We start from the raw sequence: 84,669 nt of genomic DNA on the forward strand, positions 1-84,669 counted from the left end.
TTTTTACGCGGATTAACTTTAGGTAAACTCGATATTCGAGTTAGCGGTATTGAGGTAAAAGTCAAACGTGCTAAAGTTGTGATCGGTTGGCGGGCGATTGTACAAAAAGAGCTACATTTTAGTCATGCCGATGTGCAATCTTTGGAAATTATTGATAATAAGCCGCCAAGCAATGAACCATTTAAATTTAATCAAATTAAATTGCCCTTTACCTTACGTTTAGATCAGGCAACCTTAGATCATTTACAGATTCGTGTTCGAACAACAAAAGTTGATTTTTATAACTTAGCATTACAAAAAGCATTATGGTCAGGGACTGAATTAAAATTTAAAAATTCACGCTTTGATATGGGGTATTTAAATGTCAAAAATGCTTCAGGGCAGATGAAATTTGAACAGAAATACCCTTTAGAAGCGACAGGAACGCTCAATATTCCTGCATTACATGCACTAAATATCCGTGATATTACGGTAAAAGCAGGTGGAACACTTGACACGATTACAGCAGGTGCCGCCACTCGTACTCCTGACTTGCTTTCTGCGCGAATGATTATTCAACCCTTGCGTGCGCATGTGCCTATGCGTGGGCAGGCTAATTTTAAGCACTATTACTGGCCGTTAATGACCGCTCAGAAACTTTGGTCAAAATCAGGTGTTGCAAAAGTCGATGGTACTTCATCGGGAATGAATATTCGTGTCAGTACCGATCTGCGAGGAAAAGATATTCCTGAAGGTAATTACCAAGCGGAGATGTTTACTGACTATATTCATCAATTGAATATCAGTAAATTTACGGGTCAAGTCATGCAAGGTCAGGTGCAGGCAACAGGTTTGGTGAATTGGCAGCATGCTGTACGTTGGGAAGCTCAGGGACATATGCAAGGGATGCAACCTAAAGATAAGCTGGTACCTGCGAGTATTCGTGATTTTCTACCCCCTAATTTAAATGGCACACTGGCATCAACAGGAACTTTGGAAAAAGGTTTACATGTCAATGCATCTGTCGCTTTTGATCAGTATGAAACATGGAAATTAAAGCTAGACCAAGCGCCTGAGAAAAATAAAAAAGTACAACCGATGTTCTTGAATCTGGCTTGGCAAAACATTCATCGTGAACTGCCCTATATTGGTTGGTTAGATAGTGCATCGGGTCAGGTCAATTTAAATCTGCAACAGGCTCAGGAAAATATTCAAGTTTCAACACAAGTGACCAAAAATCCAAAAGGTTTATTACCAACGGGACAATATTTGGCAAAAATTAATTTAAAAAATCAGGATTTGAATATTTCTGAGTTTAAATATATCACCCCAGAGGGTGGCTTGACTGGACATGCTGTATTACAACTACCAACAGAAAAGCGTCAGTTAAAATGGAATGCAGCACTCACCGCCAACCATTTCAATCCACAAACTGTACTCGATGCTGCGCCAGTTGACTTGCTGAATGGTCAGTTGAGTGCAACAGGTTATGCCAATAAAAATCAGCATATTATGCAGTTCAAGGGAATTGACCTGACAGGGCATTTGGCAGGTCAGGGCAATGACACTGTACATTTGACAGGAACATCAACAGTCGCCGTTATTTTAAATAATGATCAATCAGGGGGCGGTTTAAAAGGCTATGCCGTTCGTTATAACGGTGCTTTACAGTCTAGCCGTGTGCCAAATAGCGCAGGAGCACTGCAACTCAATCTGTCAGGAACATCTGATTTTATTAAAATTGCCCGTTTAAGCCATGATGGTGCAGCAGGAAAAATCTTGGCAGATGGTTTGGTCAGCTTGAAAAATGGAATTGCATGGAAGCTAAATGCTGCCTTAGTACGCTTTAAACCACAGTATTTTGTGAGTGGTGCAAATGGTGAAATTTCAGGGGTTGTCAAGACTGAAGGTTTATGGTCGGATGCGCTAAAACGAATTAGTATTCAGCAGCTTAACTTGGCTGGAGTAATTAACCGTCAAGTGATTCGTGGTAAAGGCAACTTGGCTGTGGTGATTAATAGTCATCAAAAAGGGTTCGTGCCACAGCAGTTTGAAGCCAATAACCTGTTTTTAGCTTATGCAGGGAATCAAGTGCAAGCGACAGGCAATGCACAGAGTTTACGCCTTCAGATCAATGCACCTGCGTTGTATGCTATTTACTCAGGGTTGCGAGGGCGAGCATATGGTTATCTTGATATGCAAACCCAACCACGTCTTAAAGCAACAGCAAACCTTGCTGTAGACAATTTTGCCTTTAAAGATTTGTTGAGTATTCAGAAATTACGCATACGTGGTGAGTTGCCGACATCAGAGACTACACCAAGTATGTTGAAGGCAGAAATGACCAATTTACGCCGTGGCAACCGACAAATTCAATATGGTGCGGTCACTGTTGCAGGTACACGTAAAGCCCATATTTTGCAGTTGCAAGGTTGGAACAACTACTCAAAATTTTATGTACAGCTTGCGGGTGGATTCAATTCCAATAATGATTGGACAGGGCAAATTCAAAAAGGTGTATTTGACTCTGTCCGCGCAGTGTTGACTCAGCAACAAAATGCCAATGTAATTTATCGTAGTGCAAATCAACAGTTATATATTGGACAGCACTGTTGGAGTAGTAAACAAAGCCAATTATGTTTTGATCAACCGATTCAGGTGAGTCCAAACGCTGGTAATGTTTCATTTATAGCAAGTAATCTGGATTTAAGTGATTTTACTGCATTTATGCCAGATGGCTTTGCGATGACAGGTCAGCTCAATGGTTATGCCAAAGCATCTTGGGCACAAGGTCAGCGTCCAAATATTGATGCTAAATTGATCACTCAAAATGGTCAAATTGGTGTGACAGCAGACGATCCTGATGATCCTGATACCACCACCAGTTATCAACAACTGAGCTTGATTGCCAAAAGTGTGTCACAAGGCTTGTTATTGCGTTTAGATGTCAAAACTGAAAATATCGGGACAGGTTATGCCAATGTGGTTATCAATCCGTATAACGATGCTTTACCGATGCAAGGAGAAGTTGCATTTGACCGTGTAGATCTCAAATTCCTTAAACCGTTTGTACAAGATATTCGCTCAATTGCAGGGACATTGGCTTTTGCGGGTAAAATTAATGGGACGTTGAGCAAGCCATTGATTACGGGTGATTTGCGTTTAAAAGATGGCGCACTGAGTTTGGTTTCTGTTCCACTGAATATTCAAAATATTCAAGTGTATTCAGCAATCCGTGAGAATCATGCAACGATTCAGGGTGGTTTTAACAGTGGTAAAGGCATTGGCAAGCTTGATGGTCAAATTGACTGGGCAGGTGAACCTCGTGTCCAACTCAATCTCAAGGGCGATAACCTCCTGATCCGACAAGCACCATTAGTGACGGCTGTCATGAATACCAATATGGCGCTTGATATTTTACCTCTAAAGAAAAATGTCAGCGTCAAAGGCTCAATTGAAATCCCAAGAGCTTTAATCAATATGCCTGAGTCGAGTGCCAATGTGGTCAATGTATCCTCAGACGTTCGGGTGCTTAAAGCAGGACAGGATGCTTTACAGGTATTACGTCAGTCTAAACCGTGGAATATTCAGGCAGATATTGATTTGAGTTTAGGAAGTAAAGTTATTTTCCAAGGCTTCAATAGTCGTATTCCATTGGTGGGTCGTTTATTTTTGACGCAGCGTGGACTGGAAACTGCGATGAGTGCAAATGGTGCGATTGGTGTCAGTCAAAAAGTGAAAATAGAACCTTATGGGCAAACACTCGATTTAAATCGTGCGATTGCACGTTTTAATGGACCAGTGGGTAATCCAACTTTGGATATAGATACCACCAAGAATATTTCAGGAACGATCGTTGGTGTCAGGATTACAGGAACAGCATCTTCTCCAAATATTCAAGTGTATAATGATGGCGGTTTGTCTGAACAGGAAGCCCTGAATGCATTGCTTTCTGGGCGAATCAATGAAGGAAGTAGCAGTTTAAGTCAAACAGCAAGCTTCAAATCCGATGTTAACAATACCCTAGCTGCTGCAGGAATTAGTTTGGGGTTAGGTGGCACACGTGCCTTTACCAATCAGATTGGTCGTACTTTTGGTTTAAGCGGATTGGCATTAGATGCTGAAGGAACTGGTGATGATACACAACTCAGTGTTACAGGATATCTCACCCCAGATTTGTATTTGCGTTATGGGGTTGGTGTTTTCAGTAACGTCAATAAACTGACATTGCGTTATCAAATGAATAAACGTTTATACTTAGAAGCGAGTCAGTCCACAGAACGAGCCATAGACTTTTTCTATAATTGGCGTTTTTAATTTTTTATTTTGGAGTATTGAATGAACAAGATTTTGCTATTGGTGATCTCGGCAGTGGCTTTGGCGGGTTGTAGTAAACCCAAAGAATTATCTCCTCAAGAAGCATGGCACAATTTTTGTTCAGTTATTCCAAGTGCTGCTGCCAATATCATGACCGACCGTCAGCAAGGTGTGAAAGAAGCCGATGCTTTAGAGCATGCGAAAAAAATTCCTGATCAGCATGCCCAAGTTTATTTGCAATCTTTGATCAAAGAAGCCTATAAAGTGCCTATTTATGAAAATAGTGATCAACGACAAAAAGCACTCGATGACTTTAGTAAAGGACGTGATCAGGAGTGTTTGAAACAAGCTGCCCAAAATAAATAATCCAAGAAATTCATAGAAAACTGTGGATATTGAGGATTATTTTTCTGTTGAATACCAAATACGCCTTGGTTAATGATAAAAATTATCATGAGCCAATGTGAATCATCTGTGAAAAGATTTAAATTTGTCATTTTTTTCCACTAAGGTGGAATAGGTGATAGATCGGGAATCTGCCAATATCCTGATGTTTTTACGTGATTTCTCAAGGATTGAATCATAGAAGTCATGCGAAAGATAAAGCGTTAAGCAGGAAATTTGCCATTTAGGTTTTTTTGACTGTACTATTTCGTCAGAAAATAATGACCATTAAAAACTAATAGGCTGTCTGCATTAACTTTTTACAGGAAGTTTAGTAGAATTTTGCTGTCCATATTACTTATGAAGCTTTAGGAAAAGCTGGAATTCATAAGTAATTTTTTAAAAAAGAGGAATAACACCGTGCTAGAAGCTTACCGCCAACACGTTGAAGAACGTGCCGCACTCGGAGTCCCACCGAAGCCACTTGATGACGCTCAAACTGCTGCATTAGTTGAATTATTAAAAAATCCGCCAGCAGGTGAAGAAGCGTTTCTAGTTGACTTGCTTGAAAATCGCGTTCCAGCAGGTGTTGACCAAGCAGCTTATGTAAAAGCGGCTTTCTTGGCAGCTCTTGCAAAGGGCGAAGCGACTTCTCCACTTGTTTCTAAAGAACGTGCGGTTTACTTACTAGGTACTATGCTTGGTGGTTATAACGTTGCGCCTTTAGTTGAACTTTTAGACGATGCTGAATTGGCAAGCTTAGCTGCTGACGCATTGAAAAAAACATTACTTGTATTTGATGCATTCCATGACGTTGCTGACAAAGCGAAAGCAGGCAATGCAAATGCACAAGCAGTTCTTCAATCTTGGGCTGATGCTGAATGGTTCACTAGCCGTAAAGACGTTCCTGAAGAAATCAAACTTACAGTATTCAAAGTTACTGGCGAAACTAACACAGACGACTTGTCACCTGCACAAGACGCTTGGAGCCGTCCAGACATTCCATTGCACGCAAATGCAATGCTTAAAAACGAACGTGATGGCATTAACCCTGAAAAACCAGGTGAAGTTGGTCCATTAAGCCAAATCAAAGAATTGATCGCGAAAGGCAACCAAGTTGCTTACGTGGGTGACGTTGTTGGTACAGGTTCTTCTCGTAAATCTGCAACTAACTCTGTGCTTTGGTTCTTCGGTGACGAAATCGCGCACATTCCGAACAAAAAAGACGGTGGTTACTGCTTAGGTTCTAAAATCGCTCCGATTTTCTTCAACACTATGGAAGACGCTGGTGCGTTACCTGTAGAGATTGATGTTGCGAACATGAACATGGGCGACGAAATCGTTCTTAAGATCGACCATGCTGCGGCTAAAGTCACTGCGTTCAAAAACGGCGAACAAATTGCTGAATCTGAACTTAAAACTCCAGTTCTTCTAGACGAAGTACGTGCTGGCGGTCGTATTAACTTGATCGTTGGTCGTGGTTTGACTGCTAAAGCGCGTGAAGCTTTAGGTCTTGCTCCATCTACATTGTTCCGTACTCCAGTACAACCTGCTGCAACTGGCAAAGGCTTCACTTTAGCTCAGAAAATGGTTGGTCGTGCTTGTGGTCTTCCAGAAGGTCAAGGTGTCATTCCAGGTACTTACTGCGAACCTAAAATGACAACTGTAGGTTCTCAAGATACCACTGGTCCTATGACGCGTGACGAATTAAAAGACTTGGCTTGCTTGGGCTTCTCTGCTGACTTAGTCATGCAGTCTTTCTGTCACACTGCGGCTTATCCAAAACCAGTTGACGTACAAATGCAACACACGCTTCCTGACTTCATCATGAACCGTGGTGGTGTTTCTTTACGTCCAGGTGACGGTATTATCCACTCTTGGTTAAACCGTATGCTTCTTCCAGATACTGTTGGTACTGGTGGTGACTCACATACTCGTTTCCCAATTGGTATTTCATTCCCAGCGGGTTCTGGTCTTGTAGCGTTCGCTGCGGCAACTGGCGTTATGCCGCTTGACATGCCTGAGTCAGTTCTTGTGAAGTTCAAAGGTAAAATGCAACCTGGTATCACTTTACGTGACCTCGTACATGCAATTCCTTATGTTGCGATCCAAGAAGGCGACTTAACTGTAGAGAAGAAAGGTAAGAAAAACATCTTCTCTGGTCGTATCCTAGAAATCGACTTAACAGAAATGGAAACTGACTTGACTGTTGAGCAAGCATTCGAACTTTCTGATGCTTCTGCTGAACGTTCTGCTGCGGGTTGTGCGATTACGCTTTCTGAAGAGAAAGTTGCTGAATACCTACGTTCTAACATCACAATGCTTAAGTGGATGATTTCACAAGGCTATGGCGATGCTCGTACTATGGCACGCCGTGTTGAGAACATGGAAAAATGGTTGGCTAATCCATCACTTCTTAAAGCTGATGCTGATGCTGAATACACGAAAGTGTACGAAATCGACCTTGCTACAATTACTGAACCAGTACTTTGCTGCCCGAACGATCCAGATGATGCAAAACTTCTTTCTGACGTTCAAGGTGCAAAAATTGATGAAGTATTCATCGGTTCTTGTATGACGAATATTGGTCACTTCCGTGCAGCTGGTAAATTACTTGATAAAGTACCAAGCGGTTCATTGTCTACTCGTTTATGGTTGGCTCCACCAACGCGTATGGACGAGCATCAATTGATGGAAGAAGGCTTCTATAATACTTATGGTAAAGCTGGTGCGCGTACAGAAATGCCAGGTTGTTCACTTTGTATGGGTAACCAAGCACGTGTAGCGCCAAACACAACTGTTGTGTCTACATCTACTCGTAACTTCCCGAACCGTTTGGGTCAAGGTGCGAACGTTTACCTTGCTTCTGCTGAGCTTGCTTCTGTTGCTGCGGTACTTGGTAAATTACCAACGCCTGCTGAATACCAAGAATATGCTGATCAAATCGACAGCATGTCTGCTGACATCTACAAGTATTTAAGCTTCGACAAAATCGAAGACTATACAAATGCTGCGGGTTCTGTAGATACTAAGAAAATTGCTGCTGCTCAGTTAACTTAATCTATTGAAAGATTAATTAAATTAAGCTAAAAAAGACCTCATATATATGAGGTCTTTTTTATGGATAATAAGAAAATAAGAGCAAGTCTATTAGGTGATCAAATTGCTGAAAATGATACTATTAACTTGGGGTTAAATTTTATTGAAACGCCAGCTTATAGAACAGTAATTGAGTCTAAAGATGCAACGGTTGTAATAGGAAGAAGAGGAACGGGGAAAAGCGCAATTTTTTATAAATTACAAGAATTTTGGAAACAACAAAAAACATATACGATAGCGATTTCTCCAGAAGATCAAGAAACTATTTTCTTTAGAAAGGTATTTTCTTTTTTTAGTAATTCTTATTCCACCTCAAGAGCAGCAGCTAAGTTATTTCTTAAATATGGCTTTTATTTAGAAATAATGGATTGTTTTTATAGAGATTATAAGTTAAAAGGAATAGTGGAGAATGAAACAGAGATATTAATTGAATTAAATAATTGGAAGAAGTTAAATCAAAGTTTTTTTATGCGCCTTGCAATGAAGGTTCATCAAGTAGCTAAAGAATATGATGACCCAGATTTTGCTTTAGGTTTTTTAAGTACTTCATTAAAAATACAAAAACTAGAAGAGTTTATTGATAATAATTTGAAGCATAGGCGCAATAATATTAGCATTCTAATAGATAAGTTAGATGAAGGATATGAAAATGATGAAATTGGTGCAGCTATAGTTTCGGGAACGATTTTGGCAGGAGTTGAGCTTAATAAGAAATTCGAAAAAATAAGAGTTATTATTTTTCAAAGAGATAATATTATTCGTTCAGTAGCAAGATATGATGATGATTATACAAGAAATATTGAAGGTGAATTAATTCGAATACATTGGGATGTTCGTCAATTATTTAATTTAATTACTAAAAGAATAAATACGAGTTTAGATCTTAGGGTTGAGAATTCTAGAAAGATATGGGAAAAAGTCACTGCTGATCAAGGGATAGGTAAAGAACTAAAAGGAGAAGATGGTTTTAGAAAGTGTTTACAGTTTACGCTTTATCGCCCTAGGGATATTATTTCATTATTAAATAAAGCTTTCTATGAAGCTTTATCAGAAGAAAGAAATGTACTAGTAATGAGTGATATTGAAGCTGCGGCAAAAACTATTTCAAAAGCTCGATTAGATGATTTACAAAAAGAATACTACACAATTTTTCCAGCAATTAAACCTGCTGTCAGTGCATTCATGGGTACAACATCAAAAATGTCTGTAAACCAAGTTTTAAACTTAATGAGCAATTATCTTATTGAAAGTTCTAGCTGGAATGAAAAAGAAAAATTAGACTTTAGTGTCTTAAAAGCAGATGGATTGCTTAGAGCATTATATAGTATAGGTTTTATTGGCATTTTTGATAGTAAGAGCAATATTTTTACCTTTTGCCATGATGGGCGAAATCCAGATAGAGAATTCAGAGATAATGATAATATTCTTATTCATCCTTGTTACTGGATTGCTCTAAATTTATCAAAAAATGCGTTATCACCAGACGATGCCGAGCAAATCAATGATGAGTATGAAATACAAGTAACTTCTTTAGCTCCTGAATTACGTGCTCAAAAAATTGGTGAGTTGTCTTCAGCTTTGGGTAATATTCAAGATGGGTCGGAAAATTCATCTGAGTTTGAGCAATGGTGTTTAAGTGTACTTAAATTAATTTTTAGCTCTCATTTAGATAATTTTTCATTACATCCAAATGGTTTTGCTACTCAAAGGAGAGATATAGTTGCTACTAATATTGAAGCCACTACCGTATGGAAAAGAATAAGGTCTGATTATAATGTTCGGCATGTTTTATTCGAAGTTAAAAATTATAAAGAAATCGGAGCAGATGAATATAGACAAATGGCATCATATTTATGCAATTCTTATGGTAATTTAGGTTTTATAATTACTAAGAGTGACTCATATGAGCCAAGGAAGGGGGCTGAGTTAGATTGGTGTAAAGAAATATTCACTAATCATAAGAAACTAATTATAAAATTGAATGCTAAATATCTTGCAAATATGTTGGGAAAATTAAGAAATCCAGAAAAATATGATGTAATTGATAGGTCTTTTTCGAAATTATTAGATAATTATGAAACTAATTACTTGTCTCAAAAATCCTCAAGAAAATAAAATATGAATAATAAAAAGCCCTGCTTTCGCAGGGCTAGTCGTATAGATATTTCTATACTCATATAAGGCTCATCTCATACTGCGCGTATTAAAGCATAAATCATGCAGTATTCATACTTAAATATCCCATTTCTTCCGATAACGCCACAACGTTGTACGGCTGATATTTAATTCATCGGCAACCTTTTGTAAGTCCTTGCTATATTGCTCAAGCAAATGTGCCAATAATTCTTTGGTGATATTTTTACTTGAAAGTGACTCTGTGATTAGTGCATCCCCATGTTCAATATTCGAGATTTCATAGGGCAAATCATGAACATCAATATAATTTCGACCTTGAGACATGGTCAGGGCATAGAGCAAGGTGTTTTTCAGTTCACGAATATTGCCTGGCCAGTCGTATTGCAGCATCACTTGCATGGCTCGATGTGTCAGCACAGGAGCAGATTGTCCTTGAAGTAGACTGTTATCTTGCAAGATTTTTTTAATAATCAGAGGAATATCGGTTTTACGTTCGCGAAGTGGTGGTACAAAAATTGGAATCACACGTAAGCGATACAGCAAATCTTGACGGAAACGCCCCAAACGTGCTTCTTCACGTAAGGCACGATGCGTTGCTGCAATAATTCGGACATCACTTTTTAAGGTTTTTTCACCACCCAACTGCGTATATTCACCTGTTTCCAGTACACGCAGTAACTTGGCTTGTAGCTCCAGTGGAATTTCTGCGACTTCATCGAGAAACAGTGTGCCACCTGCGGCACGTTCAAAAACCCCTTTATGGTCGCGGATTGCCCCAGTAAATGCCCCTTTGACATGCCCAAAAAGTTCACTTTCCAAAATATTGGCATTTAAGCTGGCACAGTTCACCGCAATAAATGGGCGGTTTCGGCGTTCGCTATAGTCATGAATCGCTTGTGCAACTAACTCTTTTCCACTCCCAGATTCACCACGAACCAAAACAGGAAACTGAGTAGATGCTACGCGATGAATAATCGAGAACATGGCAAACATTTGTGGATTTTGGCTGTTAAATCGCTCGGCAAGCGCCAGTTCAGCCTGTGATGGCTGTCGTGGTGTGGATGTGTCTGGACTACGAATACTTGGACATGGCTGAAATAGATTTAAACTGAAAACTTGCCCTGAAATTTCAATGGGATGCTTTAGATAAAAACTATTTAACTGATCAAGATAACTTTCTTGGTTTTGATCTTCACAAGGCGATTGCTGTAAATAGTTAAATAAGGCTTGTTGATGTAAATCCTGTTGATCTGGGCTTTGCCAAAAAATTTGCTGTTGTGAGTCGAGTACAAAAAGACGAGCATGATGGAATAATTTTTGGAGCTGTTGTAGGAAGAGATGTGCAGCTGGAAGAGAGTCAAAAACTAGACGATTCATAAGTTTGAATGTTTCAAATACTGTTTCAATTTATTTTAATAAAATTCAAATGAAACACCAAATACTTTAAACCAAAGTTTAATTTCACTTAATATATTGAAATTTAATAATATTATTTTTATTGCAAAGTTGGCATTAAATTTGCGTCATCTAACTCAGCACAATTAATGGGAATAACATCATGTTTTTTAAGCAACTCTTTGAATCTGAAAGTTCGACTTATACCTATTTATTGGCATGTGAACACACCAAACAAGCCATTTTAATTGACCCTGTTGCATCAGAAATTGATGTCTACATGGATTTGCTTGAACAGCATGATTTGAGCCTTGTGTACAGCTTGGATACTCACGTTCATGCAGACCATGTCACAGGTGCAAAACTTTTAAAAGAACGTGCAGGTTCTAAAGCAGTCTTGCATCGTAATTCAGGTGTGCCATGTGGTGATATTTTAGTGACCGATGGTTGTCTATTACGTATCGGAGAAATTGAAGTTGAAGCCCGTTATACACCTGGACATACCAATGCATGTACCAGTTATGTGATTGATAACATGGTATTTACGGGGGATGCACTTTTGATTGATGGCTGTGGACGTACAGACTTCCAAGAGGGGAATGCGGGGACTTTATATGACAGCATTCATCATCAATTATTTACTTTGCCTGATGAAACCATTGTTTACCCTGGGCATGACTATAAAGGGCGTACCCAATCAACGATTGGACACGAACGTGAATCGAATGCACGTTTAGGCAACAATCAAACCCGTGAAAATTTTATTGAACTGATGAAAAATTTGGATTTGCCGTATCCAGCAAAAATTGATATTGCACTTCCTGCCAATAAAGCCTGTGGAACAGTATCTAGTGATTGCCAAAACTCAGGAAATTAAGATGAATAGCTTTGAGTTAAATACTGCCCATATTTTTAAACATGATGTTGTGATCGTTGGTGGGGGATCGGCAGGGATTGCCGCAGCATCAAGTTTACTGGCACGTTCACCTTATCTGGATTTGGCAATTATTGACCCTGCGGATATGCATTATTACCAACCCGGCTGGACAATGGTCGGTGGTGGCATTTTTAAGGTCGAATCAACAGGTCGCTCTATGGCAGATGTGATTCCTGTTGGTGCGAACTGGATTCAGCAAGCTGTGAGTAGTTTTGACCCCGACCATAATCAGTTAACGCTAAAAAATGGTCAGCAGGTTGAATATAAATCACTGATTGTTTGTCCAGGATTGGTATTGAATTGGGATGCCATTGAGGGGCTAAGTGAAACCCTTGGGAAAAATGGCGTAACCTCCAATTACCGTCTGGATTTGGCTCCGTATACATGGCAACTGGTACAACAGTTGAAGCAAGGTAAAGCTGTATTTACTCAGCCACCAATGCCGATTAAGTGCGCAGGAGCACCGCAAAAAGCCTTGTACTTGTCATCAGATTACTGGTTGAAAAACAATGTACTAAATAACATTGAGGTCAGTTTTTACAATGCAGGTGCAGTGTTGTTTGGTGTGAAAGAGTATGTGCCAGCATTGATGGAGTATATGCAACGTTATAAAGCGCATCTTAACTTTGAGCACAAACTGGTTAAAGTGGATGGTGCAAGCAAAACGGCATGGTTTGAAGTCAAGAAAGATGGGGAAACCAAACAGGTTTCAACCCAGTTCGATATGTTGCACGTGGTTCCACCACAGCATGCACCTGATTTCATTCGCCAAAGTGCGTTTGCTGATGCAGCAGGATCGTTTGAGGTAAATCCTGAAACCTTACAACATCCACATTATGCCAATGTCTTTGCTTTGGGGGATGTGATTAATGCCAGTAATGCCAAAACGGCTGCTGCGGCACGTAAACAGGCACCAATTGTTGCTGTCAATGTTTTAACGCATCTCAAAGGTCGCAATGATTTTTGTCACTACGATGGCTATGGTTCATGCCCACTAACGGTTGAACGTGGAAAAATTGTGCTTGCCGAGTTTGGTTATGGCGGGAAATTACTACCTTCATTCCCGCGTTGGCTGTGTGATGGCGAAAAACCAACCAAGCTGGCGTGGTTCTTAAAAGCACGTATGCTGCCAGAAATTTACTGGAAAGGAATGCTCAAAGGACGTGAATGGTTGGTGAAGCCAAAACGTCATGCAGCCTAACTCAAGGCATCATCAGAGAAAATCGTCATGTGGATACTGGTTGTTGAAGGCCTTGCCATTGGTGGTCTATTGGGGCTGACTGGGGCAGGTGGTGGCATTTTGGCTGTACCTGCACTGATGGCATCTCAGGGATGGACAGTGGCACAAGCTGCACCCGTTGGACTCTTGGCTGTGACTTTCTCAGCATTTATTGGCACCTTGCAAGGTTTATTTAAAAAGATTGTGCGTTACCGTGCGGCGCTTTGGATTGCCTTGATCGGGGTTCCTGCTTCACACTTGGGGATTTGGGCTAGTGTGCACACTTCACCGATGTGGCTCACGCTGTTATTTGCCTTAGTGATGTTTGTGGTTGCATATCGGTTATTTAGTCATCCACATGAAGATTTTCATAATCCACCTTGTCGAATTAATCCATACACAGGGAAACTTCAGTGGGATATTCCCACTGCTCTAATTTTAGGGGGTATCGGGATTCTGGCAGGTTTTTTGACAGGATTACTTGGCGTTGGTGGTGGTTTTGTGATTGTTCCTGCACTGAAAAAAACCACAAACCTCGATTTGCATAGCATTGTGGCTACCTCTCTGATGATTATTTTCTTGGTGGGTGGCTTGAGCATTGGTTTGCATATGATGGAGGGTTTTGTTTACCCGACTGCGGTCACTATAGAATTTGCAGGAGCCTGCATATTGGGTTTGTTGATAGGGCGACTCGTAGTCACTCGGATTTCAACGCATTATGTACAGCGCATTTTTGCAATGACCGTCATACTGGTTGCAGTATTGATGTTCATTAAATCACTGAAAGCTATTTTTGCCTTATAAGAGGAGTCTCACATCATGCATGAATATGCTTTGGCTTTTGTGGGTGGAATATTACTCGGCATCGCAACGATTACCTATTTGTATAGTACTGGACGTATTGCAGGTGTCAGTGGACTGATTGCACAGATGCTTACCCCTAAAAACTGGTTCAGTACACCTGCATTTTGGTTTTTATTGGGCTTGGTGGGGATGCCATTTGTCTACCATCAGTTTATGGACTTGCCTGTGCAGATTAAAGCATCACCTTGGGTACTCATCGTGAGTGGTTTATTGGTCGGTGTGGGAACACGTTTGGGTTCGGGTTGTACCAGTGGGCATGGGATCTGTGGATTAAGCCGATTATCTCCTCGTTCATTTGTTGCTGTCGGTTGTTTTATGGCGTGTGCATTTTTAACGGTCTTAGTGACACGTTATATTTTGGGTGGCTAACATGAAAAATCTAATTGCATTTATTTGTGGTGGCGTATTTGCACTGGGTCTTATGTTGTCGGGTATGTCAAACCCTGCAGTGGTTCAGTCATTTTTTGATGTGTTTGGCGACTGGAGTCCGCGTCTGATGTTTGTGATGGGGGGCGCGGTTTTGGTGTCGTTCTATCCGTTTCAACGTGCCATGAAGCAAGAGCATCCACAAACCTTTTTTCATGAACCGATTGATTTGCCAAAAAGTAAACTGATTGACTCACGTTTAATTATGGGCTCAATTTTGTTTGGTATCGGTTGGGGCTTGTCAGGTATTTGTCCTGCGCCAGGCTTAACCTTACTGGGTGTTGGACATTGGGAAGCATTGTATTTTATTGTTCCGATGTTGCTCGGTATGTTTGCTTATAAGTTAACTCAAAAATAAAGGACTCTATTCATATAGCAAGGATGCTCATCTGAGGAAGCCGATTGGGTCTATATTGTGCATAAAATGCGCAATAATAATGCAAAAAATATTCTCATAAGGAATATTTTGAATTTATTCAATATAAAGTGAGATAAAATAATGGCTTAGAGTTTTGGCATATCCCTTGCATTTTAAATCATACAACCCGCAAAGGAGTACACGCTATGACTGAACAGAGCATGTTTAAAATAACAAATATTCGCCTGACCGATCCGCGTACCTGTGAGCTGTATATGCAAAATAATGATACGGCTTCGGTAAAAGGCTGGGTGATTCAGTGTAATGCTGCATTATCTAACCAGTTTCACGAGCATTTGAATCAGTTGTGCCAATCTGAAAATCCATTTATTGCTTTACTTCAGTTAAAGCAGTTCCATAAAGTCGAAGTACTGTGTTAATGCCTGATATAAAAAACGACAGCAAGAACTGGTCTTTGCTGTCGTTTTTGTTTCTTTGAAGAATACTATCTTTGATCTCAAGATGATCTGATCGTGCTTTAAACTTATCCCGCGACAATACTAATCATAACATCGGCACAACCTGCGCGTGCTGCACGGGCTTTTCGATATTCTTCCGAATCATAACAGGCTTGAGCGGTCGCTAAATCTGTAAATTCAATCACCACATGGCGCTCATAGGCTTGACCTTCGGGGCAAACAGCTTCGCCGCCACGTGCCAGAAATTTTGCGCCATACTTTTGAAATGCAGCAGGGGCAAGTTGCATATACTGCTGATATTGTTCTAAATCATGAATCGTGACATGTGCAATCCAGTAAGCAGCCATGATCTTCTCCTAGTTGGATTCGGTAGCACTCAAAATTTCTTGTGCAATTGCAGCCGCATCGGCAATGTGTTCTGCTACGGCTTGTTTAGCTTTATTCGGATTGTGGTCAACCAAAATCGCATCACAAATTCGGCGGATACGTTCATAGCCCGATACTTCGCGATGTGGAGATTTAATGGTCATGGCGCGTAAGCGGCTAATCCGTCCATTCAAGCGCTCGACCACTTCCCAAGCAATATAGTGTTCAGCAATAAAAAAGATTTGCTGATATAACTGGCTTGAAATCGACAAAACCTCCTGAATTTTATTTTCTTCAGAAGCACTCTGGAGTTGTTGCAACAGCTTTTGTAAAACTGCACTACTTTCAGGGGTGAGTTTTTCTGTGCAGTCAGCAACAGCGCTTTGTTCAAGCAATAAACGGATTTCATAAATCTGTTTGGCCACCTCCCAGTCAAGGCTCGAAACAATCGGCCCTTTATTTGGAATGATTTCCACCAAACCTTCAGCTTCTAGGTAGCGAATCGCTTCACGGACGACCGTACGACTGACACCTAATTCTTCACACAGCACACGCTCAACCAAGCGTTTTCCCGCAGGAAAATACCCTGTAATGATGGCATTACGCAAATTTGCCAATGCCATTTCTCGCAAGGTAATCGGGGGTTGTTCAATTTTTAAGTTCAAGGTAAAGACCCTCTTCATCCATTGATGGAGTAATTTTTAGTTACATTTATGGTAGACCATTTTAGCAAAAAAATTGGCACATGAGTAGTCTGTACTATTGTATACCATAATATTGTGTTTTATATTCGAGTGAAACAACAGGAGTAAATGCCGTGAGTCTGATTCGAAAAACCGTATTACATGTGGAAACCATTTATGTCGATGGTGCCAAGGAAGCTGCAAAACCACTCACCATGGTTGCTGCCGCAGCCGTGATTAAAAACCCGTGGGCAGGGCAAGGCTATGTGGAAAATTTAACCCCTGAAATTCGCCGTATTGCGCCTGAGTTGGGTAAGCATCTCACCCAAATGATTATTGACTATGTCGGTTCAGGTGAAGCGGTTGAGGCCTTTGGTAAAGGTGCAGTCGTTGGTTTAGATGGTGAGCTTGAACACGCGTCAGCTTTAATTCACACCTTACATTTTGGCAACCATTACCGTGGTGCAGTCGGCGCAAAATCATATTTGGCGTTTAACAACACTCGTGGGCCAGCCAATGCACCAATTTTAGTTCCAATGATGGATAAAAATGACGAAGGACGTCGTTCACATTATTTGACCTTACAGTTTGCCATTCCCGATGCACCTGCCGCAGATGAGCTGGTGATTGTGATTGGTGCTGCAACCGCAGGACGCCCGCATCACCGTATTGGCGATCGTTATAAAGATTTAGAAGAGTTAGGACATGATCTCAAAAACCCTGCAGCTGTCTAATCAACGCGTGCATTATTTAGAAGCAGGTCAGGGCGAGCCCCTGATTCTGATTCATGGTGTGGGTATGCAAGCCAGTGCTTGGTATCCACAAATTGAATATTTTTCCAAGCATTATCATGTAATTGCTTTAGATATGCCAGGGCATGGGCAAAGTTCATGTTTGCCTGAGCAGGCGAGCCTACAGGATTTTGTGGATTGGACAATTGATGTGATTCAGGCTTTAGGGCTTGGTGCGGTGAATTTGGCAGGGCACTCTATGGGGTCGCTGATTACCGCAGGGGTTGCTGCAAGCGCACCGCAGCTTGTGAAACGGATTGCAGTTTTAAATGGAGTGTATAAACGGACGCCTGAAGCCAAGCAAGCGGTACAAGCACGGGCTGCTGAATTGCGTCAAGGCGTGATTGATATTCAAACCCCATTGCAGCGCTGGTTTAGCAATACTGAAACAGATCAGTTTGCTTGTGCGAAAGTTAAAACTTGGCTCTCCGAGGTGAACCTGCAAGGTTATGCCACAGCGTATACCGCATTTGCACATGGTGATGATATTTATGCCGATCGTTGGTCATCGATTCATTGTCCAGCATTGGTACTGACAGGTGAACAAGATTTAAATTCTACGGCTGAAATGACCTACCGCATGGCAGAACAAGCCGAAAAAGGTCAAGCCGTGGTGATTCCAGATGAACGACACATGGTCAATTTGACCGCACCGAATTTAGTCAATCAGGCCATGCAGAACTGGTTACATACGCCAGCCTAGCCTGAACTGATGAAAAAGGAGAATAGACATGAGTGAAATGGGAAATACAAAAATCAGGGAATTAAGAGATACCTTTGGTTCGTTCATGACGGGCGTAACCATTGTGACGACCAGCACGGAAGATGGATCACCACTCGGCTTTACTGCAAATTCCTTTTCATCGGTCTCTTTAGATCCAGCATTGCTGCTGGTGAGTATCGCGAAAACTTCAAGTAACTATGCAGCCTTTGCTGAAACTCAGCATTTTGCAGTCAATATTTTGGCGGAGTCGCAAAAAGATGTATCCAATACCTTTGCTCGTCCATCTCAAGACCGTTTTGCCAGCATTGTTTGGCGGATGAGTGCTAACCAGTCACCGATTTTAGATGAAGTCAGTGCATGGTTTGACTGTACGGTACATCAGGTGGTGGATGCAGGCGATCATGCCATTCTTATTGGCAAAATCGAAGATTTCGGTTCTACAGGTTATGCAGGATTAGGTTATTACCGCGGTGCATATTTTACCCCTGCTAAATTGCCAACCGAAGTGATTTCAGGGCCTTCAGTTTTGATTAGTGCCTTGATTGCGCACGACAATAAAATTTTGCTGACACAAACAGCAGAAAAAACATGGACGATTCCAACCGTAGTGGTGGGGAAAGAAGGAGCAGATAAAGCATTGGTACAGGTCTTTGCCCAGTACCAGCCAGAAGCATCGGCAAACTTTATCTACTCGGTGTATGAAGATGTGGTGAATCAACATCAATATATTTCGTTCTTGTGCAATGCGCCAAGTAGCGAGGCACTGCAAGGCACTTTTGTTGCATTACAGGACATCGACCAATTGCAGTTTGCCAATCCTGCTTTAAAAAGCATGCTTGAGCGCTACCGTAAAGAAAACCAATTGGGGTCATATGGGGTGTATTACGGCAACGAATGCACAGGAACAGTTCGACAAATGCAGAAAGATGGAGTTTAAGTCATGCGGTTTTCATTATTTATTCATATGGAACGAGTGTCCGACCAGCAGACACAAAAACAACTTTACGAAGAAATGGTTGAACTGTGTCAGATTGCCGATCGTGGTGGAATGTCGGCGATCTGGACGGGTGAACACCATGCCATGAATTTTACCATCGCACCGAATCCATTTTTAAACTTGGTGGACTTGGCCAATAAAACCAAACATGTACGTTTAGGTACAGGTACAGTGGTTGCGCCGTTCTGGCATCCAATCAAACTGGCAGGTGAAGCAGCCATGACCGATATTATGACCAATGGTCGTCTGGATATCGGGATTGCTCGTGGTGCGTATTCATTTGAATATGAACGTATGGTGCCAGGTATGGATGCATGGAGTGCAGGACAGCGTTTACGTGAAATGATTCCAGCAGTGAAAGCATTGTGGAAAGGCGATTACGAACATAATGGTGAGTTTTGGCAGTTCCCGAAAACGACCTCTGCACCGCAACCCTTACAACAGCCACATCCGCCAATTTGGGTGGCAGCACGTGATCCAAACAGTCATGAATTTGCGGTACAAAATGGCTGTAATGTGCAAGTGACTCCTCTGCATTTTGGTGATGAAGAAGTGGAAAAACTGATGGGGCACTTTAAAGCTGCATGCCAAAAGTACCCACAAACACGCCGTCCACAAATCATGTTACTGCGCCATACCTATGTGGCAGACAGTGAAGCCGATGCTGAATTGGCAGCTGATGAAGTCAATACCTTCTACAATTACTTTGGCGCATGGTTCAAAAATGAACGTGAAATTCAGCAAGGTTTGATTGCACCACTCAGTGCTGAAGAAATTGCAGCACATCCATTTTATACCCCAGAAGCCATGCGCCAGAACAATGTGATTGGGCAGGCAGATGAAGTCATTGAACGTCTGAAAGCCTATGAAGCCATGGGTTATGACGAATATTCCTTCTGGATTGATACAGGCATGAGTTTTGAACGTAAGAAAGCTTCGCTTGAACGCATGATCAAGGAAGTGATGCCAGCGTTTGAAGAAGCACAAATGGATGTTCGTAATGCAAAAATTTCAGCTGTATATTGATGGTCAATTTGAGGATGGTGCTGCTGAATTTGACAGTATCAACCCTGCAACAGGACAAGCTTGGGCAAAAATGCCTGAAGCACGCCGTGAACAGGTCAATCGGGCAGTCGAAGCCGCACATCGTGCCTTTAGTGATACCCGCTGGGCAGGGCTAACTGCTTCGCAGCGTGGCAAGTTACTGTATAAGCTGGCAGATTTACTGGAGCAAGTGGCTCCGAAACTGGCAGAGCTGGAAACCACCGATACTGGAAAAATTATCCGTGAAACCTCCAGTCAGATCGCTTATGTCGCTGAATACTATCGTTATTATGCAGGTTTGGCGGATAAGCTTGAAGGTAGTTATATTCCAGTCGACAAGCCTGACATGCAAACATGGTTGATTCGTGAACCTGTGGGTGTGATTGCGGCGATTGTACCGTGGAACAGCCAACTGTTTTTGTCCGCAGTCAAACTTGGGCCTGCACTTGCCGCAGGCTGTACCGTAGTTTTGAAAGCTTCGGAAGAAGCACCTGCACCGTTACTTGAATTTGCCAAACTGATTGATCAGGCAGGGTTCCCGCAAGGTGTGGTCAATGTCATTACAGGTTTCGGTGCAGAGTGTGGTGCTGTCCTCAGTGGGCATCCACTGGTTGCGCATGTGGCATTTACAGGTGGCCCAGAAACAGCCAAGCATATTGTCAGTAATACAGCACACAACCTTGCCAAAGTGTCTTTGGAACTGGGTGGGAAATCACCGTTTATTGTCTTTGCCGATGCGGATTTGGACAGTGCGGTCAATGCACAGGTCGCAGCAATTTTTGCTGCCACAGGGCAAAGTTGTGTCGCGGGTTCACGTTTGTTGATTGATGCCAGCATTAAAGATGAGTTTGTCCAACGTCTCGCAACACGGGTGCAAAGCATCAAGATCGGTTTGCCAAATGAGATGCAGACTGAATATGGACCACTTTGCACACTCAAGCAACGTGACAAAATCCAGCAAGTGGTCGATCAGTCAGTTGCACAAGGCGCAACATTGGTGACAGGTGGTCAGGTTTGTGAGGGCGCAGGTTATTACTATCCACCAACGATTCTGGATTGTAGTTATGTTGCCGATGCTGCAAGTTTGACCACGGAGCTATTTGGTCCAGTCCTGTCGGTGGATAGCTTTAGCTCGGAGCAAGAAGCCATTCAAAAAGCCAACAGCACCCCTTATGGTTTGGCGGCAGGGGTGTTTACCACCAACCTGACCCGCGCACATCGTATGACCAAAGCGATTCGTTCAGGCATTGTCTGGCTCAACACCTATCGGGCAGTCTCCCCACTTGCTCCATTTGGTGGATACGGCTTGTCAGGGCATGGGCGTGAAGGTGGTTTAAGTGCGGTCTATGACTACACCACCACCAAAACCGTTTGGCTCAGAACGTCAGATGAGCCAATTGCTGACCCATTTGTGATGCGTTAGCAATGTTTAGTTAAACTAATAAATTATTTGAAAATTCAAGTAATTTAAACAGCATGGATGTCAGTAAAGAAAAAGGATTTTCTTTTCGCTATCTTAATCAAAGAAAGATGGCTTAAAATTATTTTGCTTTTAAAAACAAAATAATAATAAATCCTCATCGACTGAAATCCATACATTTTCGACCCAGAAAAGGAATGAAATTGTCTCTGCTCGACACTCAAGTAATTTTTATTTTTGATTAATAATTGGTCTAAAAATTGCTTAATCTTTGGGAATAAAAAATTCCCTGCATGAATGCAAGGATGTGTCAAGTCGGTCAATTATCTTGAAGAGAGATCATGGATATGAGTCAAAATGCAACACCAACTAAATCTTTTGCCATAGAAAGCAATAGCATTGACTACGTCGATGCGTCACAGCGAAACGGTAAAGTTCGCGATCTGTTCACCCTATGGTTCTGTACCAATATTGCACCATTAGCTGTCATTACAGGTGCGATGGCTGTGCAAACCTTCCATTTAAATATCCTTGGTGCGTTCACCGCGATTGTTCTCGGACATTTTTTTGGTGCTTCGGTGCTTGCCTTAACCTCTGCACAAGGTCCACAGGTGGGTATTCCTCAAATGATTCAAAGCCGTGCCCAGTTTGGACGTTATGGTGCATTGCTGGTGGTTATTTTTACCACGCTGATTTATCTAGGTTTCTTCGTTTCAAACATCATTTTGTCAGGGAAAACCCTGCATACAGTTGTGCCGAGTATTCCTGTTCCGACAGCGACTATGATTGGCGCAGTCACTGCGACTTTAATTGGGATTGTGGGTTATCACTTCATTCACAAGTTCAACAAAATCGGTACGTGGATTATGGGTGGGGCACTCATGCTTGGCTTTGGGTTGATGATTCCACATATCAACGCTGAATTGTTGGCACGTGGTTCATTTAACCTAAAAGGCTGGTTTGCAATGTTCTGTGTCTGTGCCATCTGGCAAATCAGTTTCTCGCCGTATACTTCAGACTATTCGCGTTATTTACCGAAAGAAATCGGGATTTTCAAACCATTTTTAACCACCTATTTGGGTGCAGCACTTGGGACAGTTTTCGCATTCTGTTTTGGTATGCTTGCAGTCAGCATTATGCAGGTCGATGATGCGATGCTTGCTGTAAAAAGCGTGACAGGTAGTTTTGGTTCAGTGCTGATGATTCTATTTCTATGCAACATCATTGGGCATAACGCGCTAAATCTGTATGGTGCATCATTATCCTTTATTACTGCATTTCAAACTTTTGCAGGGCGCTGGATGCCAAGTGCCATGACCCGTGTGGTGATTTCTATTTTGGTGCTGGTTTGTGCAACAGGCATTGCATTGTGGGCATCGAGCGGTTTCGTCTCTTACTTCCTGAATTTCATTTTCGCGTTGCTGTTCATTATGGTGCCTTGGGCGGTCATCAATCTCATGGACTTTTATCTCATCAATAAACAGTCCTATGACATTGATTCGATCTTTGCTCATGATGGCGGTATCTATGGCAAGTTCAATGGTAAAGCATTAGGAACCTACTTCATCGGGATTTTAGTTCAAGTCCCATTTTTGACCAATTCATTCTTTACAGGTCCTTGGGCGAATGTGATTCCAGATGTCGATATTTCATGGATTGTCGGTATCTTGGTGACATTCGTGGTGTATTTCGTACTAAATCCAGCAAAGTCAGCACAAAAGGTTCGTCTGGCTCAGTCTAAAAGCTTTAATTGATCGGGAACATTGGGGGAAAGCAACATGAAAAATGCATATTATCGTTTTGGCCTGAGCTTGCTCACGAGCAGTATGGCGCTGCCGACTTTTGCAGGCGTCACTTTTGGCGATGCTCAGGATGACTGGGGCGCATTGACCATTTCGGGTTATGTTCGTGCCAAATATCAGGACAAGAATTATGGTGAAGCGGCCAGTGATCAAAAAATTCAGTTTGATGCAGCACAGTTGAAACTGGATTATCAGGCTAAAAATGTCTTTGGACATGCTGAATACCGTTGCTACCAGTATGATACTTTGTGTGATTTTTCAACGCTGGTCGATGCTTATGTCGGTTATCGTTTTAATCCGCAGCAAAATATTACTGTGGGCGTGCAACCGATTCCGTTTGGACCAGGGCGTTTTTGGGAAAGTACCTTGTATGGTGGTATTAACAACACCATGGGGTTAGAAGATGCGCATGATCTAGGTGTGAACTATCACCATGAAATTGACAAAACCAAAGTTGACTTGGCTTACTTTGCAACGGATGGCGGTAACTATGTTGGTACCAGTCGTGATTCAGCACGCTATACCGCAAACTTTGTCAAAACCAGTGACAGCACACAATCTACATTGAGTGAAAAAAATATGTGGGTGGGCCGTGTCTCACAAGATCTGGATTTTGCCAGTGTTCCTGCACTAAAAACGACCTTGGGTGGTTCATATTGGTACTCTGATATTGACAACAAAACCACAGGTGGTGATGGAAAACGTCACGCATGGGCATTGTTTGGAAAATTTGGCTATAACAACTGGGCATTGACGTTGACAGGTGGAAAAACATCGGTATCCAATAAAGATGCATTGCATCCTGATTATTCGGTCATGGGTTCGTACGACAGCGAATACTATGTCGCGAACAAGGGTACGTTCTATACTGCTGATTTGAGCTATGTATTTAAAAACGTAGCAGATAAAGGCATCAATATTACCCCATATGTGACTTACTCAACCTTCAAAAAAGATAACTCGGCAGATAAAGATTCAACCCGTAACTTTGTGGGTGTGAGTATGGACTATAAAAAAGTCTCTTTGGTGGCTGAGTATATTATGAGTAAAAATGATCCGTTCATTGGCGGAACAACCACATCATTGGCACAAGGGGATGACAACAAATGGAACAAATTGCTGAATCTAACTTTGTTCTATTATTTCTAAACCCAAATGTCATGATGAGCAGCAGTGCTCAAAAATTTTTGTCAAAAATAATGGTATACCATAGTATGTGAATATGGTGTTCTAAATTGGGTGGTCAAGATCTACTTGACTGCCCATTGCAAATGAAACAACGAGGATGTGATGAATTTAAAAACAATGCCGCTCTTTCATGAAAAAGCCTATGTTGCTGGACAATGGTGCGATGCAGATGATGCCCAAGTCACTACAATTTACAACCCTGCGACACAGCAAATTGTAGGGACTGTCCCAAATATGGGTAAGGCAGAAGCGCAACGTGCGATTGATGCTGCCGAAGCTGCGTGGAGTGCGTGGAAAGGTAAAACCGCCAAAGACCGATCAAACATCCTCAAGCAGTGGTTTGCACTGATGGTGCAACATGCCGATGAACTGGCCTACATTTTGACTTCTGAACAAGGGAAACCATTGGCAGAAGCCAAAGGTGAAATTTTGTATGCAGCCAGTTTCATTGAATGGTTTGCTGAAGAAGCCAAACGAATTTATGGAGATACGATTCCAAGTCCGTATAACGATGCTCGGATTGTGGTGACCAAACAGCCAATTGGTGTAGTGGCTGCGATTACTCCGTGGAATTTCCCTGCGGCAATGATTACACGCAAAGTCGCGCCAGCACTTGCCGCAGGTTGTCCATGTATTGTCAAACCTGCACCAGAAACGCCATTTACTGCACTGGCCTTGGTCGATTTAGCGGTACAGGCAGGTGTGCCTGAAGGTATATTCAGTGTCATTACAGGTGATGCTGTTCAGATTGGTGAAGCAATTTTTAGTAGTGATGTAGTACGCAAATTCAGTTTTACAGGTTCAACGCCTGTCGGCAAGTTGTTGTTACAACAGTCTGCGGCAACCTTGAAAAAAGTTTCTCTCGAACTCGGTGGTAATGCGCCGTTTATTGTATTTAATGATGCAGATCTGGACGCTGCGGTTGAAGGGGCAATGATTGCCAAGTTCCGTAATGCGGGACAAACCTGTGTTTGTGTGAATCGCTTTTTGGTGCAGTCAGGCATTTATGATGACTTTATCAAAGCCTTTAAAGTCAAAATCGAAAGCCTCAATATTGGCAATGGGCTAGAAGCAGGGCGTGACTTTGGGCCATTGATTAATGCACAAGCCGTGAAGAAAGTGCAAAATCATATTACCGATGCCTTAGCAAAACAGGGTGAACTGATTACAGGTGGTCAGCCGCATGAAGCGGGTGAATTATTTTTCCAGCCGACGCTGATTGCCAATGCCCATACTGACATGTTGGTGGCAACGCAGGAAACCTTTGGCCCATTGGCGGCAGTCTTTGCTTTTGAAACCGAAGCTGAAGCCGTAAAAATGGCAAATGATACTGAATATGGCTTAGCAGCGTATTGCTACACCCAAGATTTGGGACGTGCTTGGCGCATGAGTGAGCAACTGGAATATGGTATGGTCGGTATCAATAAAGGCTTAATTTCCAATGAAGTTGCCCCTTTTGGTGGAATTAAACATTCAGGACTAGGGCGTGAAGGCTCGAAATATGGTATTGAAGATTATCTGGAAATTAAATATACCCTGTTTGGAGGCATATAAATGAGCAATGAAAAGTTTGAAAAAGGCTTGGCGATTCGTAAACAAGTGTTGGGTGAAGACTACGTCAACCGTTCTTTGCAAAATGCAGATGAGTTTAGCTTGCCCTTGCAAGAGTTAGTGACAGAATATTGCTGGGGAGCTGTTTGGGGACGTGAAGAACTCAGCAAACCTGAACGTAGTCTCATTAACTTGGCAATGATTTCGGCATTGAATCGCCCACATGAACTGAAGTTGCATGTCAAAGGTGCGCTGCGTAATGGTGTGCCTAAAGAAAAGATTCGTGAAGTGTTGTTGCAAGTAGCAATTTACTGTGGTGTGCCTGCTGCTGTGGACAGTTTTCGCATTGCCAAAGAAGCGATTGCTGAGTTTGAAGCAGAATAACAGACATAAAAAAGCCCGCTTTTGTGCTGCGGGCTTTTTTGAATTTTGGCTCTCCAACCTGGGCTCGAACCAGGGACCTGCGGATTAACAGTCCGTCGCTCTACCGACTGAGCTATTGGAGAATCTGCAGGCGATTATAATGTGATTTTGATCAGGGTCAAGTGAAAATCATAGAAGAATTTACAGATGTTTTATATTTGAACAAATGGTTTAGTGTTATCTAAAAAAGTTATTTTTTTCTGAATTTTTTTGCTAAATTAAAAAACCAATAGGTCGTTTAAAGTTTTTTAAAATTTTAAACAGTGTGGATTTAACCCCAACTTGCCAGCACACAAATGGCTAAATCGGAGGCGTAATATGCCAATTCTTCGCATTCAAGATATCTTTGCAAACTTCCAATTTTACAAAGAAAATTATCTTTCGATTTTAAAAAAACCTCAAAGTTATTATCAGCCTGTAACAGGTGCATCCATTCACTTTGCTATTTTTAGCGAGCAAAAAGTCTATTTAGGTGATTTGCTACAATTATGGTTTGGTGACAAATGGACAGAGCATCAAGAACAACAGTTACAACAAGGTGAAGCCAATTTTTGGCAACCTGTTCAGCAAGGTCAGAAAGGTAATGATATTTTTATCTTTGCGATTCAGGGGCAGGGTGTTGGTAAACATGCGAAAGCGTTGGCTTGGTCACAGCATGATGCGCAAGTTCGAGAAATCTATTTAGATCGTGTATTGCCTTATTACTTTAATTTCATTGCTTTAGAACGTCCAAAACATCGTGCTGCTTAAAAAATTTATTTTATTTTTTCACTTTTTTGAAAGTTATGAGTTGATCAATATCTTTTAAATATCGAAATCATAAAAAAACCCATCAGCGAACGGATGGGTTTTTTGTATCAGCGTAAAGGATTACGCTTTTTTCTCAGCGTCGATTGAAGCAATTGCAGCATCTACGCCTTCAATTGAATCAGCCGCTTTTTTGATACGTGCAAGTGCATCAACAAGCACTTCGTCAGCAGTCGCATAAGAAATACGCATGAAACCGCCAAGACCGAAAGCATCACCTGGAACAACAGCAACACCCGTTTCTTCCAATAACCATTCAGAGAATTCTGTGCAAGATTTTAAACCTTTCGCACGAATCAATGGGCGGATGTTGGCATAAGCATAGAATGCACCGTCAGCAGGTAGGCAAGAAATACCGTTGATTGCATTTAAACCGTTAACCACTAAGTCATGACGACGTTTGAATGCTTCAATCATTGGTTCAAGAACGTCTTGAGGTCCATTCAATGCAGCTTCAGCAGCAACTTGCGAAATTGAAGTTGGGTTTGAAGTTGATTGAGATTGGATTTTTTTCATCGCACCAATGATTTTTGCAGGACCCGCTGCATAGCCGATACGCCAGCCAGTCATTGCATACGCTTTAGACACACCGTTCAATACGATAACGCGGTCATAAAGGTCTGGAGCAATTGTTGCGATGTTATAGAATTCGTCATCCCAACGGATTGGTTCGTACATGTCGTCAGATGCAACAAATACTTGTGGGTGACGACGTAATACTTCAGCCAAAGCTTCAAGCTCAGCTTTAGTATAGATCATGCCTGTCGGGTTAGAAGGGCTGTTCAATACCACTAAACGTGTGTTTTCAGTGATCGCAGCTTCTAATTGTTCAGGGGTAATTTTGAAACGTTGTTCTTCACCACATTTCACAATCACAGGTGTACCTTCAGCGATAATCACCATGTCTGGATAGCTTACCCAGAACGGTGCAGGAATAATCACTTCATCACCTTTGTTTAACAAAGCAAGTGCCAAGTTAAAGAATGATTGTTTACCACCACAAGAAACCAAAATTTGGTTTGCTTGGTAGTCAAGGTTGTTGTCGCGTTTAAGCTTAGCAATAATTGCTTTTTTTAAGCCTGGCGTACCATCAACAGCAGTGTATTTTGTAAAGCCATTGTTAATAGCTTGAATAGCTGCATCTTTGATGTGTTGCGGGGTATCGAAATCAGGTTCACCTGCACCCAAACCAATCACGTTCTTACCAGCAGCTTTTAATTCAGCAGCTTTATTTGTTACGGCAAGCGTAGGAGACGGTTTGATAGCGTTTACACGATCTGACAGACGTACGTCCACTGCGATATTCCTTCTTTAGTGGGATTAAAAAATAAAAGCATCCTATCTTAACGTAAAAAATCGAACATGCTAGGTACAAATTGTCCAAAATGAGAAAAAATCATAGGAAATTTAAATTATGCAAGTCATTGCTGGTGATTGTGCAATATGGACTCGTCAAGGTGCACAAAAAAGCTTAAAATAAGGAAAATTTCGAGTTTTGTTTGTTGTATGAGTCAAAATAAACCGCAAGTCCAATTGCCTTTTCCACTGCCAACACAGCAGGAGAAAGAGGGTGATATGGCACACAATAGTGTTCGACCAAAACCTCAGTCTTATGCTGATAAAACTTGGCCACCACCACGTGGTACGCGCCGTTCTATGGGTAAACGTTAATTTTCCCCATATTCAATATAAAAAAGCACGTTATTTGACGTGCTTTTTTATCTCTTGGGTTTTATTTAAAAATTTTATGTGGATTTAAAATCATATTGGGATCAAACAGTTGTTTGAGTTGTTGCATTATGTCGAGCGCATTTGCATCGACTGAATAATGCAAATAATCACGTTTCAGTAAACCAATACCATGTTCTGCAGAAATACAACCTTTAAACTCGCGGACTACGCCATAGACGATTTCATCAATTGCGTGAATGACAGATTCAAGCTGATCTTCTGACAAATCTTTTAAGTCAAAAATAATGTGCATATTGCTGTCACCAATATGCCCGAAGAACAGACTCACTAGATTTGGAAAATGTTGGTCTAAACGTGCCTGACAGACTTCTTTAAACTCACCCAATTCGCCAATCGGTAAGCTCACATCAAAACATAGGGGACGACCTGTACTTGAAATTTCAGCAGGAACCGTTTCCCGAATCAGCCAGAGTTGCTGTGCTTGTGTCTGATTTTGTGCAATCACAGCATCTAAAGCTTCACCTGTTTCAAACATTTCAGCCAATAAATTTTCTAAATCCTCAGCAGGCGCTTCGACATCAAATACCGCATAGACAGGATAAGCCTGACTCAGTGGGTTCTGGCTGTTTTGCATCCATGACAGACTGAGTTGATAGTATTGATCCCACATCACCTCAAAAGCATTCGGTGTGATTAAATTCTTTTGTATGCGACGAAGTAAATGAACGGCAGATAAAAAATCAGGGAAGGCACATAAACAAGTCGTTAATGCACTGGGTGGTGGAGATAATTTGAGAACTGCACGAGTGACAATCCCTAAAGTGCCTTCGGAACCAATAAAATTTTGTTTTAAGTCGTAAGCGGCATTATTCTTGATCATTTTATTCATGAGATTAAGCACGCGCCCATCGGCAAGAACCACTTCCATGCCCAGTACATGCTCTCGCATCATGCCATAACGAATCACCGAAAGTCCGCCTGCATTCGTCGCAATATTTCCACCAATTTGGCAAGAACCTCGCCCCCCTACATCGACAGGAAAAAACAACTCGGCTTGTTTTGCTGCATTTTGCACTTCTTCGAGTGTAATGCCCGCTTGCACAGTCATGGTTGATGAATATTGATCAATTTCTTCAATTTTATTCATTTTATCAAGTGCAATCACGATTTCATCGGTATCGGCAATACCTGCACCCGCAACGCCTGTCATGCCACCTTGAGGAACAACGGCTTGTTTGAATTCATTACAAATCGAAAGAATCTGACTAACTTGTTCGGTATTTTTCGGAAAGAGCACGGCATAAGGTTGAATGCGCTTGTAGTTGCTCCAGTCGGTATAGTGGCGAATGTTGATGGCTTCGCCTATGGCAATTTGCTGCTCAGTCAAAAATACTCGACAACGCTCAACCACTTGCTGTTGGGTGCTCATTTGCTTTCCTTTTTTATGATGATGAAGACAATGCCGATAGTGTAATCCTAAGTCATTCATATGGGCAGTTTTTGCCACAAAAAAGCCAGCAACTTTGCTGGCTAAATGGCTCAATTCAGAGCAGCATAGTGATTTTTCTTTTTGATATACATGTCGTTATCTGCACGTTTTAATAAAGCTTCAATGCTTTCATTGGGTTGGCTTGTCGCATGTCCAATTGAAATACTAATTGGCTGACTGGAGTAATACTGGTTGTCGATATTAAACAATTCTTGAATGGTTTGTAGAACGGATAGCGTTGCGACTTCATCAGCGGAAGGCATTAAAATGACAAATTCATCTCCACCGACACGAGAAGCTGTATAAGGCGTATTTAAAATCACTTGGTTCAGTACAGCTCCAACACGGCGCAACAAACCATCACCGATGTCATGACCCAATTCATCATTGGTTTGTTTTAAGCCATTCATATCGAGGAAAATACAAGATACAGGTCGAATAAAACTACGCTCTAAGCGGTTAATTTCTTCAGTATAAAATGAGCGATTGTACAGCTTGGTCAGGACATCATGCTTGCCGAGATATTCCAAATAATTTTCGGCTTTTTTACGTGCGGTAATATCCGTCAGTGCAACTTGAACCATTCCCCAGTCATGTTCATAACCTGGAAAAACCGTGAATTGTAGTAAAACATTACGAATTGAACCATCAAGCGCATAATTCACCGCTTCGCGTTGATGGTGAATGTTACCTTTCCAAAGTTCAATCAGTTGCTCGCGAAAGGTATTGTGCATTTCCTGCATAAACACTTTATTGAGATTTTTAAATAAAGTTGGTTTATCGGGTGCTTTAAATAGAGTCAATGTGGCTTGGTTGACATCGAGCAGGATAATGTCTTCGGTACACTGTTGAACAAAATCAGGGTGAACATCTAAAAAAGTGCGGAAATCTTCAATACCCAACTGACGAATTTGGTCTAGGCGGCGTTTAATTCTGCTGAAATCTTCAACCCACAGAGATGCAGGTGAATAATTAAACATGGATTCTGCCAAAATACGGTTTTTGGCTTCGAGTCGCTGAGCATCTTGATAGGTGGTAATGTCTTCAGTCGTGATTAATACCCGAGCTAAGTCCTGCTCAAAACCGGGAAGTACAGAGGCGCGCAGTTGTACGTCGAGTCGCTTACCTGACAAGGTATAATTGACACCTGTACTGGAAAATTCGTTTTTTCCTTCCCATAAGGCAGCCAGTTCAAAAATATGTGTGCCAAGCATATCTTCCTTGAAAATTTTGGAAAGATTCTCGCAAAGATGGTCTTGATCTTTGGCTTCAAAGACCTCTAAAGTTTTTTGATTGACTTTGATAATTTTGATTTTGTGGGTTGAAGCAACAACACGCTGTATATCTTCTTGTAAAAAACTGACCAGATCTTCAACACCATCAGCACGCCACTGATCAAACTGAAGTTTGACCTCACTAAAATCTTCAAGCCACATGGGAATAGGTGCTAAATCAAAAATTGAAGAATCAAAATGTGGCATATAAAACCTACCCCAAAAATGGACTAAAAGTAGTAATCGATTGAGTTAGTGATGGCGTTTAATCGGATGTTTAATTTCAATTTCAGCATTCCAAACACGGATAAAATCTTGTTCGTTGAAATCGTAAAGTTCCATCAAGGCAAGAATCACTCCGCCATAAATATAGCTTTCATCGGAATGGGCAGGTAACTGAAAAACCTTGTCATTAATCTGTTTGAGAATATCTTCAATTTCATATTCACGACTGCGACCATACTGGTCTTCTGGATACATTTTCTGTTCTAGAACTTTCAGTGCGATTTGGCGTTGTTCTTTATTCAGTGAAGTTTGTTTAATGGCTTCGGTATAGTCTTCAGCTAAAATCACCTCAGGACTAAAAATGCTATGCAGCAATTTACTGGTCAGGTTTGGAAATAAACGTGCTGCATTTTTTTCGACATAAGGACGGAATGATTCAGGGAAAATCACATTACAAGAAATACCCTGAAACAATGGTGCAATGTCAGAAATCTGATAGCCCGCAATACCACAGCCCAGCGCTGTAATAAAATATTTAGTGCTAAGATGGTTTTGTGTATAGATTTTAAAATCTTCAATATAATGCGCAATTTGAGAAATTGGCATTTGTTGTAAATGTTCATTCAGCGTTGGAATGGCAAAGCTCTGACCTGACCAGCCGCGTCCGACACCTGTCATTGCACCAAAAAATAATTGTGCAATCCGTGCAGCGCCGTCATTGTGTTGACCTGCAAGGTTGCTTCCAAACACAAACATCGTGTCTTCAGGTAAGCTCTTAATTATGCTTTCATCATGATACTGATAAGTCATCGTCGTTGTGTTTTTTGCCATGATCTTGTGTGCAATGTTGCAGTTGATTGGTAAAGCGGTCAAGTAAAAAATACTTGAATAATCTGTGTTCAGTCCAATTTATCTAAATAAATGAAAAATGAGAGAAGCCAGTGAGTCATCAGCCTTTTGATTTGGTCACCCAATATTCCCCAGCAGGCGATCAGCCGCAAGCGATTGAAAAACTGGTCACAGGTGTTGAAAATGGACTTAAGCATCAGTTGTTGCTTGGTGTGACGGGCTCAGGGAAAACCTACACCATGGCCAATGTCATTGCTCAATTACAGCGACCAACCATTGTCATGGCGCACAATAAAACCCTTGCAGCTCAGCTTTATGGCGAATTTAAAGCATTTTTCCCAAACAATGCCGTTGAGTATTTTGTCAGTTATTACGATTACTATCAGCCAGAAGCCTATGTGCCATCTTCAGATACTTTTATCGAAAAAGATGCGGCAATTAACGACCATATTGATCAGATGCGTCTGTCGGCCACCCGCGCCTTATTAGAACGCCGTGATGCGATTATTGTGGCATCGGTATCGGCAATTTATGGTTTGGGTGATCCCAATGCCTATATGCAAATGCTGCTGCATGTGGTGGAAGGCGATGTGATCCATCGCGATGAAATTATCCGCCGTCTGGTGGAAATGCAATATAGTCGTAACGAACTGGAGTTTGTGCGAGGAACCTATCGCATTCGTGGTGAGATTATTGATATTTTCCCTGCGGAATCGGATCAGCAAGCCATTCGTATCGAATTGTTTGATGATGAAGTGGATTCAATTCGCTGGTTTGATCCTTTAACTGGAAAAATGCTGCGTAAAGTCCCACGCGTGACGATTTATCCAAAAAGTCATTATGTGACACCACAAGATAATCTACAGCGCGCAATCGGCACGATTAAAACCGAACTCAAGCAGCAAATCGAGTTTTTTAAAAATAATGACAAATTGCTCGAAGCACAGCGGATTGAACAGCGCACGCGCTATGATCTGGAAATGATGCAGCAACTGGGCTATACCAACGGCATTGAAAACTACTCACGGCATTTGTCGGGTCGCCCTTCTGGGGAAGCACCACCCACTTTATTTGATTATATTCCTGAAGATGCATTGCTGTTGATTGATGAATCGCATGTGACCGTACCGCAAATCGGTGCGATGTATAAAGGGGATCGTTCGCGTAAAGAAAACTTGGTCAATTATGGCTTTCGCTTGCCGAGTGCGCTAGATAACCGACCGATGAAATTTGAGGAATGGGAACGCATTGTTCCCGCCACGATTTTTGTGACCGCAACCCCAGCACAATATGAACTTGAGCATTCAGAACAAGTGGTCGAGCAGGTGGTACGCCCGACAGGTTTGATTGACCCTGAAATTGAAATTCGACCTGTATTGACGCAGGTCGATGATGTCCTCTCAGAAATTAATATCCGTAAACAACTCAATGAGCGTGTTTTAGTCACGACATTGACTAAACGTATGGCGGAAGATCTGACCTCATATTTAAAAGAATATGGCATCAAGGTTGCGTATTTGCATTCGGATATTGATACCGTTGAACGGGTCAAAATCATCCATGAACTACGGACAGGTGTGCATGATGTTTTGGTCGGTATTAACCTGTTGCGTGAAGGTCTGGATATGCCAGAAGTATCACTGGTCGCAATTTTAGATGCCGACAAAGAAGGTTTTTTACGTTCTGAGCGTTCACTGATTCAAACCATTGGTCGGGCAGCACGGCATTTAAAAGGTAAAGCGATTTTATATGCTGACCGCGTGACGGATTCTATGCAAAAAGCCATTGATGAAACAGATCGTCGTCGTAATAAGCAAATTGAATTTAATCAGCAACATGGAATTACACCACGCAGTGCGGTGCGTCAAATTATTAAGGAAATTGATACAGGTGAAGTCATTGCGGATGAACCTGCTGAGCAACAGTATCAACAGCTACAGAGCTTGAGTGCAGATGAGCAGCATTTAATTGCAGATCCGAAATTGCTGACCAAGCATTTAATGAAACTTGAAAAAGAAATGCTCAAAGCCTCGAAAGAATTGCAGTTTGAACAGGCTGCAAGGTTGCGTGATGAAATGCTTCGTTTAAAAGCACACTTAATTCTGTAGGTTATTTACAGAATTCTTACAGTGCAGGCATGAAATAATCGTTATGTTTTTGATAAATCCTTGATAAGGATCAAGAGGATAGTAACAAGTGAATAAGAAACAAAAAACAAAATCATGGCTTAAAAAACTGACCTTGCTGAGTGTGATTCTTGGTGCAGGGGTGTGGGCAACTGCCCATGCTCAAAAACCGATGCCAACGATTGCACAAGTTGACTTAGGCAAGTATCTCGGTGTCTGGTATGAAATTGCCCGTAAGCCGATGTATTTTCAAAAGCAATGCGTTAAAAATGTACAGGCAGTTTATACCTTAAATGTCAATGGTAACGTCAGTGTTGAAAATAGTTGTGTCAATCAAGATGGGCACATAGAGCAAGCTCAAGGCGAAGCCTATGTGGTCAATGCACCACATAACAGTAAGCTGCGCGTGAGTTTTTTACCTGAATCTTTGCGCTGGTTACCAGTCGGGCGAGGGGATTACTGGATTTTAAAGCTAGATGCCAATTACCAAACGGTGTTGGTTGGTGAGCCGAAACGAAAATATATGTGGGTCTTGTCACGTGAGCCGCATTTATCGGATGAGGTTTTACAAGAATACTTGAAATATGCACAAAGTTTAGGGTATCGAACCAATGATTTGATTTACACCGTGCAGGCGCAAAAAAATAATTAAAAATTAACAAAAAATAACCAGATCTCGCTATAATCGAGCACTGAATTTTTGAGTATTTGGTATAAATTTTTTGTGAAATCTAACCGATACTCTCTCCCAGATTTTTGCTTGAAAAGTATTTGGTTATTTTATGTTTTTTTGTGGTGTGTTGGGTGGGGATGTAGATGGTTAAAGGCATATTTTTTTCTGTTTTAGCCTCTACAGTGTTTGGTATTTTGTATTTTTACAGCCAGTTTCTCAAAATTTTTGATGGCTCTCAAACCTTTGGTTGGCGAATGATTTCGCTTTTGCCTTTTTTGACACTGTTTATGTGGATGAGTGGCGATCTCAAACTGATTAAACAAGTGTACCAACGTGTAAAACAAAAGCCTGCGTTTTTCTTGATGCTTCTGTTGACCTCGGTACTGGCAGCAGTTCAATTATGGTTGTTTTTATGGGCACCAATGCATGGTCGTGGCATGCAGGTTTCTTTAGGCTACTTCCTGTTGCCATTAGTTTTGGTTTTGGTTGGGAGCGTGTTTTATAAAGAAAAACTCTCTTGGTTTCAAAAAATTGCCGTACTGTGTGCAGTACTTGGCGTTGTGCATGAAATTTGGCGGATGGGCACGATTGCATGGGAAACGCTACTGGTTGCTCTAGGGTATTCTGCTTATTTCTTTCTGCGTAAGATTATCAAGACAGATCATTTAGGCGGGTTTTGGTGGGACAATGTCTTGATGCTGCCTGTGGCAATTTATTTTATTCAGACTTGGACACTACCTTGGAGCACTTTTCTTGAACAGCCGCATCTGATTGCTGCGGTCACTGGGCTTGGGGTGCTAAGTGCCATTGGCTTGGGGAGTTATATTCTAGCGAGTCGCTATTTACCGATGGTGCTATTTGGTTTGCTGAGTTATCTTGAACCTGTATTGCTTGCAATCTCAGCAGTGATTTTAGGAGAAAAAATTCACTCAGAAGAATGGTTTACCTATATTCCAATTTGGTGTGCTGTGGGTATTTTAGTTTTAGAGGGAATGTGGCATATTTATCATCAACAACGCAAACGTCAGGCTTTGATTACCAATATTGAAAAATTCTCTGAACGTACTGCTTCTCATCGTAAAGATGAATAAAAATAAACTAATTAGATGAGTTTTATATTCATTTTTTTTATGAATGTATTATATTTTTTTATAAATATGACGATGGTATAATCCTTTTATGATAATACTATCGTTATTTTAATTTCAAACTTCGCTATTTTCCTTTAAAATTGCTCGCGATAAACACTTCTATAAATTGAGGACGTACTTGTGAGCAAAGAAACGATTATCGCTCTACATGCAGAACATCAGGGTCGTTGGAAAAACCGCGAAGAAATCGCAGAACAAATGATCGTTTTGATCGGTAAATTATACCGTGAAAAAAATATTGTAACTTCTGTTTATGGTCGCGCACTTGTTAACCGTTCAGTAATTCAAATTTTAAAAGCTCACCGTCGTACTCGTATTGTAGATGTTGAGTTGTCAGTTGTTCATACTTTCCCAATTTTAGAAGCGTTGGCAAAAATCGAGAATATCGGTTCTGCAGAAGTAGACCTTGGCAAACTTGCTGTTGAATACAAAGAAAAAGGCGGCGATATTGACGCTTTTGTTGCGACTGCTGTACAAGCCATCAATGGTCGTGCTGCTGAAGTAGAACCGAAAGATGTTGTGCTTTATGGTTTTGGTCGTATTGGTCGTATTTTGGCACGTTTAATCATCGAGCAAACAGGTATTGGTCGTGGTTTAAACATTAAAGCGATTGTTGTTCGTAAAACTTCAGACGGTGACTTGGCTAAGCGTGCTTCTTTGTTACGCCGTGACTCAATTCATGGTTCTTTTGCAGGCACAATTTCTGTAGATGAAGAAAATGAAGCGATTATTGCCAATGGTAACTTCATCAAAGTGATTTACGCTTCAAACCCATCAGAAGTTGATTACACTCAGTATGGTATTGAAAATGCATTGTTAATTGACAATACAGGTAAATGGCGTGATGCGGATGGTCTTGCTCAACACTTGAAATGCCCTGGCGTTGCACGTGTTGTATTGACTGCTCCAGCAAAAGGCGAAATGAAAAATGTCGTATTTGGTGTGAACCAAGCAGACATTTTAGATGAAGATAAACTGATCTCTGCTGCAAGCTGTACGACTAACGCAATTACTCCATTGTTAAAAGTGTTGGACGACAAATACAAAGTATTGAATGGTCATGTTGAAACTGTTCACTCATTTACCAATGATCAAAACTTGATTGATAACTATCACAAGGCAGATCGTCGTGGTCGTGCTGCAACTTTGAACATGGTGATTACCGAAACTGGCGCGGCGAAAGCTGTGGCGAAAGCATTGCCAGCATTGAAAGGTAAATTGACAGGTAACTCAGTACGTGTTCCTACACCAAACGTATCTTTGGCAATCTTGAACTTAACTCTAGATCAAGAAATTGATCGTGATGAAGTGAACGAATATGTTCGCCAAATTTCAATCAATTCAGCATTGCAAGGTCAAATTGGCTATACCAACTCAACTGAAGTAGTTTCAAGCGACTTTATTGGTTCACGTAGTGCAGGTATCTTCGATGCGCAAGCAACTATCGTATCTGGTAACCGTTTAACTGCTTACGTTTGGTATGACAACGAAGTAGGTTATAGCTGCCAAGTATTGCGTATCGCTGAGCAAATGAGCGGCGTGAGCTATCCAAAAGTACCAAGCACAAAAGCATAAGTTTGTTGCTCGGTAAATAGAAAAACCCAGTCACCTGACTGGGTTTTTTATTGCCATGATTTATGCAAGTTGTTGCTGAATCAATGTCTGAATAGATGTTGTGGTGTGACCAATCAAATTTTCTAGATCTTTTGACTCGCTATACATAGCACCTTGAGCAGCTTGTAGATCAGCATCGACAAGCACATGAACTAATCCTTCGGGTAATCCTGCTGCAAGTAAAGCATCTGTATATTCTTGGGTAGTCAAGTTTTGATAATGAATTGTTTTTCCTGATATTTGGCTAATACTTTCTGCGAGTTCGGCAAGGGTATAACTCTCCGAGCCTGCCAATTCATAGATTTTTTGTTCGTGTCCTGAACTGGTCAGTACTTTAGCTGCCGCTTTTGCATAATCTTGGCGTGAAGCTGAACTGATTTTCCCTTCACCTGCTGCACCATATAAAATCCCTTGCTCAATGATCTGTGGCAAAGTGGCTAGGTAGTTTTCATTGTACCAGTTGTTGCGTAAGAAAGTGTAATTGAGACCACTGTGTTGGATTAAGGCTTCAGTTTCTTGGTGTTCTTTGGCTAAAGACAAGGGCGAATGTGTTGCATTTAATAAACTGGTATAAACAAGATGTTTCACTTGCGCTTGTTTGGCAGCTTCGATCACAGCTTGATGCTGTGGTGTGCGGCGACCGACTTCATTGGCTGAAATGAGCAGTAATTTATCTACGCCTTGAAGTGCAGGTGCTAAAGATTCAGGTTCATCATAATTAAAATAACGAACTTCAATACCTTGCTGTTTTAAAGACTGTGCTTTATCAAGATCACGGACGAATGCCACAATATTTTGAGCGTTCTCTGTCTTTAATAAAAACTCAATAACATATTGTCCAAGCTGACCTGTTGCACCTGTAATTGCGATTTTCATTTTAATCTCCTCAGAATGAAGTGCTGCAATTGAGTGTATGCTATAATCATAAATTCAAAACTTACTAAAAGTAAGTACATACCTAAAAGTAAGTTAATGAGCTAAAGGTGAGAATTTCGCTATGACACAGTCTGAACAAAATTTAATTGGTTATGTTTTATCCAGCCAATGTCCATCACGGGAAATCTTGGAACATCTCACCAGTAAATGGGCAGTTTTAGTGTTGCGCTGTCTGAGCGAAGGTGTACAGCGTTTTAGTCAATTGAGAAAACGGATTGATGGTGTCAGTGAGAAAATGCTGACACAAACCTTAAAAACTTTGGAAAAAGATGGTTTTGTCACTCGAACGGTCTATCCAGAAGTGCCGCCACGTGTTGAATATCAGCTCACGGAACTCGGAGAAAGTGCGGCACAGCAAATCACGCAATTGGTTGTGTGGATTGAACAAAATCTTGAATTGATTCTTCAACATAAGAAAAATTGAGCTGTAGAAACGATAAAAATCAATTGTGTCATTTTTCTATTCGAGAAATTTATTAAAATATGGCAGAATAGGCGGTTTTAGAGTTTTAGAGGATTGGCAAATGCGCTTTGTTGATGAAGCAGTCATTACCGTAGAGGCTGGCGACGGTGGCAATGGCGTAGCCAGTTTTCGCCGTGAAAAATTTGTCCCATTTGGTGGTCCAGATGGTGGTGATGGTGGTCGTGGCGGCAGCGTATATATTCAAGCTGACAACGATACCAGTACCTTGGTCGATTATCGTTATACCCGTAAATTCCGCGCTGAACGTGGAAAAAATGGTGCAGGCGCAAACTGTGCTGGTCGTGGCGCACCCGACGTCATTTTAAAAGTTCCTGTAGGAACAACAATTGTAGATACTGAATCAGGCGATATTATTGGTGACTTGGTTGAAGATGGTCAACGCGTTCTTGTCGCACAAGGTGGTGATGGTGGTTTAGGAAACACACATTTCAAATCATCAACCAACCGTGCACCGCGTAAGTTCACCACAGGGATTAAAGGCGAATTCCGTGAAGTTCGTCTAGAGTTGAAAGTCCTTGCGGATGTTGGCTTACTCGGTATGCCTAACGCAGGTAAATCAACCTTTATTCGTGCCGTATCTGCAGCAAAACCAAAAGTTGCTGATTATCCATTTACCACAATGGTACCTAACTTGGGTGTGGTCGATGCTGACCGTCATCGTTCATTTGTTATGGCGGACATTCCAGGCTTAATCGAAGGTGCGGCAGAAGGTGCAGGTTTAGGGATTCGCTTCCTGAAACATTTGGCACGTACGCGTATCTTGTTGCACATTGTTGACGTACAACCGATTGATGGTTCTGACCCTGCGCATAATGCTAAAGCAATTTTGGGCGAATTGAAAAAATTCTCTCCAACTTTGTCTAAATTGCCTGTGGTTTTGGTGCTCAATAAACTTGATCAGATTGATGAAGAAAACCGTGAAGAATGGTGTCAGCACATTTTGACAGAGTTAGAGTGGACAGGTCCAGTATTCAGAACATCTGGATTGCTTGAAGAAGGCACAAAAGATGTTGTGTATTATTTGATGGATCAGATCGAAGAACAGCGCGAGCGTGAAGTTGAAGATCCTGAATATGCAGCAGAAATGAAAGCCTTCCGTGATCAGCTTGAAGTTGAAACACGTGAGCAGACATTGGCTGCCAAAGAAGCTTATCGTGCAATGCGTAGAGCACAGCGTCTAGGTGGTGACGATGATGACTTCGATGATGATGAAGACGACGAAGTAGAAGTAATATACGTACGTTAAGTACGACTGAGGACATAATGATTGAAGTGGTGAATGGGCAACGTCAGCTAACTGGCTGTAAACGTATCGTTGTGAAAATCGGCTCTTCTTTACTCACAGCAAATGGTCAGGGCTTGGATCTTGATGCAATTTCTCATTGGGCAAGTCAAATTGCCGATTTGCATCGTTCTGGGCATGAAATCATTTTGGTTTCATCTGGCGCTGTGGCAGAGGGCATGGTACGTATGAAACTTGCCGCACGACCCACAGATTTGCCAAGTCTACAAGCCTGTGCTGCTATTGGGCAGATGGGCTTGATTCAGACTTGGTCAAGTGTTCTCGAAAAACACCAGATACAAACAGCTCAAGTGTTGTTAACGCATGATGACTTGGCTGATCGCCGTCGTTATTTAAATTCATGTGATGCCTTGCAGCACTTGATTGAATGGCACGTGATTCCAGTCATCAATGAAAATGACACGGTATCGACAGACGAAATTCGTTTTGGTGATAATGATACTTTGGCGGCAATGGTTGCGGGTCAAGTACATGCTGATTTGTTGATTATTTTGACCGATCAGCAGGGCATGTTTGATGCAGATCCACGTTCAAATCCAGATGCAAAACTTTTATCGAGTGTGCGTGCACTTGATGAAAGCTTGTTTGAAATGGCTGGTGGCGGTGGTTTGCTTGGACGTGGTGGCATGGTCACCAAAGTTCGTGCGGCACGTTTGGCAGCGAAATCAGGCTGCCCAACTTTGATTGCAAGTGGTGATAGTGATCTGGTACTTTCACGGCTGATGTCTGGTGAAATGCTTGGCACGTTATTTGTGACTGATAATGACCGTATGACGGCACATCAGCAATGGCTTGCAGCACATTTACAAACAGCAGGTCGTTTGGTGATTGATGCGGGAGCTATTGAGGCGATTACACTTAAGCATCGCAGTTTATTACCTGTCGGTGTAAAAGCAGTTGAAGGGCATTTTGATCGTGGTGATGTGGTTGAATGTGTGGACACCGATGGCCGTCGTATTGCTGTCGGGCGTGTCAATTTTAGCTCGCGTTCTGCTGAGATTGTGAAAGGTTTAGCATCTGATAAGGTGTTTCAGGTGTTAGGTGAAGCACGTTCTCTGGAAATGATTCACCGCAATCATATGGCGATTTATTAATATTCTTTTACACAGATAAAGCCGAGCAACTCATTGACTCGGCTTTATTGTAATTGGCTTATGAGTAAGCAACAGTCGAAAAATCTATGTGCAGAGTATTGTATTAATATAATGATTTCTTAGATTTTTTTAAAATATAATTTGAATGTTTATATTTATGTTTTTGTTAAAAAAATATAGTTTTATATAAATATAAGATAAATGATTCTCTCTTTTAGTTATTAAATTTCTTAGATAAAACAAAAAAATAAATTTATCTTTAGATAAAATTATCAATAAAAAGCACTTTAAAATGATAGGTTTAGATATTCAGTATCAGACTTTTATATTTGGTCGTATTGTATTTATAAGAAACCCATGTTATTTTTATGGCTATAGATTTTAAATTAAAAAATATATTTAAAATAAAGGTTTATTAAATATATTTTGAAGTTTTGACCAGTTTTCCAACACCATCTTTACGGATGGTGTTTTTTTGTCTGTGATTATTGGAAAATAATTTTGATTTGTTATATGAATCATCCGTTAAAATAATATGATGTATTTATTTAAGATTTTGGATCAATGACTAAAAATTTTCAGGCAGAAACTTATATTGTGGATGAGCAGGTGGTAGATACAGTTGCATGGCTATTACAACATCAGGATTGTTTTGATGAGTTGCATTTTGATGTGCGAAATCAGCAACTCACCGTGACACATGCAGCGGGTATAGATCAGATCCGTGCGGGTATGTATTTAACCGCCAAATATGGAATTTTAGTGACATCTTAAATCAAAGAAAAAGGCGATTTACTAAAATAAATCGCCTTTTTGATGTGAATCAGTCAGAAGTTAAACTTAAGCTGATTCAGCCATTGCATCGACAGAGAGTTGTGCGGCAGTCAGTTTTGGTTTTTCAGCGGTTAGTCCAAGTTTATTAAACAAGACTTTGTCGCGACCTTCGCCAGCATTTGGTGTGGTTAATAGCTTTTCACCAGAGAATAGTGAGTTTGCACCCGCCATAAATGCCATGGCTTGATCTGTGTCAGAAAGTGATTCACGACCAGCTGAAAGACGAATATAGCTTTTCGGCATAATAATACGCGCAACAGCAATCGTGCGAAGCCACTCAGTCACTTCAAGTTTTTCAACTTCTTCAAGTGGGGTACCTTCAATTGGCACAAGCATGTTGATTGGTACAGATTCTGGGTGAAGTGGTAGGGTTGCCAATTCATGTAGTAAACCAATACGGTCTTGTTTCCCTTCGCCTAAGCCCACAATACCACCACTACACACTTTTAAACCTGCATTACGCACATGATCAAGTGTATTTAAACGATCATCAAAAGTACGTGTACTGATGATGTTGCTATAGTATTCGCGAGAGGTGTCAAGGTTATGGTTATAGTAGTCTAAACCCGCATCTCGTAAGCGTTCAGCTTGTGACTGATTGAGCATGCCCAATGTCATACAGGTTTCCATGCCAAGCGCTTTAACTTCTTTGACCATTTCTAACACATAAGGCATGTCGCGCTCATGTGGGTTACGCCATGCAGCACCCATACAAAAACGTGAAGAACCTGCTTCTTTTGCTTCTTTTGCTTCAGAAATGACTTTTTCAACTGCAATACGCTTTTCAGCTTCTAATTTAGAATCGTAGTGTGCAGACTGAGAGCAGTATTTACAGTCTTCAGGACATTTACCTGTTTTAATTGAAAGTAAAGTACTGACTTGAATGGTATTTGCTGGAAAATGCTCGCGGTGAACACGCTGCGCTTCAAATACCAAATCTAGAAAAGGTTGGTCATATAGCTTTTGGATTTCTTCACGAGTCCAATCGTTTCTCACGTGCATAATCGCCCTATTGTGCATCAAGTTAATAGCATGATATTAACTTGTTCAATTAAAAACAACAGGGCAAAACTTTCCAAAATATGTCTAAATATTTGTTTGCCTATCTTTTGTTAAATTAAACTGCTGAATTGCAAGATCGCTGCAAAAACCTGAGACTTAGTAGCGTAATTTTGAAGTTTGAATCAAAATTTAATCGGTCTGATTGTTCTGATTGAATTAGCACTATGTATAGCGATTAATAAAGTTGCTCTGAATTTGCTTTTTTCAGCTGTTGTTGAATCGCCCAGTCGACATGTGTATTTACAATCTCATCGTGCAACATTTTACCATGTTCTAAAGCCTGAATAATTTCAGCATGATAAGGTGCATTACCTAAACCAATCGCAACATTACGCTTGAAACTTTGAAATCCTGTACGTCGAATTGGACTGCCTTCAGTAGAGTGTAAAAATGTCGCTTCATCCCATGCCCATAGATCAAGTAATGAAGCCTGATCAAGTCCATGCCGAGGGTGAAAGTCTTCAATCGGGGTAATTTTAGCAAAACTGTTCCAAGGGCAAATCAATTGGCAGTCATCGCAACCAAAAATACGGTTACCAATGCCTTCGCGGAATTCTTCAGGAATAATGCCTTTGTACTCAATGGTTAAATAGGCAATACAACGACGTGCATCGAGCATATAAGGTTCAACAATGGCTTGCGTTGGACAAATGTCGATGCAGGCTGAACATGAACCACAATGCGCTGTTGTCGGTGGGTCAGCAGGCAAATCAAGTGATGTGAATAATTCACCCAATACAAAGAAAGAACCTGATTTTTTCTGAATAAGGAGCGTATGTTTACCTGTCCAACCCATACCCGCACTTTCATGGATGGCTTTTTCAAAAATCGGGGCAGAATCTGCAAAGGGACGGACTTCAAAGTCACCGACACGCTCACGGATTTTTTGCGCTAAAGTTTTAAGCCGACCGCGCATGACTTTGTGATAGTCACGTCCACGCGCATAACGGGCAATAATGGCGCTATTGGGTGCAAAAGGCACATAGCGAGGTTTTGGTGTTTCCACCAAATAGTTCATTCGTACACAGATAATGCTTTGCGTCCCAGGAACCAGTAAGGTCGGATCGGCACGTTTGTCTAAATTATCTTTTAAATAATGCATATCCCCATGATAGCCACTGTCCAGATATTTCAAGAAACGTGGCATTTCTTTGTCTTGGCGAGTGGGTTTTGCGATCACACAATCCGCAAAACCAAGCACTAAAGCCTCGGTCTTAATCCATGCTTTTAATTCTTGTGGATCAAATTGTTGAAGTGGTATGGTGGACGGCATAACAACAAGGGGGAATAGACATGCAGCAGCAAGTGTACCATAGCCGTGAAATTCAAGCATGGGAGCAGCGTTGGTTTGCTCAGAATAATAGCGCATTGGGTTTAATGAAACAGGTTGCATGGCAGAGTCATTTAAAACTCATTGAATATTTTTCAGAATCTCCAAAATCGGTAAAACGTATTGCAGTCTGGTGTGGGACGGGCAATAACGCAGGAGATGGTTATTTTATTGCGGCTTATTTGGCTGAGCAGGGTTATCAGGTGGATGTCTATGCGGCTGAACGTGGTAGTTCCGCTGCATTACAACAAGCCTTTGAGTATTCAAAAGATAAGATTGATCATTTATATCCACATTTTAATATTGTAGATCAGTATGATGCTCATATTGATGCTTTATTTGGGATTGGTTTAAACCGTGAACTGGATCAAGATTGGCAGCAAATCATTCAGCAGTTTAATCAATCTACTGGGCTTAAAATCAGTATTGATATTCCAAGTGGGTTACACGCTAATACAGGTCAACCATTGCCTTGCGCGATTAAAGCAGATCTGACCTTAACAGCATTAGGTTATAAAATAGGACTCTTTACAGGGCAAGGTAAAGAATTTTCAGGACAGATTCAGCTTATTTCACTGATTCCTCAAGATACTGAGTTAAAGGCATTAGCACGACTATCCCCAACCACAATTTCTTTACCACCTCGTCAAGCCTTTGGACATAAAGGCAGTTATGGTCATGTGTTGGTGATTGGTGGTCATGCGGATATGGGCGGTGCTGTGATTATGGCAGCCGAGGCAGCTTTTGCAGTCGGAGTGGGAAAGGTGAGTGTGATTTGTCATCAGCGACATCATGCTGCGATACTGGCACGTTCACCCAATGTCATGGTGCGAAATATCGAAACTTTTACGCCAGAGTTGATTGAAGAAATGCTACAGGCAGTTGATGCTGTGTGTTTTGGGATGGGGCTTGGACGGGATGATTGGTCAAAACAAGCATTTAATACATGGTTATCACCCATCTTGCAGCATTCACATTTAGAAGTTGTACTCGATGCAGATGCTTTATGGTTTCTTGCAGAACAAGCTGTGCAATTTTCTGAAAATGTTTATTTGACTCCGCATTCGGGAGAAGCCGCTCGATTATTGGGATGCACCAGTCATGAGATTGAGCAAGATCGCGTGGCTGCAATTCATGCGCTTGCTGCCAAATTTTCAGGGCAATGGGTGCTCAAAGGCTCAGGCAGTCTGATTCTGGAAAATCAGCAACTTTGGGTATGTACCGCAGGTAATGCAGGTATGGGAACAGGTGGAATGGGCGATACTTTAGCAGGGATGGTTGCAGGATTAAAAGCACAATTGCATCAAGAGATCGCCTTGCATCAAGTTGTGACTTTACATGCTCAAGCAGGAGATCTCTTGGCTGAGCAGGGCATGCGAGGGATTCAAGCATCTCACATGCCACAAGCTGTTTATCAGGTTGTGAATGCAAATTGATTTTAAATCTTTAGCGGCGGCGTGAGCTATAACGGCTACGTCCGCGCGCCATGCCCCCTAATGCATTTAATACCGCAAGTTTACTCATGCTGCCTGATGCGTGCGCATGGCAGATTGCCGCAGCAAGAGCATCGGCAGCATCAGCTTGTGGTTGAATCTCAAGTTTTAACAGTTTCATGACCATCATTTGCACTTGTTCTTTGTCGGCAGCACCATAACCAACCACAGACTGTTTGATTTGTCGGGCAGTATATTCGGCAACTTTCAGGTCAAGATTCACCAATGCAGCAATGGCTGCACCACGTGCCTGTCCAAGTTTGAGTGCTGAGTCAGGGTTTTGCGCCATAAAGACTTGTTCAACCGCAGCTTCGGTTGGACCATGAAATTTTACGATTCGTTCAATCCCTGCAAAAATCCGTTTAAGGCGCTCAGGCATTTCTTGGGTTTCTGTACGAATCGTCCCTGCATCGATAAATTTAAGCTGACTGCCTTGATGCTCAATAATGCCATAACCTGTCAGGCGAGAGCCGGGATCGATCCCAATAATTAATGCCATTGTCTTTACTGTGTTATATCAACATTTCTTATTATAGATGTTTTCATCTGCAACTTGTGCGGTCAGATCGGTTTGAAATAGCCTGAATCTGCTAAAGGTATAGAAAACTCACAAAATAATACGAATGATGATCAATAAATATTAGATTATATGTGGATAGAATATGAAAGGATATTTGTATGAAACGTATATTTTTAGCACTTGGTGTTGTCTTGAGTATGTCATTGTCAGCGTGCGCAGTGTATACCCCAGCGGGAAGTGTGGTGCTTGATCCTGATCATTCACATCATGGTGACGAGGGTGGTTTTTGCCCGCCAGGACAAGCCAAGAAAGGTCGCTGCTAAATGATTTGAGATCAGTTGAGTATTTTATCGAAGCAAAAAACTCGTATTAAGATGCGAGTTTTTTATAAAAATGAACGATTATCAGCGCATAGCACTTTAAAAATAAAACAGTGCCCATATCTTTTAAAGTAGATTTAAATGCAACAAACTTGATTGACTTTGAAAGGATGAATTAAAATTTCATGAACTTAATACTGGCTGTGCTAATAGGTGCAATACTTGAAGTTGCGGTATGGATTGGTGTGGCACATTTCATTAGCGGATGGTATGTGTTTTTTTGGTTTATTATCGCCTTTGTGATTGGTTTTAAGCTGTTACGTTCAAGTGCTGCAACAATTATGCCGCAATTACAGCAATTACAAATGACAGGTCAGTTGAGTAATGATCCTGTTGTGATGCGTAAAATTGCTTTATTGATTGCAGGTATTTTGTTGATGATTCCTGGTCTGATTAGCGATGTAATTGCTGTGCTTTTGGTCTTACCACCTATACAAAAACTGTTGGTGAATGCACTGATGTCTGCTATGGCAAAACGTCAGCAGGCGATGATGAATAAAATGATGGGTGGTATGATGGGCGCAGAGCAAGGTGGTGCTCAAAATCCATTTGCTGATTTGATGCGTCAAATGCAGGATATGCAGAATTATCAAGGTAGTTCACGAGATTCAAGTGTGATTGATGGTGAAGCACGTGAGGTGAATCCTGATCGTCAAAAGATTGAAATGAAAGATGTGAAAAAAAATTAAGTAGGTCGAGTACCTGATAACAAGAACCGAATCATAAGATTCGGTTTTTTATTGCTCAGATTTTTTATGCTCTGTAGGTATTTCTACTGAAGGTTGACTTGTGATCGTTGTACCTTGCGTGCTGTAACGATGTGGTTGCAGTGTAGTTTGTTGATTTTCGGAGTTTTGGTATTTGCGCTGGCGATTCGCACGTTCACGAAATCCACCCTTCATGATGAGTTTTTCCATATAAAAAAGCGACTTGGTATTTGGGGAAGTTATTTTAAAACAGACAATAGGTTAAACACTAGGGTTAATTCGATCTCTTGTATGCTGTTAGAGAAAAATACAGCGTGTAAATAATGCCAAGTATTTTACTCGGAAAAGTCATTGAAATGTCTTGATGCAAGTTTATTCTGTGATTAAGATCAAAAAATGATCTGTCATTGTGACTTCATGTAAGACAAAGGAGATGGGTATGATGTACCAATATCGTTGTGCTTGTTGTAATCAGGTTGTGTTGGCTTCTGATACAACCTGCCCAAAGTGTGGCTCACATCATATTCGTAGCCCATTTGGCTTTTGGTTTTTTTGTTGCGTTGCATGCCTTGTGATTGCAATTGGGGTAACTTTTGGAAAGCTCTATTTAAAGCATCATCCAACAGATGAGGGGGCACCAAAAACTATTACAGACTTGCTCAGCTCAGGGAAAAGTCAGTCATTAAATTAAAAAAATAGCCCGCATGAAGCGAGCTATTTTGAGGAAATCTAAATGATTTGAGCTTATAAACCAGCAGCTTGACGAAGTGCTTCAGCTTTGTCCGTTTTTTCCCATGTAAATGCAGTGTCAGAACCTTGGCGACCAAAGTGACCATAAGCAGCTGTTTGCTTGTACATTGGTTGAATCAAGTTCAACATGTTGGTGATACCGTATGGACGTAAGTCAAAGTGCTCACGAACCAAAGCAATGATCAATTCATCATCTACTTTTGCAGTATTGAATGTATTGATTGAAATTGAAGTTGGTTCTGCAACGCCAATGGCATAACTCACTTGAATTTCACATTTTTCAGCCAAACCTGCCGCAACAATATTTTTTGCCACATAACGACCCGCATATGCCGCAGAACGGTCAACTTTAGATGGGTCTTTACCAGAGAAAGCACCGCCACCGTGACGCGCCATACCACCGTAAGTATCCACAATAATTTTACGACCCGTCAAACCACAGTCACCTACAGGGCCACCGATTACAAACATACCTGTTGGGTTGATGTGGAATTTGGTGCCCGCATGGAACATTTCAGCAGGAATGATTTTTTTCACGATTTCTTCGATCACAGCTTCTTTTAAGTTGGCTTGTGAAATCTCAGGATCGTGTTGAGTTGAAAGTACAACTGCATCTAAACGAACAGGTTTGCCATTTTCATAAGCAAATGTGACTTGGCTTTTCGCATCTGGACGTAACCAAGGCAGTGTGCCGTCACGACGTAATTCTGCCTGACGTTCCATTAAACGGTGAGCATAAGAAATCGGTGCAGGCATAAGCACATCAGTTTCGCGGCTGGCATAACCAAACATTAAGCCTTGGTCACCCGCACCTTGATCTTCAGGTTTTTGGCGGTCAACACCTTGTGCAATTTCAGGAGACTGTTTACCAATCATGTTGATCACGGCACACGTTGAACCATCAAAACCAAGGTCTGAATGGTGGTAACCGATACCGTTTACAGTTTTACGAACAATTGCTTCAACATCGACATTGGCAGTGGTTGTGATTTCACCCGCAAGAACAACTGCACCCGTTTTTACTAATGTTTCACAAGCAACCCGTGCGTATGGGTCTTCTCTTAAAATTGCATCCAAAATAGCATCACTGATTTGGTCAGCCATTTTATCTGGATGACCTTCGCTTACAGATTCCGAAGTAAAAACAGCGTACTCGCGCATGAAAGTCCTATCACAGTAAATTTAACGACGCGATATGTTACCTCGCCTAGCACGATACGACTAGAGAAACCTGATTAAATTGAATAAATTTCTTGCAAAATAGCTTTCTTTTTACTGATATTCAGCATTTAGAAAACTGATAAGTTATTTGAAAATATTTAGGAAATTATGATTTTAGAATAAATACAGCAATCTATAGCTGCTGAATGAATAAACAGGGTTTTTAAGCGATTGTATGTAATCTGAGTGAATCACTAAAGAATTTTACAGGATTTGTTTAAATCATCGGCAATAGGCTTTACCCATCTTCATTTTTTTAAGACAATAGTCGGGTCTTGAATATAGTATTCACCTATTTTTCTTTAAACATTCGATTTTGAGATTTTGACCTATGACAACCCCTTTAAATGAACGTCGAATTGCAAATGCAATCCGTGTACTTGCAATGGATGCAGTGCAACAAGCCAATTCAGGGCATCCTGGTGCGCCAATGGGGATGGCAGATATCGCTGATGTTGTTTGGCGTGAATTTTTAAATCACAATCCAACAAACCCACAATGGGCGAACCGCGACCGTTTTGTATTGTCAAATGGTCATGGTTCTATGTTGCATTATGCGTTGCTACATTTAACAGGTTACGATCTTTCAATTGAAGATTTAAAACAATTCCGTCAGTTGCACTCACGCACACCGGGTCACCCTGAATTTGGTTATGCACCAGGTGTTGAAACGACAACGGGTCCTTTGGGTCAAGGGATTGCCAATGCGGTTGGTTTCGCGCTAGCAGAAAAAACTTTAGCTGCTCAATTCAACAAAGATGATTTAACCGTTGTTGATCACTTCACTTACTGTTTCTTGGGCGATGGCTGCTTAATGGAAGGTATTTCTCATGAAGTATGTTCTTTGGCAGGTACCTTACAACTGGGTAAATTGATTGCATATTACGATGACAACGGCATTTCAATTGATGGTGAAGTTGAAGGCTGGTTCTCTGACGATACAGAACAACGCTTCAAAGCTTACGGTTGGCAAGTTCTACGTGTCGACGGTCACGACGCTGCTGCAATTCGTCAGGCAACGGTTGAAGCGAAAGCTGAAACCAATAAACCAACGCTGATTATCTGTAAAACCATTATTGGTTTAGGTTCACCAAACAAACAAGGTAAAGAAGATTGCCACGGTGCGCCACTCGGTAATGATGAAATTGCATTGACTCGTCAAGCTTTAGGCTGGACAGAAGCTGCGTTTGAAATTCCTGCTGATATCTATGCCGCTTGGGATGCAAAAGCCAAAGGTTCTGAAGCTGAAGCCGCTTGGAATACTGTATTTGCAGCGTATCAAGCAAAATATCCAACAGAAGCAGCAGAATTGCTTCGTCGTATTGAAGGTGATTTGCCTGCTGAATTCTTGGCACAAGCGGATGCATTCATTGCTCAAACCAATGAAAAAGCAGAAACGATTGCAACACGTAAAGCGAGCCAAAACACATTACAAGCTTTTGGTCCATTGCTGCCAGAACTTCTAGGTGGTTCTGCTGACTTGGCAGGTTCTAACTTGACACTTTGGAAAGGTTGCCAAGGCGTACAAGACAATCCAGCGGGTAACTACGTGCATTATGGTGTACGTGAGTTCGGCATGACTGCAATTGCAAACGGTGTTGCGTTGCATGGTGGTTTCATTCCTTACGTTGCAACATTCTTGATGTTTATGGAATATGCGCGTAATGCAGTTCGTATGTCTGCACTGATGAAACAACGTGTAATTCATGTTTATACGCATGACTCTATCGGTTTGGGTGAAGATGGTCCAACACATCAACCAATCGAACAAATCGCATCTTTACGTGGTACACCAAACCTCAATACATGGCGTCCTGCTGACACGATTGAAACAGCGATTGCTTGGAAATCTGCATTGGTTCGTAAAGACGGCCCAACAGCATTGATTCTTTCACGTCAAAACTTGGCATTCCAAACACGTACTGCTGCACAAATTGAAAATGCTGCGAAAGGTGGTTATGTGCTTGCTGAAGAAAAAGGCGAGTTGAAAGCCATCATTATTGCAACAGGTTCAGAAGTTGCTTTAGCAATGGATGCATATGCACAACTTGAAGGCGTGCGTGTCGTGTCTATGCCATGTGCTGAAGAATTCATGAAGCAAGATGCTGCTTACCGTGAAGCGGTACTTCCTGCGGCAATTCGTGCGCGTGTTGCGGTTGAAGCTGCACATGTTGACTACTGGTGGAAGTTTGTTGGATTGGACGGCAAGGTCATCGGTATGACAACTTATGGTGAATCAGCGCCAGCAAAAGACTTGTTTAAACACTTCGGTATCACTACCGATGCAGTTGTTGCTGCGGTAAATGAATTAACAGCATAATTATTTGCGTGTTTTTAAAAAGCCCTGAGTCACTCAGGGCTTTTTTGTTTGGTGAAAAAGGTTAATTCAAATTTAATCCACTCATGTTAAAATAATCGCCCCATATTCCGCCCATCTTGGTAAATCGCTGTTTTACAGCATCTGACCACAATGAAAATTTTCCCTTCTTCTGAATATAAACAAATTATTCGATATTCACTGTATTGGTTGGTCGCATCGACTGTGATCGGGCTGATTTCTGGTTTAGCTTCGACCCTGATTTTTAACTGTTTTGATTTGGCTACCCAAGTGCGAACAGCTTATCCTTGGTTAATTTTTTTCTTACCTTTTGTTGGTTTGGGGATTGGATTTTTATTTTATCGTTATGGTACACCCATTGAGCGGGGAACTCATTTATTGATAGATGAAATTCACGAGCCACGCTCATTTATTCCCAAGCGCATGAGTCCGCTGATTTTCTTTACTGCGATTTTAACCCAGTTTTTTGGCGGTTCTGCGGGACGTGAAGCCCCAGCAGTACAACTTTCAGGTGCATTGACCGATCATATTGCTCAGCTCTTAAAAGTTTCAAAAGATAACCGTAAAATCTTTCTGATTTCCAGTATTGGTTCAGGCTTCTCGGCGATTTTTGGTTTGCCATTGGCGGGCGCGATTTATGGTTTAGAAATTACCGCATTAGGAAGCTTGCGCTATTCAGCAGTATTTCCATGTTTTCTTTCTTCGATTGTTGCGGCAAGTGTGCCTGAATTTTTCGAGATTTTACATCCGCATCGTTTTTATAAGATTGTCAGTTTTCCCGAATTAAATTTCTCTGTCATTTTAAGTTTAATTGTTGCAGGTTTAATCTTCGGTTTGGTGGCACGTTTCTTTATTGTTGCGATTCATACCATAGGTAATCTGTTTGCCAAGTATGTCACTTTTGTGCCATTTCGACCGATGCTTGGCGGAATTATGATTATGCTACTCACCTTATTGGTTGGGCATCATCACTTTAATGGTCTAGGTGTTTCAACGATTATTGCCTCTTTTCAGGTTCCTTTACCCATCACAGATTTCTTGAATAAAACATTATTTACTGCAATTACACTTGGTTCAGGCTTTAAAGGTGGGGAAATTACCCCGCTATTTTTTGTAGGTACAACTTTAGGCAATGCATTGGGGCAATTCTTACCTTTGCCGCTGTCTTTATTGGCAGGCTTGGGGTTGGTGAGTTTGTTTTCGGGTGCAAGTAAAGCACCATTAACCTCGATTATTCTGGCAATTGAGCTGTTTGGAACTTCGGTGTCAGTTTATGCTGTGATTACCTGTTTATTGGCTTACTTATTTTCAGGAAATTGTGGGCTGTATCGTATTCAAAAGCCTGATTATTCTGCATATAAATAGCGCAGTTTATAAAATCATGGTTAAGTGACTCAGTATATTTATTCCTTAGATGTAAAAAATATAGTCATAAATCAATCTCAGTGCTTAAAGAAAGATATGATTAGAATTCATGTTATTGATTGATCATAAAAAACTACTCATGTTGAAGTTGGCTAAGTAACTTTATGTTATATTGAATTAAATTCAATAAAAGACTGCTGTATGTTAGAGATTAGACATTTAAAAACTTTAATTGCATTAAGAGAACATGGTTCACTGGTTGCTGCTGCCAATGATTTGTGCCTGACACCTTCTGCAATTTCGCATCAATTAAAAGAATTGGATTTGTGGTATGGCGTAGAAGTCGTCAATCGCCGTAGTCGCCCTGTGCAATTTTCCAATGTTGGTCAGCGTTTACTGAAACTTGCCGATGATATTTTGCCACAAATTCAGATTACTCAAAGTGATATTACCCGTATCGTGCATGGGCAAACGGGACGGATTATTTTCTCTTCAGAATGTCATAGCTGTTTTGACTGGCTTATGCCACTTCTTAATCAATATCGTCAGCAATATCCAGATGTAGATTTGGACTTCGCTTCCGCATTTGAGTCGAATCCGCACGAGTTGCTACAAAGTGGAGAGTTTGATTTGTTGATTACCGCAGATCCGATTGCCTTAAAAGGCATTGAATATTTTCCAATTTTTGAATATGAATCGCGTTTGGTGCTTTCCAACACTCATCCTTTAGTTCGAGCAGATCGGGTAACGGTACAGGAATTGGCAGAAGAAACTTTGATTACTTACCCTGTCGATAAGCACCGTCTGGATATTATGTCGCATTTGTTTATTCCAGCGAACATTCAGCCGAAAAACATTCGTACCACTGATTTAACCCAAATGTTAATTCAATTGGTCGCAAGTGGGCGTGGTATTGCGGCATTGCCTGATTGGGTGGTCAATGAATACGAACAAAAAGGTTGGGTGACCAGTCGCCGTTTAGACTGCGTGTCATCACAAGGTTTACGCCGTACTTTGTATGCAGGTTTTCGTACTGAGGAGAAAGAGAAGAATTATTTTGAAGGCTTCTTAAAGCAGCTCGATAAATTCTCTCAAAAAAGAACGAGTTATTACACGAGTTAAATCAGGAGGTATTTCTTCTTGCTAAAGGAGAAATACCAAATTTTTAGAGTGTGGATAGATACTGCTTTGTAATGAATTTATGAATTTCCAATCAATAAAGACAGTAAACCTGCTGCAATCAATGGACCAACAGGGACTCCACGGAGTACAGCAACACCCGCTACAGTTCCGATAAGTAAACCCGCGACAACATCAGGTTGATTGCTCATGAGTTTCACGCCACGTCCACCAAGCCAAGCGACCAATAAACCAATGACAATTGCTAAAATGGATTTATAGCTCATAAATGATTTTAGAATCATTTCTCCTTGAATTTTACCACTGGCAATCGGTGTTAAAACGCCAATGGTTAAAATGGTAATCCCGATATTTAAAGCATGTGTTTGCAAAAATGGAAAATACTGATCGAGTGGGGAAATGCGCACCACAATCAGCACAGCACTGGCAATGGTTACCGATGAGTTATGACTTAGAATACCGCAAGCAAGAAGCACAATTAACGCAATTAAATTTAAATCCAAAGATGAAGTCATGTGCGGTTCTCAGTCGGTTGAATTGTGCAGTATTCTAACTGAAATAGTCGGGATTTTGCATAAATTGAGATTATTCCCTGAAAACTGCGTAAAATATGCCAAATTTAAATATTGAGAAAATATTGTGCTGTTGGAAAAAATTTTGCAATCTCAGGGCTTTGGTTCAAGAAAGCAATGTCAGAGCTTGATTCAGCGTGGACTGGTCAAAGTTAATGGTGAGATTTGTGATCAACTTAAAACTCAGTTTCAACCACAAGATTTAGAGTTTCAGGTTGGGGAGCATCGTTGTCGCTATCGTGAATACGTCTATATTGCCTTAAATAAACCGCAAGGTTACGAGTGTTCACACCAAGCACAATTTCATTTTAGTGTCTTTCAGCTTTTTCCTGAGTATTTGCGTGAGCGTGGTATTCAAACCGTTGGGCGACTGGATCAGGATACAACAGGTTTAATTCTGCTGAGTGATGATGGACGTTTTATCCAAGCTTCAACACACCCGAAAAAACATGTCGATAAAGAATATTGGTTAAAAACTGCTGATCCGATGACTGAATCGCAAATCCAACAGTTACAACAAGGTGTTGAACTTCGCAATGAAAAAGGGATTTTTCAGGCATCGAGTATTCAGCAGATGAATGACTATGAATTACGTATGACCATTCACCAAGGTGTTTATCATCAAGTCAAACGTATGTTGGCTGCGGTAGGGAATAAAGTGACAGAGTTGCATCGACATCGTGTTGGGGAATTGGAGTTGCCAACAGACTTGGCGCAAGGGGAGTGGATTTACCTGACCGCTGAGCAAGTTCAGTTGGCAATTTCTCGCCGTGAAAGCTAAATTATTTTAAAAAGCAGTGAAAGGTCTGAAATTCCTGATCTTTCACAAAGCCCATTTTTTCATAGAGTTTATGTGAGATCAGATTGGATTTTTGGGTTTCGAGGGTAATACGTAAAGCATTTTCATAACGTGCAAAATGAATAGCAGTATCAATGAGCTGTTGGGCTGAGCCTTGGCGACGATACATAGATGTGACATAAACATCATCTAAAATATAATAAGTTGAGCAAGTTACAGAAGAAAAACCTAGATACAAGAGCACAAAGCCTGTAAAAGCATCATCTTTAATATGAATAAAAATGACACTTTCTTTATTTTCAAATCGTTGTTTTAAAAAATCTAGGGATTGATCAATATTGGAAGAAGCACCATAAAACTGTCGATATTCATCAAATAGTACCGCAAGTTGTGGCAGATCTTCTGCTGTTGCTCGTCTCACAATCATTGCATACTCCATTGTTGTTTTTGAGTTATTGTCATTTCGAGCATAACAAAAAAAACTTCAAAGGATTATGCAGATTGTATAAAAATGTAATGCTTAGCTTGGTGGATTTTCTTCAAACAGGGCACTGATTTCTTTGAGTAGCTCATCTGTCTCATGATCTAGTTCAGATGAAGCCAATTGATATTTTTTTAGTTTGAGTAATTGATCTAAATCAATATTCTGATTTTCTATACTAAAAGGAATAGATTTGGTCAGAACGACCTGTTTAAAAAAAAGTCGAACTGCTTGGGCTGGTGTTATTCCCAGTTGTTTAAACACAGCAAAAGCCTGTTTTTTTTCTTGAGAGTCTAAACGCACTTGATAGACTTCTGTTTTTCTCATGGCTGAACCAAAACAAAAATGAATATCTCAGCATTTTAACGGAACATTAATGAAATACAATCTAACTGTCATTTCATTGTCATTACAAAAGTAAATCTTTTTGTGAAATAAATCGCATTTTTTTCTTGGTGACAGGATCTTCAAAGCTTAATGCTTTGGCGAGTAATTGTAAGGGTTGGGAAAAATCATCATCTGCTTTATGCGCAACCGTTGGATAAAATGGATCATGACGAATCGGTAGACCCAATGCATTGAGGTGTACGCGTAACTGATGCTGTTTTCCTGTTTTTGGATATAAACAATATTTTGCCCAAATATTATTGTGTTCTAAAAGCTCGATTCTCGTTTCACTATTCATCTGACCATCAATAATTTGCATGGTGTAAAAGGGTTCTCCTTTTTCCATACGGTATTGGGTGGTTATTGGAAAGGTGTGTTTAGCGTTGTATGGTGCAATTGCATGATAGACCTTTTCAATTTTTCGTGTTGCAAACAACTGCTGATAGAGACCACGCGTTTCAGGTCGTTTGGAAAATAGTACGATGCCTGCCGTTTCACGATCGAGTCGATGAATCGGGGTAAGTTCGGCATTTCCTGTCTGTTGTTTTAGGCGGACTAAAAGTGTTTGTTGAACATATTGACCCGTAGGCGTCATGGTCAAAAAATGCGGTTTATCGACCACCAGTAAATCATCATTTTCAAAAATGATTTCATGCTCAAATGGCACAGTGATTTCATGAGCCAAAAAGCGATAATAATAAATATGCTGATTATTCTGATATGGGCTATATCGAGTTAGTTTCTTGCCAGATAAATCAAAAACCAAGCCATCATCAAAGCGTTGTTGCCATTCAATTGCTTGAATATGTGGAAAATGTGCACAGAGAAAACCATAGATAGTGTCATGTTCATTTTGCGCAGTCAAAAAGACTTTACTGGCAGTAACGCCATGAAGCATCGGTGGAACGAAAATCTCCTTTGTATTTGAATCTTTTGAATTTTTCAAAATATCAGTCATTTAAGTTCTTTCCGATAGTGAATTTGATCTGTGATAATGTGCAAAGAATTGCGTAAATTTGCCTTTAGTGCAATCATATTGCAACCCCAATTTCATGGTTGCAAACATGGGTACAATTACAAAGCGAACAACAAGTAAAGGTGAAATCCGCTATAGAGCTTTGATACAAGTTCGCAAGCAAGACATCAATTTTAATGAATCTCGCACATTTAGTAAAAAGGCTTTAGCTGAAGCCTGGTTAAAAAAGCGTGAAGCAGAGATTGAAGAAAACCCCGACATTCTACTCGGAAAGAACTCAACTGCCATGATTTTGGCAGATGCGATTGATCAGTACCTGGACGAAATCAATGAAGCCGTCGGTACATCTAAACGCTACAAGCTGAAATTCTTTAAGCAATTCCCATTTTGTCAGCGACGTATCGATCAACTCTCCAGAGAAGACTTTGCTCAGTATATCTTGCAACGTCGTGCAGGCATTCCAGAAATGGGCCTAGACCCAATCGCTAAATCAACTGCGGATCAGGAGATTCAATATCTGCGCTCTGTGCTTAATCATGCCGAGTTACTTTGGAATCAGCCATCGGTAGTGAAAGAACTCGAACAGGCTGCGCGTGGTTTGCGTAATGCGCGTCAAATCGCAGGATCTGCAACTCGTAGCCGCCTACCGACCAGAGAAGAGCTACAGACGCTAACCAGTTACTTTTATGATCGCTGGGTGAACACCAATACCACCATGCCGCTGCATTTGATTATGTGGTTGGCAATCTATACGTCTAGAAGACGTGGAGAACTGTTTGGTTTGCGTTTAGAGGACTATGACCCTGAACATGGTGTTTGGCTAGTCCGTAACATTAAGAACCCGAACGGTGCTCAGGGGAATAACAAACGCTTTAAGGTGTCTGAGAAAGCAAAACAGATCATAGACCAGTTACTAGATCCGACGGTGCGTAAGAAGATGATGCGTTTAACAGATGATGATAGTTTGTTGATTCCGCTGGATGCTGGAGCAGTAACCCGCGTGTTTACCAATGCCTGTCGTTTGTATGGTATAGAGGATTTGTGGTGGCATGACCTGCGCCATGAAGCTGCGACACGTTTGGCAGAACAAGGGCTAACTATTCCGCAGATTCAGCAATATACGTTGCATGATAGCTGGTCGAGTTTAGAGCGGTATGTGAATCTGGACTTGATACGGAAAAATGTGCTTGATTTTGATCAAGCTGTTGTAAATGCTATAGAACATTCTAATTCATAACTTTAAAGTCAGAACATTATGATCCAACCTCCAATTTCAGAAGAAAATAAACACATTGAAGAGTATTTAGTTGATTATTTTAACCGAGAAGATACTGAATATGCAGTAATGATTAATGGTCCATGGGGAACAGGTAAAACATGGTTTATTAAAGAGATAAAAGAAAAATATAATTCTGATGATCATGAAAAGCTTTATGTTAGTTTAAACGGTATGGCAAAGACTGCTGCTATTGATGCAGAGTTGTTTAGAGCTATGCACCCACTACTTGGACATGATGTAACTAAGTTGCTTGCTAAAGTTGGCACTACTTTATTTAAAGTAGCAACGAAAGTAGATCTTAATGGTGATGGAGAGCAAGAAACACTTACTATCAGTGTCCCTACAATAGATACTTCAGATCTTGTAAAAAATGGGAAAAAAGCTGTATTGATCTTTGATGATCTTGAAAGATGTCAAATTCCAATTAAAGAGGTTCTAGGTTATATTAATTATTTTGTAGAACAAAAAGGTTTAAAAGTAATTGTTGTTAGTGATGAAAGCAAAATACAAGATGTTGAATATCATGGTATTAAAGAAAAAATAATAGGTACAACTTTTTTACTTGAAGGATCCTATATTAATGCAATAGACGCTTTTTTAGAAGAAAAATCGCTAAGTGAAATTAAAGATAAACTTACTCTCAATAAAGAAGCTATTTATGATGTTTATGGTAGTTCAGGTTTTAAAAATCTGAGGTCAATTAAACAATCACTTCAAGAGTTTAGCCGATTTTATGATGAGGATTATTTTAATGGTAAAAATGGTGGTGAATTATTCACAAGAGTTTTAAAATATTTTCTTATTTTTTCATTGGAATTTCGTGCTGGATCATTTAATCAAAGAGTATTAAATTTTAAAGAAGTAAAAGAAGGTGATAAAAACCCAAAAGATATTTTTTTTAATAAATATAAAATACCAGAATACGAGTTTTATGTTTTAAGTAATAGTATTTGGACTGATATTATTTTTTTTAATAAATTAAATAATATGTCTATTAAAGAAAGTTTGTATGAAAATTATTATAATGTTTTTATTAATAATCCTGATTGGTATAAGTTATGGCATTTTGAAGATTTAAGTCAAATTGATTTTAATCAAAATATTGAAAGTGTAAAAAATAAACTTATAAGTAAAAGTTGCACAGAAATCGGTGAAGTTAAACATATAATTGGGTTGTTGAGTTTTTTTGATGAAAATAAAACAATTGATATTGATATTGATAGTTTTAAGGCTTTTGCGTTAGATAATATTCGTAATATTTTTAAAAAAGACTCTAAGGTTTTAAATTTAAAATTTCAAGATAAGCTTGGTGAAAATGATAGTTGGTCTGGTCGAGGGTTTTATAATAAAGAAAATCAGTTTATGAAAGATTTTTTTAATGAAATTAATGTTATTCGTGATGAAGAAATAGAAGCGCATATAATAAATAATGCGCCTGAAATTTTATGCTGGATTAAACAAGGTGATTTAGATAAATTTTCTAAGGGATTAGCATTAAGTAATTATGTTGAAAGCTTATATTGGGATAAGCCAGTTTTGAAAGGAATTCAAAAAGAAGATTTTTGTCATGCTATAATTTTACTAAATTATGAGCAAATAATTACATTGTTATTAACTATACGAAAACGATATGAAGTTAGAAGTGATAAATCAGTGTATCTTGAAGAGAAAGAATGGTTCTATAATATAATCGACTATCTAGAAAACGAAATTTTGCCAGAAAAAAAAGGAGTCGAGAAGCTTAAAATTTCTCATAGTCTATTGGCAAGATTGAAAAAAATAAGAGAAGATGCAGACTCAATTCATAAAGTTAATCAAGAAAACTAATTAAAATGAATTTGAAAAATATTGTATGTATAGAGGATTGCATAAAATGACTTTTGAAGTCTGCAATAATAATGGGTGATTAATTTTTAAAGATATTATTGATGTTCCAATTATATGATTTAGCATAAAAGCCCCATCAGGGGCTAACCATTCCGCAGATTCAGCAATATACGTTGCATGATAGTTGGTCGAGTTTGGAGTGATATGTTAATTTGGACTTGATACGGAAAAATGTGCTTGAATTTGAATGGGCAATCGGCAATTCAAAAAACATGGATTAAATATGAAAATATCAAAAACACCATTAATTACATTACGTCAATTTGAAAAAATCTCACAAATTATTCGAGCAATAATTAACGTAGAAAATGGTGATGAAACTCGAAGTTGTATTGTATTTGCTGCTATTGGTACACATATATTGAGACGAGTCTTTAAACTAGATGCAAAAGCTGTACTGGGCAAAGCAGTTTATGCATTACCCAGTAGTGGAATTATTGCTTACCACGATATATCACCATCAACCTCTAATTTTCACTGCTGGATTGAAGCGAATGGTTGGTTTTTTGATTTTTCTAGTATCGTATTCCCTGAAATAACGAGTTCTATGGGTTTGCCTCCGAGCCAAAGATTGATGCTGCAAAAGCCATTGAGTACAATCTCGACGACCATTCCTGAAACGTATGATACCTTCTCTTTCTATCTGATGCCTGATTATAGCAATATCTCGACTGTTGCTGAATTTGTCAATAAACAAGGATTCATAGATCTCTGTAATATAGCTGTTGAATTGTATGAAACCCCGTCGAAACGCCTTAAATCTCCGCCTATCATTCGGAACCAATTGGGTGATGAGAAAGCGGCGATCTTCAGAGGTAATATTCAAGGGGTTTGGTGATCCTGATAGAAATACAACATTGTCAGTTGCTTTGAGTTTGGTTGCTAATTCACGCATGAACTTCTCCTCGTGCAACTGCCAATTTTTCTTTTTTACGCAAATATCGCATATGGTCATAATAGCGAGCACATTCATTACAAATATGCTTCGTCCCATGATTAGTGACATTAAAGCGAGTATTGCCATGCTTTTTGCATTCACCAGTGAAGTGCATTTTCTTATTTGCAACAGCTTTAACTCGTTCAGCTCTATTTCTTGCAAAACGATTTAAGTCTTTCTGTTTTTCTGATGTTTCAGCAGTAATGACTGTTACGGCCTTAGTTTTCTTAGCTGATTTAACTTCCTGCTTTTTTTTAGCATCATCAATTGCGCGTGAATTTGACATGATCATGCGCATACCACCTTGAGGACTATCTTTGACAGCCTTCTCATAGCGTTCTGTCCACTGTGAATGACCTGCTGGCAATGTCACATCTTCAATAGCCAGTTTTTTCATTTTCAAGAATGCTTCAACATCGGCACTAAGTTTTGCTGAAGCAATTTGATTTTTAGCAATAGTACAAAGATTTATCATAGCTATCACCTATCCATTCATCGCCACAAAGTCTTTCTTTGCAATACTGCATTGCTTATCCAAATACACAGCCAAATCGGCAATATTCACAAACCACTTCGCTAGCTTGTTATTCGGTTCACTTTTAAACACAGGAAAGGGCAGATCCTGCGCGTTGGCACGACGGTTCGCATGTTTGATGTCCATGTGTGGGAAATAATCATTCACCACAGACTCTAGCAAAACCACTGGAGAGCCGTAGCGTAACATCAGAATATGATACGAACTGAGTTGAAGTTGATTATTGAGCATCGTACTTCTCCAGGGCAGACTTAATTCGGTTAAAGGTGTTCAGATCCACTTGCACAGGTAACACGTGTGGGCCGATAAAGTGAAACGTCGCCCGATGTTCATTGTTCAATGTTTGCAGCACCACGTTATTGATGTTTCGGAGGTGAACCACGTGTTCGACATGGTTCAGGTCGATAAACTTCAACATTAGAACTTCTCCAAGCAGTCAATCAGCAGGTACGCTGAAAACAGCAGACCGCCAAATGAAAATCCCAAGATTTTATTGGTCATCGATCAAGCCTCCAGTACGGTTTGTTTACGCACAGCTTTATAGACCGCATCAATCCATGTGACCTTTTCAGCGAGGTCGATAAACTCATAGTCATGGGCAGCAGAAATGAATGCGTTGGCTTGGGCAACAGCCACGTTGAACTCATGGTTTGAACTGGCTGAACCAATGGCTTTGATAGACGTTTCGATTTGACCAATGGCTTTAGCTTTGTAGAATTCAGCGTCGTGTACAGGCTGTGCAAAATCTGCTGCATGAATTCGAGAGCGTACAATCTCATCGAATTGATTGGTTGAAGGGTGGTTTTTTTTCATAAAAATACCTATCAGGTTTCTAGATACCTGATAGGTTACTTTTGCTTATGGATTATTGTCAATACCTGACAGGTTGCTTTTTATAAAATTAGTAGCTGGACTTAATTTTTTGACTAGGTGGAATATAAAGTTTTACTGGTGAAATATCTTTGAGGTTGCTAATTTTTAAGCTCATTCGCTGTTTAAAAATATCCTCAATTTCAATAAAACCATCTTTCTTGAATAAAACTTCTCCTGCAAAAACTTTATTATCTTTAGTGAAAAATAAGCAATCTTCACCCTCTACAGGCAACCCATTTTTTTCACAGATTAAAACCCAGCCGTTTTTATATGGCTTATTTTGTGTATTACCGACAATTAAAAAAGAAATGGGAGTTTTTAAATTATCAGGATAGTGTACAGAATATAGTTCTTCTAAATCAGAGGTAAGTTCCAATGATCCCTCCATTACTAATAAACCCAAGATCACTTTAGTTATTCTAAATGCGTCATTAAGCTGATTACTAGATGGACTTGGCTGATTGGTCTCTGATTCTGTTGCTTTGGCGTCGTAATTTGTCGCCTGTTTATCCTTGTCGAATAGGAAAGTAATAATTTCGTCATCATGTAGATGGTCTAGCCATCCGTCAGCAAGATTTAAGGCGCTCGTTATTCTGTTGGTTGTGTCTGTTCCAAAATTTTTGGGATTTTTCTCTCGTAGGTACTGGTTAAGCAGTCCATATTCCATGCCAATTAATGAAGCAAGTTTTTTACGTGTAATAAGTTTTGTGATTCGAAGTACATTTGAGCGTCGAATTTCAAAAATATTGAGCATGGATGACTCCAAATTTTATCCTATAAAAATATTTTCATTTATTAAAAATAATTATTAAACAACCTGTTGAGTTTATTGTATTGATCATTTTTGGATATTAGCAACCTTATAGGTATTTACAAAAAGCAACCTTGCAGGTATCTTTCGCTTAAATTAGTTTGAGGTGAAAGATATGAAGTTGTGCCAATCACAAAAAATTGATTTCAGGACTTATGTCGATGAAATGTCTCCAGAGCAGTTAAATAAATATGCTGAGGCAGCAGGAACAACCAGTAAGTACATTATTAAAAAACTCCGCTTTCGTTATGTAATGCCAAAAGTATCGACTATTTCAGCATTGGCTAAAGCAAGTGAGGGAAAGTTTTCAGAACATGAGCTTGTACTTTGGTTCGCTGGTTATAACTTACCGAAATAAAAAAAATAAAAAAATGACCACTTTGGAGAGTTTTAAACATGCAACTCACTAGCTTACAACGTCGTGAACTAACGGTGATGTCTTTAACGATGGCACTTAAAGCAGCCGTTTACCGTCATAACGATGATTCTGTCATGGCACATATTGCCGAGAAGAACGGTTTTAACATCAATACTTTTCGCAGTTCGCTAAACCCAACGACACCTACGCATAAACCCAATATTTTTCACCTTGAAGCCATTCTGGCTGAAACCCGTGACCCTTGCATCATGGACAGCCTTTGTGCGATTCATGGCAATGCCGCATGGTTTGAGTTGCCTAAAGTGGAAATCTCTAGCCAAGCCGATTTTGTTTTAAAAATCGGAAAACTGGCAAAAGAGCAGGGCGATCTAGCGCAGTCTGTAGCAGCAGCAATTGCAGATCATGTGATTACTGAAGATGAACTCGCCATGATCCGAAAGGAAGCCTATGACCTGATTCGTATTGCTTCAACCCTTTTGGTAATGGCTGAAAACCATCATGAGCTGACAGGAGAATAAACATGGCACTTACTTTTGATCAGGTACGTGATGCAGCTCAAGGCAATTGGAAAGACCTCATTTTTCCTGCTTTTGCCATTACTGTTCCTACCAAAAAAAATCAACATGGACCATGCCCGATCTGTGGCGGTACAGACCGTTTTCGCTGTGATGATAAACAAGGCAAGGGTACTTTCATCTGTAATCAGTGTGGTGCTGGAGATGGCTTTGAGCTAATTGTCAAAGCACGCGGTATAGATCGGGCAGACGTACTCAAAGAAATTGGTGCTGTGCTTGGGCTTTCCAGCGAAACCAAAGTGACCGATGCAGACCGAAAAAAATGGCGAGAAAAAGCTGAAAAACAGCGACTACAGGCTGAAATAGATGAGCGAAAAGCTCAAGAAGCTGCTGCAAAACGTGCAGAACGGACATGGAAAGCCAAATCTGTAGACCGTGACTGCCCTTATTTACAGCGCAAACAGGTACAAAACTATGGCTGTAAAATCAATGGTAAAGGCAATCTGCTTGTTCCACTTTTCGATATGACTGGAAAAATTTGGAATATGCAGGAAATCCATGCGGATGGCTTTAAGCCGTATTTGCTTGGTGGACGTGTCAATGAGTGCTTTTTCATCATAGGTGAAATCATAGATCAGCATCAGATTGTTTGTATTGCAGAAGGCTATGCCACTGGAGCAAGCATCTATGAAGCAACGGGCTATACCACGGTTGTGGCTTTCCAGTCAGGCAATATCGACAAAGTCGGTATTGCGATTCGTTCCAAATATCCAAATTTACAACTTGTTTACTGTACAGACGATGACAGTCATTCAAATCCACCTGATGCAGGTCTAAAAGCTGCGAATCAAGCTGTGGCTGCAACAGGCGGCATTATTGTATTACCCGATTTTAAAACAGTGGAGCACGTATGAATCTCGAAGAAAATAACGAGCAGCCACAAGCCAAAGCTAAACCACCATCCGACTTTAACGATCTGCATGTTTTAGCAGGGATTAGCGAAGTACGTCGGCAAATTCAGGGTGCAATTGAGTCATCTGAATTTATGGCTATTTCTCCCCAAACCCCTCCTGATCAAGCTCACCAGTTTTGGGGTGAAATGGGCAAAAATAGTGCAGAAAATCATGTACAAAATAGCAATATAAATCAGCGAAATACTGAGTTTCAAGATGACTTTGCTTTAGATTTTGCTCCACCAATGAATGGTCATATTGAACATTTTGAAACTGGTCAGCAGGAAAAAGAGGGGAATGGGGAAAAAACAGACCCAATTAAAGACAAAGTTCATGAAAAATTACAGGATGCTTTACAGCGTTATGCTGTGATTGCCTGTAGCAATGACGCTTTTGACTATAAGACCAAGCATAAATTTAAAATTTCATCGCTCAAGCATACCTTAAGCAGTATTTTTAAAATTTGGTATGCCCATGATGACCGTAAAACCATTGAAAAAGATGAAGTTGAGCAACTTCTCACTGAAAATACAGGCTCTATTGCACCCAATATGACTAAAAACTGTATTTTACTCAAAGGTGAAACTTTCATTTATGACAAATCGCTCAATCGGGTTGTGTCATGGTCAGCAGCACAACTCATGTATCCGAAAGAATATAAAGAGTGGGTTGAAAGTCAGACCCGTAGTGAAATTGATTATGAAAAATTGATTTTTGACCCAACCCGCAAAATTGATATTGACCCCAATTACATCAATACCTTTGATGGCTATGCAGCAAAAGAGCTACTGGATCAAGAACAGAACCGACTGGATCACCAGCATGTCGTCTCTCGCTGTTCAGGTATCCTCAAAATGATTCATAGTTTATGTAATGGAGATAAAGATATTCAGCGATGGTTACTCCAGTGGTTGGCATATCCCTTACAAAACGAAGGTCAAAAAGCCCATAGTGCTGTACTCATGGCAAGTCATATACAAGGTTCGGGCAAAACCACCTTGTTTGAAAAGGTCATGGGTGGAATTTATGGAAAATACCATCGTGTCATTACTTCTCAAGAATTGGAAAGTCCACAATTTAATGGTTGGCTCAACAATGCTGCATTTATTTTTGGCGAGGAAATTGCCACAAATGCAACGAAGTACAATGTCACGCCTTATTTAAATGCGCTGATTACCGCTAAAAGTGTCACCATCAATGAGAAACAGCGACCACAAAAACAAGTCCCTGCCTATTTCAATATGGCATTTGCATCCAATGAAAATATTCCATTTCCCTTGCAGGGTGAAGCACGTCGATGGTTTGTGATTTCACCACAAAGCAAACTGGATGAAGAAATTAGCCAACAGGTTTATGCCGAAATCGCAGGCGATGGCTTAGACGCATTTTATACCTGTCTGCTCAATGTGCCCTTAGATGACTTTAAGCACGATAAACCACCAAGTACCGATGCCAAGAGAGCATTAATCAATGCCAGTAAGCGTTCTATTGAAGTTTTTATTGATGAATGGCTTGCAGGTGAAACCAAATATCCATGTATCAGTTGTAAAGCACAGCAGCTTTATGACGCATATAAAGAATGGGCATCTTCAACACTGGAGCATAAATATTCATATCGGAAGTTTACCGAGGATTTGAAAAAAATAGAGGGAATTAAGCTACTTGAAAAACAGCATTGGCGATATTTACGTGAACAAGGGCAATCCTTAATTGTCAGTGTCGGTGACTGTCCAGAAAGTAAAAACGCTATGGATTGGTATGGTGAGTGTGTAAGTGAATTTGAAAAGGGGACACCAAATGTGCTTGACAAATCAGGGGTGTAAACCTAACATTTATTTCGTAAAAACAATGGTTTGCAAACTATTGTATGTGAACGATGGGAACGACAAAAACCCTCGTTCACACAGTCGTTCACATGATAAGGCTTTGAAATATAAAAATATAAATACGCCATGTGAACGAGTGAACAATTTTTCACGCGCGTACGTGGGAAATTATTTTTTATCTCTCCTTATTTTTAGTTTTTTATATAACCTCCCTATATTTATTTTTTTTGCTCTTACGCGCGCGCGTATTTTTATGTTCACTTGTTCACATTTGATAAGAAATAAATATAAAAACAAATACTTACCATGTGAACGACTTAGAAATCTCATTCACATGTCGTTCACATGGTTCACATGGATTTAAAAGAGGGCTAGCCAGTGGAAAAATTACTTCGTTATTTAAATCCAAAGACTGTTAATTTTGATGCTATGCCATCTGGTGGACTTCCTGCATTCACTACTAGTGATGCATGTTTAGTTTTAAGCTATGCCAAATTAACTTCGGTTCAGACAGTGTTGTTTCAATCATTTGCAATGAATCAGAACTCATCTGATCAGTTAAGACAATCAGCGAAAATTATTCTTCAGGAGTTTTCACGGACTAAATCATTTGCTGTTGTTGGAGATGCTGAGTTGAGTATTTATATTGCTTTAGTTGAGCTATGTGCTGTTCCAGCGAACTATAAGCCATCTGAGCGTAATCGTGCTGTGATTGGTGGTGTAAGTCGTATGCAGATCCAAAGAAAATTAAATGTTCTGATTACTCAATACAAAGAAGATTTAAAGAATGAACTTGATAAAATCGCAAGTAAGTTTGAATATCAATTCAAAAAAGATACCTACTAGATTGCTTTTTTTAAAAAGATACTTGACTGGTGAGCCAATTTTAAGTTAACTTTTCCCACACTGGATAATTGTATTTTACGCTGTAGTTTCCAGTTTTAAGGTTTATACCGCTTGTTCTTTCTGAGGCAAGCGGTTTTTTTATGGAGAAATTATGCTGAAACCCATTTGCACATGTTCACTGGTTAGCTAAAGACTGTTTGAGTGAACGCGTTGAGACCCCACGAAAGCGGGTACAACCCATGCAGTTCATCGCGCATGGATGGGATATGTAGGAAAGCAAAAGCCAAGTTGGGAGTGATGCCCCGCCAGACATACGAAACGAAAACTGAAAACTAAAAATACTGTGCCCATCCAGTGGTTTTTAAAGTAGGTGAGTAGCGTCTAGCCCCGCGATAGAATTTGGGCAATCAAGCCACCTTCGGGTGGTTTTTTTATGGGAGTTACTATGGCTCAAAAAAATGATGTATGGGAAAAGTGCAAGCGTGACCGCCAAGTGGATGATGATGCCTTGGCACGACGTGACCATCTGCTATCCAAAGTCACCAAGTCTGATAACGAAAAGACTTGGGGAAAAGCATGCGCTGAATATCTAAAAGCAAACCCGTGGTGTGATGAATGTGACAAGCGCGGCTATATGATTCCTGCTGATTATGTTGTGCATATCACTGAGCCAAAGGACAGTCAGGTTTTGTTTTGGAATATCCGTAACTGGAAAGGAGTTTGTACCCAATGCCAACGTCGTTTGGTTGGGACTGCACCATTGAAGTTCCTTGATCCGATTCCACAAGATGCTCAGCTCTATACGGTGAAGTAATGCGATTACCTAAACTTAGCTCGAATCGATTACCAACCTTGCAGGGTAATCAGCCTACATTGCAACGTCAGGAATCATATGGACAAGGTCGTGGTGGTCGTCCGTGGCGACGCTTAAAGCAGGCAGTGCATGTGCGTGACCTATGGACATGCTGCCAGTGTGGACGAGTCACGATGGATCTGGAGTGTGACCACATCATCAACAAGGCTCAAGGTGGCACAGATGATATGCACAACCTCCAGTCATTATGCAAAGACTGCCACAGCAAGAAGACCATCCAAGAAAGTAAACAAGGTCAGGGAGTAATGCGATGAACCAGTTAGATATTCAGGTTGACCAGATCTATCCTGACATGACCATTGAACAGCTCACCGTGGAACAATTAGAGCGACTTGGATTTCAACTCATTGATCGTGGAACATCTTAAAAATGAAATTCAAATTTATGAAACCACGCAGTTTCCAGTCATTGCACAAAGTTGGTGCATATTATAACGGCTGGGGGGTATTGAAAAATAAATTAGCATCATCCAACGGTCACCGCCCCCCTTCCTCACGTGTAAAAAAAATCCCATTTTGGGCTAAAAATAACTAAACATTTTTGAAAAATGGCTAAATCCCAGTAAGTTTTTTCAAAAACTAAGATATTGAGGTAAAAAATGGCTTTAACTGCAAAGATGAAGACATTTGCCCAGGCAAAATTGCAGGGCAAGTCAAACAAAGAAGCTGCTGTCTTGGCTGGCTATTCTGAACGCTCTGCAACCATGCAGGGCAGCCAGCTCGCGAAAAATCCCGAGGTCATTGCCTATCTGGCGAGCTTGAATATTCAGGGGGATGGGGGAATTGAGCATATGCCTTTAGGTGAGGCAGCAATCAATGCTGAACTTAAAGACATGGATACTGTAACCAATTCCTTGGAGTTTTTGCAATATATTTATAAAAATCCGCGTATTGATCGTAAGACTCGGATTGAAGCAGCCAAAGCTGCATTGCCTTATGAACATGGAAAGGTCGCAGAAAAGGGAGTGAAGCAGGGTCGTGATGATGCTGCGGGTGATGTCTCGGAAAATGACAATGATTTTGCAACGGCTGGCAATCAACGTGCAGCACGTGGTCAACAAAGAGTGAGTTGATATGTCTTCAATGTCCCCGATCTGGACAACAGCTTGCCCAGACTGGGAAAAGAAGATTTTAGCCAAAGAATCTCTGATCGCTTGCAAGCCATTGTTTCCAGAAGAAGCCCAAATGGCTTTAAATGTATTTAAAAAACTTACACTGGTTGACGTTGCTGGAAAGCCTAAAGTTGGTGAGGTTACGGGCGAGTGGGTTTTTGAATTTGTTGCTACAATTTTTGGTGCTTATGACTATGAAAAAAATGAGCGCCTGATTAATGAATTTTTCCTGTTAATCAGTAAGAAAAATACAAAATCGACCATTGCTGCGGGCATTATGCTCACTGCAATTATTCTGAATGACCGTCATTCGGCTGAGTTTATTATTTTAGCACCCACCAAAGAGGTTGCTGATAACTCATTTAAACCGATTCGCGACATGATTCGCGAAGATCCAAAGCTTGCAAAATTATTCAGTATTTCTGAGCATACGCGAACGGTGACGCATCGAGTAACCAAAGCAGTTTTAAGTGTTGTTGCAGCAGATACAGGATCGGTTGGTGGTAAAAAGGGCGCATTTATTCTGGTGGATGAGCTTTGGATTTTTGGTAAACGTGCTAATGCTGAAGCGATGCTTGAAGAAGCAACAGGTGGTATGGCTTCTTTTCCTGAAGGTTTTTTAATCTGGTTATCGACCCAATCAGATGAACCACCAGCAGGCGTATTTAAAAAGAAATTGGATTATGCACGTAAGGTGCGTGATGGTGAAATTGACAATCCGTCATTTTTACCCATTTTGTATGAATTCCCAGATGAAATGATTCAGGATGAACGTTATTTAGATCCAGATTATTTCTATGTAACCAATCCCAATTTGGGGCGCTCTACACATATTCGATTCTTGCTCAACAAGTATGCCCAAGCTCAGGAAAATGGAGATGATTCTGTACAGATCTTCCTGGCGAAATATTTGAATGTCGAAATTGGCATGAACAAACGTGCAGATCGTTGGGCAGGTGCTGATTTCTGGCAGTTATCAGCATACAAGGATAAGCTTTTTATGGAGTCCATTTTAGATCTTAGCGAAATCTGCACCGTTGGTTTCGATGGTGGTGGATTAGATGACTTGTTTGGTATGGCAATTATTGGTCGTGACAAACATGACCGATCAATTTGGTATTGCTGGAACCGTGCTTGGGCACACCCAATTGCTTTAGAGCGTCGTAAGGAAATTGCACCAGCGCTCAAGGATTTTGAGCAGGATGGTGATTTAGTCATTGTTAAAAATATTGGGGATGATGTCAGCCAAGCTGCAAAGTTATGTAAACGGATCTATGATGCGGGGAAATTTCCAGAAAAGGCAGCAATTGGTTTGGATAAATTGGGGATGCCATCGCTTCAGGATGGTCTGCTTGAAGAAATCCCTTTTGAATTATTGATTGGTGTACCTCAAGGCTTTCAGTTATCAGGCTATGTACAGACAACAGAACGCAAAGTTGCTGAAGGTAAATTTTTACATGCAGGACAACGCATGATGAATTGGTGTGTGGGTAATGCCAAGGGCGTTTATCAGGGCAATGCCTTGACGATCCGCAAGCAAGAATCAGGTAAGGGCAAGATTGACCCACTGATTGCCACATTTAACGGGGTTGCTTTGATGTCAATGAATCCTGAGCCACCAGCACAGAGTTATGGTGTTTATTTTGTATAGGAACTTATTATGAATGTTCATAAAATTCAGTCGCAAATGACAGATTTGCGGCATGTACAGTCACATTTAGGTGCCTGTACAACGCAGGGAAAAACCCCAGAAGAAATCGCTCACATTGATGAGCGATTTTTTTTGGCCTGTGAAGACCTCAGTATTTTAAAGGCACGTTTGCAGCAGCCTGTTAAGCCAAAGCGAGGTAAATAAGGACTGCACTGATAAGAATCTTAATTTTTAAACCGCCGATTGAGCGGTTTTTTTTGGAGTTTTAAAAATATGAAGCTCGCGTATAGCTTGCTGAATGTCAAAGCATTTGATGATGATCAATGGACACTGGAAGGCATTGCCACTACACCTGCTCCAGATCGTGTGGATGATGTGGTTGAGCCGAAAGGTGCTCAGTTCACTTTACCTGTACCGTTTCTATGGCAGCACGATAAAAAGCAACCGATTGGTCAAGTGATCGATGCTGTTGTCACAGATGAAGGTATTCAAGTCAAAGTTCAATTGACCAAACCTGACCAAGTTGAGTCTGAAGAATTAAAGCAGCGTCTGCAAACTGCCTGGGACAGCATTAAAACAGGTCTGGTTCGTGGATTATCAATCGGCTTTAGCCCGATTGAAGTTGCTGATATTCAGGGAACTTGGGGTTACAGATTCATTAAATGGGACTGGTATGAGTTATCAGCTGTAACTATCCCCGCCAATCAGGAAGCCACGATTACAGGGATCAAATCACTGTGTCACCCTGAACATAAATCTCAACAAACAAATAGTCATGACAAGGAAAAGTCCTTGCCATGTGTTCCACCTATTTCAACAAATTCAGCCGCTCCAGTACCCAAAGTGGGTGGGGTAAAGCTGCTTGAAACACCTAAATTTAAATCTACTGGAGTGAAACTCGTATGACTTTGCAAGAACATATCGACAAAATTAAGGCAACGATCCAAGATACTCAGAAAAAAATCTCGGGTGTAATGGAGAAATCATTAAAGGAGGGTAAAACCCCTGAAGGTGATGATGAAGCAACAATTAAAGGGTATGAAGCTGAAATTGAAAACCTTCAATTAAACTTGAAGCGCCTTGAGAATATTCAAAAAGGGCAAGTTGAATGGGGAGCTTCAACAACCCCAGTGGCGGGTCAAACCCCAGAGCAAGGCACTCAGTCTACTCAAGGTAATCCGATTAAGGTTGAGTCTAATTTACCTAAAGGAATTGGTTTTGCCATGATGGTCAAAGCTTCTGCAATGGCAGCGCACAGCAAAGGGCAAGTGACCGCAATTGATATTTTGAAAGGTTGGAATGCTCCTGAGATTGTTCAGAAAGCATTGACTCAAAAGGCGCTGATTGGTTCAACCACCAATAGTAGCTTTGGTGAATCCTTGGTTGATTATAGTAATTTAACTGCTGAATTCATTGAATTACTGCGTGGCAAAACCGTTGTAGATAAAATCGCAACGCGTATGCGTCAAGTTCCATTTAATATCAAAATGCCATCACAGACAGGTGCTGCATCTGTGGGGTGGGTAGGTGAAACCAAAACTAAAGGCGTAACCAATCCAACAACAGGTAGCTTAACGCTTTCTAAATCTAAAATTGCAGGGATTGTATTACTTTCCGATGAATTGGTTCGTTTCTCAAGCCCGAAAGCAGATGCCATCGTGCGGGATGATTTGGTTAAATCAACGGCCGAGTTTATGGATGATCAGTTTCTAGATCCGAGCAAAGCGGAAAGTGACGACAGTCCTGCTTCTGTTCTATATGGCACAACGCCTGTAACGAGCACAGGGACAACCGCTGCGGCTTATGAGGCTGATTTATTATCACTGATTAAATTACTAACAGATAATAATATCCCGTTGGATGGTGCAACTTGGGTAATGTCTGAAACTCGTGCAGCCACACTCAGTGTCATGCGTGATGCATTAGGCAAAAAGTATTTTGAAGAAATGAATATTAATGGGGATAAATACCTGTTGACGTTACCTGTTGAAATTTCAGCAAAAGCAACGGACAAAATTGCGCTGGTTGTTCCTGGTGAAATCCTGTTGGCGGATGATGAATTTATGGACTTCGCTGTAAGTACTGAAGCAACCATTAACTTGGGTACAGATGCTGCGCCAAACTGGGTCAACCTTTACCAGAATAACTTGATGGCGATTCGTGGAGAGCGCTATATCCGTTGGAAACCACGTCGTAGCTATGCAGCGGGTTATATTCAATATTCCTAACCTGAAAATACATGAGAACAGCAGTCCTTGATGGGCTGCTTTTTTATGACCGCATACAGGGAGGCACTATGCCACAAATTGAGTATTTACAGGAAACACACGCTGCAAAGGTGGGTGAAATCCACAACGTCCAAGAATATGAAGCCAATGTACTCATTTATCTTGGAATTGCACGATTGGCAGTACTTTTAAACCCCAATGGGTCAGCAGTTATTGATGATTTTGGCAGTTTAGTTGCTTTAAACCAGACTGCAGATCATCCAAAAACCACGTAAAAAGGTGAAGAAATGGGTATGTTTGGTAACTTTTTACGCAAAAAATCCATGACACCTGTTGGCGGTGGTGGATGGTATTCAGTCATTAATGAGCCATTTACAGGTGCTTGGCAGCGAAATATGGAGCTAAAGCGTGGAGATTTACTGTCTTTTCATGCCGTTTTTTCATGTGTTTCGCTGGTTTCAAAAGACTTGGGCAAGCTACCTCTTGAATTGCGTAAACAAGAGGGCGATGTTTGGACAACTGTTAAAGATCCACGATTCAAATTTCTCGAAAAACCCAACCGTTTTCAGACCATGCAGCAATTTATTGAGCATTGGACCATTTCAAAACTGACACGTGGTAATACCTATGTTTTGAAGTTTCGGGATGCCTTTGGTTTGGTTCAGCAGCTATTTGTGCTGAATCCTGATCTGGTAATGCCTCTGGTGAGTGATGCGGGTGAAGTGTTTTACCAGATCGGGGTCGATAAACTCGCACAACAATCGCAATCGATTATTTTACCTGCATCCGAAATTATCCATGACCGCTGGAATTGTTTTTATCACCCACTTGTTGGCTTGAGTCCAATTTCTGCATGTGTCTTAGCAGCGTCGGGTGGGGTTGCTATCCAGAAATATGGTGCAAATTTCTTTCATAACATGAGCCGACCGAGTGGCATTCTGACCGCACCAGGTCGAATTGCTGATGATGATGCCAAGAAAATTCATGATGCTTGGAACCAGAATTACTCATCTGGAAATATTGGTAAAACAGCGGTACTCGGTGGGGACATGAAATACATTCCACTGAGTATGCCTGCATCGGATGCCCAGTTGATTGAACAGCATAAGCTTTCTGCTGAAGTTTGTTGTTCAGTCTTTCATGTTCCAGCATTCAAAATTGGTCTAGGAGGTATCCCATCGGGGCAAAAAGTTGAAGACATGAACCTCATTTACTATGTGGACTGTCTGCAAAGCCCCATCGAAGCCATCGAAAATCTGATTGATGATAGCTTTGGCTTAAAGGCATTGGGTCTAGAAGTATTTTTCAATACAGATGGTCTAATTCGTATGGATGCTAATTCACAGATGACCTATTACAGCAATGGGGTCAAAGGTGGAATTATCGCACCAAATGAAGCTCGAATTAAGTTCAATCTGAAGCCAGTTGCTGGTGGCAATACGCCATATATGCAACAGCAGAATTTTAGTCTTGAAGCTTTAGCTAAACGTGATGCAAAAGATGATCCGTTTGGTGGAGCTGGCAGTACCAGCAGCAATGCAGGAGGTGGTGATGGCTCTAACAGTGGCTGATGTTGCCAAGCATTTGCGTTATGACGATGGTTTATATGACAGTACAGATCTTGAACATATTTTTAAGAGTGCTGAGCAGGCAGTAAAAGACCATGTGGGTGTGAAGTTCGATGCTGAAAATTATGTTCAGCAGCGGGCGATCCTGATGCTGTGTGGTTATTACGATTCAAACCGTGGTATCGATAAAGATATGCCAAGCAATGACGGATTCTTGCCGCCGCCAGTCAAGGATTTGTTATCTCCATATTACTGTCCTTTGGTATTGTGATGACAAAAGACCAATTCCTGATTTGGGCAGCCATTTTAATATTTTTACTGTTTTGGTTAGGCGCAACCTTGGTAAAGGAAGGTTACATATCATGACATGTGCATCTTGTGAGAAACGACGTGAACGAATCAAACAACAAGCAGAATATGCAAAACAGCGAATCACCCTGTTGTTGCAACGCCTTAGTGGTGGAACTTCTTCAAGTACTGCAACTTCAGATACAAAGTCAGACTCAACAAAATAATCTATTGGCTCAGGTTGTTGAACAAAATAATGAGTTGATGGCATTACTTTATGATGATGAAGAAAAGGGACAATCACGATCTTTGGATGATGATTAAATGGTTCAAATTGCAAATGAACTTCGGCATCGGGTCAAGATCCAGAAGCGAGATGCCTCACGTGATGGTGATGGATTTGAATCCGTTGCGAGTTGGATTGATTACAAAACCATCTGGGCCAAGATTAGTCCGTTATCCGCCAAAGATCTCCTGACTGCTCAGGCAGCTCAAGCCCAAACCATTGCCAGAATGAAAGTCCGTTACGGTTCAGAAATTGATACTGATATGCGGGTACTTTGGAAAGACCAGATTTATGCCATTGATGGTCCAGCATTGGATGATGCTGAAACAGGCAATATTTACAGTACTTTTATGCTTTCAAGTGGTGTTGAAAAGTTTAAGGAGGGGTAGATGTCAGTCGCAGCACATTTTACTGGCAATCTTCAGTTGTCCAATAAGCTCAAACGATTAGCAAAACCTTCAGTTGCTCGACGTATTGCACGTAAAGCAGGACGTGAAAGCATGAAGTTGGTTCGGGATGCAGCCAAACAGAATGCTAAATCGATAGATGACCCTGCAACCCGTGAGAAAATCTGGAGAAATATCACAATACAGACTGCGAAATCCTCACAAAATGAGGTAAAAATTCGAGTTGGTATCCGTGGCGGTGCGAAAGGATTTGCAGCAGCTTCAGGTGAAATACAGGGTGCAGGTAAAGATAATCCAGGTGGAGCAACATTTTATTGGCGATTCCTTGAGTTTGGCACCAGTGAAATGGCAGCCAAACCTTTTATGCGCCCTGCCTTGACAAGTAATACAGGTGCTGTAACCACTAAATTTGCTGAAGTATTTAGCCCTGAACTTGATAAGGAGCTGGCCAAATTATGAATTTTTTGCCGATCTTTCGGTTATTGAATGCTGATGCAAATGTACAGGCGGTTTTAGGGAGTGAGCTTCGGGTTTATGAAGATGTTGCCCCAACAGGTGTAACAGTTCCTTATGTTGTCTGGCAGGAAGTGAGTGGATATGCTGAAAATGATTTAGACGTTCCTGCCAGCGTCGATCATGTGATGTATCAAGTCATGGTCTATGACACGGATCGCAAGCGTGTTTATGAAGTACGTGATTTGGTACGTACTGTACTTGAGCAGCACAGTTATATATTGAACCCTCGCATTAGCCACTATGAGTCAAATACAAAGTTATTTGTACGGGGTTTTGATGGTAACTGGTTTTTAAATCGATAGTTTAATTTTTTAGTTATGCGTCCGAAAGGGCGCTTTTTTTATGCCTGATTAGGAGTGATTTCTCATGGCAGCATCAAAAGGTGTTTTATCACAAGGCACGAAAGTATGGATTTTACATGGTACCACACCCACACTTACATTAATGCAATGCATTAAGGCTCTACAACTTGGTGATGACAGTGCAACCGATATTGACTCAACCTGTTTAGATGAAGAGGATTCTAAAACTTCAGAATATGGTTTGAATACACCAGGTGAAGGAAGTATTCAGATCAATACTGATCCTAAAAATGCATCACATTTGACTTTATTAGGGCTTGCTGCTGATAAAGCTGAAGTTGGAGTGTATGTTGGTTGGTCAGATGGAACATCAGTACCAACATTGAATGGTAGTGATGTAACATTGCCTGATGATCGTACCTGGTCATATTTTACAGCCAAAGTTCGTAAAGGCTCGCCAGTGTTTGATGCTGACTCGTTGGTGAATCACACTATTCCAATGAAGCGTCAAACAGAAGTTTACGAGGAGTTTAAAGTCTAATGGCAAAACTCACATTTAACTCAGCAAAAGCAGCACTAGGCATTGGAACTTTTGTGGAAAAAACTATTAAGTTCCGCGACAAGGACGGCAATGAATTTTCAGGTGAAATTCTGGTCAAAATCTTGGCACATGACGATCTTGTCAGTGCCACAGATGTTTGGAATATGAAAGACAAAAATGAACTTACGATTGACCATCTGCGTAAGGCACTCATTTTTCAGACGGTTTATGAAGATGAAGAGAGTAAGTTTTTCCCTGCGATTACCGATACAGGAAGTGTTTCTACAGAACTGATTGATGCTATGTATAAAGCTGCCGATGAGGTGATTGATTTCTCGGGAAAGAACTGGATCTCAGTGACAGCGAAGAGTTCTGGTGCGAACTTGTCTGCTGCGGAATCGGTGGAAGAACCATCGCCGATGCCAAACGAAACATAAGTCAGCCTGAACTGATGCTATGGAGAGCCTACCGTAAAAAGCGAGGCTCTCTTTTTTTTGGTCGTCGTATTGAGCAAGCCTTTGGCAACTGGATGGCACATTACACGTTGTTTAAGGTCAAGGAAGGTACGAAAGTGGATGCAACGGATTATATGCCACATGAGGAATCACCTGAAACATCATTGGAAGATGAATTGCTTAAACGACGAAATAGAAATAATGCCTAGTAAGTTTGTTATTTAAAAATTGTGTATACATCAAACCATCTTTCGAGGTGGTTTTTTTATAATCAATCCTCTATATTCTTCTTAAAATAACTAAGGTGAATATATGAAAAAAACTATTTTAGGCTCTTTAGTCAGTACTTTTATTTTAACTGGATGCTCAATGAGTCCAATTACACTACCAAGTAATGTTTCTACAGTACCAACTGGTATGGGGCAATCAACCTATATTGATCACGTTAATTATTCATTTATACCATCAAAAATTGTCAGCTTTGATAATGTAAAAGCATGTGCTGTTACAGTATTTACTAATGACGGTGTTATGTTGATGGATAATGCGGGTAGCTTCTTTGGAGCATATACTGGGAATTATTATCAAAAGCAAAATTCTCAATATATTAATGGTGGCAATGTTTTTAAATATGTTGATGATAAAAATAATATTCTAATTGCAACAGGAAATAAAAAGACAAGACCACAACAAGCAGGGCTTGTGACAGATATTGTAAAGTATGATGCAAAAGTTGTATTAAAAAACAATCAGATTGAATTGATATTTCAAAATATTGGTGCTGCTCAGGAAAGTACAGGAAGTATTAAGAATTCAGGTTTTAGACAAATTGGAACTTGGTCTGGCGCACGTGCACCTGCTGCACTAGATACATTGCAGATGTTATCCAATGGCTTTAAGGATTGTCTGAATTAGTAAATTAAGCCCCTATTTTTATTAAAACCCTGTTTATCAGGGTTTTTTATTGCCTAAGGAAAAGTAAATATGGCTGCATCACTTGGTCGTTTAACACTGGATCTGGTTGCCAAAATTGCTTCATTTACTGAGCCATTGGCTCAGGCAGAGCGCCAGGCAAATAGCTCTACCCAAAACATTGCAAAATCGTTTGATGTTGCTTCGTTCGCTGCAAAAAGTTTGGGCACTGCCGTTGCAGGGATTTCTTTGGGCGGTATGGTGGCTTATGCCAATCAGGTGGTAGAAACAGGCAATGATATTAAAAAGTTTGCTGAATTATCCAATACCTCTATTCAGCAGTTTCAGTATTATGCGGCAGGTGCAGAAACGGCAGGCATTTCGATGGAATCCTTTGCCGATAAAATGAAAGACATGCAAGACCGCATTGGGGATTTTCAGCAAACAGGCGGTGGCCCACTGGCTGACTTCTTTACCAATATTGCCCCACAGGTGGGTGTAACTATTCAGCAATTCCAAAAGCTATCTGGCCCTGAAGCCTTGCAGCTTTACTACAACTCACTGCAAAAAGTCGGTGCTTCCCAGAACGATATGAAATTCTACATGGAAGCGATTATTTCCGATTCTTCCCTGCTGTTGCCTTTACTCAAAAATGGTGGAGAGGGCTTTAAAAAGTGGGGTGATGCTGCACAAAAAGCAGGGGCAATCATGTCGGATGACATGGTTGGTAGTTTAGCTTTAGCCAAAGAAAATCTGAATCTATTACACTTACAATGGCAAGGGCTTGAAACTAATCTGATTAATAATGCTGTTCCCGCTTTGCAATTAATCACCGATCATACTGATGAAATTAAAAGTGTTTCAATGGTATTGGGTTCCTATATGGTTGGTAGCCTGATACCTGTTGCCTTGAAATATGTTGGGGTAAGTGTTCAGCGCGTTTCAGCATTAATTGCTGAGCGTCAGCAAACCTTGCTGAATACTGAGATTGAAGCAGTACGGGCTGCACGTATGTTACAGCTTACAGCTGCAGAGTTAGCAAATGCTGAAGCACAACTTGCACGTTTGACAGGTATGCAGCGTATCGCATTCATGGAGAAGACCTTAATTCCATTACGTGCAGCTCATACAGCAGCACTAGAGGTGGATACTGTTGCTCAGCAAGCCAATAATGCCGCCAAGTTGACTGCTGCTAATGTTGGGCGTGGTTTGCTTGGAGTTTTGGGTGGACCAGTGGGTTTAGGGTTGACAGTTGCATCTGTTGCTGCATCATATTTGTTACTTAAAGATAATACTAAAGACACTGCTCAAGTATTAGATACCCAAAGCCAGTCTGTAGATGAATTACGTCAGAAATATGAGCAATTAAATAGTGTACAAAAAGATACTGCTATTCATCAGTTAACTGAGCAAGTTGAAGAGTTACGTGTCAAATATGTCACAGCATCTTCAGACTTGAGCAGTTATATTGATTATATTCAAGATTCTGGGCGTGTTTCTGAACAGGTCGCAAGACAGATTCAGCAGCAATATCAACAGTATGTACAGGGTAAAATCACGGCTGACCAGTTCTATAGTGCTGTAAAATCAATCAATGGTGTCAATGATGAGCAGCTCACCAAAATTCGGGATTTGATTACTGCCAATGCTAGTGCAAAGGCTTCTTATGACAAACAAAAAGATGTACTGGGACAGCTCAATAAAAAAACTGATGAAGCTACACAAAAGCAAAATGCACATACGATTGCTATTGATGCAACAACACTAGCTTTTATGCGATTGACCCAAAAGCAACGTGAAGCTGTTCAAAAAGTTCAGGATGATATTGCGAAAGAGTCGTGGATTCAGAACTATATGACGCGCTATAAGCGTTCACGAGATGAAGCAGAATATCTTGCCCAGTTTAAACAAGATTCAGGCATGGGATTTTCAAATCAGCGCACGGATTATTTGTCGAAGGCACAATATGATGTTGCCATGTCTGGTTATCAGCTACAAAAACAAAGCAAAGCGCGTGAAGAGTCTGAAAAGAAAATTGAAGAAGCCCAAAAGAAACAGCTTGAGTATCAAACCAAGCTGAATCAACTGGTTGGTGCTTCATCTCTCAATGGTTTACGGATCAAGTCAGGTGAATCAGTTGCAGGAGGTAAGGTTCATCAGTACACCGCAGACTTTGCCCAACTGACCCAGCAGACTTTAGGGAGTGACTTAAATCGCTTTACGGCATTTAACGATTCCTATCATAAGGGAACTAACAGTAAACATGCAGTTGGGCAAGCATTTGATTTTACTGTGAAGAATGCTAAAGATGCTCAGGTATCGATTAACCGTTTGCAGGAAGTCGCTAAAAAGTATGGGTTTGTCATTAAAACCATTAATGAATATAGCAATCCATCTTCCCGAGCGACAGGTGGACATGTACATGTTTCAGTTCTTGGGTACAAAGGCAGTGAAGAGGCTTTAAAGGATGCCAAAGCTGAGGTTTCAATTGCTGCAGATGCCAGTGAAGAACTGAAAAAACTGGCAAAAGACCGAGCAGATAAGCAAATAGAAATCCGTGGTGACTACTATGGTGAAGATTATCAACGCGCGACTGAGCATAAGAAAAAACTGGAGGAATTGGGTAAAACCTTTACAGGTGATGAACTTAAACGCTTGACTGCTGTTGAAAATACCCGTTATGAACAATCCACCAAGTTGGCTCAGTTGCAAATTGAACAACAGATCTATGGTTGGCAGTGGACAGGTGAGGAAAAACTCAAGAAAGAGGCTGAGATCAATAAACGGGTGATTGATCTTTCCACCTCAATGAATGATACACAGAAGGCATTGGCCAAGAAGTCGATTGATGATCAGCTAGCCTATGAATTGAAGCAGTACCAAAATACGCAACAGCTTAAGGTTCAGGATTTAAGAAAGACTCTTGCCGAGCAAACCGATGCAACCCAACAGTCAGCTTTGCAAACTTTAGCTGAACGCTCTATGACACCATCTCAGCTCAAGGCATGGCAATTTCAGAACCAGTATGATCAGGCAACAGGCAGCGCATGGGAATCGTACCAAAGCAATGTCACTGATATCAATAAAAAGGACAGTAATGGTAATTTTGAAATCTCAAGTGAAAATGAGCGTTATAAGCTTTTATTAGAAGCTGAGCAGGCTTATCAGGCACAAAAAGCAGCTATTCAGCAAGAATATGCACAGAAAGAGCAAGATCTGACATTACAAACCTATAGCGGTAATTTATCTACCATGTCTTCTGCTTTTGGCAGTATGGCAGAGTTGGTTAAAGGGTATGTAGGTGAGTCATCAACAGCATATACAACATTAGTTGGGATTCAAAAAGGCGCAAATTTAGCAAGCGTAATGATGAATAGCTATGCTGCGATTTCTGCTGCATGGGCATCTGCACCGTTTCCATATAACTTGCCAGCGGTTGCCATGACGACTGTACAAACAGGAGTTTTACAGGCGGCTTTGCAAGCATTTACACCAAATGCTAGTGGCTATGCAACAGGTGGTCATATTACTGGGAAAGGGACTGGTACGAGTGATGAAATTCCAATTTGGGCATCCAATGGTGAATTTATGATGAAAGCCACCGCTGTATCAAAATTAGGTTTAGCCAATCTGAACTATATGAATGCAACAGGAGAGTTACCAGATAAATTTGCAGATGGCGGTTTTATTGGATCTGATGTGATGAGTACTAAGGCTTTGAATACTCAGCGGAGTGCTTCAGATGTTTATGCACTGAGTCAAGAGTTTAATCAGACACAGGCAATTCAACCGCAGCATCTGGTGATTAACAATCTGGTCAATTGGGATGAGGTGCCAGGCGTAATGGCAGGATCTTCAGGTCAAAAAGTTACGCTGAACACGATCTCAAGAAATAAAAGTCAGATTCGAGCAATACTAGGTGTATAGAGGGTTCTATGAACGTAACAACCAATTTATATGGTGATCTGATTCTGCTCACTACACCTGCACTGGTCGGAGCAAATGAAAGTATTGGCTTTAAAACTGATATTTTTG

General features: G+C 40.7%; 85 protein-coding genes, 1 tRNA gene and 1 pseudogene (1 of these 87 running past the window's edge). 64 read left to right on the forward strand and 23 right to left on the reverse strand.

The features are described 5' to 3' along the window. From LVY74_RS11350 to LVY74_RS11365, 4 genes are all read left to right on the forward strand, one after another. On the forward strand, positions 1-4,296 hold the 3' portion of the coding sequence (locus LVY74_RS11350) for a translocation/assembly module TamB domain-containing protein (RefSeq protein WP_237815154.1). Its footprint begins 213 nt before the window's first position; 4,296 of the gene's 4,509 nt are visible here — the last part of the coding sequence; its start codon lies off the left edge, out of view; it ends in the stop codon at positions 4,294-4,296. A 21-nt stretch (positions 4,297-4,317) separates the two neighbouring features. Then, a complete protein-coding gene (locus LVY74_RS11355) occupies positions 4,318-4,662 on the forward strand; it encodes a hypothetical protein (RefSeq protein WP_237815155.1) in 345 nt (114 codons plus the stop codon). Positions 4,663-5,100: 438 nt separating this feature from the next. Further along, on the forward strand, positions 5,101-7,740 hold the full coding sequence (locus LVY74_RS11360; RefSeq protein ID WP_237815156.1) for a bifunctional aconitate hydratase 2/2-methylisocitrate dehydratase: 2,640 nt from the start codon (positions 5,101-5,103) through the stop codon (positions 7,738-7,740). Between the two features lie 60 nt (positions 7,741-7,800). Beyond that, positions 7,801-9,894: a P-loop ATPase, Sll1717 family gene (locus LVY74_RS11365; RefSeq protein WP_237815157.1), complete on the forward strand. Its 2,094-nt coding sequence runs from the start codon at positions 7,801-7,803 to the stop codon at positions 9,892-9,894. 117 nt (positions 9,895-10,011) lie between these two features. Here the strand turns inward: LVY74_RS11365 and LVY74_RS11370 are convergent, their stop codons facing one another. Further along, positions 10,012-11,292 (reverse strand): sigma-54 interaction domain-containing protein, encoded by a 1,281-nt coding sequence (locus LVY74_RS11370; RefSeq protein ID WP_237815158.1) that lies wholly within the window; start codon positions 11,290-11,292, stop codon positions 10,012-10,014. 181 nt (positions 11,293-11,473) lie between these two features. Here LVY74_RS11370 and LVY74_RS11375 point away from each other — a divergent pair, with 181 nt between their 5' ends. The 6 genes and pseudogenes from LVY74_RS11375 (at position 11,474) to LVY74_RS11400 (ending at position 15,554) form a co-directional block, all read left to right on the forward strand. After that, entirely contained in the window at positions 11,474-12,187 is a 714-nt protein-coding gene (locus LVY74_RS11375; RefSeq protein ID WP_151709122.1) for an MBL fold metallo-hydrolase, read from the forward strand. 40 nt (positions 12,188-12,227) lie between these two features. Then, positions 12,228-13,448, forward strand: a pseudogene (locus LVY74_RS11380) (NAD(P)/FAD-dependent oxidoreductase); the annotation flags it as partial. A gap of 27 nt (positions 13,449-13,475) precedes the next feature. Then, positions 13,476-14,270, forward strand: a complete 795-nt coding sequence (locus LVY74_RS11385; RefSeq protein ID WP_237815159.1) for a sulfite exporter TauE/SafE family protein — start codon at positions 13,476-13,478, stop codon at positions 14,268-14,270. A 15-nt stretch (positions 14,271-14,285) separates the two neighbouring features. Further along, a complete protein-coding gene (locus LVY74_RS11390; protein WP_237815160.1) occupies positions 14,286-14,699 on the forward strand; it encodes a YeeE/YedE family protein in 414 nt (137 codons plus the stop codon). A 1-nt stretch (position 14,700) separates the two neighbouring features. Next, positions 14,701-15,114: a DUF6691 family protein gene (locus tag LVY74_RS11395; protein WP_237815161.1), complete on the forward strand. Its 414-nt coding sequence runs from the start codon at positions 14,701-14,703 to the stop codon at positions 15,112-15,114. A 206-nt stretch (positions 15,115-15,320) separates the two neighbouring features. Beyond that, positions 15,321-15,554: a hypothetical protein gene (locus LVY74_RS11400; protein ID WP_111892278.1), complete on the forward strand. Its 234-nt coding sequence runs from the start codon at positions 15,321-15,323 to the stop codon at positions 15,552-15,554. A 104-nt stretch (positions 15,555-15,658) separates the two neighbouring features. On the opposite strand, the gene LVY74_RS11405 is transcribed toward LVY74_RS11400, so the two are convergent. Together LVY74_RS11405 and LVY74_RS11410 are read right to left on the reverse strand one after the other, a co-directional pair. After that, the gene (locus LVY74_RS11405; protein WP_237815162.1) at positions 15,659-15,940 is read right to left on the reverse strand and encodes a DUF1330 domain-containing protein; all 282 of its coding nucleotides are present in this window, start codon (positions 15,938-15,940) and stop codon (positions 15,659-15,661) included. A 9-nt stretch (positions 15,941-15,949) separates the two neighbouring features. Then, the gene (locus LVY74_RS11410) at positions 15,950-16,624 is read right to left on the reverse strand and encodes a GntR family transcriptional regulator (protein ID WP_237815163.1); all 675 of its coding nucleotides are present in this window, start codon (positions 16,622-16,624) and stop codon (positions 15,950-15,952) included. A 152-nt stretch (positions 16,625-16,776) separates the two neighbouring features. Here LVY74_RS11410 and LVY74_RS11415 point away from each other — a divergent pair, with 152 nt between their 5' ends. The 9 genes from LVY74_RS11415 (at position 16,777) to LVY74_RS11455 (ending at position 26,543) form a co-directional block, all read left to right on the forward strand. After that, positions 16,777-17,376 carry an amino acid synthesis family protein gene (locus LVY74_RS11415; protein ID WP_237815164.1) on the forward strand — a complete coding sequence of 200 codons (600 nt, stop codon included), beginning with the start codon at positions 16,777-16,779 and terminating at the stop codon, positions 17,374-17,376. Next, on the forward strand, positions 17,348-18,136 hold the full coding sequence (locus LVY74_RS11420) for an alpha/beta fold hydrolase (RefSeq protein ID WP_237815165.1): 789 nt from the start codon (positions 17,348-17,350) through the stop codon (positions 18,134-18,136). Before LVY74_RS11415 ends, LVY74_RS11420 begins: the two co-directional genes overlap by 29 nt. Positions 18,137-18,164: 28 nt before the next feature. Further along, positions 18,165-19,094, forward strand: a complete 930-nt coding sequence (locus LVY74_RS11425; RefSeq protein ID WP_237815166.1) for a flavin reductase — start codon at positions 18,165-18,167, stop codon at positions 19,092-19,094. A gap of 3 nt (positions 19,095-19,097) precedes the next feature. After that, positions 19,098-20,180, forward strand: coding sequence for an LLM class flavin-dependent oxidoreductase (locus tag LVY74_RS11430; RefSeq protein ID WP_237815167.1), 1,083 nt, complete (start codon positions 19,098-19,100; stop codon positions 20,178-20,180). After that, the gene (gene tgnC / locus LVY74_RS11435; RefSeq protein ID WP_330848009.1) at positions 20,155-21,621 is read left to right on the forward strand and encodes a (Z)-2-((N-methylformamido)methylene)-5-hydroxybutyrolactone dehydrogenase; all 1,467 of its coding nucleotides are present in this window, start codon (positions 20,155-20,157) and stop codon (positions 21,619-21,621) included. The genes LVY74_RS11430 and tgnC overlap by 26 nt, the downstream gene beginning before the upstream one ends. A 344-nt stretch (positions 21,622-21,965) precedes the next feature. Then, entirely contained in the window at positions 21,966-23,372 is a 1,407-nt protein-coding gene (locus LVY74_RS11440; protein ID WP_237815228.1) for a purine-cytosine permease family protein, read from the forward strand. Between the two features lie 24 nt (positions 23,373-23,396). After that, positions 23,397-24,569 (forward strand): hypothetical protein, encoded by a 1,173-nt coding sequence (locus LVY74_RS11445; RefSeq protein WP_237815169.1) that lies wholly within the window; start codon positions 23,397-23,399, stop codon positions 24,567-24,569. A 141-nt stretch (positions 24,570-24,710) separates the two neighbouring features. Next, positions 24,711-26,162, forward strand: coding sequence for an NAD-dependent succinate-semialdehyde dehydrogenase (locus LVY74_RS11450; protein ID WP_237815170.1), 1,452 nt, complete (start codon positions 24,711-24,713; stop codon positions 26,160-26,162). Beyond that, complete coding sequence (locus LVY74_RS11455) at positions 26,163-26,543, forward strand: carboxymuconolactone decarboxylase family protein (protein ID WP_237815171.1); 381 nt, start codon at positions 26,163-26,165, stop codon at positions 26,541-26,543. 46 nt (positions 26,544-26,589) lie between these two features. Here LVY74_RS11455 and LVY74_RS11460 read toward each other — a convergent pair. Beyond that, positions 26,590-26,665 (reverse strand) — tRNA-Asn (locus tag LVY74_RS11460). Positions 26,666-26,900: 235 nt separating this feature from the next. Here LVY74_RS11460 and LVY74_RS11465 point away from each other — a divergent pair. After that, positions 26,901-27,332 carry a hypothetical protein gene (locus tag LVY74_RS11465; RefSeq protein ID WP_237815172.1) on the forward strand — a complete coding sequence of 144 codons (432 nt, stop codon included), beginning with the start codon at positions 26,901-26,903 and terminating at the stop codon, positions 27,330-27,332. 120 nt (positions 27,333-27,452) lie between these two features. On the opposite strand, the gene LVY74_RS11470 is transcribed toward LVY74_RS11465, so the two are convergent. Beyond that, a complete protein-coding gene (locus LVY74_RS11470) occupies positions 27,453-28,685 on the reverse strand; it encodes a pyridoxal phosphate-dependent aminotransferase (RefSeq protein WP_237815173.1) in 1,233 nt (410 codons plus the stop codon). Between the two features lie 210 nt (positions 28,686-28,895). On the opposite strand from LVY74_RS11470, the gene LVY74_RS11475 reads away from it, so the two are divergent. Continuing rightward, positions 28,896-29,060, forward strand: a complete 165-nt coding sequence (locus LVY74_RS11475) for a hypothetical protein (RefSeq protein ID WP_171492596.1) — start codon at positions 28,896-28,898, stop codon at positions 29,058-29,060. Positions 29,061-29,121: 61 nt separating this feature from the next. On the opposite strand, the gene LVY74_RS11480 is transcribed toward LVY74_RS11475, so the two are convergent. The 3 genes from LVY74_RS11480 to LVY74_RS11490 form a co-directional block, all read right to left on the reverse strand. Next, entirely contained in the window at positions 29,122-30,510 is a 1,389-nt protein-coding gene (locus LVY74_RS11480) for an FAD-binding oxidoreductase (RefSeq protein WP_237815174.1), read from the reverse strand. 110 nt (positions 30,511-30,620) lie between these two features. Continuing rightward, positions 30,621-32,051, reverse strand: a complete 1,431-nt coding sequence (locus tag LVY74_RS11485; protein ID WP_237815175.1) for a sensor domain-containing diguanylate cyclase — start codon at positions 32,049-32,051, stop codon at positions 30,621-30,623. A 45-nt stretch (positions 32,052-32,096) separates the two neighbouring features. After that, on the reverse strand, positions 32,097-32,879 hold the full coding sequence (locus tag LVY74_RS11490) for an A1S_2505 family phage non-structural protein (RefSeq protein WP_237815229.1): 783 nt from the start codon (positions 32,877-32,879) through the stop codon (positions 32,097-32,099). Between the two features lie 131 nt (positions 32,880-33,010). Between LVY74_RS11490 and uvrB the strand changes: the two genes are divergently transcribed. From uvrB to LVY74_RS11510, 4 genes are all read left to right on the forward strand, one after another. Then, entirely contained in the window at positions 33,011-35,026 is a 2,016-nt protein-coding gene (uvrB, locus tag LVY74_RS11495; protein ID WP_237815176.1) for an excinuclease ABC subunit UvrB, read from the forward strand. An 88-nt stretch (positions 35,027-35,114) separates the two neighbouring features. Further along, on the forward strand, positions 35,115-35,696 hold the full coding sequence (locus LVY74_RS11500; protein WP_237815177.1) for a lipocalin family protein: 582 nt from the start codon (positions 35,115-35,117) through the stop codon (positions 35,694-35,696). 164 nt (positions 35,697-35,860) lie between these two features. After that, positions 35,861-36,808: an EamA family transporter RarD gene (rarD, locus tag LVY74_RS11505; protein ID WP_237815178.1), complete on the forward strand. Its 948-nt coding sequence runs from the start codon at positions 35,861-35,863 to the stop codon at positions 36,806-36,808. A gap of 180 nt (positions 36,809-36,988) precedes the next feature. Then, the gene (locus tag LVY74_RS11510; protein ID WP_237815179.1) at positions 36,989-38,443 is read left to right on the forward strand and encodes a glyceraldehyde-3-phosphate dehydrogenase; all 1,455 of its coding nucleotides are present in this window, start codon (positions 36,989-36,991) and stop codon (positions 38,441-38,443) included. A gap of 60 nt (positions 38,444-38,503) precedes the next feature. Here LVY74_RS11510 and LVY74_RS11515 read toward each other — a convergent pair whose 3' ends face one another. Further along, complete coding sequence (locus tag LVY74_RS11515; RefSeq protein WP_237815180.1) at positions 38,504-39,358, reverse strand: SDR family oxidoreductase; 855 nt, start codon at positions 39,356-39,358, stop codon at positions 38,504-38,506. A gap of 121 nt (positions 39,359-39,479) precedes the next feature. Here LVY74_RS11515 and LVY74_RS11520 point away from each other — a divergent pair, with 121 nt between their 5' ends. The 4 genes from LVY74_RS11520 to LVY74_RS11535 all read left to right on the forward strand — a co-directional run bounded on the left by LVY74_RS11520 (position 39,480) and on the right by LVY74_RS11535 (position 43,073). After that, the gene (locus LVY74_RS11520) at positions 39,480-39,842 is read left to right on the forward strand and encodes a winged helix-turn-helix transcriptional regulator (protein ID WP_237815181.1); all 363 of its coding nucleotides are present in this window, start codon (positions 39,480-39,482) and stop codon (positions 39,840-39,842) included. A gap of 100 nt (positions 39,843-39,942) precedes the next feature. Beyond that, complete coding sequence (cgtA, locus tag LVY74_RS11525; protein WP_237815182.1) at positions 39,943-41,148, forward strand: Obg family GTPase CgtA; 1,206 nt, start codon at positions 39,943-39,945, stop codon at positions 41,146-41,148. 17 nt (positions 41,149-41,165) lie between these two features. After that, on the forward strand, positions 41,166-42,299 hold the full coding sequence (proB, locus tag LVY74_RS11530) for a glutamate 5-kinase (protein WP_237815183.1): 1,134 nt from the start codon (positions 41,166-41,168) through the stop codon (positions 42,297-42,299). A gap of 564 nt (positions 42,300-42,863) precedes the next feature. Further along, the gene (locus LVY74_RS11535) at positions 42,864-43,073 is read left to right on the forward strand and encodes a hypothetical protein (RefSeq protein WP_237815184.1); all 210 of its coding nucleotides are present in this window, start codon (positions 42,864-42,866) and stop codon (positions 43,071-43,073) included. 66 nt (positions 43,074-43,139) lie between these two features. Here the strand turns inward: LVY74_RS11535 and bioB are convergent, their stop codons facing one another. Both bioB and queG read right to left on the reverse strand, forming a co-directional pair. Beyond that, positions 43,140-44,135, reverse strand: coding sequence for a biotin synthase BioB (gene bioB, locus LVY74_RS11540; protein ID WP_151709936.1), 996 nt, complete (start codon positions 44,133-44,135; stop codon positions 43,140-43,142). Positions 44,136-44,370: 235 nt separating this feature from the next. Beyond that, positions 44,371-45,468, reverse strand: a complete 1,098-nt coding sequence (gene queG, locus LVY74_RS11545; protein ID WP_237815230.1) for a tRNA epoxyqueuosine(34) reductase QueG — start codon at positions 45,466-45,468, stop codon at positions 44,371-44,373. Positions 45,469-45,488: 20 nt separating this feature from the next. Between queG and LVY74_RS11550 the strand changes: the two genes are divergently transcribed. Then, positions 45,489-46,961, forward strand: coding sequence for an NAD(P)H-hydrate dehydratase (locus tag LVY74_RS11550; RefSeq protein ID WP_237815185.1), 1,473 nt, complete (start codon positions 45,489-45,491; stop codon positions 46,959-46,961). Between the two features lie 10 nt (positions 46,962-46,971). Here LVY74_RS11550 and ruvC read toward each other — a convergent pair whose 3' ends face one another. After that, positions 46,972-47,517, reverse strand: coding sequence for a crossover junction endodeoxyribonuclease RuvC (ruvC, locus tag LVY74_RS11555; RefSeq protein ID WP_151709933.1), 546 nt, complete (start codon positions 47,515-47,517; stop codon positions 46,972-46,974). A 179-nt stretch (positions 47,518-47,696) separates the two neighbouring features. Between ruvC and LVY74_RS11560 the strand changes: the two genes are divergently transcribed. Next, positions 47,697-47,861, forward strand: a complete 165-nt coding sequence (locus tag LVY74_RS11560; protein WP_237815186.1) for a hypothetical protein — start codon at positions 47,697-47,699, stop codon at positions 47,859-47,861. A 182-nt stretch (positions 47,862-48,043) separates the two neighbouring features. After that, positions 48,044-48,607, forward strand: a complete 564-nt coding sequence (locus LVY74_RS11565) for an FxsA family protein (protein ID WP_237815187.1) — start codon at positions 48,044-48,046, stop codon at positions 48,605-48,607. Positions 48,608-48,655: 48 nt separating this feature from the next. On the opposite strand, the gene LVY74_RS11570 is transcribed toward LVY74_RS11565, so the two are convergent. Next, positions 48,656-48,835 carry a hypothetical protein gene (locus LVY74_RS11570; protein WP_151709931.1) on the reverse strand — a complete coding sequence of 60 codons (180 nt, stop codon included), beginning with the start codon at positions 48,833-48,835 and terminating at the stop codon, positions 48,656-48,658. Positions 48,836-49,064: 229 nt separating this feature from the next. Between LVY74_RS11570 and LVY74_RS11575 the strand changes: the two genes are divergently transcribed. After that, the gene (locus LVY74_RS11575) at positions 49,065-49,316 is read left to right on the forward strand and encodes a hypothetical protein (protein ID WP_237815188.1); all 252 of its coding nucleotides are present in this window, start codon (positions 49,065-49,067) and stop codon (positions 49,314-49,316) included. A gap of 53 nt (positions 49,317-49,369) precedes the next feature. Here the strand turns inward: LVY74_RS11575 and metK are convergent, their stop codons facing one another. Further along, on the reverse strand, positions 49,370-50,536 hold the full coding sequence (gene metK / locus LVY74_RS11580) for a methionine adenosyltransferase (protein ID WP_151777366.1): 1,167 nt from the start codon (positions 50,534-50,536) through the stop codon (positions 49,370-49,372). A gap of 391 nt (positions 50,537-50,927) precedes the next feature. On the opposite strand from metK, the gene tkt reads away from it, so the two are divergent. The 3 genes from tkt to LVY74_RS11595 all read left to right on the forward strand — a co-directional run bounded on the left by tkt (position 50,928) and on the right by LVY74_RS11595 (position 55,421). Beyond that, positions 50,928-52,916, forward strand: a complete 1,989-nt coding sequence (gene tkt / locus LVY74_RS11585) for a transketolase (RefSeq protein ID WP_237815189.1) — start codon at positions 50,928-50,930, stop codon at positions 52,914-52,916. Positions 52,917-53,066: 150 nt separating this feature from the next. After that, on the forward strand, positions 53,067-54,299 hold the full coding sequence (locus LVY74_RS11590; RefSeq protein ID WP_237815190.1) for a chloride channel protein: 1,233 nt from the start codon (positions 53,067-53,069) through the stop codon (positions 54,297-54,299). Between the two features lie 201 nt (positions 54,300-54,500). Beyond that, positions 54,501-55,421 (forward strand): LysR family transcriptional regulator, encoded by a 921-nt coding sequence (locus LVY74_RS11595; protein ID WP_151777363.1) that lies wholly within the window; start codon positions 54,501-54,503, stop codon positions 55,419-55,421. A 77-nt stretch (positions 55,422-55,498) separates the two neighbouring features. On the opposite strand, the gene LVY74_RS11600 is transcribed toward LVY74_RS11595, so the two are convergent. Continuing rightward, entirely contained in the window at positions 55,499-55,954 is a 456-nt protein-coding gene (locus tag LVY74_RS11600; protein ID WP_151777362.1) for a DUF441 domain-containing protein, read from the reverse strand. A 124-nt stretch (positions 55,955-56,078) separates the two neighbouring features. Between LVY74_RS11600 and LVY74_RS11605 the strand changes: the two genes are divergently transcribed. After that, entirely contained in the window at positions 56,079-56,792 is a 714-nt protein-coding gene (locus LVY74_RS11605) for a pseudouridine synthase (protein ID WP_237815191.1), read from the forward strand. 1 nt (position 56,793) lies between these two features. On the opposite strand, the gene LVY74_RS11610 is transcribed toward LVY74_RS11605, so the two are convergent. The 3 genes from LVY74_RS11610 to LVY74_RS11620 form a co-directional block, all read right to left on the reverse strand. Then, positions 56,794-57,237, reverse strand: coding sequence for a GNAT family N-acetyltransferase (locus LVY74_RS11610; RefSeq protein WP_237815192.1), 444 nt, complete (start codon positions 57,235-57,237; stop codon positions 56,794-56,796). Between the two features lie 93 nt (positions 57,238-57,330). Continuing rightward, the gene (locus LVY74_RS11615; RefSeq protein ID WP_237815193.1) at positions 57,331-57,618 is read right to left on the reverse strand and encodes a type II toxin-antitoxin system RelB/DinJ family antitoxin; all 288 of its coding nucleotides are present in this window, start codon (positions 57,616-57,618) and stop codon (positions 57,331-57,333) included. 82 nt (positions 57,619-57,700) lie between these two features. Further along, on the reverse strand, positions 57,701-58,636 hold the full coding sequence (locus tag LVY74_RS11620; RefSeq protein ID WP_237815194.1) for a pseudouridine synthase: 936 nt from the start codon (positions 58,634-58,636) through the stop codon (positions 57,701-57,703). Positions 58,637-58,742: 106 nt separating this feature from the next. On the opposite strand from LVY74_RS11620, the gene LVY74_RS11625 reads away from it, so the two are divergent. From LVY74_RS11625 to LVY74_RS11635, 3 genes are all read left to right on the forward strand, one after another. Next, positions 58,743-59,891 carry a tyrosine-type recombinase/integrase gene (locus LVY74_RS11625; protein ID WP_237815195.1) on the forward strand — a complete coding sequence of 383 codons (1,149 nt, stop codon included), beginning with the start codon at positions 58,743-58,745 and terminating at the stop codon, positions 59,889-59,891. An 18-nt stretch (positions 59,892-59,909) separates the two neighbouring features. Continuing rightward, positions 59,910-61,760 carry a P-loop NTPase fold protein gene (locus LVY74_RS11630; RefSeq protein WP_237815196.1) on the forward strand — a complete coding sequence of 617 codons (1,851 nt, stop codon included), beginning with the start codon at positions 59,910-59,912 and terminating at the stop codon, positions 61,758-61,760. Positions 61,761-62,007: 247 nt separating this feature from the next. Continuing rightward, on the forward strand, positions 62,008-62,658 hold the full coding sequence (locus LVY74_RS11635; protein WP_237815197.1) for a DUF2026 family protein: 651 nt from the start codon (positions 62,008-62,010) through the stop codon (positions 62,656-62,658). Positions 62,659-62,707: 49 nt separating this feature from the next. Here LVY74_RS11635 and LVY74_RS11640 read toward each other — a convergent pair whose 3' ends face one another. The 5 genes from LVY74_RS11640 to LVY74_RS11660 all read right to left on the reverse strand — a co-directional run bounded on the left by LVY74_RS11640 (position 62,708) and on the right by LVY74_RS11660 (position 64,919). After that, a complete protein-coding gene (locus tag LVY74_RS11640; RefSeq protein WP_237815198.1) occupies positions 62,708-63,241 on the reverse strand; it encodes a hypothetical protein in 534 nt (177 codons plus the stop codon). Continuing rightward, positions 63,242-63,523: a pyocin activator PrtN family protein gene (locus LVY74_RS11645; RefSeq protein WP_237815199.1), complete on the reverse strand. Its 282-nt coding sequence runs from the start codon at positions 63,521-63,523 to the stop codon at positions 63,242-63,244. Then, complete coding sequence (locus tag LVY74_RS11650) at positions 63,513-63,710, reverse strand: hypothetical protein (protein ID WP_237815200.1); 198 nt, start codon at positions 63,708-63,710, stop codon at positions 63,513-63,515. Before LVY74_RS11650 ends, LVY74_RS11645 begins: the two co-directional genes overlap by 11 nt. 86 nt (positions 63,711-63,796) lie before the next feature. Next, positions 63,797-64,105, reverse strand: coding sequence for a hypothetical protein (locus LVY74_RS11655; RefSeq protein ID WP_237815201.1), 309 nt, complete (start codon positions 64,103-64,105; stop codon positions 63,797-63,799). An 88-nt stretch (positions 64,106-64,193) separates the two neighbouring features. Continuing rightward, positions 64,194-64,919, reverse strand: coding sequence for a hypothetical protein (locus LVY74_RS11660; protein ID WP_237815202.1), 726 nt, complete (start codon positions 64,917-64,919; stop codon positions 64,194-64,196). A gap of 172 nt (positions 64,920-65,091) precedes the next feature. Here LVY74_RS11660 and LVY74_RS11665 point away from each other — a divergent pair, with 172 nt between their 5' ends. The 24 genes from LVY74_RS11665 to LVY74_RS11780 all read left to right on the forward strand — a co-directional run bounded on the left by LVY74_RS11665 (position 65,092) and on the right by LVY74_RS11780 (position 84,561). After that, positions 65,092-65,334: a hypothetical protein gene (locus LVY74_RS11665; RefSeq protein WP_237815203.1), complete on the forward strand. Its 243-nt coding sequence runs from the start codon at positions 65,092-65,094 to the stop codon at positions 65,332-65,334. Between the two features lie 38 nt (positions 65,335-65,372). Further along, positions 65,373-65,873 carry a phage regulatory CII family protein gene (locus LVY74_RS11670; RefSeq protein WP_237815204.1) on the forward strand — a complete coding sequence of 167 codons (501 nt, stop codon included), beginning with the start codon at positions 65,373-65,375 and terminating at the stop codon, positions 65,871-65,873. 2 nt (positions 65,874-65,875) lie between these two features. Further along, positions 65,876-66,784 carry a primase-helicase zinc-binding domain-containing protein gene (locus LVY74_RS11675; protein WP_237815205.1) on the forward strand — a complete coding sequence of 303 codons (909 nt, stop codon included), beginning with the start codon at positions 65,876-65,878 and terminating at the stop codon, positions 66,782-66,784. Further along, positions 66,781-68,646: a DUF5906 domain-containing protein gene (locus LVY74_RS11680; protein WP_237815206.1), complete on the forward strand. Its 1,866-nt coding sequence runs from the start codon at positions 66,781-66,783 to the stop codon at positions 68,644-68,646. The genes LVY74_RS11675 and LVY74_RS11680 overlap by 4 nt, the downstream gene beginning before the upstream one ends. A gap of 381 nt (positions 68,647-69,027) precedes the next feature. After that, the gene (locus LVY74_RS11685; RefSeq protein ID WP_237815207.1) at positions 69,028-69,495 is read left to right on the forward strand and encodes a hypothetical protein; all 468 of its coding nucleotides are present in this window, start codon (positions 69,028-69,030) and stop codon (positions 69,493-69,495) included. Between the two features lie 445 nt (positions 69,496-69,940). Continuing rightward, a complete protein-coding gene (locus tag LVY74_RS11690; RefSeq protein ID WP_237815208.1) occupies positions 69,941-70,309 on the forward strand; it encodes a hypothetical protein in 369 nt (122 codons plus the stop codon). Further along, the gene (locus tag LVY74_RS11695; RefSeq protein ID WP_237815209.1) at positions 70,309-70,623 is read left to right on the forward strand and encodes an HNH endonuclease; all 315 of its coding nucleotides are present in this window, start codon (positions 70,309-70,311) and stop codon (positions 70,621-70,623) included. Before LVY74_RS11690 ends, LVY74_RS11695 begins: the two co-directional genes overlap by 1 nt. 362 nt (positions 70,624-70,985) lie before the next feature. After that, positions 70,986-71,441 (forward strand): hypothetical protein, encoded by a 456-nt coding sequence (locus LVY74_RS11700; RefSeq protein WP_237815210.1) that lies wholly within the window; start codon positions 70,986-70,988, stop codon positions 71,439-71,441. Between the two features lies 1 nt (position 71,442). Next, positions 71,443-73,131 (forward strand): terminase large subunit, encoded by a 1,689-nt coding sequence (locus tag LVY74_RS11705; RefSeq protein WP_237815211.1) that lies wholly within the window; start codon positions 71,443-71,445, stop codon positions 73,129-73,131. Between the two features lie 9 nt (positions 73,132-73,140). Continuing rightward, positions 73,141-73,335 carry a hypothetical protein gene (locus tag LVY74_RS11710; protein WP_237815212.1) on the forward strand — a complete coding sequence of 65 codons (195 nt, stop codon included), beginning with the start codon at positions 73,141-73,143 and terminating at the stop codon, positions 73,333-73,335. Positions 73,336-73,404: 69 nt separating this feature from the next. Then, positions 73,405-74,037, forward strand: coding sequence for an HK97 family phage prohead protease (locus LVY74_RS11715; RefSeq protein ID WP_237815213.1), 633 nt, complete (start codon positions 73,405-73,407; stop codon positions 74,035-74,037). Next, entirely contained in the window at positions 74,034-75,359 is a 1,326-nt protein-coding gene (locus LVY74_RS11720) for a phage major capsid protein (protein ID WP_237815214.1), read from the forward strand. Before LVY74_RS11715 ends, LVY74_RS11720 begins: the two co-directional genes overlap by 4 nt. Positions 75,360-75,427: 68 nt before the next feature. Continuing rightward, entirely contained in the window at positions 75,428-75,634 is a 207-nt protein-coding gene (locus LVY74_RS11725; protein WP_237815215.1) for a hypothetical protein, read from the forward strand. 12 nt (positions 75,635-75,646) lie between these two features. Beyond that, the gene (locus tag LVY74_RS11730) at positions 75,647-76,930 is read left to right on the forward strand and encodes a phage portal protein (RefSeq protein WP_237815216.1); all 1,284 of its coding nucleotides are present in this window, start codon (positions 75,647-75,649) and stop codon (positions 76,928-76,930) included. Then, a complete protein-coding gene (locus tag LVY74_RS11735; RefSeq protein ID WP_237815217.1) occupies positions 76,911-77,198 on the forward strand; it encodes a head-tail connector protein in 288 nt (95 codons plus the stop codon). The genes LVY74_RS11730 and LVY74_RS11735 overlap by 20 nt, the downstream gene beginning before the upstream one ends. A gap of 91 nt (positions 77,199-77,289) precedes the next feature. Further along, entirely contained in the window at positions 77,290-77,442 is a 153-nt protein-coding gene (locus tag LVY74_RS11740) for a hypothetical protein (RefSeq protein ID WP_237815218.1), read from the forward strand. A gap of 97 nt (positions 77,443-77,539) precedes the next feature. Beyond that, on the forward strand, positions 77,540-77,890 hold the full coding sequence (locus LVY74_RS11745; protein WP_237815219.1) for a phage head closure protein: 351 nt from the start codon (positions 77,540-77,542) through the stop codon (positions 77,888-77,890). Further along, positions 77,891-78,367: an HK97-gp10 family putative phage morphogenesis protein gene (locus tag LVY74_RS11750; RefSeq protein WP_237815220.1), complete on the forward strand. Its 477-nt coding sequence runs from the start codon at positions 77,891-77,893 to the stop codon at positions 78,365-78,367. Next, positions 78,364-78,726, forward strand: coding sequence for a DUF3168 domain-containing protein (locus LVY74_RS11755; RefSeq protein ID WP_237815221.1), 363 nt, complete (start codon positions 78,364-78,366; stop codon positions 78,724-78,726). The genes LVY74_RS11750 and LVY74_RS11755 overlap by 4 nt, the downstream gene beginning before the upstream one ends. A gap of 64 nt (positions 78,727-78,790) precedes the next feature. Then, entirely contained in the window at positions 78,791-79,267 is a 477-nt protein-coding gene (locus LVY74_RS11760) for a phage tail tube protein (protein WP_237815222.1), read from the forward strand. Continuing rightward, positions 79,267-79,704, forward strand: coding sequence for a hypothetical protein (locus LVY74_RS11765; protein ID WP_237815223.1), 438 nt, complete (start codon positions 79,267-79,269; stop codon positions 79,702-79,704). The genes LVY74_RS11760 and LVY74_RS11765 overlap by 1 nt, the downstream gene beginning before the upstream one ends. A gap of 14 nt (positions 79,705-79,718) precedes the next feature. Then, on the forward strand, positions 79,719-79,931 hold the full coding sequence (locus LVY74_RS11770; protein WP_237815224.1) for a hypothetical protein: 213 nt from the start codon (positions 79,719-79,721) through the stop codon (positions 79,929-79,931). A 103-nt stretch (positions 79,932-80,034) separates the two neighbouring features. Continuing rightward, positions 80,035-80,637 (forward strand): hypothetical protein, encoded by a 603-nt coding sequence (locus LVY74_RS11775; RefSeq protein WP_237815225.1) that lies wholly within the window; start codon positions 80,035-80,037, stop codon positions 80,635-80,637. A gap of 69 nt (positions 80,638-80,706) precedes the next feature. Further along, a complete protein-coding gene (locus tag LVY74_RS11780; protein ID WP_237815226.1) occupies positions 80,707-84,561 on the forward strand; it encodes a hypothetical protein in 3,855 nt (1,284 codons plus the stop codon). Positions 84,562-84,669 lie beyond the last annotated feature (108 nt).

The organism is Acinetobacter sp. ME22 (assembly GCF_022012315.1).
In the GTDB taxonomy this organism is placed as follows: Bacteria; Pseudomonadota; Gammaproteobacteria; order Pseudomonadales; family Moraxellaceae; genus Acinetobacter; species Acinetobacter brisouii_A.

Coding starts and splice junctions, on each gene's coding strand:
- LVY74_RS11710 (WP_237815212.1), top strand. CDS start 73,141: ATGAATGTTCATAAAATTCAGTCGCAAATGACAGATTTGCGGCATGTA.
- LVY74_RS11565 (WP_237815187.1), top strand. CDS start 48,044: ATGAACTTAATACTGGCTGTGCTAATAGGTGCAATACTTGAAGTTGCG.
- LVY74_RS11680 (WP_237815206.1), top strand. CDS start 66,781: ATGAATCTCGAAGAAAATAACGAGCAGCCACAAGCCAAAGCTAAACCA.
- LVY74_RS11725 (WP_237815215.1), top strand. CDS start 75,428: ATGCCACAAATTGAGTATTTACAGGAAACACACGCTGCAAAGGTGGGT.
- LVY74_RS11515 (WP_237815180.1), bottom strand. CDS start 39,358: ATGAAAATCGCAATTACAGGTGCAACAGGTCAGCTTGGACAATATGTT.
- LVY74_RS11425 (WP_237815166.1), top strand. CDS start 18,165: ATGAGTGAAATGGGAAATACAAAAATCAGGGAATTAAGAGATACCTTT.
- LVY74_RS11405 (WP_237815162.1), bottom strand. CDS start 15,940: ATGGCTGCTTACTGGATTGCACATGTCACGATTCATGATTTAGAACAA.
- LVY74_RS11700 (WP_237815210.1), top strand. CDS start 70,986: ATGAAGACATTTGCCCAGGCAAAATTGCAGGGCAAGTCAAACAAAGAA.
- LVY74_RS11610 (WP_237815192.1), bottom strand. CDS start 57,237: ATGATTGTGAGACGAGCAACAGCAGAAGATCTGCCACAACTTGCGGTA.
- LVY74_RS11705 (WP_237815211.1), top strand. CDS start 71,443: ATGTCTTCAATGTCCCCGATCTGGACAACAGCTTGCCCAGACTGGGAA.
- LVY74_RS11490 (WP_237815229.1), bottom strand. CDS start 32,879: ATGACTTATCAGTATCATGATGAAAGCATAATTAAGAGCTTACCTGAA.
- LVY74_RS11670 (WP_237815204.1), top strand. CDS start 65,373: ATGCAACTCACTAGCTTACAACGTCGTGAACTAACGGTGATGTCTTTA.
- ruvC (WP_151709933.1), bottom strand. CDS start 47,517: ATGGCATTAATTATTGGGATCGATCCCGGCTCTCGCCTGACAGGTTAT.
- LVY74_RS11550 (WP_237815185.1), top strand. CDS start 45,489: ATGCAGCAGCAAGTGTACCATAGCCGTGAAATTCAAGCATGGGAGCAG.
- LVY74_RS11420 (WP_237815165.1), top strand. CDS start 17,348: ATGATCTCAAAAACCCTGCAGCTGTCTAATCAACGCGTGCATTATTTA.
- metK (WP_151777366.1), bottom strand. CDS start 50,536: ATGCGCGAGTACGCTGTTTTTACTTCGGAATCTGTAAGCGAAGGTCAT.
- LVY74_RS11650 (WP_237815200.1), bottom strand. CDS start 63,710: ATGTTGAAGTTTATCGACCTGAACCATGTCGAACACGTGGTTCACCTC.
- LVY74_RS11665 (WP_237815203.1), top strand. CDS start 65,092: ATGAAGTTGTGCCAATCACAAAAAATTGATTTCAGGACTTATGTCGAT.
- LVY74_RS11575 (WP_237815188.1), top strand. CDS start 49,065: ATGATGTACCAATATCGTTGTGCTTGTTGTAATCAGGTTGTGTTGGCT.
- LVY74_RS11750 (WP_237815220.1), top strand. CDS start 77,891: ATGTCAGTCGCAGCACATTTTACTGGCAATCTTCAGTTGTCCAATAAG.
- LVY74_RS11630 (WP_237815196.1), top strand. CDS start 59,910: ATGATCCAACCTCCAATTTCAGAAGAAAATAAACACATTGAAGAGTAT.
- LVY74_RS11365 (WP_237815157.1), top strand. CDS start 7,801: ATGGATAATAAGAAAATAAGAGCAAGTCTATTAGGTGATCAAATTGCT.
- LVY74_RS11445 (WP_237815169.1), top strand. CDS start 23,397: ATGAAAAATGCATATTATCGTTTTGGCCTGAGCTTGCTCACGAGCAGT.
- queG (WP_237815230.1), bottom strand. CDS start 45,468: ATGCCGTCCACCATACCACTTCAACAATTTGATCCACAAGAATTAAAA.
- LVY74_RS11395 (WP_237815161.1), top strand. CDS start 14,701: ATGAAAAATCTAATTGCATTTATTTGTGGTGGCGTATTTGCACTGGGT.
- LVY74_RS11625 (WP_237815195.1), top strand. CDS start 58,743: ATGGGTACAATTACAAAGCGAACAACAAGTAAAGGTGAAATCCGCTAT.
- LVY74_RS11475 (WP_171492596.1), top strand. CDS start 28,896: ATGAGTCAAAATAAACCGCAAGTCCAATTGCCTTTTCCACTGCCAACA.
- LVY74_RS11520 (WP_237815181.1), top strand. CDS start 39,480: ATGACACAGTCTGAACAAAATTTAATTGGTTATGTTTTATCCAGCCAA.
- LVY74_RS11440 (WP_237815228.1), top strand. CDS start 21,966: ATGAGTCAAAATGCAACACCAACTAAATCTTTTGCCATAGAAAGCAAT.
- LVY74_RS11735 (WP_237815217.1), top strand. CDS start 76,911: ATGGCTCTAACAGTGGCTGATGTTGCCAAGCATTTGCGTTATGACGAT.
- LVY74_RS11715 (WP_237815213.1), top strand. CDS start 73,405: ATGAAGCTCGCGTATAGCTTGCTGAATGTCAAAGCATTTGATGATGAT.
- LVY74_RS11450 (WP_237815170.1), top strand. CDS start 24,711: ATGAATTTAAAAACAATGCCGCTCTTTCATGAAAAAGCCTATGTTGCT.
- proB (WP_237815183.1), top strand. CDS start 41,166: ATGATTGAAGTGGTGAATGGGCAACGTCAGCTAACTGGCTGTAAACGT.
- LVY74_RS11760 (WP_237815222.1), top strand. CDS start 78,791: ATGGCAGCATCAAAAGGTGTTTTATCACAAGGCACGAAAGTATGGATT.
- LVY74_RS11635 (WP_237815197.1), top strand. CDS start 62,008: ATGGGCAATCGGCAATTCAAAAAACATGGATTAAATATGAAAATATCA.
- rarD (WP_237815178.1), top strand. CDS start 35,861: ATGGTTAAAGGCATATTTTTTTCTGTTTTAGCCTCTACAGTGTTTGGT.
- LVY74_RS11765 (WP_237815223.1), top strand. CDS start 79,267: ATGGCAAAACTCACATTTAACTCAGCAAAAGCAGCACTAGGCATTGGA.
- LVY74_RS11385 (WP_237815159.1), top strand. CDS start 13,476: ATGTGGATACTGGTTGTTGAAGGCCTTGCCATTGGTGGTCTATTGGGG.
- LVY74_RS11400 (WP_111892278.1), top strand. CDS start 15,321: ATGACTGAACAGAGCATGTTTAAAATAACAAATATTCGCCTGACCGAT.
- LVY74_RS11695 (WP_237815209.1), top strand. CDS start 70,309: ATGCGATTACCTAAACTTAGCTCGAATCGATTACCAACCTTGCAGGGT.
- LVY74_RS11595 (WP_151777363.1), top strand. CDS start 54,501: ATGTTAGAGATTAGACATTTAAAAACTTTAATTGCATTAAGAGAACAT.
- LVY74_RS11590 (WP_237815190.1), top strand. CDS start 53,067: ATGAAAATTTTCCCTTCTTCTGAATATAAACAAATTATTCGATATTCA.
- LVY74_RS11560 (WP_237815186.1), top strand. CDS start 47,697: ATGAAACGTATATTTTTAGCACTTGGTGTTGTCTTGAGTATGTCATTG.
- LVY74_RS11485 (WP_237815175.1), bottom strand. CDS start 32,051: ATGCCACATTTTGATTCTTCAATTTTTGATTTAGCACCTATTCCCATG.
- LVY74_RS11690 (WP_237815208.1), top strand. CDS start 69,941: ATGGCTCAAAAAAATGATGTATGGGAAAAGTGCAAGCGTGACCGCCAA.
- LVY74_RS11570 (WP_151709931.1), bottom strand. CDS start 48,835: ATGGAAAAACTCATCATGAAGGGTGGATTTCGTGAACGTGCGAATCGC.
- LVY74_RS11730 (WP_237815216.1), top strand. CDS start 75,647: ATGGGTATGTTTGGTAACTTTTTACGCAAAAAATCCATGACACCTGTT.
- LVY74_RS11745 (WP_237815219.1), top strand. CDS start 77,540: ATGGTTCAAATTGCAAATGAACTTCGGCATCGGGTCAAGATCCAGAAG.
- LVY74_RS11775 (WP_237815225.1), top strand. CDS start 80,035: ATGAAAAAAACTATTTTAGGCTCTTTAGTCAGTACTTTTATTTTAACT.
- LVY74_RS11615 (WP_237815193.1), bottom strand. CDS start 57,618: ATGAGAAAAACAGAAGTCTATCAAGTGCGTTTAGACTCTCAAGAAAAA.
- LVY74_RS11770 (WP_237815224.1), top strand. CDS start 79,719: ATGCTATGGAGAGCCTACCGTAAAAAGCGAGGCTCTCTTTTTTTTGGT.
- LVY74_RS11370 (WP_237815158.1), bottom strand. CDS start 11,292: ATGAATCGTCTAGTTTTTGACTCTCTTCCAGCTGCACATCTCTTCCTA.
- LVY74_RS11465 (WP_237815172.1), top strand. CDS start 26,901: ATGCCAATTCTTCGCATTCAAGATATCTTTGCAAACTTCCAATTTTAC.
- LVY74_RS11655 (WP_237815201.1), bottom strand. CDS start 64,105: ATGAAAAAAAACCACCCTTCAACCAATCAATTCGATGAGATTGTACGC.
- LVY74_RS11355 (WP_237815155.1), top strand. CDS start 4,318: ATGAACAAGATTTTGCTATTGGTGATCTCGGCAGTGGCTTTGGCGGGT.
- LVY74_RS11645 (WP_237815199.1), bottom strand. CDS start 63,523: ATGCTCAATAATCAACTTCAACTCAGTTCGTATCATATTCTGATGTTA.
- LVY74_RS11455 (WP_237815171.1), top strand. CDS start 26,163: ATGAGCAATGAAAAGTTTGAAAAAGGCTTGGCGATTCGTAAACAAGTG.
- bioB (WP_151709936.1), bottom strand. CDS start 44,135: ATGCACGTGAGAAACGATTGGACTCGTGAAGAAATCCAAAAGCTATAT.
- LVY74_RS11480 (WP_237815174.1), bottom strand. CDS start 30,510: ATGAGCACCCAACAGCAAGTGGTTGAGCGTTGTCGAGTATTTTTGACT.
- cgtA (WP_237815182.1), top strand. CDS start 39,943: ATGCGCTTTGTTGATGAAGCAGTCATTACCGTAGAGGCTGGCGACGGT.
- LVY74_RS11740 (WP_237815218.1), top strand. CDS start 77,290: ATGACATGTGCATCTTGTGAGAAACGACGTGAACGAATCAAACAACAA.
- LVY74_RS11390 (WP_237815160.1), top strand. CDS start 14,286: ATGCATGAATATGCTTTGGCTTTTGTGGGTGGAATATTACTCGGCATC.
- LVY74_RS11675 (WP_237815205.1), top strand. CDS start 65,876: ATGGCACTTACTTTTGATCAGGTACGTGATGCAGCTCAAGGCAATTGG.
- tkt (WP_237815189.1), top strand. CDS start 50,928: ATGACAACCCCTTTAAATGAACGTCGAATTGCAAATGCAATCCGTGTA.
- LVY74_RS11375 (WP_151709122.1), top strand. CDS start 11,474: ATGTTTTTTAAGCAACTCTTTGAATCTGAAAGTTCGACTTATACCTAT.
- LVY74_RS11600 (WP_151777362.1), bottom strand. CDS start 55,954: ATGACTTCATCTTTGGATTTAAATTTAATTGCGTTAATTGTGCTTCTT.
- LVY74_RS11720 (WP_237815214.1), top strand. CDS start 74,034: ATGACTTTGCAAGAACATATCGACAAAATTAAGGCAACGATCCAAGAT.
- LVY74_RS11755 (WP_237815221.1), top strand. CDS start 78,364: ATGAATTTTTTGCCGATCTTTCGGTTATTGAATGCTGATGCAAATGTA.
- LVY74_RS11620 (WP_237815194.1), bottom strand. CDS start 58,636: ATGACTGATATTTTGAAAAATTCAAAAGATTCAAATACAAAGGAGATT.
- LVY74_RS11780 (WP_237815226.1), top strand. CDS start 80,707: ATGGCTGCATCACTTGGTCGTTTAACACTGGATCTGGTTGCCAAAATT.
- LVY74_RS11535 (WP_237815184.1), top strand. CDS start 42,864: ATGACTAAAAATTTTCAGGCAGAAACTTATATTGTGGATGAGCAGGTG.
- tgnC (WP_330848009.1), top strand. CDS start 20,155: ATGCAAAAATTTCAGCTGTATATTGATGGTCAATTTGAGGATGGTGCT.
- LVY74_RS11430 (WP_237815167.1), top strand. CDS start 19,098: ATGCGGTTTTCATTATTTATTCATATGGAACGAGTGTCCGACCAGCAG.
- LVY74_RS11660 (WP_237815202.1), bottom strand. CDS start 64,919: ATGCTCAATATTTTTGAAATTCGACGCTCAAATGTACTTCGAATCACA.